Below are 113,061 nucleotides of genomic sequence, written 5' to 3' on the forward strand. Positions count from 1 at the left end.
CGCCGGGCGAACACCGCAGAAGAGCAGAAGATCCCGAACCTGCTGTAGCCACCGCTGCGGCAGGAGCCAGACAGGGTCTGGCCGAGCCGGCGGAGGCGGAGTAGCGTCGCGACATGATCGCCACGCGCTTCGCCTTCGCCGGCTTTGCTGTTCCCGACATCGAGGCCGCCCACGACTTCTACGGCCGCATCCTCGGCCTCGAGGTCGGGTACGCCGACATGGGTCAGCTCACCATCGACCTGCCCGGCGGCGGGTGGATCCTCGTCTACCCCAAGCCCGATCACACCCCCGCGACGTACACCGTGCTGAACCTCGAAGTCGACGACATCGAGGTCGCCGTCGACGCGCTCATCGCCGCCGGCGTCGAGCCCGTGCGCTACGACGGTTTCGATCAGGATGCGCGCGGCATCTCCCGCGGAATCGCGCGCAACGAGGGCCCCGACATCGCCTGGATCACCGACCCGGCCGGCAACATCATCGCGGTGCTGCAGAACCCGCCGGAGGACATCGTCGCCTAGCGGGGACGCGCTTCGGCAACGAAGCAGGCAAGAGGCTTACAGGCCGAACAGCTCGTCCTCGTCTAGCCACTTCGACACCTGGTGCTCGGCCACCACGCGACGAATCGTGCCCGAACGCGAGCGCAACACGATCGACTCCGTGCGAATCATTGGCCCGTCGCGCAGCACCCCGCGCACGAGCTCGCCGTCGGTGACGCCGGTGGCGACGAAGAAGGTGTTGTCGCTGCTCACGAGGTCGTTCGCCTCGTAGACGTGGTCGAACGTGAGGCCCGCCGCCGCGCCCTTCTCTCTCTCGTCGTCGGTGCCGGGCGCGAGCTGCCCCTGAATGAAGCCACCCAGCGCCTTCACCGCACACGCCGTGGCAACACCCTCGGGGCTGCCGCCCGTGCCGATCGCCATATCGATGCGGGTGTCGTGGCGGGCAGCGTTAATTCCCGCCGCCACGTCGCCGTCGAGGATGAGGCGCGTGCCGGCGCCGGCCTCGCGAATCTCCTCGATGAGTCGCTGGTGGCGCGGCCGGTCGAGCACGGCGATGCGCATCTGGTCGACGCGCTTGCCCTTTGCCGCGGCGAGCGCCCTAATGTTCTCGCCGACCGACTGGCGAATGTCGACGACGCCGATGCCCTCGTGCCCCGTGACGATCTTGTCCATGTAGAAGACGCTCGAGGCATCCAGCATCGTGCCGCGGTCGGCGACCGCGATCATCGAGATCGCGTGGCTGCGCCCGGCCGCCGTCAGCGAGGTGCCGTCGATCGGGTCGACGGCGATGTCACACATCGGGCCGTTTCCGGTGCCGACCTGCTCGCCGTTGAACAGCATGGGGGCGTTGTCTTTTTCGCCCTCCCCGATGACGACGACGCCCGTGAAGTTGACGGTCCCCAAGAATTTGCGCATCGCATCCACCGCCGCGCCGTCGGCGGCGTTCTTATCGCCGCGGCCGATGTAGGGCGCTGAGCGGATCGCGGCGGCCTCGGTCGCCCGCACGAGCTCCATGGCGAGGTTGCGGTCGGGGTGGAGGAACAGGGTTCCGGTTTCGGTGGTCACCACAGTGGCGTCCTTCTCTCGGCGTCGATCAAACGGATGAACGGACGCGCCGGGTGGTAGACAGCGCCCGCCCAGCCTAGCGGCGCGACGCACCCCGCTGGCTAGACTCGGAGCCGTCCCACGCACCCCCACGCACGAGGAGCCTCATGCCCATCGCCACCCCCGAGCAGTACGCCGAGATGCTCGACAAGGCCAAAAAGGGCGGGTTCGCCTACCCCGCCATCAACGTCTCGTCGTCGTCGACGATCAACGCCGTGCTGCAGGGCCTCACCGAGGCCGGCTCTGACGGCATCCTGCAGGTCACCACCGGTGGCGCCGACTTCTTCGCCGGCCAGAGCGTGAAGGCCCGCGCCTCGGGCGCCCTCGCCTTCGCCGCGTTCGCCACCGAGGTCGCCAAGAACTACCCCATCACCGTCGCGCTGCACACTGACCACTGCCCGAAGGACGCCCTCGACGGCTTCGTCATGCCGCTCATCGAGGCGAGCGAGGCCGAGGTCAGGGCCGGCCGCAACCCGATCTTCCAGTCGCACATGTGGGACGGCTCGGCCGTGCCGCTCGCCGAAAACATTGAGATCGCCCGCGAGTTGCTGCCCCGCATGAAGAGCATCAACGCGATCCTCGAGGTCGAGATCGGCGTCGTCGGCGGCGAGGAAGACGGCGTGCAGCACGAGGGCTCGAACGACGCCCTGTACACGACCCTCGGTGACGTCGAGCAGGCCGTCGAGGCCCTCGGCCTCGGCGAGAACGGCCGCTACATGGCCGCCCTCACCTTCGGCAACGTGCACGGCGTCTACAAGCCTGGCAACGTGAAGCTGCGCCCCGAACTACTCGCCGAGATCCAGCAGGGCATTGCCGCGAAATACGGCACCGGCGCCCTGCCGCTCGACCTCGTCTTCCACGGCGGCTCGGGCTCGACCGACGCCGAGATCGCCACGGCGGTGCAGAACGGCGTCATCAAGATGAACATCGACACCGACACGCAGTACGCCTACAGCCGCTCGGTCGCCGACAGCGTGCTCAAGAACTACGACGGCTTCCTCAAGGTCGACGGCGAGGTCGGCAACAAGAAGGTCTACGACCCGCGCGCGTGGGGCAAGGCCGCCGAGACCGCCATGGCGAAGCGCGTCGTCGAGGCGACGCAGCAGCTCGGCTCGGCCGGGCACTCGGGCCGCTAAAGCCTGCTAGCTCTCCCCCGGCTCATCACGGTGAGCCGGCGTCGCACGGGGCGTGCGCTGCACCAGCGGCGTGCGCCCCGTCGGCGTTTCGGCGGCCGCCTCGAACGCCACCTCCAGGTCGGCGCCGTCGCGCCAGCGGATGTCGCGCACCGCCGCCGACAGCGACACGTAGTACGGGGCGAGGAACGTCACGCGCCGCCCCTCCGGCAGCGTGGTCGAGATGCGCATGGCCACGGCCACGTGCAGATCATCGGATGCGCGAAGCGCGATTCGCGCGGACACGAAGCCCGATTCGGGGTGCGCCATCAGCGCATCCAGCATTGCCCGCAGCGCGGTGCGCTGCGCGACGGTGAGGCGGTCGGCGAGACGATCCGGGTCGTCGAGTTCGACGGGGTGGCCGCGCACGACGCGTTCGAGCCAGGTGGCGGTCGCCTCGGCGAGCAGCGTGTGCCTCAGGTCGAGGGCGAGCGCCCGCGAGCGCTGAATGTCGCTCTCGTCGACGGAGCCGCGCTCGGCAACGCCGCGCAGAAAGGCGACGGCCGACGCGAGCTGCTCGCTCACCTCGCTGTCGACACTGTGCGCGAGCGCCCGGTCGTCGATGCCCGCCACGCCGGCCGTTGGGCGCGGCAGGGGCCGCTCACTCCACTGCACGAGTCGGCGCACGATCGAGCGCGAGAGTACGGCGCTCGTCGTCGTGCCGGCAACGATCGGGGTGATGGCGATCACGACGGTGGTGAACGCCGGCCATGTGGGGTTGTCGGGCACGACCAGCGCGAGCGTGATGACGGCCGTGCTCGCGAGCTGCACGATGCCGAGGGTGATGATCGCGAACGAACGCAGGTAGGGGGCGGCGGCGATGAGCAGCAGCGAAATCGCGAGCGGCGCCCACCACAGGGTCAGAGCGAACGCGTCGCCGCGATAGCCGAGGGCCGACAGCAGCACCCCGCCGACCATGAGCGGGGACAGCGCCGCAACGACGACGGGGCTGAGTAGCCCGCGCGGCGGCCGACTGCGTGCGTGGATGAGCGCGCCCGCCGTGACGAGCACCCCAAGCGCCGCCCACTGCAGCGCCCAGCCCATCGTTGAAGGCGCCCGCTCGCTGACAATGGCGAGCGCACCGTAGACAGCGAGGACGAGCGTCGCCGTCACGGGCATGCCCGAGGTCGTGACCCAGCTGATCGGGTCAACGGACCAGGGCGAGGTGCTGCGGCGGCTAGCCACGGTCACGCTCCTCGGCCGGCGTGACGGGCGCCGCGCACGCACCCGCACCCGCCGACGCTGACGATGCCGCGGCCGGCGTGATCGGCACGCGAAGCATCACCGTCGTGCCCTCATCACCCGACCACACCCGGGCCGAGCCCCCGATGGCTCGCATGCGGCCGTGGATCGACTCCCGCAGCCCCAGCCGATCGGAACCGACGGCGGCCGGGTCGAAGCCGTGGCCCGCGTCGACCACGAGCACCGCGATGGCGTCGTCGCGCTGACCGATGACCAGCTCGGCGCGAGCGGTTCCGGCGTGTGCGGCGACGTTGTCGAGGGCGGCTCGCGTCGCGCCGACGAGGGCGTCGAGAATCGTCGCCGGCACCTCGGCCGTGACCTCCTCCGCCCCGCTCACCTGCACGGTCACGCCGTTCCAGCGGTAGCCGTCGGCGAGGTCGAGCAGCGCTTGGGCGAGCGGGGCGGGGGCGACGTCGGCGTGACGACCGGCCCGCCGCGGCTCAGTGGGGCGCGCGATCGCGTCGAGGTCCTTCACGATGTGGGCGCGCATCCGATCAGAAATCACGCCGGGGGCGTGCGAGACGGCCGCGAGGTCGGCGAGCACCGTGTCGTGAACGGCGGCCGCCGCTCGGCGCTGCAGCTCGCGCTCGCGCTCGTCGATCAGCACGGCGCGCTGCACGGCGAGAAATTCGGGGATACGCTGCTTCGCCCGATGCCGCACCGACGCGAGCAGACCAAACCCTGACAGCGCGATGAGCCCGACGATCAGCGGGCCGTAGCCGACCGGACCGAGCTCTCCGAGCGCCAGCCACCCGCCGACGAGGCTCGCGTAGGCGACCGCCATTCCGGCGAGGGTCCAGCGCACGCCGCTACGCGCGCTGCCGGCAAGCGCGCCCACGAGTGGCAACGCCGTGGCGACGCGATTGAGCAGGAATGGATCAGAACCCACGTCGGCAAGCGTGACGAGGGCGACCACGCTCGCCGCGGCCGCAACGCCCCCGCCCACGAGGTACAGGGTGGCCGTGCGCACCGAGGGGGTCGCCAGCAGCAGCGCGGCGAGCAGGGCCATGGCGATGGCCGGGGCGAGGGCGAGGGCGATCGACCCGTCGAGACGGCCAGCTGCCGACACAACGTCGATGATCATCACGGTGGTGAGCAGCGATCCGATGAGCGCGACGGTGCGCATGGCCGACGAGAGCCCAGAGACGACGACCGCGGCGGCGACGTCGCGGGGTAGAGCAACGGTGCGCATGCGTCTCCCCTCGCGGTCAGGTTAGTGGAGCGGGTTCACGTCTCGCTCAGTGCTCGCCGTCGACGTCGAAACGCACGACGAGCGAGCGGCCGTTCGTCCACGAAATATCGCGCACGACCGACTTGGCCGACAGGTAGTACGGGGCAAGCACGGCGGTGCGACGCCCCTCGGGCAGTTCGAGGTCGAGCGTGAGGGCCACGGCGACCTGGCCGTCGGCTCCCGGTGCCAGTTCGAGCCGGGCCGCGTACACCCCCGCCTCCTCGTCGGAGAACACGCCGTCGATGAGGGCGAGAATGGCGGCCCGCTGATCGAGCGAGACGCGGTCGGCGAGGCGGTGCGGGTCAGTGACGTGCACGGCTCGCCGGGCAATCACGGCGCCGAGCCACCCGCTGCCGTCGCGGTCGACGAGCGCCGTGCGCAGCTGACCGGCGAGGCGTGCCGCGTGCTCACGCTCGGCGGGGCCGACCGTGCCGCCGTCGGCGATCGCGGTGAGGAATGGCAGCGCCTCCACGGTCAACGCTCCCCGCGTCGTGCGGTCAACGACGGCGACGGCTGGTTCGCGCAACGGCGCTGCCGCGAGCGTGTCGACCAGCCCGGCCCGCCACGCCTCGACTTCCTCGATGAGCAGACGGGTCAGGAAGGTGCCGCCAATCAGGGCGAACAGGGGCGAGGATGCGGCGATCACGATCTCCGCGCCCGGCGAGACCGCATCCAACGGCTCGGTCACGAGCACGGCGGCGAGGATGCTCGCGCCGGCCACCATGACACCCGCCGGCAAGAAGACGCGGCCGGGCACGAATGGGCTGAGCGACATGACGACGAGCGCGGCGGCAACCGGCGCCCACCACAGTTCGGGCACGACCGGATCGCCTGTTCCCGAGCCCCCGCGGGCGATCCCCCACGCGCTGGTCAGCACGGCGGCGCTCGCGAGTACGGGAACCGCCATCGCCGGCGCGAGACCGAAGCGGCGACGCGTCGGACGCGCCGCCAGGTGGATCAGCAGCGTGCCGCTGGCCGCGAGCGCGATGGCGACCCACTGGTAGATCGGCGCATCCGCACCCTGGCCACCCAGCAGCACGCCGCCCGCCCCAAGCAGCGCGATCACGAGCGGAACCCACGCGGTAACGAGCGACGCGGTCAGCCAGCTGAGCGTGTCGACGTCTTGCGCCGAGCGGCGCCACCACGTCGTCACGGCGCCTCCCCGTCGCTCGCCGAGCCGCGTGGGACGGCCAGGAGCACCGTCGTGCCGGCTTCGGACGACCAGATGCGTGCCGTGCCCCCCGCCCGCTCCATGCGACCGATGATCGCTTCGCGCAGGCCCAGCCGGTCGACCGGAACCGCGTCGGTGTCGAAGCCGAGCCCGTCGTCGACGACCAGCACGGTCAAGCGGTCATCGTCGCCGCCGACGGTGAGCTCGACCCGCTCGGCCTGCGCGTGCCGACGCACGTTGTCGAGTGCCGCACCCACCGCGCCGTGCATCGCCTCGGCCATCGCCGGATCCAGCCCGTCGTCGCGCAAGAGGTCGACGCCGGTGAGATCGATTCGGCCGCCGCGCCAGCGGTGATCTTCGACCAGTTCGAGGAGGGCGCGACCGAAGGTGCCCTCGCGCGGCACGATCGAGACCGTGCCGGTGTCGGAGGCGGTCGCCCCGGCGAGCCGCGCGAGGTCAGCGCGAATGCGGTCGCGCATCCGCTCATCCAGGGGGCCCTCGCCGTGCGCGATGGCCGCCAGGTCGGACAGCACGGTGTCGTGCACGACGGCAGCCGCCGCGCGCTCGCGGCGTCGGCGTTCGTCGGCGCGCCGCGTTTCTCGAGCGATGTCACGAAAGGCGGGAAGCCTGCCGCGGGTGCGGCGCCATCCGATGTCGACGACGGCAAACGCCGCGGCCATGATGGCGGCGTCGACGGCGCGGTCGGGCGAGAGCCGCAGTGGCTCGCCGGCGATGAGGTGCCCCACGATCAGGGCGATGGTGCCGAGCGTGAACCCGGTCGCGATCCAGCCGATGCCCCCCAGCCCGCGGGCACCCAGGGCGCCGACGAAGGTGAGGGCGACCGCTGCCCCCTCGACGATGTAGCCGTCTCGATCACCCAGGGGGGCCGCGTAGGGAACCGCGAGGGCGACGTAGGCGGTGCCGACGATGAGGCCGACGCCCATGTGCAGCAGCATCGTCGCCCGCCGAGGACGCAGGGCGAGCAACACCGAGGTGCCAAAGACCGGCACCCAGGCGAGCACCAGGGCGAAAACCCCGTCGCTGACGCCCGCCGACACCGCTGCGTCGCCAATGACGGCGAGCACGAGCAGCAGGGCTGCGGGGCCGATCCACCGCATGGCGGCGCTCAACCCCCGCACCAGGCCCGCTGCGGAAACGCCGCGGGGAGCCGGCAGCGCTGAAGGCCGCACGGCCGGGGGCACGCCGGGAGCCAGGTCGGACGTCACCGCCGCGACCCCATGGCCGCTAGTTCCGGGTGCGGCCGCCGAGCGCGCGCTCGTCGCGCTCGCCCGTGGCCGTTGTCCGCAGCTCCTTCGGCAGAGAGAACATGAGGTCCTCCTCAGCCGTCTTCACGATCTCAACGTCGTCGAAGCCGGCGTCTTTCAGGTCGGCGAGCACCTGCTCGACGAGCACTTCGGGGACGCTGGCGCCGCTCGAGACGCCGACGCTTGACACGCCCTCGAGCCACTCCTGCTTGATCTCACTTGCGTAATCAACGCGGTACGCCGCCTTGGCGCCGTACTCGAGGGCGACCTCGACGAGTCGCACACTGTTCGAGCTGTTCGCGGAGCCCACGACGATGACGAGGTCGGCCGAGGGTGCGACCTTCTTGATCGCCACCTGGCGGTTCTGCGTGGCGTAGCAAATGTCATCGCTCGGGGGATCGGCGAGGTGCGGGAAGCGCTCGCGGAGGCGGCGCACCGTCTCCATCGTCTCGTCGACGCTGAGGGTCGTCTGCGACAGCCAGATGAGGTTCTCGGTGTCGGGCACCTCGATGCGGTCAGCCTCGTCGGGGTCGTTGACGAGGATGGTGCGCTCGGGCGCGTGGCCCATCGTGCCTTCCACCTCTTCGTGACCGGCGTGGCCGATGAGCAGAATCCAGTAGTCCTGCTTGGAGAAGCGCACGGCTTCGCGGTGCACCTTCGTCACGAGGGGGCACGTGGCGTCGATCGCCTGCAGTTCGCGATCGGCGGCACCCTGCACGACCGCGGGGCTGACGCCGTGCGCCGAGAACACGATGTGGGAACCCTCGGGCACCTCGTCGACCTCGTCAACGAAGATGGCGCCACTCTTTTCGAGTTCGGAGACGACGTGCACGTTGTGCACGATCTGCTTGCGCACGTAGACCGGAGCGCCGTACTGCTCGAGCGCCTTTTCAACGGCGATGACCGCGCGATCGACGCCCGCGCAGTAGCCGCGGGGCGCGGCCAACAGCACCCGTTTGGGCCCCGTGACCGACGGGTCGGGGCGGAGGCGCTCGCGGCGCTCAGGGACGACGGGCGCGGTGAGGGTGGTGCCGAGGGCGCCGTTCGTGATCGTGGACATCGTGGCCAGTCTACGGGGCGGTTCTGGGCATCCGACCGGCCGGTCAGTCGACGTCGCGCCGCAGGGTCGTCGCCGCCGCAAGAGCGACAAGCGCGAGGCTCAGCACCGCAAGCACGAGCCCGCCTTCGAGCCTCGTGAGCGGCTCGATGACGCCGGGCACGGTCGGATCGAGTTGGCCGATCGACGCGAGGATGCCGGCCCCGACCAGCGAGTCGGTCGCGGCCCCGGGGAGGTAGCGGGCGGCCTCCGCAGACCACTCGGCGGCACCCGCCACGATGCGCAAGATCGGCTCCACGAATTGCGTGAAGACGAGCACGATGACGATCGCGGCGATCTGGCTCGTGAGCAGGGCGCCCAGGCCGAGGCCCAGCAGCGACCAGAGGGCGCAGGCCAGCACCGTGCGCGCCAGGAGCCCGAGCACCTCGGGTTCGGCGAGCAACGGATCGGTGCCGAACGCGGCTAACACCGGTGCGCCGGCGGCGACCGAGACAACGGCGCCGATCACGCCATACAGGGCGCCCAGCACCAGCGCGACAATCAGGCGCCCCGCCAACACGACGACGCGACGCGGCTGCGCGAGCAGCGTGGGCGTGAGGGTGCGCCAGCGGTACTCGCTCGTGGCCAGCAGCGCTCCGAACAGCAGCGGCACGACGAGCGCCACGCTCGTCGTCGAGCTGTACACGAGCGGAGCGGCCACCTCGGCGGGAAGTGGACCCGGGCCATTTAGCTCCGAGCTCGAGACGAAGAACGCAAAGCCGCCCGCCGTGACCGCGACGTACAGGCCGAGCACGACCGCGAGAATCCACCAGGTGCGCAGCGAGAAAACGCGCAGCAGTTCGGCGTGAACGGCGCGACCGAGGGCCCTCATGCGGCGACCTCCCCCGCGAAGGCGCTTGAGGCATCCGTCGTCGTGTCAGTGGCCGCCGCATCGTCCGCCGTGAGGCGCAGGAAGATCGACTCGAGGTCGTCGCCGAGCGGCGCCAGCAGCGTCAGCGGGATTCCAGCGGCGAGCGCCGCCCGCCCGACGGCGTCGGCGTCGAGCCCGGTGGCCACCAGATGGCCATGGTCGGGGGTGTCGATGCGGGCTCCGGCGGCGGTCAGCGTCGCGCTGAGGGCCGCGCGGTCGGCCGCGTCGACGCGCACCCGCGCCTCGACGCCGGCCGCGAGATCGTCAAGGGCCCCCGTCATGACGATGCGGCCGCGCGCGATCACGACCACGTCGTCGACCGTCTGGGCGACCTCGCTCAACACGTGGGACGACAGCAAGATGGTGCGACCCTCCGCCGCGAGCTCGCGCAGAAAGACGCGCATCCACGTGATGCCGGCAGGGTCGAGGCCGTTGATCGGTTCGTCGAGCACAAGCACACCGGGGTCGCCGAGCAGCGCGGCGGCGAGACCCAGCCGCTGGCGCATGCCGAGCGAATATCCGCCCACCCGCCGGTCGGCGGCATCGCTCATGCCGACGCGGCGCAGCACGGCCTCGACCCGCTCAGCGTCGAGGCCCGCGGCGATCTGCAGCACGCGGAGGTGATCGCGGCCGCTGCGGCCGGGGTGAAACACATCGGATGAGAGGGATGCACCCACGCGCCGCGCCGGGTCGTCGAGCGCCGCGTAGGCGGTGCCGCCGAACGTCGCTGTTCCGCTCGTGGCGCGGGCGAGGCCGAGGAGCACGCGCAGCGTGGTCGTCTTACCCGCGCCGTTGGGGCCAAGGAAGCCCGTGACGCGGCCGGGCTGGGCGGAGAAGGTGACGTTCTCGACGGCCGTGATGGCCCCGAAGCGCTTCGTCAACGCGCGAATATCTATGGGAGTGCTTGTGGGCATCCTGTCCCCCGATCGCTTCCCTCGATCCGGTCGGCGTCGGGGGCGTCTACTACCCTGGCGAGCGCGCGGGGTGGCCGCAAGCGACGCGCCCGGCGACCGCCCACGACGCACCCTCATGCCCCTCCACGAACCCGGAACCCGATGACCGACACCGCCCCGTCCACGCCGTCACCGACGAGCGCTGACGCGCCGTGGCCGGTCGCCGAGCTCTCGCAGAAGCTCAAAGGCTGGATCGACCGCCTCGGCGCGGTCTGGGTCGAGGGTGAGATCACGCAGTGGGGCGTGTCGGGCGGCAACGTCTACGGCAAGGTCAAAGACCTCACGCAGGATGCGACGGTCTCGTTCGTCGTCTGGTCATCGGTGCGCTCGCGGCTTCCCGAGGGCCTCGGCCAGGGTGACCGGGTCGTCATGCATGTGAAGGCCAATTGGTGGGTCAAGGGTGGCTCGCTGACCATGCAGGTCTTCGACATTCGGCGCGTGGGCTTGGGTGACCTGCTCGAGCGGCTCGAGAGGCTGCGCCAGAGCCTGCGGGCCGAAGGCCTGTTCGAGGCATCGCGCAAGAAACCTTTGCCGTTCTTGCCACACCTCATCGGGCTCGTCACGGGCACAGACAGCGACGCCGAAAAAGACGTGCTGCGGAACGCGGCCCTGCGCTGGCCGTCGGTCGCCTTCCGTGTGCACCACTCCGCCGTGCAGGGCGACCGCGCCGTCGGCGAGCTCGTGACAGCAATCGAAGCTCTCGACCGCGATCCCGAGGTCGACGTGATCATCGTCGCCCGCGGCGGAGGCGACTTCCAGAACCTGCTGCCGTTCAGCGACGAGCGGGTGGTCCGCGCCGTCGCGGCGTGCACGACGCCCGTCGTCAGCGCCATCGGCCACGAGAACGACCGCCCCCTGCTCGACGATGTGGCCGATCTGCGCGCCTCGACCCCCACCGACGCCGCCAAGCGCGTGGTGCCCGACGTCAGCGATGAACTCGCCGGGGTCGATCAAGCACGCAGTCGCCTGCGCTCGCGCATCAGTCTGCTCGTGCGCACCGAGGTCGACCGCCTCGGGCAGCTGCGCTCACGCCCGGCACTGGCGAGCTCGTCGTGGATCATCGACGGGCGCGCCGACGAGCTCACACGCCTCGTAGCCCGCGGCGCCGAGCTCGCAACACGACGCCTCGACCGCGCCACCGATGAGCTGGTTGAGCGGAGGGCGAGGCTGCGATCCCTCTCGCCGCAGTCGACCCTCGACCGCGGCTACGCGATCGTGCAGCGCGCCGATGGCGGCGTCGTGCGCGCGAGTGCCGAGCTCAGCGACGGCGATGCGCTGCGGCTCACGCTGGCCGACGGCGTCGTGGCCGCAGAAGCCCGTATTCCCGGCCCCGACACAGAAGGCGAGCAATAACATGGCGACCGTGACGAGCATCCCCGCCGACATCGACGCACTCAGCTATGAAGAGGCGCGCGACGAACTGGTGCGCGTTGTCGCTGAGCTCGAGCAGGGCGGGGCAACGCTTGAGCAGTCCATCGCCCTGTGGGAACGCGGCGAGGCGCTCGCCCGCCGCTGCGAGAGCTGGCTGATCGGCGCGAAAGAGCGTCTCGACGCCGCCCGGGCCGCCGCCGAGACCTCATGACTGACCCCGCCACCGGTCGCCCCATCGTCGCCGAACTGGGTCGACCCGAGACCCCCGCAGAGAAGGCGGAGCGCATCGCTGCGAACCGCGCGAAGCGACGGGCGAACCAGACCGTCATCAACCTGGTCGCGTCCGTCGGCGCCTCGCTCCTCTTCGTCGCGTTTCTCGTCTCCGTCGTCGTGCGCGAGGCCCCCACACCACCGGCCGTCGACTACCAGGCGACCGCCGCCGAACTCGAGGCAGGCGGTCAATTCGACATCGTCGCGCCCGTCGTGCCGCCCACCTGGTCGGCGAACCGTGCGGGGCTCGACGGCTCGGGCGGCGTCACCGAGTGGTACGTCGGCTTTGTCACCGACCCCGTGGCGACCGACGCCGGATTCATCGCCCTCGTGCAGGGCTTCGAGGGCAACCCCACCTGGCTGTCTGACCTCCTGCGGAACCCCCGTAGCGAAGGCGAGCAGGTCACGATCGGCGACATCGACTGGACGCTCTACGATCGTCGAGGGGCGGCGCAACTCGGTAACCGCGAGTATGCGCTCGTCACCGAGACCGACGGCAGCACGATCGTGCTCTACGGCACCGCCGAAGAGAGCGAGTTTGAGCTGTTGGCCACGGCGATCGCCGCAGAGCTCTCCGCCCCCTGAGACGCGTCGCCACCCGACGCCCGAGGAGGAGCATGACCGACGCTGAGCGCACACCGGCAGCCGTCTGGCGGGAAATGCAGGCGGGCAACGCCCGCTTCGTGTCGGGCGACCCTCACCACCCGCACCAGGACGCCGCCCGACGCACCGAGCTGAGTGACCACCAGCGACCAGACGCCGCCCTGTTCGGGTGCTCCGACAGTCGCCTCGCGGCCGAGATCATCTTCGACAAGGGGCTGGGCGACCTGTTCGTCGTGCGCAACGCCGGCCAGATCGTGAGCGACTCGGTCGTCGGTTCGCTCGAATACGCGGTCGCCGTGCTCGAGGTGCCCCTCATCGTGGTGCTCGCCCACGACGAGTGCGGGGCGGTGCGCGCCGCCATCGATCAGACCGGCGCCGACGCCCCAACTCTTCCCGCGCACATCCGCTCGCTCGTCACGCAGATCATGCCGGCGGTGCAGCGGGTTCGGATCGCCTCGGGGTCGACGAGCGTCGACACAATCGACGCGTTCGAGGTCGGCCGCCAGCACCTGCGCGACACCGTCGGAGCCCTGCTCAGCGCCAGCGAACTGATCAGCGAGGCGGTCGCCGCCGGGCGCCTCGCGATTGTCGGCGCCAACTATCGCCTGCATGACGGGCGCGTGCAAGCCGACGCCTCCGTCGGCGCGCTGTAGCGCGCATCCGCCTGTCCCCACGATCTACCACCGCCCTGCGAACAAACGAGAGAAACGGACCCATCGCGATGAGCGAGACCGCAGAGACCGACTACCGCATCGAGCACGACACCATGGGAGAGGTGCGCGTGCCGAAGAGCGCGCTGTACCGCGCTCAGACACAGCGCGCCGTCGAGAACTTCCCGATTTCAGGCACCCGCCTCGAGGCCGGTCAGATCAAGGCGCTCGCGCAGATCAAGCGCGCGGCGGCGATCGTGAACGCCGAGCTCGGCATCCTCGATGAGACCCTCGCCCGCGGCATCGTCGCCGCGGCCGACGAGATCATCGCAGGCGCCCACCTCGAGCACTTCCCCGTCGACACCTACCAGACGGGCTCGGGTACCTCGTCGAACATGAACATGAACGAGGTGCTCGCCACCCTCGCGACGCAGCACGCCGGCACGGCCGTGCACCCGAACGACCACGTCAACGCCTCGCAGTCGTCGAACGACGTGTTCCCGACCTCCGTGCACCTCGCCGTTACAGAGGCGCTGCTCGCCGATCTCATTCCGGCGCTCGAATACCTCGCCGAGGCTCTGGAGGAGAAAGCCGAGCTGTGGAAGACCGCCGTGAAGGCCGGTCGCACCCACCTCATGGACGCCACCCCGGTCACCCTCGGGCAAGAGTTCGCCGGGTACGCCCGCCAGCTGCGACTCGGCGTCGCCCGCGTGCGCGCGACCATCGAGCGCGTCGCCGAGGTGCCGCTCGGCGGCACCGCAACCGGCACCGGCATCAACACTCCCCTCGGCTTCTCGCAGAAGGTCATCGCCGAACTCGCGTCGTCGACCGGCCTGCCGATCACCGAGGCAGAAGACCACTTCGAGGCACAGGGCGCTCGTGACGGGCTGGTCGAGGCGAGCGGCGCCCTGCGGGTCATTGCCGTGTCGCTGACGAAGATCTGCAACGACCTGCGCTGGATGGGGTCTGGCCCGAACACCGGCCTCGGCGAACTGCACATCCCCGACCTGCAGCCGGGTTCGTCGATCATGCCGGGCAAGGTGAACCCCGTCGTGCCCGAGGCCGTGCTCATGGTCTGCGCGAAGGTCGTCGGTAACGACGCGACCATCGCGTGGGCGGGCGCATCCGGCTCGTTCGAGCTGAACGTCGCGATTCCCGTGATGGGCACCTCGCTGCTCGAGTCGATCCGCCTGCTCGCGAACTCGACGCGCGTGCTCGCCGACAAGACCGTGCGGGGGCTCGAGGCGAACCTCGACCGCGCCCGCGCGCTCGCCGAGTCGTCGCCGTCGATCGTGACGCCGCTCAACCGGGTGATCGGCTACGAGGCCGCCGCGAAGGTCGCCAAGCACTCGGTCGCCCAGAGCATCACCGTGCGCGAGGCCGTCGTCGACCTCGGCTTCGTCGAGCGCGGTGAGATCACCGAGCAGCAGCTGGACGAGCTGCTCGACGTGCTCTCGATGACCTCGCCCGGCCTGTAAGTCTCAGCCGCGTTGCGGGGGGCCGCCCCTACTGGAAGTAGTGGGGGCGGCTCACCGACACCTGAGACACGAACATCACGCCGGGCCGACGCTCGAGCAGCTCGCGCAAGCCCGCGATGAGGGCAGGGGCGCGATCGTCGGGCACGACCGTGATCGTCAGCGTGAGCGCATCCTGATCGTTGAACAGGGCGCGCCCGTCGTGGGCGCCGTGGTGGCCGAGGCCGGTCACGCCGGGCAGGCTCGTGTAACCGGTGCCGCCGGCGCTCACGATCTGCCGCGAGACGGCGTCGGCGTCGGTCGAACGCACGACGACCTCCACCTTCGTCATCGGGGAGAGTCCTTCGACGGTCATGCCGCCTCCTTCGCGGTCGGGGTCGCGGTCGCGACGTCATCAGTGTCGGGGGTCAGGATGCGCGGGCGCCAGCCATCGGCGCCGCGCTCGACCCAGCCGCGTCCGTCAGCGGCCGGGGCGACCAGGCGCACCCACTCGCCGTGCACGAGGTCGCGCACGATGTCGTGGCGCTCGATGACGCGGTCGATGCGCTCCAGCGGGGCGTCGACGATTGCCATGAGCCGCACGGGCTCGTGGTGCAGGCCCTCGCGGGTCATGACCGACTGCTGCGGCAGGCCGATGCGCAGGTCGCCGTCGGGGCCGGCGAGCACGCCGAGGCCGCCGACGAGGTTGTGCACCGTCTTGCTGCCGGCACCAAACACCTCGGGGTCGACGCTCGAGAAGTAGTACTGCGCGTTGATCCAGTGCGCCACGACCAGCGGCGCGGTGAGAATCGTCGTCAGCGCCGTGCCGTCGGGGTCGGTCGACTGCTCGTAACTGTGCAGGAAGGCGCGACGCTCGAGGTCGACCCCGCGCGTGAGCGCGCGCGGGCCGATGACGATCGCCGCGTTGCGGGCGAGGCCCCACTCGGGGAACACCTGCGCCCAGTCGGCGGCGCGCCGGTCGACCTCGGCCTCGGCACCGACGCGGCGTCCGCCCGGCAGCTCGGCCAGTCGCTCGCGGCGCAGCCGCTTGCCCGCGATCGCGAGATCGGCTTCCAGGGCACGCACCCGCAGGCGCTGGCGCTCGGGAAGAGCGTGAGCGTCGTGCACGGTCACGCGGTCGGTGACCGTGTCATGTTCGCCACCGAGAAACACCGTCTCGTCGGGGATACGGATGCCGCGCGCGGCCAGGCCCGCGCGGACGGCCGGGGCGTTGAGCAGGGCAGCCGCGATGCGCGCGTTGCTGCCGCCACGGTGCCCTCCGCACGCCCCGCAGTCGAGAGCCGTGCGGAACGGCGCGTTCGTCGTCGTGGCCCCGTGACCGAGCAACAGCACGACGGGAGCGAACCGCGTCGTCATGCCCATCGTGGTGAGCACCGTGTCAGCCGTCATGACCTGCTCGTCGAGCGACATCGCCGAGTCGAGATCGAACAGCGTGGGGGGCGAAGACGGCAACTCATCGGGGCGCCGCGCGTCACCGAGTGCGCCGGGCGCGACCGAGCGGAGCGCGGAAAGCGGGCCGAGCATCCAGCCACTGAGTTCTGCCCAGCCGAGCGCTGAGTGCACGCCTTTTTCCGGCGCGCGCAGCGCCGACGACCAGCTCGCGGTCGCCCGCAGACGCTCGAGGGCGGTGCGGGTGCGGGGTGCGGCCCCGGGCCGCGGGCGCTCGTCGATCGCGTGCCGCGGCGCAATGAGCACGGGGCACGCGTCGACCCCCGTGGGGGCTCCCAGCGGGCGCACCCGGGCGGCGACCCCGAAGAAGCCGGCGAAGCCGCTGGTGCCGTAGGGCCCGACGGCTTCGAGGTGGCGGCGCAGGCCTTCGCTGCGCACGTCGATGCAGCAGACGACGTGGGCCGCTTCTGGCACCGCGTCGAGCGTGGCCGGGACGGCGTCAACGCCCCCCTCGTCATCCCGCCCGGGCGCCGACGGGATGCGCACTGAGCGCAGGATCGCGTCGTGCGTACCGGCCTCCGCCGCCTCCTGCCACACGAGTAGACGCTCAGCGCTGAGTTCGGGCGCCGGGGCCGCAGCGGGGTCGGGAGCGTCGAGCACGGACGTGAGGGCGAGGCGCACCGCGAGGAACTCGACCGCGTCGACGTCGCGCCGCGTGGCCGTGCGGCGGCGCAGTGCCGCCGTCCAGCCGGGGGTGCGCGCGAGGTGGCGACCCAGCAGGTCAAGCGCGGCCGCGTCGTCGAGGCGGCGACCCGCCAGGTGGCGCGCGATGAGCGCATCCGGCCGCTCGGGCAGCTCACGTAGCGCGCGCCGGGCTCGCGGCCGCAGCGTCAGGTCGACGAGCGCCAGCGCGCGCCAGTCGGCGTAGAAGCCCGCCCCCGTGCGCACCGACCAGGCCGCCTCCTCGTCAGCGAACCAACTGCGGGTGAAGCGCGACAGGCGGTCGTCGACGCGCGCCGTGCGGCGGTCGACGGCGGGCCGATTCCGGATGCTCGGCGCCGCCTCGAGGAAGCGTGCGACGAGCACGTCATCGTCGCCTACCCCCTCGTCGCCCGCCGCCTCATCGCCGGCGGCGTCGGTGGCGCTCCGGCGTCGGAGGACCGCCGCCAGATCGGCGCGGCGGATCCGTCCGCTCGAGAGCAGCGCCCGAAAGTGGGCCTCCGTCGGCGCCCCCGCGGCGCCGAGGGCCGCAGCGGCTTCCGTCGCCGCAACGCCGAAGCCCGCGGCGAGTCGCGGCAACAGGGGGTTGACTGCCACGGCAGCGTCGAGACCGTAGTAGTCGCCGACCACGTCGAGCGCGACGTCGGCGAATGCCCGCACGCGCTGCAGGTCGATGGTGCTCGGCCCGGTGACGGCGGTGGGGGCGCCGAGCACGGCGTCGCCGCGACCGGGGGTGGGGTGCGATTCGGTGCTGCTCACGCGGCGACCTCCTGACGGGTGACGGGTGTCGGGGTGGATCGGGCGTCGGCGCCCGCGGTGACAGAGGCGAGCGCATCGACCGCTGGCGAGCGGCAAGAACCGCGTCGATCGAGGGCGGCGCGGGGAGCGGCCCCGAGCGCGAGGGCTCCGGCCAGCAGTGCGCGGTCGAGCGACGACCCGGCCGCGGCACGACGCACCGCGGCGAGGGCCGCGACCGCGAGGGCCGCCGTGGCGGCGAGCGCGAGGGAGGCGAGCGGCGGCGTGACGGAGGGGGCGAGAGCCGGAGCGAGCATCCGGGTCAGCGAGCCGAGGGCGACCGCGATTGCTCCCGCGAGCGCGACGACCGCAACGAGGCGGCCGGCCAGTTGTGCGGGCGTGGCGGCGGTGCCGACGAGGCGAGCCGCCGCCGTGCCGGTCGCGAGGCCGATCATCGCGATGACGACGGCCCCGCCCAGCGAGAACGCGCCGGGGTAGGCGACGAGCACGCCGGTCGCGACCGCGAGCGCCGCGGCGAGCGCACCCAGCGCGGCACCGACGCGCGACGGCAGAAGCGGGCGGGAGGGCGCGGGCGCGCGACGGGCGGCGGCTCGGCGGTCGACGCCGTCACCCGAGGCCAGAAATCGCGCCGACTTGTACCAGCCGTGAGCGACGAGGTGCAGCAGGGCGGCCGCCCACAACCCGAGCCCGATGCAGAGCATCGTGAAGCCCAGCTGCGCGACGGTCGACAGCACCAGCTTGCCCTTGATGTCGGGGCGGGCGGCGAGGCCGGCGCCGCCCACGACGATCGCGAGCGCGCCGAAGACGGCGGCCACGATCAGCGGCGCGGCACCGGCGGCGAGGGCGGGCCACTGCAGGATCAGCAGGATGGCGCCACCGTTCACCACGCCGCCGTGCAGCGCGGCGCTGACGGGCGTGGGGGCGCGCAGGGCGTCGAGCAGCCAGCTGTGGGCCGGCACGCCGGCGGCGCGGATGATCGCGGCGGCCACCAGCAGGAAGGCGGCGACGCTGCCGGGTGCCAGCAGCACGCTCGCCCACACGAGCACATCGGAGGTGACGAGCCACGCGGCCGGTCGCCGAGCCGCAGCCGGTCCGCCGCCGAGTCGGAGCCCGATGAGCACGCCGACGGTGGCCACGCTCCAGGCCGCGGCCTGCGCGAGCGGTTCGGCGAGCAGCACCATGGCGCCGCTCGCGACGAAGACCAGGGCGAGCGCCCCCGTGACCCCTCGGCCGTGGCGGTCTCCGCGAAGGCTGCGGTGCGCGTAGGGCAGAACGGCGAGGGCCACCAGGGCGACGAGGGTGGCGAGAAGCAGGGTGACGGCGTCGATGCGAAGCAGGCCATCAGGGGCAGCGGTGCTAAGATCGGGAAACATGCATGAACCTCCTGTCGCGCTACACAATACAGGTAATTAATTGCATGTAAAGATAAACGCGTAATGGCGTGCCAATACGCGCATCCCTCTCCCCTACAGTGGAGGCGTGTCAGGGTGGACGTTTCTCAGCAATCACGGGCACGTGCTCACCTGCCTGAACGCCGACGAGACCCTTCGGGTACGCGACATCGCCGAACGCGTCGGCATCACCGAGCGCGCGGTCGTGCGGATCCTCGGCGAGCTGGTTGAGGCCGGCTACCTCGAGAAGTTCCGCGACGGGCGGCGCAACACGTACCGCATCCAGCGCCAGCAGCCGCTGCGGCACCCGCTCGAAAACGGGCACACGGTCGGCGAGCTGCTCAACGCTGTCGCCCCGCGCTAGCCAGCGTCGGGTGCGCGAAGCGAGCCGGGGCACGAGGCGACCTTCCGATCCGCACCACCGGTTCTGAAGCGCACGCACGGCCGCACCCCGGCTCGTGCCGCCACCCTACTCCCGCCGCGCTCGATCCGGCACGGCGGATGCACGCCCCGCTAGCGCGTGGGCGTCACCTCTCGCACGGGGCTCGTGTGCGCTCGCGCAGCCGGGCGGCCGAGCAGCGCGGCGAACACCGCGCTCGCGAGCAGGAACGAGCCGAGTCCCACGATCACCGCGGCCGGCCCGGAGAGGGAGCCCGTGTAGGGCGGAAGCGTGTCGGCAATCGACATGCCGAGGCTGAAGGTGCCCACCCAGTGAAGCGTGGCGACCATCCCGCCGGCGAACAGCCCCGCAACCCGTATCGCCCGGCGCCGGTCGGCCGGCGCCGCATCGGGGATCCGTCGCGCGAGCACGGCGACGAGTGCGGGCAGCAGTGACAGCAGCGCGGAGATCACTGCCCACCCGATGATGCCCGCGCGCGCGGCGGCGGCATCGCCCGCGCTGAGCGCCGCCCACACCTCGGCGGCCGTCAGCCCGTCGGTCTGCGCCTCCGGCCCCCACACGAACGCTTCGACCAGGCCCGTGGCAAGCAGCGAGAGCGGAATCAGCGTCGCGACCGCGAGGGTCGCGGCGAGCGTCGCAGGGCGTTCTCGGTCACTCTCAACACGCGGCCCCGGCGCCGTTTCGCCCGACCGCATCCACGCGCTGGCGCACGCACTGGCCCCAAAACCCATGAGAGCGATCGCGACGAGGTAGGGGAAGCCCATCAAGCCGAGCACGACGCTCGGAGCGAGCGGCAGCGCAGTCAGCAGCGCGGTTCCGGCGATGAGCGACACGGCCCCGGCGGTGGTCACCGGCCGGGGTCGCGGGCGGGCGACGAGGGCCGAGACGATCAGGGCACTGCCCACCACGAGGGCAAGACCGACGGCGCCGCCCACCACGGCGACAGCGAGCGGGGCCACCCCCGTGCCATCCAGGGGATAGCCCGCGGCAGCAACGCCCAGCACATAGCTCCCGATACCCAGCGGCGGCGTCATGACGATGGCGATCGCTGCCAGGAGGGCTCCACCCCACTGGGCACGACGGCGGCGGGATGCCCCGCGATCTCGATCGATGCTCATGACCGAACGGTAGCGGATGCGCGTCACGCGCGCCGCGCATCCGCCCCGCTTGTCACACGGCGGCTAGGCGAGCTCGTTGCCCTCGAGCAGGTCGGTAACGAGTGCCGCGATCGCGCTGCGCTCGCTGCGGGTGAGGGTGATGTGGCCGAACAGGGCGTGCCCCTTCAGCGTCTCAATCACGCTCGCGACGCCGTCGTGCCGGCCAACCCGCAGGTTGTCGCGCTGGGCGACGTCGTGGGTGAGCACGACCTTCGAGTTCTGGCCGATACGCGACAGCACCGTGAGCAGCACGTTGCGCTCGAGCGACTGGGCCTCGTCGACGATGACGAAGGCGTCGTGCAGCGAACGCCCGCGAATGTGCGTGAGCGGCAGCACCTCGAGCAGGCCCCGGTCGATGACCTCGTCGAGCACGTTCTGCGACACGACGCTCGAGAGGGTGTCGAACGTGGCCTGGGCCCACGGGTTCATCTTCTCGCTCGCGTCACCCGGAAGGTAGCCCAGCTCTTGGCCGCCCACCGCGTAAAGCGGCCGGAACACCATGATCTTGCGCTGCTGGTTGCGCTCGAGCACCGACTCGAGACCCGCGCACATGGCGAGGGCCGACTTGCCCGTGCCGGCGCGACCGCCGAGCGAGACGATGCCGACCTGCGGGTCCATCAGCAGGTCGAGAGCGAGGCGCTGCTCGGCCGAGCGGCCGTGCAGGCCGAACACGTCGCGGTCGCCGCGCACGAGCTGGATCTCGTCGTCGCCGACCACCCGGCCGAGGGCCGAGCCCCGATCGGAGGCGATCACGAGCGAGGTGTTGACGGGGAGGTCTTTCACGGTCGACGAGCGCACCACCTCGCGCTCGTAGAGGTCAGCCATCTGTTCGGCCGACAGGCGCACCTCGGCGAGCCCCGTGTAGCCCGAGTCGATGGCGAGTTCGTGGCGGTACTCTTCGGCCGCCAGACCGATCGACGAGGCCTTCACGCGCATCGGCAGGTCTTTCGAGACGACCGTGACGTTCAGACCCTCGGCGGCGAGGTTCATGGCCACGGCGAGGATGCGCGAGTCGTTGTCACCGAGCTGCAGACCGCTCGGCAGCACCGACTGGTTCGAGTGGTTCAGCTCGACCCGCAGGCTGCCTCCGTCGTCACCCACCGCGACCGGAAAGTCGAGGCGCTCGTGCTTGACGCGGAGGTCATCGAGATTGCGCAGCGCCTGGCGGGCGAAGTACCCGATCTCGGGGTCGTGACGCTTGGCCTCGAGTTCGCCGATCACCACGACGGGCAACACGACGGCGTGCTCCGCGAAGCGGAACATCGCCTTCGGATCGCTCAAGAGCACGGAGGTGTCGAGCACATACGTGCGCTGCGCGACCTCCTGTTCGTGCCCGGTCGACGCGGTCGTCGATGCTGCGGATTCTGAACGGGGAGTGCGAGTCGCGGCCACGGTGCTCCATCCCCGGGAGCACCTCCGGCGCGCCCGGAACCAGTTCTACGAGGTCGGCCGGGGGCTCGCGAGACGAGCATCCGGCCGTCTCGATCGGGCGCGGTGCCCGATGGCGCTGACGCTACGCCTGAGCCGAGGATTGCGCGGGAACGACACGCGGCGTGCGGGAAGCGTTCACGCAGTCGTCACCGTGCCGAACTCGGTGAACGCCGACTGCAGCAGTTGGAGGGTGTCGTCGCGGGTCGACACGTGCGCCGACAGTCGCACCCGCTCGCCGGTGTGGGTGGCGGTGATGCCGTGGTTGTGCAGCGCGGCGACGAGCGCGGTGACCGTTCCGGCCGCCGGCTCGATCACGACGATTCCCGCGCGCTCCGCGTCATCGCGCGGCGATACGACCGAAATCCCCGCCTGGTCGGCGAGCTGGATGATCGTGGCACAGGTGTCGAGGACCCGCCGGCGAATCGCGTCCACCCCGATGGCGGCGACCTCCTCCGCGGCGCCCGCGAGTCGGGCCTGCGCGGTGGGGTCGGCGTAGCCCACCCGATAGGCCAACGCCCCGCTGACGGGCGGGGCGACCGCGTCGGTGCGCTCCTCCCCCGGCCCGCCCGCTGCGGCCAGCCAGCCCGACCACACGGGAACGAGTTGCTCGGCGGCCCGCTCGCTCAGCGCGAGGAACCCCGTGCCGTAGCCGGCTCGCAACCAGGTGCGCCCGGTGCCCACCACGACGTCGGCGAGGTTCCAGGGCGCGTCGACGACGCCGAGCGCCTGGCTCGCGTCGACGATGAGCAGACGATCGCCCACCACCTGCCGAATGCCCTCCAGGTCGACGAGGTGGCCGGTGCGGTCGTCGACGGCGCTCACCGCGACGGCCGCGATCGAGCTGGTCAGCGCATCCGCGATGGAGGCGGGCGTCACGCGCTCGTGATCGGGCGTGAAGCGCGTGGCCTGCAGCACTCCGAGGGCGTCGGCGGCGCGAGCGACGGCGTACGTCGTCGCGGGGTGCTCGCCCGTCGACAGGGCGATGCCGCCGGTGAGCCCGAAGGCGACGTGCATGAGGGCCTGAGAGGTCGAGGGTTGGAAGACGAGCTGCTCGGGCGGGACATCGAGCAGCGCGGCGATCGCCGCATCCACCCGGTCTTCCTGGTCGATGATGGCGGTCATCGCGCCGTGGCGGGCCGTCGACAACAGCAGTGACTGGGCGCGCTCCTCGGCCATCGCGGCCTCCCCGATCGGGGCGACGGTGGCGAAGTCGAGGTAGCCGGGTTCGTCGGTGAACTCGGTTGCGTACTCATCGATCGTGGGCATCGGGTGGCCTTTCCATGGGGCGCCGGGGTGGGCGCCGCGGGTCGACGTCTGGCCTACTGGCCGAACCGTCGCTGTCGTGTCGCGAAGTCGCGCAGTGCGCGCAGAAAGTCGACCTCGCGCAGGTCGGGGCCAAGCGCCTCGACGAAGTAGAACTCGCTGTGCGCGCTCTGCCAGAGCATGAAGTCGCTCAGGCGTTGCTCGCCCGAGGTGCGAATGACGAGATCGGGGTCGGGCTGGCCGCCCGTGTAGAGGTGCTCGGCAATGTGGTCGGGCGTGACCTTCTCGGCGAGGTCGTCGAGGGTTCCGCCGCCCGCGGCGTGGCCTTGGATGATGCGGCGCACGGCGTCGACGATCTCGCGGCGGCCGCCGTAACCAACGGCGAGGTTGATGTGCAGCCCGGGGTGCTCGGCGGTGGTCGCCTCGGCCCGCGACAGCGCGTCGCAGAGCTCGCCGGGCAGCCCGTCGCGCGTGCCGACGTGGTGCACGCGCCAGTCGCGCACGCCCGCGAGCTCGTCGGCGAGCTCGGCGATGATCTGCGTCAGCGCGGCCAACTCGTCGGCGTCACGACCCGTGAGGTTGTCGGCCGACAGCAGGTACAGCGTGACCACCTTGATGTCGGCGTCGTCGCACCACGTGAGAAACTCGCGCACCTTCACGGCGCCCGCGCGGTGACCGTGCTCGGTGCTGCCGCCCCACTGGCGGGCCCACCGGCGGTTGCCGTCGATGATCATGGCGACGTGGTGCGGGTGCGTGGCACCCGCCAGCTGACGTCGCAGCCGGCCCATGTACAGGCGGTAGAGAGGTCCGCGCCCCCCGAGTGTTCGCGTTGAACGCACAGGTCTACGGTAGTCCACGCCTCCGCGGTTGTGGCGGTCGACTAAGCGGCGCGAGGCGCACATCCGCCGCGCGTAGCATCGACGGCATGACCGCCACCCCCAACGGACCGTCAGCCGACCGCGACCCGTCCGCGAGCGATGGCGCGACGCCCGCGACGGTCGAGCGCGAACCGGGGTCGGGCATCCCGAATATTCCGCTGCTCGACGAGTCGATCGACTACCGCGGGCTCGAGCGGAAGCCGACCTGGCGCGGCTGGATTCACGCGGGTACCTTCCCGCTCGCGATCGTGCTGGGTCTGGTGCTGGTCGCCCTCGGCGAGGGGCCCATGGCGCGCTGGTCCAGCACGGTGTTTGTCTTCACCTCGCTGCTGCTGTTCGGCATTTCGGCGACGTACCACCGCTTCACCTGGAGCGACCGCATGCGGGTGCTCTTGAAGCGCCTTGACCACGCCAACATCTTCCTGTTGATCGCGGGCACCTACACCCCGATGGCGTTGCTCGCGCTGCCGCTCGACAAGGGCCTCATCTTGCTCTCGCTCGTGTGGGCGGGCGCGGCGCTCGGTATCGGGTTCCGGGTGTTCTGGATTCACGCCCCGCGCTGGGTCTACGTTCCCCTCTACCTGCTGCTCGGCTGGGCGGCGGTGCTGTACCTGCCCGACCTCATTGCCGCGAACGTCGCGATGATGGTGCTCGTGGTCGCGGGCGGCCTGGCCTACACCGCCGGAGCGGTGATCTACGGCATGAAGAAACCCAACCCCATTCCGGGCGTCTTCGGCTTCCACGAGATCTTCCACGCGCTCACCGTCGTCGCGTTCCTCTGCCACTGGAGCGCGACGCTACTCCTCGCGATCAACCCGCCGTTCAACGGGGGCTGAATCGTCTGACGCGGGGGCCGCATCCACGTCGCCGCCCTCGGGCGCGACGTCGTGCTCGCCGGATTCGCTCGACTCGCCCTGCTCGGCCGCGAGGCGCTCGGCCTCGAGACGCTCGCGCACCTCGCCGCGGTAGCGCACGCGGCGAATGCGGCGGGCCATGTCGACGATCACAAAGATCGACGCCACCGCGACAAAGAAGATCGCGAAGAAGCCAGCAACGCCCGGTGTCACCGTGTTCGGGTCACCCTCGAACGGCGGGATGAGCGGGTCGTCGATGGGGTTCGGCCCGAGGCCCTGCGGCAGTCGGGAAATGACGGACCAGAACACGGCGGATGCGCTCCTCGGCGATCAGGCGGAGCCGGCGTCACGATCGACGCCGGTCGGGCGGCGGCCGCACAGAATCGGCCTCTACCCTGGGAGTATCAGCGTATCCCGCGACGCCAGAGCGATCACCGAGAGGCAGGCTTCGACGTCATGACCGCGCAGCAGCTCCTCGACGAGCGCTACGGCCGTACCGCCCGCGACGACACCCGCACCAAGCGGATCCTCATCATCAGCGGCGCGCTCTTCACCCTCGTCTTCGGCGCCTGGGTGGTGTGGGGCGGGCTCTCGGGCACGAACGCCGAACTTGAGGTGCGCGAGCTCGGCTACCGCGATCTGACCGACACCTCGATCACCGTCGCGTGGGAGGTCTCGGTCGCCCCCGGTACAGAGGTGTCGTGCGCCGTGCAAGCCCTGAACGCCAACTTCGGCATCGTGGGGTGGCGGGTGCTCGAACTCGACTCGTCGGACCAGCGCACCCGGGTGTTCACCGAGACGCTGCGCACCTCCGAGCAGGCTGTGACGGGTTTGCCGTACGGCTGCTGGCTCCCCTAGGCTCCTCTGAATCGAACTCGGAACCGGCCGCACTCGCGGCCGGTTCCGTTTTGCATCAGGAGGCAATCACATGAGTGACACCAGTGCGACCACCCAGTGGTTGACGCAGGACGCGTATGACCGTCTGCAGGCCGAGCTCGAGCACCTGTCGACCACCGGCCGCGCCGAAATCGCGAAGCGCATCGAATCGGCGCGCGATGAAGGCGACCTGAAAGAGAACGGCGGGTACCACGCCGCGAAAGACGAGCAGGGCAAGATCGAGGCGCGCATCCGCACCCTCGCAGAGCTCTTGAAGAACGCGACGGTGGGCGAAGCGCCCGAGGCAGACGGCGTCGTCCGCCCCGGCACGGTCATCACCGCGACGATTCTGGGCGACGACGAGAAGTTCCTGCTCGGCAGCCGCGAGATTCTGGCCGACGGCAGCGAGCTCGACGTGTTCAGCGAGGCAAGCCCGCTCGGGCAGGCCATCAACGGCGCGAGGGTGGGCGACACCGTCAGCTACGAGGCGCCGAACGGCAAGAGCATCGAGGTCACGATCGTCGAGGTCGAGACTTACGCCCCGTAGGGGCTAACCCCGCTAAAAGTCAACGCGCGGTTCATATCCCTCGGCCCTGAGCGCTCCGAGCACTTGCTCGGCGTGTTCGGGGCCGCGGGTTTCGATGTGCAGTTCGAGTTCGACCTGACTGATCGCGAGCCCCGTGCCGTGGCGCGTGTGCAGCACCTCAACGACGTTGGCGTTCTGCGCGGCCACGATCTCGCTCGTGCGGGCGAGCTGCCCCGGCCGGTCGGGCAATGGGATGCGCAGCTTCAGGTAGCGCTCGCTGGCCGCGAGCCCGTGGCTGATGACGCGCTCCATGATCAGCGGGTCGATGTTGCCGCCCGAGAGCATCACGACCGTCGGGCCGGATGCACGGATCTTGCCGGTCAGGATCGCCGCGACCCCGACGGCCCCGGCGGGCTCGACGACGAGCTTGGCGCGCTCGAGCAGCATCAGCATGGCGCGGGCGATGTCGTCGTCGTCAACCGTGACGACCTCGTCGACGGTGTCTTTGATGATCTCGAAGTTCAGCTTGCCGGGCTTCGACACGGCGATGCCGTCGGCGATGGTCGGGCTGATGGTGATCTCGGTGACGGCGCCGGCGGCGAGCGACACGGGGTAGGCGGCGGCGTTCATGGCCTGCACGCCGATGACCCGAATCTCGCGGCCGAGCTGGGCGGCGCGCTGCTTGAGCACGGTCGCCATGCCCGAAATGAGCCCACCGCCGCCGATCGGCACGACGACCGTGGCGAGGTCGGGCACCTGCTCGAGCACTTCGAGGCCCAGCGTGCCCTGCCCGGCGATCACGTCGGGGTGGTCGAACGGGGGAATGTAGACGGCACCCGTGCGCTCGGCGTGCTCGGCGGCGGCGCGCAGCGGCTCGGCGACCGTGTGCCCGCGCAACACCACGTCGGCTCCGTAGTCGCGGGTGGCAGCAAGTTTCGGCAGGGCGACGCCGATCGGCATGAAGATGGTTGCCGGAATGCCCAGCTCTCGGGCGGCGAAGGCGACGCCCTGTGCGTGGTTTCCGGCCGACGCGGCAACGACGCCGCGCGCCTTTTCCTCGTCGCTGAGCGACGAGATGCGGTTGTAGGCGCCGCGAATCTTGTACGAGCCGGTGCGCTGCAGGTTCTCGCACTTCATGAAGACGGGCTGGCCCAGTACGCGGCTGAGGTAGTGCGACGACTCCATCGGCGTCACGTCGGCGACGGCCGAGACGGTGACGCGGGCGCGCTCGACGTCGGCCAGGCTCGGCCCGGCGATGGTCGACTCGTGGGTCATGGGGCTCCTCCGCGTGCGATCGCGCGCTGTCGGCGGATACCGGCGCGAGCATCCCGCAGCCCCGCCAGTCTACGAGCCGTTACCCGCCCGCTGAACCGCGTCGCATGCCGCGGCGGGCATGGTTACGCGGCGTCGATGACGACGGGGCGTCCCGCGAGGCGCACCGCGACCCGCTCACCCGCCTCGACATGCTCGCCCGCAGCGTGCTGCACCACCAGCTCGAGGCCATCATCGAGTCGCACCCGCGTGCGACGAAGCGAGCCGAGAAACGAGGTGCTGACCACCGCCGCACTCGTTGCCCGCGGGTCGTCGCCGGGCACGATCAGCACATCTTCGGGGCGCACCAGGGCGACACCCGAGCCAGCGGGCGCGTCGGCGCTCACCAGCGGCAGGGTGGTGCCCAGCACGGTCGCGACCTCGCCCTGAACCACGGCGGGCACGCGGTTGCTGAGCCCCACGAAGTCGGCGACGAACGCGCTCGCGGGGCGCGAGTAGAGCTCCTCGGGCGTGCCGATCTGTTCGATTCGCCCCGCGCGCATCACGGCAACGCGGTCGGCGACGGCGAGCGCCTCCTCCTGGTCGTGTGTCACGAACAGCGTCGTGATTCCGAGTTCGGTCTGGATGCGCCGAATTTCGTCCCGCAGCCCCACGCGCACTTTCGCGTCGAGCGCGCTGAGCGGCTCGTCGAGCAGCAGCACTCGCGGTTCGGTGACGAGTGCTCGGGCCAGCGCGACGCGCTGCTGCTGACCGCCCGAGAGCTGGTGGGCGAAGCGGTCGGCGTGATGGTCGAGGCCGACCATGTTGAGCATCTGGGTGGCGCGACGGCGACGCTCGGAGGCTTCGACCTTGCGCATCCGGAGACCGAATTCGACGTTCTCGAGCACCGTCAGGTGTGGAAACAGCGAGTACGACTGAAACACCATGCCGATGTCGCGACGGTTCGTGGGCACATCGACCACGTCGCGGCCGTCGATCAGGATGTGGCCGTCGTCGGCCGACTCGAGCCCGGCGAGCACGCGCAGCGCCGTCGTCTTGCCGCAGCCCGACGGGCCGAGCAGCGCGACGAACTCGCCGGGGGCGAGCTCGAGCGATACGCCGTCGAGGGCCGTGAGACCCGGAAACTGCTTGACGACGCCGACCAGCGCAACGGGCGCCGAGGTGCGGGTCTCCGCCGCTGGCGCGGGGGTGGGGGCGGGGGTGGTCATGAGGTCCTTCCGAGGCGACCGCGCCCGATACGGCCGATGACGATCAGCAGTATGAACGCGAACAGCAGGGCGAGCAGGGCGAAGATGACGGCGATGAACGCGTCGGCCTTCGAGGCGACGACGAGGGCCGTCTGCAGGGTGGTGCGACTGAGCAGCGAGGCGATCGTGAACTCGCCGAGCACCACGGCGACCGAGATGAAGGCGCCGGCGAGCAGGCCGCGTCGCAGGTTCGGCATGAGCACCCGCACGATCACGGTGAGCCAGCCGGCGCCCAGCGAGCGGGCGGCCTCGGTCAGCGTGACGATGTCGATCGCCTCGATGTTCGACTGCACCGCCCGGTAGGCAAAGGGCAGCACGAGGATGCCGTAGGCGAAGGCGAGGGTCCAGGTTCCTGAGCCGAGCATCCGCGAGATCACCTGGTAGACGGGCGCCAGCCCGACGACCAGCACGATCGCCGGAATGCTGATCGGCAACAGACACACGAACTCGAGCACGCGCTGCAGCTGCGGAAAACGCAGCGCCACGAGAATCATGGTGGGCACGAGCAGCGCCAGCATGATCGCGACCGTCACGAGGGCGAGCACGAGCGAGTTCTGCACGCCCTGCCACACCGGCGCGTACGCGGGGCCGAGCTGCCCCGTGAAGACGGTGACCCAGCGACTCAGGTCGTAGCCACCGTCGAGCCCGCGACGCATCGTGAATTCGACCATCGCGACGATCGGAATTGCGAAGATCGCACCGACGATCGCCAGAATCAGGATGCGCGTGGCGCGGCGCGGCGCGATGCTCGCGACCGGCGCGCTCATCGCTGCCACCGGGCCGCGCGGCGCTGCACCAGGGCGTACAGGCCCATCACGATGGCCATGACGACGATCATGCCGAGCGCCAGGGCGCCGGCCAGGTTTTCGCGGCCGAGCACCGTCTCGCTCGTGAGGGCGGCCCGGATCTGCAGCGGCACGATCGACTGGCCCTGGCTGGTGAGGGCGGCAGCCGTCGCATACGAGCTGAAGGCGTTGGCGAACAGCAGCAGCAGCGAGCCAATGAACGAGGGGGCGAGCACCGGCAGCCCGATGCGCCACCAGAACGTCGCCCGCGTGCCACCCAGGGTCGCGTTGGCCTCGGCCCACTGGGTCTTGAGCCCCTCAAGCGCGGGCAGGAACACGATGATCATCAGCGGCACCTGGAAGTAGAGGTACGGCAGGATCAGCCCGGGCGCCTCGTAGAGCCACACGCCGTCGGCAAAGATGTCGATGCCCAGGCTGTCGCGCAGCAGCACGGTCACGAAACCTTGAATGCCGATCGTCGCGACGAACGCGAAGGCCAGCATGACGCCGCCGAACTGGGCGAGAACGCCCGAGATGGCGTCGACGGTGGAGCGCAGCGGGCCGTCGGAGCGCACGCCGATGAGCGCGTAACAGACGAAGGCGCCGAGCACGGCCCCGCCCAACGCGGTGATGGCCGACAGCCACAGCGTCGTGCCGAAGGTGCGCAGAATGAGCGGATCGCCGAGAGCCGCCACGGTGTCGAGCGTGAGGGAGCCGTCGCTCGCAACAAAGCCCGACCACACGGCGAGCGCCGTCGGCAGGGCGAGAAACAGAGCGACGTAGACCGAGAAGGGGGCGAGCCCCCAGGCGGCGCGTCGTCGAGCTCGGGCTCCGGACGCGCGGGTCGACCCCCGACGCGGTGTGCGTCGGGGGTCGACCGCGGGTGCGACCGGGGCCGCGAGCGTGCTACTGGACAGCGGTCGCCCAACGCTCACCGAGCAGCGTCGCGGCGGCCGCACTCTGCTCAGCCGACGGCACGACCGTGTCGGCCGGCGCCTCGGGCAACGCGGCATACAGCGCCTCGTCGATCTCGCCGGCCTCGACCATGGCCTGCTCGAGCGCGGGTCGAGCCCCACCCTTCAGCCACAGGTTCTGCACCTCGGGCGAGTAGAGGAACTCTTGCCACAGTCGGGCGGCCGCCGGGTTCGGGGCGTCCTTGTTGATGGCCTGGTTGTAGTAGCCCGCGTAGCCGGTGCCGTCGAAGACCACGACCTCCCAGTTGCGCTGGCCGTCGAGGTCGGCGGCGTACCCGCTGTTCAGGTAGTCCCAGTCGAAGACGACCGGAGTCTCGCCCGAGGCGACGGTCGCGGGCGTCGGGTCGATCTTGATGAAGTTGCCGACCGCGTTGAGCTCTTCGAAGAAGTCGATGCCGGCCTGGAAGTCGTCGAGCTGGCCGCCGTTCTGCACGGTCGCCATGCCGACGGCGGCGAAAGCCGCGCCCGCCTGCGTCGGGTCACCGTTGATGGCGACCTTGCCGCGGTACTCCTCGCCGAGCAGGTCCTCAAGGCTCGTGGGGGCCGGAACCGCGTCGGGGTCGTAGCCGACCGCCATGTACCCGCCGTAGTCGGCCCAGAACAGGCCGTCGGGGTGCTTCAGCTCGGCGGGAATGTCGTCCCACCGCTCGACAAAGTACGGAGCGAAGTAGTCGGTGCTCTCGAGAGCCACGGCGAGGCCGAGGTCGAAGACATCGGGGGCCGTGTCTTGCCCGCGTAGGTTCTCGGCGGCCTGGATTTCTTCGGCGCTCGAGGCGTCAGGCGAGGCCTCGTTGATGGTGATCTCGGGGTAACGCTCGGCGAAAAGATCGAGAATCTCGCCGTAGTTCGCCCAGTCGCGCGGCAGCGCGATGACGTTCAACTGACCCTCGGCCTTCGCCGCCTCTTCGAGTGCCTCGAACGAGCCGAAGTCTTCGAGGCTCGTGGCAGCAGCCGCGTCGACGCCCGAGGCGGCACCGTCGGTGCCCGCGTCGGTCGCGCACGCGCTGAGCGTGAGTGCGGCAGCGGCGACAAGCGCCACGCCAGCCATGGTGCGAGTGGTGTTCAACAGATCCTCCGGTGGGGGTGTGCCCGCCGCGGCGCGCCGGGTGGCGCGTCACAAACGCAGCGGATGTGCTGAACGTAAAAGCGTTTCGTGTCCGTATTCCGCCGCGCAGGTGAACGTGCGACGAACGGCGTGCGACGTCGCCGGTCGGCACTAGCGTGAGCGGAATGGAACGGCTCAGCATCAGCGAGGCGAGGCGGCTGGCACTGGCCGCGCAGGGGTTCGGGCGCGCGCATCCTGCAGCGTCGTCGGAAGGCGGGGTGTCGACACGCGCGCTGACCGCCGCCGTCGACCGCCTCAAGGTGCTGCAGCTCGACAGCGTGAACGTTTTCGCCCGCTCGCACTACCTGCCGCTGTTCGCCCGGCTCGGCGCGTACGACCCCGCCGCGCTCGACCGGCAGCTGTTCGCGCGGCGCGGCCGCTACCTCGAGTACTGGGCACACGAGGCGGCGCTCATTCGCCGCGACGACTGGCCGCTCTGGCACTGGAAGCGTGAGGCGCTGCGCGAGAAGTACCACGCGCGTGATCAGTGGGTGCGCGACAACCCGCAGATGATGCGCTGGCTGCTCGACGAGCTGGCGGCGAACGGCCCCATGACCGTCAGCGACGTCGAGCACGACGCCGCCGTGCGCCGCGGCCCGTGGTGGGGCTGGAGCGACGTGAAGCTCGGCCTCGAGTACCTGTTCGCCTTCGGCGACGTCGTCAGCGGCGGCCGCCGCGGCTTCTCGCGCGTGTACGCACTGCCCGAGCACGTCGGCCTCGCCGAACTGCACGGCGTCGGGGTGCCGCGGGCCGACGCCGAACGCGAACTCGTGCGCCGCAGCATCGAGGCTCTCGGCATCGGCACGGTTGCCGACATCGCCGACTACCACCGGCTGAAGGTCGCGCCCACGCAGGCGGCACTGCGCGACCTCGCCGACGCGGGTCTCGTCGAGCAGGTCACCGTCGACGGCTGGATGCGCGGCTCACGCCCCGACACCGTCTACCGCTATCGGGGCACCCGCCTCCCCCGCCGCATCGACGCCGTCGCCCTGCTGTCACCGTTCGACCCCGTCGTGTGGTTTCGGCCGCGCACCGAGCGACTGTTCGACTTCCACTACCGCATCGAGATCTACACGCCCGCGCCGAAGCGGCAGTACGGCTACTACTCGCTGCCCGTGCTCATCGACGACGCGCTGGTCGGCCGCATCGACCTCAAGAGCGACCGTCAGGCGGGGGTGCTCCGCGTCCAGTCGGCCTGGACGGAGGACGGGGTGAACCCCGGCTGGATGGCCGAGCGAGTCGCCCCCGTGCTCGCTCGGGCGGCCGCGTGGCGGGGGCTCGGCGGCGTCAGCGTCGGCGAGCGAGGCAGCGCGATCGACGCGATGCGCGCATCCGTCGCCCGCGAGGGCTAGCGACGCGTCAGCGCGCGACCCGACGCTGATGCGCGGCGCGCGCCCTAGAAGCGGCTCGAGTTTTCGATGAGCCGCTTCACGCGCGCCGGGATCGGCGGGTGGCTGGCGAACATGCGGTCTATGACCCCCGGCTTCATGGGGTCGCTGATCCACAGGTGCGCCATGGTCGAGTTCTGCCGTTTCATCGGCCGGGCGTAGTCGCCGAGCTTCTGCAGCGCGCTCGCGAGCGCCTCGGGGTCGCGGGTGGTAAGTGCGCCGGTCGCGTCGGCCAGGTACTCGCGCTGACGCGACACGGCGGCCTGGATGGCGGCGGCCGTCAGCGGCGCGATGATCATGGCGGCAAGACCCAGCACGAGCACGACGATGTTGCCGCCGTTGTTGTTGCGGCCACCGCCGAAGAACGCCATGCGTAGCAGGATGTCGGTAAGGAATCCGACGAACACGACGAGGCCGAACACGATCGTCGAGACGCGGATGTCGTAGTTCTTGACGTGCCCGATCTCGTGGGCCATGACGCCGGCGAGCTCGCGGTCGGTCATGATCTCCATCAGCCCGGTGGTCGCGGCGACGGAGGCGTGCTGGGGGTCGCGCCCCGTTGCGAACGCGTTCGGGGCGGGGTCGTCGACGATGTAGACCTTCGGCATCGGCAGGCCCTCGGTGATCGCGAGGTTTTCGACGATGCGGTACAGCCGGGGGTTATCGGCCTTCTGGATCTGCCGGGCACCCGACATGGCGAGCGCCTGTGAGCCAGACGAGTAGTACTGGATCAGCACGTAGATTGTGGCACCGATGAGGGCGCCGATCGTGATCGTGAAGCCGCTGCGGTACGCGAGGTCAAACAGAAACGCGATGCCCGCGATGAAGATCACGAACAGCACGATGATGAGCACCGTTTTGCGCTTGTTGGCAGCGATAGCGCTGTACACGGGTCAGCCCTCCTGGCTGGCAGACGCGGACAATGCCGCGGACAGACTGAACGAAACGGCCCGGTGGATCAGAACTGCACCCGGGGCGGCTCAGCGATCGCGGCGGCGTCGGCGACCTCGAAGAAGTCGCGCTCGGTGAAGCCGAGGCCCCGCACGAACAGCGTGTTCGGGAACTGCTTGATCTTGACGTTCAGCTCACGCACTCCGCCGTTGTAGAAGCGGCGCGACGCCTGAATCTTGTCCTCGGTGTCGACGAGCTCGCCCTGCAGCTGCAGGAAGTTCTGGCTCGCCTGCAGCTGCGGGTACGCCTCGGCGACGGCGAAGATGCTCTTCAGTGCCGACTGCATGTGGTTCTCGGCGACGCTCGCCTCGGCGGGGCTGCCGGCGCTCAGCGTCTCGGCGCGCGCCTTCGTGACGCTTTCGAACACCTGCTTCTCGTGCGCGGCGTAGCCCTTGACCGCCTCGATGAGGTTCGGCAGCAGGTCAGCGCGGCGCTTGAGCTGCACGGTGATGTCGCTCCACGCCTCGTCGACGCGCACGTTGAGGGTGACGAGCGAGTTGTAGGTCGCCCAGAGGTAGATGCCCGCGATGATCGCGAGAACCACGATGACGCCAACGATGATGAGGAATTCCATGCGGTCAGCATAGGGCGCGACCCGCCGGGGCGACAGGGTGCGCCCTATACGCCGGCTGTGCGCCGCGCGCCGCAGAGCCCGCCGCTTCGGGAATGCTGAAAGAATCGTCATGCTCCCGGATCGAGGCGAGAGGGGAACAGATGCGGTCTGCCCGGCGCCGTCATGGCGCCCGCTGGCGACCGTCTCGGATGCTCGCCCTTGTTCTCGCACCGCTCGCGATCGCGACCGGTTTCGTTGCCGCCGGCCCCGCGCATCCCGCCGCCGCGGCCGTGAGCTGGCAGCTCGCCGACGATGCCTTCATTGGCGAGAACGTGGTGACCCTGCGGGGCACGAAAGACGCCGGCAGCACCCTCGAGATTCGGCGCGCCAACGCCAGCGGCGTCGTCTGCCGCATTGACGACGCGGCCGCAACGTCGTGGAGCTGCCCACCCCTGCAGGTACCCAACGGCGTTAACCAGTTCGTCGGCACCGAAACGCTCGACGACAACTCGACCGAGCCTCTGCCGAGCCTGCGGCTGCGCGTGCTCGGGCCGCCCACCGTCAGCTCGGGCGGCAGCGGCCGCATCGTCACCGCCGGCCGGATCACGGGCCAGGGGCAGCCGGGTGCGCGCGTGCAGGTGCAAACCCTCGGCGCGAACGGGCAGGTGACGCACGCGTGTCCCGACGTCTTGCCGGACGGGTTTTGGTCGTGCGCGCTGTCGGCAAACAACGCGCCCACCGGCGAGTACACGGTGCGGGCGCGTCAGAGCCTGCCGTCGCTCGGGCCCGAGTTCTCGGTCTTCAGCGGAGCCGTCCCGATGACGCTCGACCGCGATGCACCCTCGTCCCCCACCGTCACGAGCCCGACGGCGGGGCAGGTGCTGAGCGAGCCCAGCGTCGTCGTGAGCGGGCGGGGCGAAGCCGGGGCGGGCATCCAGGTCTTCGTCGACGGTGAGCAACGCTGCCAAACGGGCACGAGCTCGACCGGCGACTGGGAGTGCGGCATCGCGTTTGATGGCCCGGGCGACTGGACGATCCAGGCCCTCCAGCGCGACGTGGCGGGCAACTTCAGCGCGCCCTCCCCTCGCTTCACCGTGACGGTGTCGGGCGGCCCCAGCGGTCCGCCTCCGGCGGAACCCGGCACGCCCGGCGCCGCACCGACCCCGGGCGGCACGGCGACGCCGTCGCCGCTGCCACAGCCGCCAAGCGAAAGCCCGACGCCCGGCGACACCCCAACGCCCAGCCCCACCCCACCCGATGGCGACGGTGGGGACCCGGGCGTTCCCCCCGAGTTCTCCGATGAGCCGATCGGCGACCCGACCGCAACCACGTGGGGCACCCCCACGACCTTTGGCGCGTCGTTGCCGACCGCGCGCGAGGTGTGGGTGAGCGGCGGGTGGGTCGTCGGCCTGCTCGTTGGCCTCGGCTACCTGCTGCTCGTCGCCCTCCCGATGCGCCTCGCCACCCGGGCCGCCCTGCCGCGACTGCTGCCCGCCGGATTCCGTCTCACCGGGCGCAACAATCGGGCCGCGACGGACGATGACGAGCCGGTACTACCGCCGTGGGTCGTCGGTGCCGCGGTGTTTGGTGGTGCGATTCTCGTCGCCGCGCTGGCCGGCGGCATCGCGTTCGAGGTGCGCTACGTGCGCCTCATGGCCGCAATTGGGCTCGGGCTGCTGCTGCTCAATCTGCTGGCCGTCGTGGTGCCGGCGCGACTCACGGGGGTCGCCACCCGCGCGGTCGTGACCGAGCGATTTCTTCCGTCCATGCTCATCGCCGCGACGCTCGCCGCGCTGCTGTCGCGGGTTGCCGAGCTGCGGCCGCCGATCGTCGTGGGGGTGCTCGTCGCCACGACGATCGTGGGCGCGGTGCCGCGCGCGGCGCGGGCCGGCGTCGCGATCGCGCAGACCACCGGCGTCGCGTTGCTCGCCCTGATCGGGTGGGCGCTGCACGATGTGCTCACGCCAGCGACCGGCTTCTGGGCCAACTTCGCGGCCGAGACAGCCGCGGCCGTCGCGCTGGGGGGCTTCGGCTCGATCGTGCTGCTGCTGCTGCCGGTGGGGCCGTTCCCGGGGCGGGCTCTGTACGCCGTGTCGCGCGTAGGCTGGGCGGTCGTGACGGTGATCACGGCCGCGATCGGCGCGGCGATTGCCGTCTCGGGTGAGCAGTTCCCGGTCGTGCCACTGTTCGGGGTCGCCGCGGCCTTCGCCGCCATCAGCGCAGCCGCGTTCGCGTGGACCCGCTGGGTGGAGCCGAACCTGCGGTAGCGCGGGCCGTATCAGCGCCACGCGTCTGGTGGTACCCGACAGGGACTCGAACCCCGTGGCGCGTATCAGCGCCACCCGTGTCGTCGTACCCCGACTGGGACTCGAACCCAGACTGAAGCGATTTTAAGTCGCCTGCCTCTGCCATTGGGCTACCGGGGCGCGCCCCCAGCCTAGAGCGATGCGGGCGCTGCGGCGCCTCGAGCGCCCTACGCCTTGGGGCGCGACGCGAACTCTTGGAAGTACTGCTGGGGCTGTTCGCGCGCGGCAAGCGTCACGTTGTCGCGGCCGAGCAGTAGGTTCCAGAGCCAGCCGTTGACGACGCGAATCTTGCGCTCCCACATGGGGATCGCGAGGCCGTGATAGCCGCGGTGCGCGACCCAGGCGGGGAAGCCCTTGATGGCGATCTTGCCCGACTGGAAGACGCCGTAGCCGAGGCCGAGACCCGCAACGGCGCCCAGGTTCTTGTGCACGTAGTCTTTGGGCTCTTCGCCGCGCAGCACCGCGACGAGGTTCTTGGCGAGGCGCTTGCCCTGGCGCACGGCGTGCTGGGCGTTCGGCACGCAGAACCCGCCGACGCCACCCCCCGTGAGGTCGGGCACGGCCGACACGTCGCCGGCCGTCCAGGCGCCCTCGACGATCTCGCCGGCCTCGGTGACGACGCGCAGGTCAGCGCGGGCACGCAGGCGGCCGCGCTCTTCGACCGGGAGGTCGGTGAAGCGCACGACGGGGTTCGCCATGACGCCGGCTGTCCAGATGATGAGGTCGCTCTCGAAGCTCTCGCCGGTCGACAGCTCGATCACGCCGTCGACGGCGCTCGTCAGCTGCGTGTCGAGGTGCACGGTCGCGGCACGCTGCGCGAGGTTCTTGAGCACCCACTTGCTGGTCTCGAGCGACACCTCGGGCATGATGCGGCCCATCGCCTCGATGAGGTGGAAGTGGGTGTCGTCGATCGTGAGTTGCGGATAGTCCTTGAGCAGCGCGCTCGCGAGGGCGCGCAGCTCGGCGAAGGTCTCGATGCCCGCGAAGCCGCCACCGACGACGACGACGGTGAGCAGGCGGTCGCGCTCGGGGCCCGCCGGCAGGTTCGCCGCGCGGTGGAAGTTGTCGATGAGGCGGTCGCGCACGGCCACGGCCTCTTCGATCGACTTCATGCCGATCGCGTTGTCGGCAACGCCGGGGATGGGGAAGGTGCGCGACACCGAGCCGGCGGTGACGACGACGTGGTCGTATTCAAGCTCGTACGACTCGCCCACCTCGGGCTCGACCGTCACGGTGCGGGCAGCGTGGTTGACACCCGTGACCTTCGCCGTGATGACGCGAGTCTTCGAGAGGTGACGGCGCAGCGACACCACCGAGTGGCGCGGCTCGATTTGGCCGGCAGCAACCTCGGGCAGGAACGGCTGATACGTCATGTAGGGAAGCGGGTCGATGACGACGACCTCTGCCTCGCCCCGGCTGAGGTGCTTCTCAAGCTTGAGGGCGGTGTAGAAACCGGCGTAGCCTCCACCGACGATCACGATTCTGGGCACGACTAACGTCTCCTTGGGTGGTGAGGGAACCCGCCTAATCTACTGCCTTCGTGTGCGCCTGACGAACCCCGCCGCCGTCAGCACCAGCGCGGCGAGCGCCGTGACCACGACGAGGGCGCCGAGCATCAGCTCCGGAATGCGCGGCGAGGCGAGCCGCCACGCTCCATCGAAGGTGCTGGCGGCGTCTCCGCCGCTCGCCGTCCGCGCGATCGGCGAGCGCGCATCCTGGCCCACGACGCTCGGGGCGTCCGCGTCCGCGCGGCGGTTCACGGTGACCCACTCGGCGAGCGATCCGAGGGGGTTCGCGTCGACGCGCGCGACGTCCGCGACGACGGCGGCCCGCGCATCCACGAGGCCGTAGCCGTAGAGCGGATCGGGCGTCGTCGCGGTGACGGGGCGCGCGGTCGCGAGGATCCGCTGGATGACGTTCGCCGCATCCATATCGGGATGCGCGGAGCGGACGAGCGCGGCGATGCCGGCGACGATGGGGGTGGCGCCGCTCGTGCCCTGCCAGATGACGTAGCCGCCCCCGGGGACCGCGCCGACGAGCTGCTCGCTGGGCGCCATGACGCCGATCGTGATGCCTTGCGACGACGCCTCGTCGCTGGCACGGCCCGCGCGGTCAACTCCGCCGACGACCAGCACGCCGGGCATGGTTGCCGGGGCGCCGACCTGCTCGGTGCCGCTGCCCCGGTTGCCCGCCGCGGCGATGACGAGCACGTCGTTCTGCTCGGCGTAGCCGAACGCGTCGTCCCACGTTTCGGGCCACTCGACGGTGTTGCGCGTGAGCGAGAGCGAGATGATGTCGGCCCCGCGGTCGACCGCCCAGCGCACGGCATCGGCGATCTGATCATCGCCGCTGCGCTCGGAGGCGACACCAAATGCGAGCGACACGGTCAGGATGTCGGCCTCGGGGGCGGCGCCCAGCACTCCCCCGCCGGGCCCGACGCCACGACCGGCGGCGAGGCTCGCCACGCGCGTGCCGTGATCACTGCCGACCCCAACCGGCTGCGTTCCGTCGGCCGATCCGAGCCCGCTGACGTCGGTGCCGCCCACGACGGCGCCGACCAGGTCGGGGTGGGCGTCGTCGACACCCGAGTCGATGATCGCGATCGTGACGCCTTCGCCGCGGGTTACCTGCCAGGCCTGGCGAATGCCGTACTCGTCGAGCCAATACTCGCGATTCTGGATGCTCGCGGCCGCGGCCGGCGCGTCGGTCACGCTCGCGACGGCGCCGGTCAGCGCCGCCCCGGCAAGGAGGGCGAGTGCGGCGACGGCCGCTACGCGCCGCGCTGATCGGGCGCGCACGCGCACACCTCGGGGCTCCACGAGCAGGCGGCGAGTGCGAGGTCGCCGATCGGGTTCACGCCGGGCCCCGCCGCGAGGCTGTGGCCGATGAGGGCGTGCAGGCACTTGACGCGGGTCGGCATGCCGCCCGCCGAGTAGCCGGCGACCTCGTCGACGACGAGGATGCCCTCGCGGTCGGCGAGGTACTGCTCGTGCGCCGCGCGGTACTGCTCGGCGAGGTCAGGCTCGTCGAGCAGGCGCTGGGAGTATTCGGCCATGATGCCGCTCGCCTCGAGCGTCGACGCCGCCGCGGTCGCCGCGGGGTGGCTCACGTAGTACAGGGTCGGAAACGGCGTGCCCGTGCTGAGGCGGGGTTGCGTCGCCACGACCGTCGGCGCGCCACACACGCAGCGCGCGGCGATGCCGATGACGTCGCGCGCGGGGCGCCCGAGCTGCGCCGAGACGATCTCGACGTCGCGCTCGCTGAACGGGTCGAACGGCGGGCGGCTCACGGGGCACCGCCCTCGCCCGTCGCGGGGGCGACGAGCTCGTCGGCCGGGCGGTCGGTGAGCGCGGCGGTCATGGCGCTCAACAGCACGGCCTGGCTCCAGTCCACACGGGTCTCTTGAATCTCGTCACTGATCGGCTGGGTCGGGTCAAGCTCGATGGTCTGCCCGTCGTCGATCACGAGGTAGCTGATGTCGCCGGGGTACACGTACAGCAGCCGGTCGCGGGCCTGCGCCTCGATGAAGGCCGGGTCCTGCCAGCGATCGATCTCGATCTCGAGCCCGTCGACGAGCGCCTGCTGCTCGGCGACCCGCTGCTCGAGCGCCGCGAGTTCTTGCCGCTGCTCGACGAGCACGCGCAGGCTCGGGGCGAGCACGACGAGGGCGCCGACGATGAGAATGAGCACCGTCACCGTCAGCCCCGACATCTGCAAATTGCGAAACCACGGGCTCTGCGCGGGCGCGTCGTCGGGCATCGCGACGGGGATGCTCGGGGTACGTCGCGCCATACGGCCAGCTTACGGCGCACCGTCCTCGGGCCTGAGCCGACACCCGGCGGCCGAGACGGCCACCGGCGCGGGTGCCCCGGGGCCAGAAATGGCCCCGGGCCCGCGTTTCCCGGCTACGCCGTGAAGCGCGGGAACGCACTCCGCGCAGCGTACACCGCGGCCTCGCCCAGCTCTTCCTCGATGCGCAGCAGCTGGTTGTACTTCGCGACGCGCTCGCTGCGGGCGGGCGCACCGGTCTTGATCTGGCCACAGTTGGTCGCCACCGCGAGGTCGGCAATCGTCGTGTCTTCGGTCTCGCCCGAGCGGTGCGAGAGCACGGCGGTGTAACCGCTGCGCTGTGCGAGCGCAACGGCGTCGAGCGTCTCGGTGAGCGTGCCGATCTGGTTGACCTTGACGAGCAGCGAGTTCGCGGTGCCGCGCGCGATTCCGTCGCCCAGGCGGGCGGGGTTCGTCACGAACAGGTCGTCGCCGACGATCTGGGTACGCGAGCCGATCGAGCTGGTGAGCGAAGCCCAGCCGTCCCAGTCGTCCTCCGACAGCGGGTCTTCGATCGTGACGAGGGGGTACGCGTCGAGCAGCTCGCCGTAGAACGCCGACATCTGCTCGGCCGAACGCTCGCTGCCCTCAAAGCGGTACACGCCGTTCTCGAAGAACTCGGTGGCGGCAACGTCGAGGCCGAGCGCGATGTCGGTGCCGGCGCGGAAGCCGGCCTTCTCGATGGCGGCGACGAGGAAGTCAAGCGCGGCCTTCGTACCGGCGAGGTCGGGGGCGAATCCACCCTCGTCGCCGAGGCCGGTGGCAAAGCCGCCCGCCTTCAGCTCGCCCTTGAGGGCGTGGTAGGTCTCAGCACCCCAGCGCAGCGCCTCGGTGAAGCTGTCGGCGCCGATGGGCAGAATCATGAACTCCTGCACGTCAACGCCGGTGTCGGCGTGGGCGCCACCGTTGATGACGTTCATCATCGGCACGGGCAGCAGGTGGGCGTTCGGGCCACCGACGTAGCGGAACAGCGGCAGGTCGGCCGAGTCGGCCGCGGCCTTCGCGACGGCGAGCGAGACGCCGAGGATGGCGTTAGCGCCGAGCTTCGACTTGTTGTCGGTGCCGTCGGCGGCCTTCAGCTCGGCGTCGATGAGGCGCTGGTCGCTCGCCTCGAGGCCCTCGATGGCGGGGCCGAGCACGTCAAGCACGGCGTCGACGGCCTTCAGCACGCCCTTGCCGAGGTAACGGCCCTTGTCGCCGTCGCGCAGCTCGTACGCCTCGAAGGCGCCGGTCGATGCGCCGGAGGGAACGGCGGCGCGCGAGACGGTGCCGTCGTCGAGCAACACCTCCACCTCGACGGTCGGGTTGCCACGGGAGTCGAGAATCTCGCGAGCGCCTACGGCCTCGATTGCAGCCACGGAAGGTCTCCTAACGGTGGTGGTGGGGTGTCGGCCCCGAACAGAGCGGAGCCGGCGACCAGCCTACTCGCCGAGCGCGCGCCACTGCAGGGTCGCGGCGTCTCGCTCGCCCGCCCGCACGGTGGCGGAGCGCGTGTAGCCGTCGGCCTCGAGGCGCTCGAGCAGTGCACGCATGTTCTTCGCGCGGGTCACGACGCGCACCCGCTCGCCACCCTCGACGAGGGCACGCTTCAGGCTGATCGTGTCAGCCGGGGCGACGTCTTTGTCGACGATGAGCGCGGAGCCGCCGCGCGCATCCTCGACCGTCGTCACGAGGTCGACGAGGCGCTCGAATCCGAGCGAGAAGCCGCACGCGGCGACGTCGGTGCCGGCGAAGCGGCCGATCATGCCGTCGTAGCGGCCGCCGCCGCCGAGCGAATAGCCGAATTCGGGGTGGGCGACCTCGAAGATGGGGCCCGTGTAGTAGCCCATGCCGCGCACGAGGAACGGGTCGAATGCGAGCGGCACCCCCTCGCCCACCGCGGCGGCGATCTCGGCGAGGTCGCTGACGGCCGTCTCGTCGATTCCGTCGGGCAGCGATGCGCGGATCGCCTCGGCCGTCACGGCCGTCGTCGCGCTCTCACCGGCTTTCGCTGCGACGAGCGCGGGCACCTCGGCGAGGGCCGCCACCGCGGCCTCGGGCATGCCCCGCTCACGCAGTTCGGCGAGCACGCCGTCGACGCCGATCTTGTCGAGCTTGTCGAGGGTGATCAGCACCGCTTCGCCCTCGCCGGCAGGGAACCCGAGGGTGGCGAGCATGCTCGTCAGCAGGCGACGGTCGTTGATGCGAATCGTGCAGCCGGGCACGCCGAGCGCGGCAAGCGCGTCGACGGTGGCGGTGATGAGTTCGATCTCGGCGAAGACTCCGGGCTCGCCGATGATGTCAATGTCGCACTGCACGAACTGGCGGTAGCGGCCCTTCTGCGGGCGCTCGGCGCGCCAGACGGGCGCGATCTGGATGGCACGAAACACGCTCGGCAGCTCGGCGCGGTTGCTGGCGTAGAAGCGGGCAAGCGGCACGGTCAGGTCGAAGCGCAGGCCGAGGTCGGCGAGCTCGAGCGGGGTTGCGGCCGACCGAAGCTCGTCGGTCGTGAGCCCGCGCTTCATCACGGCAAAGGCGAGCTTCTCGTTGTCGCCGCCGAGACCGGCGTGCAGGCGCGACGAGTCTTCCATGACGGGGGTCTCGATCTCGTCGAAGCCGTGACGCCGGTACGTGTCGCGGATCGTCGCGAGCAGCGCCTCGCGGCGTGCCTTGTCGGCGGGCAGGATGTCGCGCATGCCGCGGGGCGGCGTCACGGGCGAAGGCATACCCGCGATTCTTCCATGGGGCGGATGCGCGCCTCGCCGCGCGCGGTCAGCGCGCGCTAGGCGACGGTGGCGGGAATCAGCGCCTCGACGCGCGCACGGTAGCCGTCGATCATGACGTCGCAGGCGGCGGTCGCCGCCTCTTCGTCACCGGTGACGACCAGGTCGAACTGCACGCCGTAGAGCTGGTCGACGAGGGCGCGCGATTCGATGATCGCGTCGTCGTGGGGCACTCCGAGCCGCTCGAGCGCTTCGGCGCCCCATTCGACCCAGCGCTCGTGCACGTCGCGGCCGCCGACGGTCAGCTCGGGGTCGGTGACCTGCAGGAGGGCGGCCTCGAACTCGAGGCGCAACAGGGCGCGGGTGGCCGGGTCGAGGAAGCCGCGCCACGACTCCCGAATCGCGGCAATGTGCGCGTCGAGCGACGGGTCGACCGCGAGCTCGGCGTCGATGACCTGCTGCTGCCGCTGGCCGACCGCACGGATGATGTCGGCGATCAGCTCGGCGCGGGTGCCGAAGTGGTACACGAGCGTGAACGGGCTCACCCCGAGCGCGTCGGCCAGGGTGCGGAAGGTGACCGCGCTGAGCGGCTGGTCGCGCAGGTGTTCAAGGATCTGCGCGAGCAACTCGGGCTTGCGGTTGGGGTCGGTGCGTCTGGCCATGAAATTAGAATAACAAACGTTTGCTATTTGTACGAGTGTTAGGTAAATTCATGGGTGAGCGCAGCACAGACCACTCTGGGGAGGGTGAGAGCGCGTTTATCTGCTGCTGAACTATCGCCCGCATCGCCGCGGGACCATCACCGGGTGGTCGCGTCGGGGGACGCGCGCCACCGGCCGGCGCGAGAGTGAGACACCGGTCTCCGCGCGCCAGGGGGCGTCTCGTCATTCGGGTTGACGGGGCGCCCCTTTGTCATGTGCGCGCGATTCATGACCGGATGCTCGGGGCGCGCCCCACGCATCCGGTCACCTCGATCTGCGCCTACGCCACGCGACTGCCGCGCGGAAGCGTGGCCGCGGGCGTGCGCGTGCGCGCAATCGCCGCGGCGAGCATGCTGGCGCCGAGCACCAAGTGGATCGCGAGGCCCACAAACCAGCTCGGAACACTGCGCTCGTACACCTCGCGAGGAGACTCGTAGTCGTCGGGCGAGAAGGACTGCCCGGTGAAGCCCGAGCGGGCGTCCGCGCACTCGTCGTAGTCTTCCGGCGGTTCGGGCGGCTGCTGTGCCGCGCGGATACCAAACGCGATGGTGCCGAAGAGGTCAACGGGGTTCCCGTAGCGGTCCCACACCGGCGGTGAGGCATCGGCGAGCACGACGTAGGGGTTCGCGGCAAGGAACCCCCACACGGCGTCGGTGCGCGGCACCTCGAACGTCTGCTCCATCGCTTCGCCGCACACGATGGTCGTGTACTCGCCGGTCTCCGGGTCGATCTCACTCGCGGTGTAGTCAATCGGCGTGTACGTGTACGACACGGTCGTCTGCGCCGCCAACGAGCCGAGCCCAAAGGCGATCAGCGTGCCCACGCTGAGGGCGGCCACCACGAGGTAGGTCGTGACGACCGAGAAGAGCGGGCGGGTGATGAGGGCCGAAGCGCCTACGCCAACCGCCGCGACGACGCCGAGCAGCAGCACGAGCACGGCGAGCGAGGCGGCGAGCGTGTCGGGGCGAACGTTTCCGGTGACGACGGTGAACAGCATGGCGGGCAGCGCGGCGGCGAGGAAGGTCAGCGCCACGGTCCACGCGGCCAGGAACTTGCCGAGCACGAGCTGCGTGGTGGTGACCAGGGTGACCTGCGTCGTGGCGAGGGTTCCCGCATCCCGATCGCCGTTGATGGCCGCACCGCTCGTGGCGGGTGTCACCAGCGAGCCGACGAGCAGCACGAAGAAGATCAGGGCCGAGTAGGTGCCCGCGCTGGCGGCGTCGTCGCCGCCGAACGCCGGAAGCGCGAACCAGAGCAGGACCGTCACGGCGCCGACGAGCACGAAGACGACACTGACGAGCACGACCCACGACACCGAGCGGATGCGCTGGCGCAGTTCGAGTTGAACGATCGTGCCGAGAACGGCGAGGCGCGGGTTCATCGCTCGCCTCCCTTCGCGAGGTCGAGGAAGGTCTGTTCGAGGTCGCCGACGGCGGGGCCGTACGCGGCGATCGCGACGCCCGCGGTGACGAGCGCGTGCAGCAGTTCGGCCGCATCCTGTTCGCCGGTGACGTCGACGAGAGTGCCGAGGTGGTCGGTGCCGGTGGCCGGGCGGCCGGCCTGGGTGAGGGCGTCGGCGAGGATCGTGGGGTCGAGCGCGCGGATGCGCCAGCGGCGCGCCGAGGCTTTGGCGCGGTCGACGCTCTCGGCGCTCGCGGTGGCGCCCTGGTCGAGGTAGACGGCGGCATCGCTCATCTCGTCGAGTTCGGCGAGCACGTGGCTCGACAGCAGAACGGCGGTGCCCTCGGCGGCCAGTTCGCGCACGAGCAGGCGAAGGTCGACGCGCGCCGCGGGGTCGAGGCCCGATGCGGGCTCGTCGAGCAGCAGCACGCGGGGGCGGTGCACGAGCGCGCGGGCGAGGCTGAGCTTCTGCTTCTGGCCGCGGCTGAGCACGCGGCTCGGCTGGTCGGCGAGGGCGCCGAGGCCGATGCGGTCGATCAGTTCGCTCGCCCGGGTGCGGGCGTCGGCGGGGCTGAGTTCGTAGAGGCGGGCCGTCGTCTCGATCGACTGCCGCACGGTGAGGCTGCCCCATGAGCCGAGCACGTCGGGCATCCAGCCGGTGACCTGGCGCACGGCGCGGGCGTCGGTGACGGGGTCGTGGCCGTCGATGCGAATCTCGCCGGCGTCGGGCTTCAGCAGGGTGGCCAGCATGAGCAGCAGGGTGGTCTTGCCGCTGCCGTTGGGGCCGATGAGGGCGGTCACCTGCCCGTAGTGGGCCTCGAAGGATGCGTCGCGCACCGCGTGCACGTCGCCGAACGATCGGGCGACGCCGGTGGCGCTGATCGCGGGGGATGCAGTCATGAGCGTCAGTCAAGCATCATTCGGGATGCGCGGGGTGGGTTTTCGATTCCGCCGCGCGGATGCGCTGCTCGACCTCGCGCACCGCCTGACGCAGGGCGCGGTCGGCGTCGAGCCCGCGGGAGCGGGCGTCGACGACGAGCGCGAGCAATTGCTGGCCGAGGGCGTGCTCGTCTGCGGTGGTGGGGTCGACGGCGGGCCTAGCTTCGGTGGGCACCGCGGCCGCGTCGTCGAGGGGCGTGACGCCGAGCCGCTCGGCCCGGCCCAGCACCTTGTCGGCGCGCACGAGCGTCGGCAGGGCTTTCGGCAGACCGTCGAGCGAGGATGCCCGGGCGGGCTTTTCTTGCCGCTTCCAGGTCTCCCAGTTGGCCGACACCTCGTCGGCGGTGTCGGCAACAACGTCGCCGAACACGTGCGGGTGCCGGCCGATCATCTTTTCGGCGCTGACCCGGGCGACATCCTCAATCGTGAACGGCGCCGTCGGGTCAGCCGCGGCGATGTCGGCGTGGAAGAGCACCTGGTAGAGCACGTCGCCGAGCTCTTCGAGCACGTCATCGCGCGTGCCGTTCTCGATCGCGTCGACCAGTTCGTGGCTCTCTTCAATCAGGTACTTTGCGAGGCTCTCGTGCGTCTGCTCGGCGTCCCACGCGCATCCGCCCGGCGCCCGCAGGTGCGCCATGACGGCGATCAGCCGGTCAAGCTCGGGATGGGCCTCGGGGTGCAGGGCGGTGCCTTGGTCGGGAGTGCGGGGCGCGGAGTCGGGGGTCGCCATGCGGCCATCCTGCCAGCCGGCCGCCGGCGCACACGGACGGGCACCTCCGGCGAGAACGTCCATCCCTCGGCTCCCTTCCACAACAGCGGGAAGGCGACGGCGCGTCAGCACCCCGCTGTTGTGGAAGCCGGGGCGGTGGCGGGGCGCGTGTCCGCCAGACCGACGCCTCAAGACGACGCGCCGTCCACGTGAAGCGACGCGCCGGCGGGGTTCGGCGAGCTGTCGGTCTCGCGGACACAGAAGCCGTTCGGCGAGCTGTCGGTCTCGCGGACACAGAAGCCGTTCGGCGAGCTGTCGGTCTCGCGGACACAGAAACTGGCGAGATACGCCGCCCCGGGAAACCGGCGTCGCGGGCTGAGCGCAGCGGGCGGGCGGACCGGGCGCACACGGGGCCGCAGGCTCGGCGTGGGAGGGTTGACGCATGCTCGACGCCGAACCGTGGATGCGCGTTCTCGCCGCCCTCGTCGCCGTCGGGATGCTCGCCGCGTTTCTCGTCCGCGCGATCCGCAAAGATCGGCGCGAGTTCACTCGGTTTCGGCGCTACCGCTCGACGATTCGCCGGCAGAGCATGATGCGGCGCTGGCTCATCGAGTCGGCGGTGACCTTCGGAGCGAGCGGTGCGCTGGTACTGATCGTCGTGCATCCGTTCGCGGGAGCCATGCTCGAGCAGACCCAGCAGCTCGCTCCCGTCGCGGCCGTGCGCGGCTTCGTCGGCTCGGGGCTCGGCATCGGCATGGTCGTCGGCGCGGCCGTCGGGCTCGTGATCCTCACGATCGTGGGCGTGCGGGGCGCTCGGCGCGAGGGCGGAGTGCTCGTCGTCGGCAATATTGCCGCCCTCCTCCCCCGCAACCGACCCGAGCTGCGCTGGGGGGCGGCGCTCTCGCTCAACGCGGGCGTCAGCGAAGAACTGCTGTTCCGCCTCGCCCTGCCCGCCCTGCTCGTCATCGTGACGGGCGAACCGATCAGCGCCTTCCTGCTGGCCGCCCTCGTGTTCGGCCTGCTGCACGCCTACCAGGGGCCGATCGGCGTCATCGCGACGACCCTCGTCGGGCTCGTGTTCACAGCGATCTACGTCGTGACGGGCAGCATCGTCGTCGCCATGGTGCTGCACGCACTGTTCGACCTGCGCACGCTCGTCATCATCCCGGCGGCCGTGTACCGGGTCGATCGCATCCCCGGCACAATCCGCTTCCCGAAGCCGCTGCCGCTCGCCCCGGCCCGCGAGAAGGCTCAGCCCGCGTCCGAACCCGACGACGCAGCCGCCGACGCACCGTCTGACGCACCCTCGACCTCTACCTCGACCGACACGTCGTAAAGGTTCTCGAGCACCGAGCCCACCCACGTGATCAGGTCGTCGTCCGACGCATCCTTCGGCAGCGGAACCTGTGCCGTTCGCGTCTGCCCCCACCACTTCGAGCCGGGGTACATGCGCTGCAGGCGCAGCTGCTTCGAGTCGAGCAGGTCGCGGCCCGCGAGGCGCAGGTTCGAGCCCATCACGACCACGTCAGACAGTCCCGCCTTCTGCGCGATGCGACGCAGGCGTGAGACCCGCAAGAGGGCGAGCACCGGCGCCGGCAGCTCGCCGTAGCGGTCGGCGAGCTCGTCGCGCACCTGCTCGAGCGCCTGGTCGTCGCTCGCCGGGGCCGCCGCCGTCGACAGCTTCTGATACGCCTCGAGCCGCAGCCGCTCCGACTCGATGAACTCCTCGGGGATGCGCGCATCGACCGGCAATTCGAGGCGCAGCTCGGTCTGTTCCTCCGCCGCGTCACCGCGGAACACGCTGACGGCCTCGCCGATCATGCGCAGATACAGGTCGAACCCGACGCCGGCGATGTGACCGGCCTGCTCGGCGCCGAGCAGGTTGCCGGCGCCGCGAATCTCGAGGTCTTTCATCGCGATCGCCATGCCGCCGCCGAGGTCACTGTTGGCGGCGAGCGTCTGCAGGCGGTCGTGCGCGGTCTCGGTGAGCGGCTTCGTCTCGTCGTAGAGGAAGTACGCGTACGCGCGCTCGCGCCCGCGGCCGACGCGACCGCGCAGCTGGTGCAACTGCGACAGGCCGTACTTGTCGGCCCGGTCGATGATGAGGGTGTTGGCGTTCGCGACGTCGAGGCCCGTCTCGATGATGGTCGTCGACACGAGTACGTCGAACTTGCGCTCCCAGAAGTCGACCATGACCTGCTCAAGCGCGCTCTCACTCATTTGTCCGTGCGCGATCGCGATGCGCGCATCCGGAACCAATTCGGCGAGATTCGCGGCGACCCGGTTGATGCTCGACACGCGGTTGTGCACGTAGAAGATCTGCCCCTCGCGCAGCAGCTCGCGGTGAATGGCGGCGGCGACCTGCTTGTCGCTGTACGGCCCGACGAAGGTGAGAATCGGGTGCCGGTCCTCCGGCGGGGTCGCGAGCGTCGACATCTCGCGAATGCCGGTGACCGCCATCTCGAGCGTGCGCGGAATCGGCGTCGCCGACATGGCGAGCACGTCGACGTTCGTCTTCAACTTCTTCAGCGCATCCTTGTGCTCGACGCCGAAGCGCTGCTCCTCGTCAATGATCACGAGCCCTAAGTCTTTGAATTGGATGCCCTGGCTGAGGATGCGGTGGGTTCCGATCACGACGTCCACCGTTCCCCGCGCGAGGCCGTCGATGGTCTCTTTCGCCTCTTTGTCGGTCTGGAAGCGGCTGAGGGCGCGGAGGTGCACGGGGAACCCGGCGAAGCGGTCGGCGAAGGTCTCGAGGTGCTGCTTCACGAGCAGGGTCGTCGGCACGATCATCGCGACCTGCTTGCCGCCCTGCACGGCCTTGAAGGCGGCCCGCACGGCGACCTCAGTCTTGCCGTAGCCAACGTCGCCGGCGAGCAGGCGATCCATGGGAATCGGCGACTCCATGTCGCGCTTGACCTCGTCGATCGTCGTCAGCTGGTCGGGGGTTTCGGCGTAGGGGAAGGCCTCTTCGAGCTCGCGCTGCCAGGGCGTGTCGGCGGGGAAGGCGAAGCCGCGGCTCGACATGCGCGCCGAGTACAGCTTGACGAGCTCGACGGCGATGTCGCGCACGGCCTTGCGGGCACGCCCCTTCGCCGCCGCCCAGTCGCTGCCGCCCATCTTGCTCAGCGCCGGCGCCTCGCCGCCGACGTAGCGGGTGAGCAGGTCGAGCTGGTCGGTCGGCACGTACAGCTTGTCGCCCGGGTACCCGCGCTTGCTCGGCGCGTACTCGATGACGAGAAACTCGCGCGTCGACTTCTGGGCCTTGCGGCCGCCACCCGTCGAGACCTCGCGCTGGGTGAGCTCGACGAACTTGCCGATGCCGTGCGTGTTGTGCACGACGAAGTCGCCCGCCTTCAGCTGCAGCGGGTCGACGACGTTCTTGCGGCGGCTCGCGAGCTTCTTCGGCTGACGCGAGTCGTAGCCGACGCTGCGACCGTAGAACTCGGTCTCGCCGAACAACCCCAGCTTCACGTCGGGCAGCTCGAAGCCCTGCTCGACGCTGCCGCGCACGAGGTACGCGACGCCCGGCTCGAGCGTCTCGGGTAGTGCGTCGACGGGGCGCGCGGCGGCCCCTGCGTCGGAGAGCACGTCGCGGGCGCGCTCGACGAGTCCCGGCCCGGCTGCGGCGATGATCATGCTCCAGCCCTCGGCGAGGCGGTCGACGACGTGGTCGACCGCTCCCCCGCTGCGGCCCGCGAACGACGGCGGGGCGTCGGCGGCGACCCGCACGACGTCGGCCTCGTCGGCGTCGAACTGGCTGAAGGTCCACCACGCGCGGTCGCCGGCCGCCCGGTGCAGAGCCTCGACCGTCAGGAAGTCGCCCGCGTCGAGGTCGATCGGCGACTCGGCCCCCGCGGTCGCGGCGTGCCACGCGGCGCTCAAGAACTCGCGGTTCGTCTCGACGAGGTTCGCCGCCCGCGTGGCAACTCGCTCGGGGCCGAGCACGGCGACCGCGGCGTTCGGCGGGAGATAGTCGGTCAGCGGCACGAGCTTGTCGACGAGGGCCGGCGCGAGACTTTCCATACCCTCGACCGGGATGCCTTCGGCCACCTTCTGCAGGATCGTCGACAGGCTCGGAAACTCGTGCAGCATCTCGCGGGCCCGCTGGCGCACGCCCTCGGTGAGCAGCAGCTCGCGGGTCGGCGGCAACTCGACGCGGGTGATGCCGGTGTCGGGCAGCGAGCGCTGGTCGGCGACCGAGAACTCGCGGATCTGGTCGACCTCGTCGCCGAAAAACTCGACGCGAACCGGATGCTCGGCGACGGCCGGGAAGACATCCAAGATTCCGCCGCGCACCGCGAACTCTCCGCGGCGCGTCACCATGTCGACCCGGCTGTACGCGAGGTCGATCAGGCGGGTGGTCACGCCACCGAGGTCTGCTCCGCGCCCGTTCAGGGTGAGCTCGACCGGCTCGATGTCGGTGAGGCCTGCCGGCAGGGGTTGCAGGGCGGCGCGCACCGACGCGACGACGACGATCGTGCCGGTGGGGGCATCCGCCCATTCGCGGAGCGCGCGCAGCGTGCGAATGCGCCGGCCGACCGTCTCGGCGCTGGGGCTCAGGCGCTCGTGCGGCAGCGTCTCCCACGCGGGCAGGTCGAGCACGGTGGCGTCGGGGTCGAGGCAGGCCCACGCCTCGCGCACGGCGTCGGCCTCGCGGCCCGTCGCAGTGATGGCGAGCAGGCACTGCGGGCCCTCGCGCCGCTCAAGCAGGCCGGCAACGAGCGGAAGGCGCAGGCCCTCGACGACCGAGAAGTCGGCGGAGCGCCGGGCGTACTCGAGGGCGTCAGAAAACGTCTGGGCGCGCTGAAGCGCCGGAATTAACCGCTCGAGAGTCACGTCGCGCAAGTGTACGCGCGTCGAACTGAGGGTCGCCGGGGACAGCGACGGGCGAGGCGCGTGCGCGGTGCGGCGGGGCGGGCCCTACGCCTTCGGCGCGTGGTGGCGCTGCTGCGCGGCGACGAGGCCGTCGTCGATGATGCGCTCGATGGCGTCGGCCGCCTCGTCGAGCACGAACGGCAGGGCCGCGCGTTCGCTCACCGGAAAGTCGCGCAGCACGTAGTCGGCCGCGTTCTGCTGCCCGGGCGGGCGGCCAATGCCGACGCGCACGCGCAGAAAGTCGGGCGTGCCGAGCGCCTTGATGATGTCGCGTACGCCGTTTTGGCCGCCGTGGCCGCCGCCCACCTTCAGACGCAGCGTCTCGAACGGCAGGTCGAGGTCGTCGTGCACGACGATGACGCGGTCGGGGGCGATGCCGAAGTACTTGGCGGCCGATGAGACGGGGCCGCCCGAGGTGTTCATGTAGCTCAGCGGCTTCGCCAGCACCAGCTTGGGGCCGCCCGGGCGAAGCCTCGCTTCGGCGAGCATCGTCGTCGAGCGGTGGCGGGCAAAGCGCGCGCCCACGCGCTCGGCCAGAACATCGAGCACCATGTGCCCGACGTTGTGGCGGTTCCCGGCGTAGCCGGGCCCGGGGTTACCGAGCCCGGCTACCAGCCAGGTGTCGCGATCGGCTGCGGCCGGGGGCTTTGCCTTACCGAGTCCGAACATGACGATCGCGCGGGGTGAGTGTCGGGGTGCCGACTACTCGGCGGCGTCGCCCTCGGCCGCAGCGGCCTCGGTCGACTCAGCCTCGGCCGACTCGTCGTCAAGCTGCGGGGCGGCCGGCACGGTGACGTTGACAACGAGCGCCTCGGCGTCGGTGACGAGCGTGGTGCCCTTCGGCAGCTCGACCTGGCCGGCGAGGATCTGGGTGCCCTCTTCGAGGCCCTCGATCGAGACGATGAACGACTCGGGAATGTGCGTGGCCTCGGTCTCGACCGTGAGGGTGTTGTGGTCAACGACGTGGATCGTGCCGGGGGCCGACTCGCCCTCGATGTGCACGGGCACGTCGACGGTGACCTTCTCGCCCTTACGGACGACGACGAGGTCGACGTGCTCGATGAGCTGGCGCACCGGGTCCTTCTGCACGTCCTTGACGAGCACGAGCTGCTTGTCGCCGGCGATGTCGAGCGTGACGAGCACGTTCGACTTGCGCAGCAGCAGGGCGGTCTCGTGGCCCGGCAGGGTCACGTGGCGCGGGTCGGTGCCGTGGCCGTAGATGACGGCGGGGATCTTGTCGACGGCGCGCAGCTTGCGGGCTGCACCCTTGCCGAAGGACGTGCGCTCGTCGGCGCTCAGGCGGTTTTCGTCAGCCATGGCTGTTCTCCATCGTGGTGTTGGGGGCCTGTAGGCCCGGGTCGTGTGTCAACTCGAACGCGTGTGCGCGTGAGGAACGACTCTCGTGCCGTACCCACCGCGTCGATCACGGCGTCGCTCTCAGTCGAGCGCGCCCTCGCCGAAGTTCAGTGGGTCAGTCTACGGCACCCGTCACGAGGGCGGCGACCTGGGCGGCGAGCGCCTCGACCGTCTGCACGCCGTCGACGACGGTGACGCCCGGCTCGTTCTCGGGGTGCTCTGCTCGCCGTCGAGCGCGATGACGGGCTCCCCCCACGGCGGGGGCCTCGAGCGTGGCGAGCTGCGAGTCGAGCTGACTCGCGGGCATGTAGTGCCCTTGCCGCTGCGTGAGGCGCTGCTCAAGCACCGCGCGGGGCACGTCGAGCAGGGCGAAGACAGTGCCGGGGGCGAGCGCGCGCAACCACGCGCGGTAGGCGCGGGGTCAGCGCGCTGCAGGCCATGATGCAGGGCGCGGACTCGGCCAGCTGCGCCCCGACGGCGTCGATCCACGGTGCGCGATCGGCGTCGTCGAGGGGGATGCCGGCCGCCATCTTCTGCACGTTCGCCGCGGGGTACAGGTCCTCGGCGTCGAGGAAGGGGATGCCCGCGCGAGCAGCCACCTCGCGCCCGACGACGGTCTTGCCCGCGGCCGAGACGCCCATGAGCTCGAGCGAGGGCCGAGGGCCGGGCATCCCCCACCGTCCCCATGCGGTCGCCGCAGGGCCTGTGCGCGACGCCGCGGTATCGTTCGACCATGCCGTCGAGCCTCCACCGCCGCCTGCTCGACGACCTCGGATCATCGATCGTCGCCGGGCGGCTCGCCCGCGGGGAGGTCGTGCTGGCCGGCGAGCTCGCGCAGCGCTACGACGTGAGCCTGTCAGTAGTGCGCGAGGTGATCCGCGCCTTGCAAGCGAATGGCCTCGTCGAGTCGGTCAAGCGCCTCGGAGTGCGGGTGCTGAGCGCCGATCGATGGAACGTCTACTCCGCCGACGTGATCCGCTGGAGACTCGACGGGCCCGACCGTGCCGTCCAGCTGCGCTCCCTCACCGAGCTGCGCACCGCCGTGGAGCCGCTCGCCGCCGACCTGGCCGCCCGGCACGCCCCCGCCTCCGTACGGGAGGAGCTCATGACCATCGCCGCCCGCATGCGGGAGCTCGGACGAGCCGGCGACCTCGAGGGGTTCCTCGACCTCGACATTGCCTTCCACGCGCTTGTGCTGCGCGGATCGGGCAACGAGATGCTCGCCGCCCTGGACGGCGCGGTCGCCGCGGTGCTTCGGGGTCGCACCGAACACGGGCTCATGCCGGCGCATCCGCACGAGGAGGCACTGCAATGGCACGTCGACGTCGCCGACGGCGTGCAGGCCGGGCGACCGGCGCGGGCCGCCGCCGCGATGCGGGCGATCCTCGGGCGCACCACTGACGAGGTCTCGTCCATCTGGGACGGCGCGGAGCGCGCCCCGCGGTAACGCCCTACTTCTCCGCGGCGGAGAAGCGCAGTAACACCTTGCCCGAGACCGCGGGGTCCGCGGCGATCGCAAAGGCCTCGAGCGCCTCGGACGCCGCGAACTCGTGGGTGACCACGCCCGCGACGTCGAGCGAGCCGTCCGCAAGGGCCGCCACGACCGCGTCGATCTCGCCCGCGAATCGGAACGACCCGCGCAGCTCGAGCTCACGGGTGATCGCGAGGGAGATGAGGGCGGGCTGCTCGCCCGAGGGCAGCAAGCCGACCATGACGACCGTGCCGCCGCGCGTCGTGCCGCGCACGGCCGAGGCGAGGCCCCGGTGGTTGCCGCTCGACTCGAAGCTCACGTCGGCGTCGACGGCGGCGATCGCCTCGGCGTCGTCGGCGAGCAGCGCCGCATCGGCGCCGAGCGCGAGCGCGGCATCCAGCGCCCGCGGCACCAGGTCGACGACCGTGATGTGCGCCGCGCCCGCCCGGCGAAGCACCGCGACGATGAGCGCGCCGATCGGGCCCGCCCCGACGACGAGCGCGTGCCGGCCCGTGACCTCGCCGGCGCGCGCGACCGCGTGCCACGCCACGCTCGCGGGCTCGATCACGGCGGCAGCGCGCAGGGACAGGCCCTGCGGCAGCGGACGGAGCATGCGGCTCGGCATCGCGACCCGGTCGGCGAAGGCCCCCTCGGTGTGGGGCACGCGGGCCGCACTGCCGAGGTAGGTGCCGCCGGGCGCGAGATTCGGCCGATCGGCGGGGTAGCGCGAGCCGTCGCCGGGCAGCTCGGTCGCGGGATGAACGGCGACGGCCGTTCCGACGGCGGGGCCGGACCCGTCGGCGGCCGCGTGCTGCACCACCCCGACCACCTCGTGGCCCAGCACCATGGGCGCGCGCAGGATCGACTCCCCCGCGGCGCCGTGACGCCAGTAGTGCAGGTCGCTGCCGCAGACGCCGCCGAACGCGATCGCGATCACGGCCTCGTCCGACGCCGCATGGGGTTCGGGACGCGTCTCGATGCGCAGGTCGTCGGCCGCGTGGGCGACGACGGCGCGGTTGCTCGGGGTCATGGGATCTCCTCGTCGGTCGATCGGTCAGACGACGGCGGTCATGCCGCCGTCGATGAAGAGCACCTGGCCCGTGACGAAGTCGGAGGCCGAGGATGAGAAGAACACTGCGGGCCCGACGATGTCGTCGGTCGTGCCCCAGCGGCCGGCGGGCGTGCGCCCGAGGATCCAGCCGTTGAAGGTCTCGTCGTCGACGAGCGCCTGCGTCATCTCCGTGTGGATGTAGCCGGGCGCGATGGCGTTGACCTGCACGCCGTCGCCCGCCCATTCCGCCGTCATCGCGCGGGTGAGGTTGCGGATGCCGCCCTTCGACGCCGTGTAGGCGCCGATGGTGGGCCGCGCGAGGTCGGTCTGCACCGAGGCGATGTTCACGATCTTGCCGCGTCCGCGCGCCACCATCCCCCGGGCGACCTCGCGGCCGACGAGGAAGGCGCTCGTGAGATTGGTCGCGATGACGCGATCCCAGTCGGCGAGCGCGATGTCGAGCAGGGGCTCCCGGTGCTGAACGCCCGCGTTGTTGATGAGCACGTCGATCGGCGGGGCATCCGCCTCGATGCGATGGATGCCCGCCGCGACCGCCTCGGCGTCGATGACGTCGAAGGCGGCCGCGGTGATGCGCTCCTCGCCGAAGCGCGCGGCGAAGTCGGCCCGGGTCGCCTCGAGACGGTCGGGATCGCGGCCGTGCAGCACGAGCGCCGCACCCGCCTCGGCGAGGCCCGCGGCGATCGCGCGGCCGATGCCGCGGCTCGATCCGGTGACGAGGGCCCGTCGGCCGCTGAGGTCGAATGCGGCACTCATGCTGCTCCTCCTGATGCTCGGGGTCGCGCTGCTAGATCAGGCTCGCGAGCCCGAAGATGCCGAGCGCGATCGCGAAGCCGATGATGCCGATGAGCGCCTGCCCGACCGTCCACGTCTTCAGCGTCGTCTGCGTGTCCATGCCGAAGAAGCGGCTGACGAGCCAGAAGCCGGAGTCGTTGACATGCCCGGCGAACACCGAGCCGGCCGCGAGTGCGAGCACTATCGCGGCGACCTCGATCGAGTTGAAGCTCGTGTCGGCGAGCACGACGGGCTGCACGAGCGCCGCCGCCGTGGTGAGGGCGACGGTGGCCGAGCCCTGCGCGACGCGCACGATCGCGGCGATCACGAAGCCCGCGACGATGATCGGCAGGCCGATCGCGTCGAGCGAGTCGGCGATCGCGTTGCCGATGCCGGTGGCGCGCAGCACCCCGCCGAACATGCCGCCGGCACCGGTGATGAGGATGATCGCGCAGACCGGGCCGAGGGCGCTGTCGGTGATCGTCTCGATGAGCGAGCGCTGCTTCTTCGGCTTCCAGCCGAGCAGGGCGATCGCGACGAGCACGGTGATGAGCAGCGCGATGGGCGTCTCGCCGATCAGGCGCAGCACCTGGATGCCGGTGTCGTCGAGCGAGACGAGCCCGGCCGTGGCGGCGGCGTTGAGCCCGGTGTTGAAGGCGATGAGCACGAGCGGCAGCGCGAGCAGGAAGACGATGGTGCCGAGCTTCGGGGTCGAGCGGAACAGGTCGCCCGACTCGTCGTCGGGCCGGCCGGCGAGGATGTTCGGCACGGCGATGTCGTAGCGGCGGCCGAGGTGGCGCCCGAACAGGTAGCCCACGATGTACCAGTTGGGGATGGCGACGAGGATGCCGAGCAGGATGACGAGGCCGACGTCGGCGCCGAGGAGCCCGCTCGCGGCCACGGGGCCGGGGTGCGGGGGCACGAAGATGTGCATGACCGAGAAGGCGACCGCGGCCGGGAACGCGTAGGTCAGCAGCGATCCGCCGAGGCGGCGGGCGACCGCGAAGATGATCGGCAGCATGACGACGAGGCCCGCGTCGAAGAAGATCGGGAAGCCCATCAGCAGCGAGGCGATCGACAGCGCGAGCGGCGCCCGCTTCTCGCCGAAGCGGCGGATCATCGCGTCGGTGAGCACCTTCGCTCCCCCGCTCGCCTCGATGAACCGGCCGAGCATCGCCCCGAGCCCCACCAGCAGCGCGACGGTCGCGAGCGTCGATCCGAAGCCCGAGGTGAGGGTCGACACGATCGACCCGGGGGCGATGCCGGCGGCCACCGCGGTGAGCGCGCTGACGATGATGAGCGCGAGGAAGGCGTGCAGCCTCGCGACGATGATGAGCACGAGCAGCAGCGCGATGGCTCCTGCGGCGAGGAGGAGCAGACCCGCGGTGGGCAGCTCCCAGAGGAACGGTGTCTCGGTCATGTGTCGCGCAACCTCTCTGTTCAGCGTGACGTGCCGGCCGGGCGGCCGATCGATTCGGTGACCCGGCGGACGATCTCCTCCGGGGTCAGCGCAGGGTCGACGAGCACGGCGCGCTCGTCCTCCTGCAGGGGCTCGAGGGTCGCGAACTGCGAGTCGAGCAGGCTGGGGGGCATGTACTCGTGCTGCCGGTTCGCCTGGCGATCGGCGATGAGCGCGCGGTCGCCGGCGAGGTGCACGAAGACGGTCTCGGGGGCGTGGGAGACCAGCTGGTCGCGGTAGCGACGGCGCAATGCCGAGCAGGCGACGACGATCGAGCGGTCCTCGGCGCGCTCGGCGCCGATGCGCTCGGCGATGATCTCGAGCCAGGGCGCGCGATCCTCATCAGTGAGCGGGATGCCCGCCGCCATCTTCTCCTTGTTGGCCGTGGGGTGCAGATCGTCGCCGTCGATGAACTCGACCCGGAGAGCGGCGGCGAGCGCGGCCCCGATGGTCGATTTGCCGGATCCGGACACGCCCATGACGATGAGCGGCGGCGTGGGTTCCACAGTGACTCCCGAGTGATCAGACGCGTCTTTACATCTGATTTAGCCATGGTGCTTTAGCAATAAAACAGATTTAATGCCTGAGGCTATACGCGCGTCCGACCCACGTCAACCCCGGCAGCAGCTGAGAGCGGATGCGCATCCCCGCGAGAGCGCGCAATAGGCTGGATGGCATCCCACCCGCTCGCGGCAGCCGCTCCCGGCCCTGCGACGCCCCCCCCTTCCTCGAGGAGTGACTCGTGACCCAGCCCACCGCCATCATCGGAGTCGTCGGACTCGCCGTCATGGGGTCGAACCTGGCCCGCAACCTCGCGAGCCGCGAGGGCAACACGGTCGCCGTCTATAACCGCTCATTCGAGAAGACCGAAGCGCTTCTCGCCGAGCACCCCGAGGCGGGCTTCGTCGCAGCCAAGGACTACACCGAGTTCGCCGCGTCGCTCGCCCGCCCGCGCACGGCGATCATCATGGTGAAGGCCGGCCGCCCCACCGACGCCGTCATCGACCAGCTGGTGCAGGTGTTCGAGCCCGGCGACATCATCATCGACGGCGGCAATGCGCTGTTCACCGACACGATCCGCCGCGAGAAGGCGGTGCGCGAGACGGGCATCAACTTCGTCGGCGCTGGCATCTCGGGCGGCGAGGAGGGTGCGCTGAACGGCCCCTCGATCATGCCCGGCGGCTCGGCCGAGGCGTGGGAATCGATGGGCCCGATCCTGAAGTCGATCGCCGCGGTCGCCGACGGCGAGCCCTGTGTCACGCACGTCGGCACCGACGGCGCCGGCCACTTCGTCAAGATGATCCACAACGGCATCGAGTACGCCGACATGCAGCTCATCGCCGAGGCGTACGACCTGCTGCGTCGCGTCGGCGGCTTCACGCCCGCCGAGATCGCCGACATCTTCGCCGAGTGGAACACCGGCGAGCTCGAGAGCTACCTCATCGAGATCACCGCCGAGGTGCTGCGCCAGGTCGACGCGGCGACCGGCTCGCCGCTCGTCGACGTGATCCTCGACCAGGCCGGTGCGAAGGGCACCGGCGCCTGGACGGTGCAGAGCGCGCTCGACCTGGGCGTGCCCGTCTCGGGCATCGCCGAGGCCGTGTTCGCCCGCTCGCTGTCGTCGGCGCCCGCACAGCGCGCCGCCGCGCAGTCGCTTCCCGCCTCGACCGAGACCTGGTCGGTGGATGATCGTGACGCGTTCGTCGAGGACGTGCGGCGCGCGCTCTACGCGTCGAAGATCATCGCCTACAGCCAGGGCTTCGACGCGATCGTCGCCGGTGCCGCCGAGTACAACTGGGACATCAAGAAGGGCGAGATCGCGAAGATCTGGCGCGCCGGCTGCATCATCCGCGCCCAGTTCCTAAACCGCATCACCGAGGCCTACGCCGACGACCCCGAGCTCGTCGCCCTCGTCACGGCCCCCTACTTCGCCGACGCGGTCGGCTCGGCGCTGCCGTCGTGGCGCCGCATCGTCGCCGGGGCGGCGCTTGCGGGCATCCCGACGCCGGCGTTCGCGTCGTCGCTGTCGTACTACGACGGCCTGCGCGCCGACCGCCTGCCGGCCGCCCTCGTGCAGGGGCAGCGCGACTTCTTCGGCGCCCACACCTACAAGCGCGTCGACCGCGAGGGCACCTTCCACACGCTGTGGTCGGGCGACCGCAGCGAGATCGAGGCGACCGACACGCACTAGGCGACACACGATCGAATGGGCCCGGCCCCCTCGCGGGGGTGCGGGCCCGTCGTCGTCTCAGCGTGAGCGGCGGCCGCGGCGGGCGTAGCGAGGCGCGGTGCTGCGGCCGAGGCCGCTTGACCCCGCACCCAAGGGCGTCAGCATCAGCGCGATCGGCAGACTGGACGCGACGAGCGCCGCTCCGCTCGCCCAGTGCAGCGCGAGCAGCGTGAACCCCGCCTCGAGCGCGGGCGGGGCGGCGGCGCCGGTGGCGAGCGCGACGGCGGTGGCGGCGGCGAAGTGCGCGAGCATCCCGATGGGTAGCGTCGCGGCGAGCACGCCGACGATCGACGTGACCCTCGAGAGCGCAAGCCACGTGAGCCACAGCGCGAGCGCCTGGGCGGCGGCGCCGGCCGCCCAAATCGGCGAGGTCCACCAGCCGGGGTCGGGCACGGGTTCGCCGATGATCGCGGCGCCCACCGTGAGCGGCACGCCCTGCAGCGCCCAGACTCCGAGACCCGAGAGCGCTGCCCAGACCGGAACCCGGCGGCGCGGAACGCGGATCACCCGGGCCTCGCGGCGTCGCCGGCCCGTGTCGGCGTCTGTGGCGTGCCAGTCGGCCGGGTCGGAGCCGAGCGGGCGCGGGGGCGTGAGCGCCTCGGCACGCACGCCGTCGACCGCGAACGGGGCGGCGAGCACGTCGACCGTGCCGAGGGGGGACTGCATTGGGTGCGTGGGGAGCTCGGGGGCAGCTGCCGCGGACGTCATGGGCGGTGCGGACACCGCGGGCGTCGCGGGCGCGACGGGCGGCGTCGTCGCAGCCGCGCCGGGCGTCGGTGACGTGCCCCGCGCATCCTTGCGGCGCTGCAGTTCGAGGGCGGTGCGGGCGAGCGTGAGGTGGTGGGCGCTGCCCTCGCCGGTTTCGCGGGCGCGGGCGATGCCGCGCACGGCGGACGCCGCGGCAAACCAGCCGGTCGCGTGGTCGAGCGCTTGCACCGGCAGCGCGTGCGGGGTGGCGTCGGGGTCGAGATCGGTGCGCGCGTCGGCGATGCCCGTGACGAGCTGCACGACGCTGTCGAAGCCGCGGCGCTCAGCCCACGGCCCGCTCGGCCCGTAGGCGCTCACCTGCACCTCGACGAGGCCGGGCGCGATGGCGCGGCGGGTGTCGGCGTCGAGGCCGAGGCTGTCGAGGGCTCCGGGGCGCAGGCCGTGCACGAGCACGTGCGCCTCGGCGAGCAACGCGGCGAGCGTCGATGCGCGCTCGACGTCGTGTGCGTCGAGCCGTGCGCACCGTTTGCCGAGGGTCGTGTCGTGGGTGACGCCCGGCTCGTCCCAGTCGGGCGGGTCGACGCGCAGCACGTCGGCGCCGAGCAGCGCGAGAGCCCGCGTTGCGACAGGGCCCGCGATGACCCGTGTGAGGTCGAGCACGCGCACGCCGGCGAGCGGGCGGTCGGGGGTTCCGGTAGGCCAGGGCACCTCGGCGCGGCGTGTGGGCGTCGAGACGACGAGCGGCTGCGCCGCCGTCGCGACCCCCTGAGGATGCGCGGCCCACTCCCCCACGGATCGCAGCGCCCCCGCGCACCCGCCCGCCGCGATGACGGCCTCCTCGAGGTCGAGGGCACGCCAGGTACGGGCAGCGGCAGCGACGGCGTCGCGGTCAGGCCCGGTGACGGTGCCCGCGACGCCGGCGGCGTTGTCGCCATCACCCAGGCCGAGCACCCCGAGCGCCGCCGCGCGGTGCGCGGGCGCGTTCATGTGCAGGCGCACCCACCCGTCGGCGGCACGGTAGTCGGTGCTCAGCGGGTTCCAGGGCGAAGGCCCCGGCTCGCGGAGGCGCACGGCCTCGGTGAACCACGCGCGGGCAAGGGCGGCGTCGACCGTCGCCGTGGGGGCGCCCACGAGTTCGGCCACGGCGAGGGCGAACTCGCCGACCGCCTCGGCGGCGAACGCCGACACGGGGTACGCCGAATCGTCGGGGCCCTGGCCGTGCACCTCGAGCGCGGGTGCGGCCGGCGCGGTCGGCGCCGATGCGCCGGGCGTGCCACCGGAGGGCACGGCCGCGGCCGTCACGAGGCGACCGTGCCGGAATCGGGGGCGGGGCGTCGGCGCACCGCGAGCATCCGCAGAACGAGGCCAATGGCAAGCAGAACGGCGGTTCCGAGAATCGAGACGGGCGGCAGGGCGGCGACGAGCACGACGCAGCCGACGAGCCCGGCGATCGCGACCACGCGAGGTTGCCAGCGCTCGGTGGCGGGTTGGCGCAGGGCCGACACATGCGCGACGGCGTAGTAGAGCAGCACGGCCGAACTCGACGCGGCGACCAGCTGCGCCGGGTCGAGAAGCACCACGATGACGATCGCGATGGAGGCGATGATCGCCTCCGCGACGGCCGGTGCGCTCGTGCGCGGCCAGATGCGGGCGAGGAAACCGGGCAGGTCGCCGCCGCGCGCCATGGCGAGGCTCGTGCGACTCAGCCCGGCGAGGATTCCGACGAGCGAGCCAAGGCACGCGATGCCCGCGACCACCACGACGAGCGGGGCCCACGCGGGGTCGAGTGCGTCGGCGAACGGGGTGCTGCTGCCGGCGAGGCGGTCGGTGCCGAGCGTCGAGATCAGCAGCACCGCGACCGTCGCGTAGAGGGCGAGCACGACGCCGAGGGCGATGAAGATGGCGCGGGGCAGGGTGCGGCGCGGCTCGACCACCTCTTCGCCGAGGGTCGCCATGCGGGCGTAGCCGGCGAACGCGAAGAACAGCAGCGCAGCCCCCTGCAGCACGCCGTACGGGCTCGCGGGGGCGAGGATGCTCGTCACGGGTTCGAGGTCGGTTGCGGCGCCGCCCGACACCGTCGCGATGAGCACGACGGCGAGGCCGGTCAGCACCGTCGCCACGATCACCATCGCCACCCGCGCCGTCGTACGCACGCCGGCCATGTTGAGCGCGGCAAACAGAACAATGAGGCCCACCGCGACGGGAGTCGGCTCCGTCGGGTACAGGTAGGCGGCGGCGATCGACGCGATCGCGGCGGCCGAAGCTGTCTTGCCGGTGACGAACAACCAGCCGGCGCTGAAGCCCGTCCAGGGCCCCACGTAGCGGCGGCCGAATGCGTAGGCTCCGCCCGCGACGGGGTGCGCCATTGCCAGCTGCGCGGAACTGAACGCGTTGAGGGTGGCGATGAGCGCCGCCAGCACGAGCGCGATGATCAGTCCGCCCCGCGCGGCGTCGGTCGCCGGACCCCACACGGCGAACACGCCTGCACCGATCATGGAGGCCAGGCCGATGCCGATCGCGCCGGGCAGGCGAACACGGCGCGCCAGGGCACCGTGGGCCGCGGGTACGGCGGTGGGGTGTGGCGTGCTCTCGTCTGCGGTTTCGGGTTCCGCGGGCATGGGCTGAACCCTACCCGGCGCAGGGGGCGAGCAGGGAGCGCGTGCCAGACTGGGCGCGATGAACGACGACCCGATCGAGCTGCGCGAGTGGCCCGACGACCCCGACCGCGACTCCAGCGCGGGCCTGTCACCGTGGGAGCGGCGCCGACGTGTCCTCCGCTGGGTGAGCATTGTGGCGATGCTGGCGCTCGTGATTCCGGGAGCGCTCGGTACGTGGTCGGTCGCGCGAAACACCGCCGCGCAGGCCTGCCGAATGGCGGTCGACTTCTATGCAGCACCCGGAGTGCCCTCTCGCATCGCCTTCGATCTCACCGACCCGCGGCTACTCGGCTGGAACTGTTACGCCCTGTCGCCCGCCGGCGAAGTGCGCATCGCTGTGCTCGGGCTTATACCGGGCCGCCCCAGCCTGGAACCTCGCACCGGAACCTAAGGCCTCCCATGCCTCACCCCTACCACCGGTTGACAGTCGGCTTCCTCACGCAGCACGGGAAAGAAACGGTCGTCGCCGCGGCACTCGAGGCGGAACTCGGTTGCACCGTCGCCCGTGTCCAGGGCTTCGACACCGATCAACTGGGCACGTTCACCCGCGACGTCGATCGCGCAGGAACCCAATGGGAGGCAGCGCGGACCAAGGCCTTGACGGCCATTGAGCTGTCGGGGCTTCCGATCGGGCTCGGCAGCGAAGGTTCATTTGACCGCCACCCGCTGCTCGGGTTCGTCAGCCACAACCGCGAGCTCATCATGCTGGTCGATCGCGATCGCGACATTGAAATCGTCGGGATCGCCGATGGGCCCTCACCGCACGTCCACGGGGTCGCCCGCACGGGGGAAGAGCTGGACGGCATCGCCGAGCGCGCCGGGTTTCCCACCCACTGGCTCGTGGTTCGCCCGAACGCGCTCGATGACCCGCGCTTCTGGAAGGGCGTTCGCGACCGTGACGAGTTGCGGCTCGCTTTCGACTGGGCGCGCGAGCTCTCTGACGACGGGGCGGTCGCCGTCGAATCCGACCTGCGCGCCCACGCCAACCCTCGACGGATGGAGCGCATCGCCGAGGCCGCTCGCGACCTAGCGCAGCGCGCAGCAGTGCTCTGTCCGGTGTGTGGATGCCCGGGATTCGGGCGGGTCGAGACCGTGCGCGGGCTCCCGTGCGCGGTGTGCTGGCTGCCCACTGCCATGGCACGCGCTCACGTGCACGGCTGCCCGCGCTGCGAGCACCGCGAGGTGCACGACATCCCGGGCAGAACGACGGCAGACCCGCAATATTGCGACGCCTGTAACCCCTGACCGGGGCGGTCGTCGTTCGTCGACCCGGGCGGTCGCCTCGACGCGCCTATGCGGCGCCGTCGAACATCGAGGTAACCGAGCCGTCGTCGAAGACCTCGTGGATCGCGCGCGCGATGAGCGGGGCGATCGGCAGCACAGTCAAACGGTCCCAGCGCTTGTCCTCGGGCACCGGCAACGTGTCGGTGACGACGACGCTGTCGATGAACTCGCTCTGCAGGATGTCGAAGGCGGGCGGCGAGAAGATCGCGTGGGTGGCGGCAACGACAACACCGATGGCGCCGTTCTTCTTGAGCGCCTCGGCCGCCTTCACGATGGTGCGACCCGTGTCGATCATGTCGTCGACGAGCAGGCAGACGCGGCCCTCGACCTCGCCGACGATCTCGTGAACCGAGACCTGGTTGGGCACGAGCGGGTCGCGGCGCTTGTGGATGATGGCGAGCGGGGCGCCGAGCTTGTCGCTCCAGATGTCGGCGACGCGCACGCGGCCCATGTCGGGCGAGACGACGGTGAGGGTCGACGCGTCGAGCTGCTCGCGGAAGTGCTCGAGCAGCACCGGCATCGCGAACAGGTGGTCGACGGGCCCGTCGAAGAAGCCCTGAATCTGCGCGGCGTGCAGGTCGACGCTCATGATGCGGTCGGCACCGGCGGCCTTGAACAGGTCGGCGACGAGGCGCGCCGAGATGGGCTCGCGCCCACGGCCCTTCTTGTCTTGCCGCGAGTACGGGTAGAAGGGGGCGACGACGGTGATGCGCTTCGCCGACGCGCGCTTCAGCGCGTCCACCATGATGAGCTGCTCCATGAGCGCCTCGTTGATGGGGTTCGCGTGCGACTGAATCACGAAGGCGTCGCAGCCGCGCACGCTCTCGCCGTAGCGGGCGTAGATCTCGCCGTTGGCGAAGGTGCGCGCGTCGGTCGGCACGACGTCGGTTTCGAGGGCGGTCGCGATGTCGTGGGCGAGCTGCGGATGCGCGCGCCCCGTCACGAGGACCAGCTTCTTCTGACCGGTGATTTTGATGCTGGCCACGTCGTGCTCGCCTTCTGCCGCCGCTGCGGCATGGGTACTTTTCGCCGGTCTTGGTGCGTGTACGGGTACGGCTAGGGGGCGCTGTCGCCGTCGGTGGCGGCCTGCGCCGCTGCCGCCGCATCGGCCGCCGCGGTGCCCGGCCGGTTGGCCGCAACCCACCGCTCGACGGTCCGCTGCGAGCCGGCCGTCACGGCGAGCGCCCCCGCCGGAACGTCCTTCCGAACAACCGTGCCCGCACCCGTGTACGCGCCGTCGCCAATCCTAACGGGGGCCACGAACACGTTGTGCGAGCCGGTGCGCACGTGTGAGCCGACGACGGTCTTGTGCTTGTTCACGCCGTCGTAGTTGGCGGTGATGGTGCCGGCCCCGATGTTCGAGCCCTCGCCGACAGTCGTGTCGCCGATGTACGACAGGTGCGGCACCTTCGATCCCGCGCCAAGCACGGCGTTCTTCGTCTCGACGAAGGTGCCGATCTTGCCGTCTTCCCCGACGACGGTGCCGGGGCGCAGGTATGAGAACGGCCCGACGGATGCGCGCGCTCCGATCACCGCGCTGGTCGCGTCGGTGCGCGCGACCTTCGCATCCGCCCCGACCTCGACGTCGGTGAGGGTCGAGTCGGGCCCGACCACGGCGCCGGAGCGCACCACGGTCGCACCGCGCAGCTGCACGTTCGGCAGCACCTCGCTGTCGGCCTCGAGGGTGACGCCGCGCTCGATCCAGGTGGTGGCCGGGTCGTGGATGGTGACGCCGGCCATCTGCCAGCCGCGCACGATGAGCGCGTTGAGGCGGGCGGCGGCTTCCTGTAGCTGCACGCGGTCGTTGACGCCCCCGACGAGCCACGCCTCCGCGACGGGAATCGCCGCGACCGTCGCGCCCTCGCCGCGCAGCACGCCGATGACGTCGGTGAGGTACTTCTCGGCCTGCGCGTTGTCGGTGGTGACGTGCGTGAGCGACCGGCGCAGCGCATCCGCGTTCACGACGTACGTGCCCGAGTTGATTTCGGTGACGGCGCGCTCGTCGTCGCTCGCGTCCTTGTGCTCGACGATGCGGTCGAGGGCGCCGTCGGATGCACGGATCACGCGCCCGTACCCCGTCGCGTCGTCGAGGTGCGCGCTCAAGACGGTCGCGGCGGCGTCGGCCGCGCGGTGGGCGGCGAGCAGCTCGGCGAGGGTGTCGGCGTCGAGCAGCGGAACGTCGCCCGAGACGATGAGCACGTCGCCGTCGAAGTCGGCGGGCAGAGCGTCGAGCGCGACCTCGGCGGCACGGCCGGTGCCGGGAATCTCGTCTTGGTTGACGATGTGCGCCTCGGGGGCGAGCTCGCTGATCGCCGCGGCCACCCGCTCGCGCTCGTGCCGCACGACGGCGACGACGTGCGCCGGCTCGAGCGCCTGGGCGGTGGCGAGAACGTGGCCGATGAGCGGGGTTCCGGCGATCGAGTGCAGCACCTTGGGGGTGCGGGACTTCATGCGGGTTCCGGCTCCGGCGGCGAGCACGATGACGGCGAGGCGCTGGTCGGTCATGCCATCCATTCTGTCAGCGCTCACCGCTCGCGTTCGCGAGATCGGCGTCGGTTGAGCTGCTCGCACTGACCGCCCGGCCCGCCCAGCTCAGTATTCGGGCTACGATGACCGTTTTGCCTCATGTGTGGTGATGGCACCGGCTGTACTGCAAGGAGAAGTGACGGCATGACGTCGGAAAAGATCTGGATGACGCTGGCGGCGCGCGAGCGACTCGAAGCCGAACTGGCCGAGTGCGAGGCCGTCGCCGAGCCGAGCAACGCGGTTGTCGTGCGGGCGCGCGAGCTTCGCGAGCTGCTGCGCAACGCCGTCGTGGGGCAGATGCCCGACGACGGGCTCGTCGAGCCGGGCATGATCGTGACGATCCGCTTCGACTCAGACGGCAGCGAGACCACCTTCCTGCTCGGCAGCCGCACGCTGAGCGAACTCGACTCGAGTCTCGAGATCGACGTGTATTCGCCGACGTCGCCGCTCGGCACGGCCATCAACGGCCACTATGTGGGCGACGCCGTCACCTTCGTCGCCCCCTCCGGCGAGCAACGCATCAGCATCCTCGCCACCGAACCCTTCAACTGACGACATGACACAGCCCCCTCCGCGCAGTCGCGGAGGGGGCTGTGTTCTGCGCGGGTACCGCTGCCCGAGCGGCGATGCCGGGCTAGCGAGACTTGCGTGGCTTCACGACGGTGGCCTGCGCCTTTTCTCGCTTCAGCTCGCGCTTTTCTTTGATCGTGAGCTTCGGCTCTTTTTTGGCCTGGGATGTTCGGGGCGATTTTCCTGACATGGTGTTTCACGCGTCCCTTCGTCAGCTGGCGTGTCTGGCCACCATAGCCAGGCCGCGGCGCACCTTTCTTGCCCCTGACCAGGGAAAACTGCGAGGAGCATCCGTTTTCGCAGGAAAGATGCGAGGGCCCAGAATCACGTTCAGAATCGGCCGCCGGGCGCGCTCACCGCGGGTCACGGACCCGTGTGATCTCCGGGCGGTCAACACTCGACGACGTTGACGGCGAGCCCGCCCTCGCTCGTCTCTTTGTACTTACTCGACATGTCGAGGCCGGTCTGCCGCATGGTTTCGACGACGGTGTCGAAGCTAATGCGGTGCGTGCCGTCGCCGTTCATGGCGAGGCGCGCGGCGGCGACCGCTTTGCCGGCGCCGATCGCGTTGCGCTCGATGCAGGGCAGCTGCACGAGGCCGGCGACCGGGTCGCAGGTGAGGCCGAGCGAGTGCTCCATGGCGATCTCGGCGGCGTTCTCGACCTGCTCGTTGCTGCCGCCGAGCAGGTGCGCGAAGCCGGCCGCGGCCATCGACGCGGCCGATCCGACCTCGCCCTGGCAGCCAGCCTCGGCGCCCGAGATCGACGCGTTCGACTTGATGAGCGCGCCGATCGCGCCGGCGACGAGCAGGAACTCCTCCTGCGCATGGGCCGGGTCGGCCGCCGCCTCGGGGATCACGTCGAGCGCGTGCCGCATCACCGCCGGGATGATGCCCGCCGCCCCGTTGGTCGGCGCCGTCACCACGCGCCCGCCGGCCGCGTTTTCTTCGTTGACGGCGATCGCGTACGCCTGCAGCCACTCGAGGCTCGTGTCGCGGGTGGGCGCGGCGTCGAGGCCGCGCAAGCGTTCGGCCATCTTCGCCGCGCGCCGGGTGACGAGCAGGCTGCCGGGCAGGACGCCCGACTCGCTGAGCCCCGCGTCGATGCAGGCGTTCATCGCCTCGGCGACGGCGGCAAGGCGGATACGCGTCTCGGCCTCTCCCCGGATCGCCTCCTCGTTCGCAGCCGCCAGCCCAGCGATGGTGAACTGGCGCTCGTGGCAGAGGGCGAGCAGCTCGACCATCGTCGCGAAGGGGTAGGGCACGCTCGGGCTCGCGGCGCGGGCGAGGGCGGCCGGGTCGTCTCCGTCGTGCTCGACGAAGCCGCCACCGACCGAGTAGTAGGTGTCGGCGCGCAGGGTTTCGCCGTCCGCGATGAGGGCCGTGAGGGTGAGTGCGTTGGGGTGGCGGGGCTTCAGTTCGCGCGGGGCGAAGCGAAGCCAGCCATTTTCGAGGTGGATGCGGTGCTCGCCTCGCAAGGTCAGCATCCCGTTATCAGCGTCTGCCGTCACGCGGGCGACGTCGTCGCGGGTGACGGTCTCGACGTCGTGGCCCGCGAGGCCGGCGAGGACGGCGCCGGGGGTTCCGTGGCCGACGCCGGTCGAGCCGAGAGACCCGAAGAGCACGCACTCAATGCGGTCGACCTGGGCGAGCATGCCGTCGGCGGCGAGGGCGTCGACGAAGGCGCGGGCGGCGCGCAGCGGGCCGACCGTGTGCGAGCTGGAGGGGCCGATGCCGACCCGGAACAGGTCGAGGGCGGAGATGTAGGTGCGCTCGGCCAGCGGGGTGGCGAGGGCGACGGGGATGCTCACGGCGGCTCCTGGGAACAAGCCGGGATGCGGCGCCACGGGTGGGGCGCGCAGGGCCCGGGCGGGCTCAGCGGCGCGCGCGGCCCCGTTGTGCGGACGCCGTCGAACCGCTTCGGCCATTGTGGCGCAGATCGTTGGTGGGCGCACGATTCGGGCGCACCGGCGGCCTCCCTCCAACGTTTCGACTACTGGTGTGAGAACGCTGTGTCGAACGACGCTTCCGGGGGTGCCCACAGGAGTGATCGGACAAAGCGCAGCGCCTCCCCAGCACCGTGAATTCGATCCATGCCGGCGTCTTCCCACTCGATCGAGATGGGCCCCGAGTAACCGATCGAACTCAGGGCGCGGAATGCGTCTTCCCACGGGACATCTCCGCGTCCAGTCGACACGAAGTCCCATCCGCGTCTGGGGTCGCCCCAGGGCAGGTGCGAGCCGAGAACACCAGCACGGCCATTGGCAGGTCGCAAACGTGTGTCCTTGCAGTCCACGTGGTAGATGCGGTCGCTGAAGTCGACGATGAATCCCACCGGATCGATGTTCTGCCACATCATGTGTGAGGGGTCCCAATTGAACCCGAAAGACTTCCTTCCCCCGAGAGCGTCAATTGCCTGAACAGAGGTCCAGTAGTCGTACGCGATCTCACCGGGGTGCACCTCATGCGCAAAGCGCACCCCCTCCGCTTCGAAGACATCGAGAATGGGGCCCCACCGTGCGGCGAAGTCTTCGTATCCCTTCTCAATAACGTCCTGCGGGACAGGCGGGAACATGGCAACGTAGGGCCAAATAGACGAGCCCGTGAACCCGACGACGGTGTCGACACCCAACTTCCGAGCCACGCGGGCTGCGCGCTTCATGTCCTCCGCAGCACGGAGTCGAACCCCTTCAGTGTCGCCATCGCCCCAGATGTAAGGGCGAAGGATCGCCTTGTGCCGGAAGTCGATGGGCGAATCGCACACTGCCTGACCAGCGAGATGATTCGAAATCGCGAAAACCTTCAGCCCGTAGCGCTCGAGAATGTCACGTCGTGACTGCACATAGCTCGCGTCGCTGTCCGCCCGCTCGAGATCGAGGTGATCTCCCGACGCTGCGATCTCCAGCCCGTCATAGCCCAGCTCCGCGGCAATCCGCGCAACGTCCTCAAACGGCAGATCTGCCCACTGGCCGGTAAACAGCGTTACGGAACGTGATGCTTCACTCATGCAGTCCTCCTTAGCGCCGAGACTTCAACGTCAACCCACTCGCCTGTCATCGACGAGGCAACGACGGCGTCCGTAATGAGAGCCGCCCGAACCCCGTCCGCAAAGGTCGGCAAGCCAGTGGCCGGCCCCCCGCGTACCGCTGACGCCACTTCACTCATCAGCAAAGTGAAAGAATCTTGATAACCTTGCGGGTGTCCAGACGGAACCATGATGTACGGCCCCACCGCGTTCGTGTCCACGCTGGTCTCGACCCCCTTTGGCACAAGTTGCATGCCGTGAGTGGTGCCAACCCCCAGATGATCGGGTGCCTCCTGGTCGAAGACGAATGACGTTCGGTCGCCGTCCAGTTCGATCCACAATCTGTTCTTTCGACCGCGACTCGCTTGCGAGACAACGAGACTTCCGGTGGCCCCCCGATCGGTCTCAAACAAGAGACTCGCTGCATCCTCGGTGTCAACGGGGACAAGGCCCTGAGGAGCCCATCTTTCGCTATGGAGCCGCGTGAGACGAGCCGTTAGCCGCGTAATCCGATGGCCGGTCATGAACTCGAACAGATCACACCAATGCACGCCAATGTCGGCAAAGGCCCGAGAGCGACCTTCGGCCACCCGCCAGTTGTAGTCTTCGCTGTCAGCAAGCCAATCCTGCAAATAGTGGCCATGAGCGAGCCAAACCCGCTCTCCGCTCGACGCCAGTCTGGCACGCGCTTCCCGCACGGTCGGGTAGTAGCGGTACACGAAAGGCACGACGTTGATCACTCCGGCGGACCGGGCGGCCCGCTCAAGACTGATCGCGTCCTGAGAGTTCAGCGCGAGGGGCTTCTCGCACACCACGTGCTTGCCCGCATCGATAGCCGCAGCCGCAAACTCGACATGGCTCGCATTCGGCGTACAGACGTGAATGACATCGATGTCCGGGTGCGCGATCAGCTCTGCGGGCGACAGTACCAAGGTGACGCCCGAGCGAGTCGCAGCGTCCTTGGTGCGGGAAGCGCTTCGTCCCGCGAGAGCGACGACCTCCCCCCCTGCCGCGCGAACGGCACGCGTGTGTACCGCACCCATGAATCCAGCGCCGATGATGCCGCTGCGAACAGGCTCCATGTCGATCACTTCTTCCGCGAGAGTGCGACGGCCGCGATGATGATCGCACCGCGAATCACCTGCTGTTGGGCCACATCAAGCCCAGCGAGAATGAGGCCGTTATTGACAAGTCCCATGAACAGTGAGCCGAAGAGCGTGCCAATGATGGCCCCTCGCCCACCAAACAGACTCGTCCCGCCCAGAATCACTGCGGCGATCACCGTCAACTCATCGCCCTGACCCCATTGGAAGCGACCGGACTCCAGTCGCCCCGCGTACAACATCCCGGCGAGCGCGGCCACGATTCCCGAGGTCAACAGCACGCTGAATTTGATGCGGGCGGTGCGAATACCCGTGTACGCAGCAGCTGTGGGATTGCCGCCCGTAGCCAAGACCCTCCGACCGTACGACGTGCGATTCATGACAACCCACCCCGTCGCCACGGCCAGCGCTGTCCAGACCAGAAGCCCAGGAATCGGGCCGAGATTACCCCCACCAAAGATTTGAACATACGTTGAATCGGTGATCGGTTGGGGCGCGGACCCCGTTATCCACTGCGCCAAGCCGGCGGCGAGGCCAAGCATGCCCAAGGTCACGAGGAATGACGGAACCCTGAGCCACGCGACGAGCGCGCCGTTGACCGCACCAATCGCCGCACCAGAAGCGAGTCCGGCGAGGACACCCGGTATGAGCCCGAAGTTCGTCACGGTGATTGCCGTGATCACCGAAGCGAGCCCGGCCACGGAACCGACACTCAAGTCGATCTCGGCGTTCGCGATGACGAAGGTCATCGCGACAGCCATGACGGAAATGGTGGCTGTTTGTCGAACGATGTTCAGCAGATTGTTGGTTGACAAGAACCCTGAATCGCCAAGCGTGATCGCAAACAAAATGAAGACCAGAATGAATGCCACATAGATGACATTTGAACGCCAGTCCATCCGAGCAAGGAAGCGCGTGACTGATGACTCGCCCGATTTCGGCGCACTTATACTCATGCTGCTACCCCTTGAATAATCAGTTGAAGTTGCTCTTCACTCTCGACTTCGGCACGTTTGATCTCTCGGTAAGTACGGCCAGCGCGGAGAATGACAATGCGATCCGATACAGCGAGAAGTTCTGGAAGCTCAGAGGAGATGAAGACCACTGAATTGCCGGCCGTCGCGTATTCACGAACAAGCTCGAGGATTTCTGTCTTGGTTCCGATATCGACACCCGCAGTCGGCTCGTCCATCACCAGCACACGAGGTGCTCGGTTGATCCACTTGGCGACAACAACCTTCTGCTGGTTTCCACCAGACAACAGACGAATGGGCGCGTTCGGGTCGTCCGCCTTGACCGAGTACTCCCGGATCAACTGCTGCGTTAGGCCCCTCGCCTTCTTGGGGCTGACGAGTGGGCCAACGCGAAGCGTGTCGATGACCGGAAGCACGAGGTTGTCGGACACGGAATGGTCGAGAACCAGACCCTGCTCCCGTCGGTCCTCGGGGATGAGTGCCATTCCAGCACGTTGGGCCGCTCGGGGGTTCGAGAAGGTGACCACCTCCCCATCGATGCGCAGCTCACCGCGCGTCGCCTTATCCATCCCGTACAGGACACGCGCGAACTCTGTTCTCCCGCTCCCCATCAGCCCTGCCAGACCCACGATCTCACCAGCTCGCACGGTCATATCGACCGACTCGAGAACGTGCTCGCTGGCGATCCCCGTGGCCGATAGGACAATCGGCGCGTCAGCGTCGTGTCCGCGGTCGCGATAGACAAGATCGCTCGCAAGCCGGCGGCCGATGATCGCTTCGATGATCTGGGGCGGAGTCAGGTCGCCCAAGACGTCACTGAGAACAACACGCCCATCGCGGAGAACAGTGATGCGATCCGCGATGCGTCGGATCTCATCCATCCGGTGGGAGATGTAGACGATCGCGATTCCGCGAGCTTTTAGCCGCTCGATGAGCGAGAACAGGTTCTCAACCTCGTGCCTGGCCAGGCTGGCTGTCGGCTCGTCCATGACCAGAACTTTTGCATTTCGTGACAGCGCCTTCGCGATCTCCACGAGCTGCCAGTACGCCGTTCCCAGACCACCGACATTCGATTTCGGGTCGAGCGAGACGCCCAGGTCGTCAAAGATTCGAGTCGCTTCCAGAATCGCCGCTCGATCATCAATGAGACCTAACCGACTACGACGCTCTCGATTAAGCGAAATGTTCTGCGCGACGGTCATGGAAGGAATCAAGCTGAATTCCTGAAAGACCATCCCGATGCCCGCGTCTTCGGCGTCGTTCGCACTTCGGATGATCGTCTCGTGGCCGTCCACTTCGATTGACCCTGAAGTGATCGGATACACGCCCTGGAGAATCTTCATGAGGGTCGACTTACCAGCGCCGTTTTCACCCGCGAGTGCGTGAACCTCGCCCGCGTAGATGTCAAGATCGACGCTCTTGAGCACTTGGACCGGGCCAAAGCTCTTCACGACGTTCCGCATACGAACGGTGGGAACTGGCTGCGATGTCGCGGCATGCTGGGTCATGACGCACGCTCATGTAAGGGCACGGTCACCCAGTTCCCGTTCCCGCCAGACTCGAGAATCGCCTCGTCCACAAGGGCCGTCTGGTAGCCGTCGGCGAAGTCGGGCCGGACAGAGCCGCCCTCGGCGATCGCCTTCATGAGCTCGTAGGCCTCGATGATCTTTGTCTCGCCATATCCGATGCCGAGGGCGGGAATCGGCCACAGCGCTTCGCCATATGGTGTTGCCGGCCCGGTGAAGACGGTGCGGAAACCACGGCGATCGGCGGGGTCGCTCTTGAAGACGACCTGGAGCTGGTCCCTATTTTCGTAGTTGAAGAGAATGCTGCCGTCGGTACCGTGAATTTCGAGCGAGATGTAGTTGTTGCGTCCCCACGCGTTACGGGTGGCCTCGATCGACCCCACCGCACCATTGTGGAACTTGACCAACGACATCGCCTCGTCATCGACGTCCACCTGACCGCGCGGGCCTTCTGACCGCGACGCGGCGCCGAGGGCATCGAACCCGCCCGTCTGCAACGGCCTGTCCTTGATGAAGGTCGACACAACCGAACTCACCTCAGAGATCTCGCCGACGAGGTAGCGAGCGAGATCAACAACGTGGGAACCAATGTCGCCCACAGCGCCCGAACCCGCGATCTTCTTCTGGAAACGCCAACTCAACGGAGAGTTGGGGTCCGCACTCCAATCCTGGAGGTAGGTTCCACGGAAGTTCAGAATCTCCCCGATCGCGCCCTCTTCGATGTACTTCTTCGCAAGAGCAATCGCCGGGGTGCGTCGATAGTTGAACGCGACAGCGTTCACGACTCCCGCCTTCTCGACAGCGTCAAGCATGCGCTTCGCATCGACAGCAGTTGGGGCGAGCGGCTTTTCGCAGATGACGTGCTTTCCTGCCTCCGCGGCCGCAATGGCGATCTCGGCGTGCATGTGGTTTGGCGTCGCGATGTCGATGAGATCGATGGCAGGGTCCGCCACCACGTCACGCCAAGACGATGAGTAGCTCTCCCAGCCGTACCGCTGGGCCGCGGTCGACGCGAGCTCGTCGGTGACATCCACGACCGTCTTGCGAACCGGTCGTGCCGGCGCTGGCCAAAAGAACATGGGTAGAGCGGCGTAGGCAAGCGAATGTGCCTTGCCCATAAAACCGCCACCGATGAGGGCAATGTTGACGTCGCGCATGTGGTTCTCCTTCGACAAAAGTGGTGCGGGGCGGTTCACGCGGTCGCATGAACCGCCCCGCTCAATTGGCTAGCGAGCGGCGAACGCATCCCGGACAGAAGCGGGGGCCTCTGAACCGTAGACCTTCTCCCAGGCCTCGAGCACGTTGTTGGCGTCAACCGGCAACGCGCTCACTGCGACGTACGCCGGGACCTCGACTCCCAGAATGCTGAGAGCGGCGAGGCGCGCCTCGGCGACTCCCTGATCGAACGGCAGCTGCGCCCCGAGTCCGACGACCATTTCATTGCGCGCGAGGGCAATTGCGACGTTCGTCCCGAGATCCTGTGTAGCGATCTTGATGTCCGTACGACCCGTCTCGCGTGCAGCGGCCAGCACACCCTCTGCGGGCACGTCCCACACAGCCCAGATGCCATCGAGATCAGCGTTCCGCGTGAGCATTGCGTTCGCAGCCGCCTGCGCATCACCTGCGAAGTCCGGTCCGGCAATGCCCTGCTCCTGGACGATCTCGATGCCGGGGAACTCCTCGGAGATCGTCGCCTTGAAGCCGTCGTAGCGCTGCTGTGTCACGAAGAAGTCTGCCTCGTGGTAGATGATTCCGATCTTGCCTTCACCGCCCAGCGCCCGCGCCAGCAGATACGCAGAAACGACACCGTTGCCGTAGTTGTCGGCGGAAACCATCGAGACGTAGTCCTCGCCCGGCACGAAACCGCTCGGAACGTTGTCCATGAAAACGATCTTCACGCCCTGTTCGGCGGCTCGACGGAATGCGCCAGCGGTCGCAACCGGATCCGTAGGAATCGAGATGATGATGTCGGGATTCTGAGCCAAGACGGTCTCGATATCGGCCACCTGTCTCGCGGGGTCGAAGTCTGCGTCAGTCGTGGCGATGACTTCGATTCCCAGACGCTCAAATTCCGCGTTGAGTCCGGCAATCTGGGCGTTCGCCCAGTCGTTTCCGCCATAGTGCATGACAATGGCAGCTCGGAGCCCCAGTTCCGACACCTCCGACACTTGTTCGTCGGTCATCTCGGTGACGGAAAATGGTGCTGGCTCCTCGCCGTTCGGGCCGACGCTCAGCACCTGACCCGTGATGTCAGCCAGTGCAGCATCGATTTGAGCCGCGATTTCCGGATCGATTTCAGTCGTTTCTCTCTCATCGCTCGGCGCACAACCGGCAAGCCCCACAAGGGTTGCAAGTGTGAGCGCCGCCAACGACGACCGTACGAACTTCTTCATGTCCTTTGCTCCTTTGCTGTTTGGACGTCCAAGTACTTGGACATTCGAATGTGCGGTGCGTATTAGTTGGCAAGACCGCGTTGCGCCAGGAAAGCCCTGCTTGTCTCTGCCGCGGCACGCTGATCGCCCGGATATCCGTCGAGCTCGATCGTGATCCAGTCGTCATACGAGGCGGCGGACATTGCATCGATAATCGAAGAGAAGTCAACGTCGCCCGAGCCGAGGGGCAGGAAGCCGCCCCGCTTGAGGTCAACGTCCTTGAGGTGGACGTACACAAGCCTGTCGGCGTAGCGGCGCATGACCGCGGCGGGATCAGATCCCGCGGCAGCGATGTGGGCGACGTCCGCACACAGACCGATGCTCGACGTTGCAAACAAGGCGTCAATGTGCTCACTCGTCTCGACCAGGCTTCCGAGATGAGGGTGATAGCTCGGAACCATGCCTTCCTCCCGAGCGCGGTCAGCGACGCGGTCGAGCAGGTCAGCCATGACGGCAAAATCTTCGGGCCGTCGACCGGAACTCCGGATCGAACCGCCGCCGATGACGTAGTGCCGGGCGCCAGCGCCGGCAGCAAGAGCGATCGAGCGCTCGAAACGCGCGAACTCATCCTCGTGGGCGTCGCGGTAGATGAAGTGACCACCCGAATAGACACCCGTCAACGACAGCCCGTAGTTCGACAGAGCACTTCTGAATGCAGAGAGGTCGTCCTCCATCGGAAGCAGATTGCCGTCGAAGAGTTCGACGCCGTCAAAACCGCTCTCTGCGATGACACGCAAAGTCGCCTCAATGTCACCGGGAGTGACGTAGAAGCCCGTCGGCAGGTCGGTCACTGCGCCGGGCGTTCCGACGACTCCGCCCCAGGCATTTGCTTCATAGGCAAGCTGCATATCTCGACTACCTCCTCGTAGTTCGGTTTTGAAACGGTACTACTTACGATACTCAAAAGTCAAATGTTGCCCTTCTTGTGCGCCCAACGCTCCTTTAGACTGCATTTCAACGGCGATAGTTGTACGTTGGTGAACCCGACGAGGAGTGCTTCATGACAACGACACAGGTAGTCGGCGCCGGCGACCTCTTCCAGGTGCTACGCGACGGGCGGCCGCGAACTCGTGCAGAACTCGTCCAGGAAACGGGCCTTGCCCGGACGACCGTCGTCGTCTGGATGAACGCATTGGCGGATCTCGGCCTGATCACCCCGGCCGGCACCGCTGCATCGTCAGGCGGACGCCCACCGAGTCGCTTCGTGTTCGATCCGCACGCTCAATTCATCCTTGGCATTGACCTCGGCGCCACCCACGGGACAATTGGCCTCACTGACCTCGACGGGAAAGTGATCGCCCGGCACCACGAGCAACTCGACATTGCGGCTGGCCCGACGATGATTCTGGATCAGGCACTCGACGCGGCGTCCAACCTGCTCAAGGCAAGGGCCACTGACCCTGGCCTCATCCTCGGTGTAGGCATCGGTGTCCCTGGTCCGGTCGAGCACTCGACGGGACGTCCGATACGGCCGCCGATCATGCCGGGATGGGACGGCTTCGACATTCCGAACTACGTGCGCAGACAATTCGACGTTCCCGTGCTCGTCGATAACGACGTGAACATACTGGCACTCGGCGAGCGCGCTACGGCCTGGCCTGATGTCGACGACCTCCTATTCATCAAGGTCTCGACGGGGATCGGTGCGGGCATCGTCGCGGGTGGCGTCCTCCAGCGTGGAGCCCAAGGAGCGGCAGGCGACATCGGGCACGTTCAAGTTCCCCACGGCCGCGGCGAAGATGATCTCGAGGCGACTGCGAGCGGCCCGGCAATCGCGCGTGAGCTCAGCGAGAGATTCGACGCACACCTCGACGCTGGTGACCTAGTGGACCGCATTCGGATCGGTGATCCTCACGCGGTAGAGGCCGCACGCGAGGCCGGAAGATCAATCGGCGAGGTAGCAGCGATCTGTGTGAGCATGTTGAACCCATCGACCGTTGTCGTGGGTGGACGGCTCGGAGTTGAAGTTCAGGAAATCATCGCGGGCGTCAGAGAGGTCGTCTACAGGCGGTCAATTCCGTTGGCCACTCAGCACCTCAGTATCGTCCCTGCCCAAGGGGGTGTGGACGCCGGCGTTCGGGGGGCCGCCCTCATGGTGATCGAAGATCAACTCTCAGCAATCGCCATCGACGATCGCCTGGCAACAACCAACCAAAGCCAAAGGTAGTGGCCCGGCGGCGGTGACGTGGGGGAGAGAAAGCGGATCGTGAGTGTCGCCATATCGACCCCCTGCTAGCAGTGCTAGCGCAGTGAAGCTTCCATGCAACGCCGTTGGCCGTCGTATCGCAGTGAGAGCGCAGGTGCGCTCGTCGTCGATCTAATCCCAGTCCCTGCCAGGGAAGAGCATCTGCACGGCCAACTCGCGCTCGTCTCGGGTGAGGTCGAGACCGTTCATGTCGACGACGACTTCGCCGTTTCGCAGGCTGTCTCCGCCAATCGCAAGGTGCCAGTACTCGGCCAACGAGCCGCCGCTAAATCGCATGAAGTTGCCCACGTCGGTGCGCCAGCCTTCGACGCAGTTCACCCGCCCTGACCCGGCGCCGCAGAGCCCTGGTGTGTCTTCAACCACAGACGTTGCGCCGCTGAAAGCGGCGAGCGAGTCGCCAAGAGTCTGTTGCGTGAACGTGAACGCACCAATGTACGAAAGCGCCCAGACGAGCAGACCGACGCCAAGGAGCCCCAGTGCTGCGGCCGCGGCGATCACGGCCGACAACCATCGCCGCGGCGACTGTGACGTGACCGCACTGTTCTGAACACTCGTCATTCGCGTCGTCGCTCCCCTCGATGCCCCACAACCGTGAGTCGCGAGCTACCCGAAGCATACGGAGGGCGAGAGCGAGAACTAGGTTTTCCTCACCGCAGAAGGTGGCTCCGCCCCCAGGATTCGAACCTGGACCTAACAGCTCCAAAGGCTGTCGTGCTGCCGTTACACCAAGGCGGAACGCGCGCCGAAAACGCGCGGTGACCAGTCTGCCAGAGGTGAGGCGGGCGTCCTGCCCTGCAACCGGGCGAGAACGCGGCGACGCGAGCACAGGCATCCGCCCACCGGCCGCCCGCGATAATGAACCCATGACCGCCCCGGATGACGTCGACCGCATCGTCGACGCGTGGAGCCGCGAGCGGCCCGACCTCGACTTCACTCCCCTGCACGTGCTGTCACGGCTGACTCGCATCGGCCGACAGCTCGACCGGGCGCGGAAAGACGCGTTCGCCGCTTCCGAGCTCGAACCATGGGAGTTCGACGTGCTCGCCGCCCTGCGCCGCAGCGGCGAACCCTACGAGCAGAGCCCCAAGCAGCTGCTGCAGCAGACCCTCGTCTCGTCCGGCACAATGACGAACCGCATCGACCGGCTCACCACCCGCGGCCTCGTCGAGCGGCGCACCGACCCGAACGACGGCCGCGGCATCATCGTGCGCATGACGCGCCTCGGGCAGGCGCGCGTCGACCGGGCCATCGGCGAACTCGTCGAACGCGAGCGGGCGATCCTCGAGGGGCTGAGCCCCGCCGACCAGCAGCGGCTCGCCGAACTGCTGCGCCGCCTCGGCGTCGGCATGCAGGGCGGGGCCTGAAAAATCAGCCCTGAATAAAGGGGATGACGATGCCGGCGACGAGGCCGAGCATCCCGACCGCGAAGGCGATGCCGCCGACGATCAGCATCGCGCGGCCGTCGGACGCCGGGTCGTCGAGCCTCGGCGAATCGGGCTTCAACGGGTGCACCCAGACGGTGCGGGCATCCCCCACAGCCGGAATGGACCCGGTCAGCGGCGCGATCGCCTCGATCACCTCGCGGCCCTCACCGAACCAGCGCAGCCGCGCGTCGTGCTCGTGCACGGTCGTAATGACGGCCTTCTGCGTGCGGTACTTCGACGCCCACACGCGGCGGCCGATGCCGATCGCGAGAAACAGCACGCCGGCCGGCAGCGCGACCCACGCGAACACCTCGGCGATGAGGCTGACGGCATCGAGCGGGTCGGTCACGCACTCAGGATAGAGGGCGCGCGTCGCAGCCGATGCGCGCGGTGACCGCTACGCCTGGGGCAGCAGCTCGCCGACGAGGGTCTCGATGCGGCGCTTGATGTCGTCGCGAATCGGGCGCACCGACTCGATGCCCTGCCCGGCCGGGTCGTCGAGCTCCCAGTCTTCGTAGCGCTTGCCCGGGAAAATCGGGCAGGTGTCGCCGCAGCCCATCGTGATGACGACGTCGGACGCCTTGACCGCCTCGGTGGTGAGCACCTTCGGCGTGTTGTTCGCGATGTCGATGCCCTCTTCGGCCATCGCCTCGACCGCAACCGGGTTGATCTGGTCTTTCGGCTCGGAGCCCGCCGACAGCACCTCGACGCGGTCGCCCGCCAAGTGCTTCAGGTAGCCGGCCGCCATCTGCGAGCGGCCCGCGTTGTGCACGCACACGAAAAGGACAGTGGGCTTCTCGGCGGCGGTGTCGGTCATGGGGTGGCTCCTGGATGCTCGGGGCGGGCTAATATCGACGCGTATCGATACGTCGAGTACAGTCGAAACATCGACCGCTGTCAATCTCAGCCGGTCAGGGTGAACGGCGGGTAAACGAGGAGCTCACATGACCAGCGCGACCATGATTCCGATCACCGACGTCTCGGCGTGCTGCACGAACGTCACGCGCGAGTCCATCAGCGCCGAGAACGCCGAACTGCTCGCCCGCTCGCTCAAGGCTCTCGCCGACCCGGCGCGTCTGCGCCTCATCTCGATGGTCGCCGCCAGCGAAGGCGCCGAAGCCTGCGTGTGTGACCTGACCGAACCGCTCGGCCTCTCGCAGCCCACCGTCTCGCACCACCTGAAGGTGCTCGTCGAGGCCGGCTACCTCGAGCGCGAGAAGCGCGGCACCTGGGCTTATTACCGCCTCACACCCGGCTCGCTCGACGCCGTGTCGTCGCTGCTGCGCACCGTCTGAGCGCTCAAACGCCTGAACCTGAACGCCCTAGCGCCTGAGGATCCGAGCCCGCCCATGACCAGCGACCCCACCCTCGCCCAGCGCAGCCTCGCCGAGTTTCTCGGCAGTGCGCTGCTCGCCGCGATCGTCGTCGGCTCGGGCATCATGGCGACGCAGCTGACCTCCGACGTCGGAGTGCAACTGCTCATCAACGCCGTCTCGACCGCCTTCGGCTTGACCGTGCTGATCGTCGTGTTCGGCCCGGTCGGCGGAGCCCACTTCAACCCCGCTGTCACCCTCGTGATCGCCGCCACCCGCGGCCTCGCCTGGCGGGATGCACCCGCGTACGTCTCCGCGCAGATCGCGGGATGCGCATCCGGTGCGATTCTCGCGAACCTGATGTTCGCGGCGCCCGCCATCAGCATCAGCGAGACGCAACGTGTCGCTCCGAACACGCTGCTCGCCGAAGTGGTGGCGGCGGCGGGGCTCGTGCTCGTCATTCTCGCGCTGGTGCGCACCCAGCGCCTCGCGCTCGTCGCCCCCGCCGTCGGCGCCTACATCGGCTCGGCCTACTTCTTCACCGCGTCGACCAGCTTCGCGAACCCCGCCATCACCCTCGGGCGGATGCTCTCAGACACCTTCGCAGGAATCGCGCCCGCCAGCGCTCCCGGCTTCATCGCCGCGCAGCTCGTCGGCGCGGCGATCGGGTTGGGGCTCGCGGTCGCGCTGTATCCGCGGCGGGTCGAGGTGGTTGAGCCGGGTGCGGCGGGCGCGAGCGCGCTGGCCACGGAAGTCGAGTCGGGTCACGAGGCCCAGTCGGGCGCGAGCGCGCCAGCGCGCACCCCGGCCGTCGACGCGGCACCCGACCACGCTGGGTAGCATCGCCGCATGGCTTTCTGGCGGCGCGCATCCCACCCCGACGCCGAGCTGCCGAAAAACGATCGCGGCGCCGCCAAGTTCGAGGACTACGACTACGACCTGGTGCCCAAGAAACGCGAGCTGACGATGCGGCTCGCCGCGAGCGACCCCCACCAGGAGGTGCTCGCCACGCTCTGGGACGAGGTCGGCGACGACCTCGACTCGCTCGTGACGGCGACACCCGCGCGCTCCCTCGACCAGGAACGCGTCGACGCCCCCATCGAGGTGCGCCTCTTCTCGGGCCGCAGCGTCACCGGAGTCGTCGGGCGCGTGCCGCGCGGCTTCGAAGGCGTCTACGACGACGCTGTGCGGCGGCTCGACGACCGGGGCGACAAGCCGCGCATCCCCGTGGGACTCGTGCGCACGAAGGCGGGCTTCCGTGTCGACCTGCTGATCGGCATGACGCGGTAGTTCGCCGAGCCGTGGCGCATCGGGTGCAGGGTTGTGTCGCGCCCGGCGCCTAAACAAGGGTTCACGTCGAGACAACGGCGTGAGCGGGCTCGTTTCGGCGCAAACCCTTGTCTCAGTGACGGGCCGGCGGGCCGGGCGGGCCGGGCGGGCCGGCGCGCGGGTCAGGCGGGGCCGACGGGCCGGACGGCGCTCGGGTCAGGCGAGCAGCTCGCCCAGCTCGAGCCAGCGGGTCTCGAGTTCGTCGCGCTCGGCCTCCACCTCGCGGAGCGTCTCGTGCAGCGCGCCGATACCCGCGTAGTCGCTGACGTCGTGCTCGGCGAGTGCCACATGCAGCTCGTCGACGCGGCCCTGCAGTTTGGCGAGCTTCCGGTCGATCGCGGCGAGCTCCTTCTCGGCGGCTCGACGCTCGGCTCCGCCGAGTGCAGGGGCGGATGCTGCGGCCGGCCCACCCGCGGAGGCTCCAGCGCCCGAGGCGGCCGAGCCGCCGCCGCCCGACCCAGCGCCTGCGGACCCGGCGCCAGACTGCGCGCCGGACACCGACGCGACCGTCGCGCGCCCCGCATCCTGCCCGCCGGTCGGGGCGGCGAGTTGCGCCGCCAGCCGCAGATACTCGTCGACGCCGCCGGGGAGGTGGCGCAGGCGTCCGGCTCCGTCGGGGCCGGGCAGGATCGCGTATTGCTGGTCGGTGACCCGCTCGAGCAGGTAGCGGTCGTGCGAGACGACGATGAGGGTGCCGGGCCACGAGTCGAGCAGATCTTCGATGGCGGCGAGCATGTCGGTGTCGAGGTCGTTGGTGGGCTCATCCATGATGAGCACGTTCGGCTCGTCGAGCAGGATCATCAGCAGCTGCAGTCGCCGCTTCTGGCCTCCGCTGAGGTCTTTGACCGGGGTCGACAGCTGCGCCGACGTGAATCCGAGCCGCTCGAGCAGCTGGCCGGGGGTCAGCTCTTTGCCGCCCGCCACATAGCTGGTGCGCTTCGACGCGATGACGGCCGACACGCGCTCGTGCGCCACCGACGAGAGGTCGGCGAGTTGCTGGTCGAGGGTCGCGACGACGACCGTCTTGCCGCGCTTCACGCGCCCGCTTGTCGGCTGCAGCGTGCCGTCGATGAGCTTCAGCAGCGTCGACTTGCCGGCGCCGTTCACGCCGAGGATGCCGGTGCGCTCGCCCGGCGCGATCAGCCACTCGACATCGCGGATGATCGTGGCACCGTCGTACGCGACGCTCACGTCGATGAGGTCGATGACGTCTTTGCCGAGGCGCGTCGTCGCCATCTGGGTCAGCTCGACGGTGTTGCGCAGCGGCGGCACGTCGGCGATCAGCGCGTTGGCGGCCTCGATGCGGAACTTGGGCTTCGCCGTGCGGGCCGGGGCGCCCCGGCGCAGCCACGCCAGCTCTTTCTTCATGAGGTTCTGGCGCTTCGCCTCGACGGTGGCGGCCTGGCGGTCGCGCTCCATGCGCTGCAGCACGTAGGCCGCGTAGCCGCCCTCGAAAGGCTCGACGATCTGGTCGTGCACCTCCCACGTGTTCTCGCTCACCTCGTCGAGGAACCACCGGTCGTGTGTCACGACGACGAGCGCGCCCTGGCCGCGCGGCCAGCGCCGCTTCAGGTGCTCGGCGAGCCACGCGACGCCGCCGATGTCGAGGTGGTTGGTGGGCTCGTCAAGCACGACGATGTCCCAGTCGCGGCTGAGCAGCGCAGCGAGCGCCACGCGGCGGCGCTGCCCGCCCGACAGATCGTCGACGAGAGTGTCACCGGGGATGTCGGGGACGAGACCGGCGAGAACGTCGCGCACACGCGCATCCCCCGCCCATTCGTGCTCGGCGCGATCGCCCACGATCGTCGCGAGCACGGTCTGCCCGGTCGCGAGCGCGTCGGCCTGATCGAGCATGCCGAGGGTCACCCCGCGGCGGCGGGTGACGCGGCCGGCATCCGGTTCTTGCTTACCGGCGAGGATGCGCAACAGCGTCGACTTGCCGTCGCCGTTGCGGCCGACGACGCCAATGCGATCGCCGTCGCCGATGCCGACGGTGACGCCGTCAAGGACGACACGGGTGGGGTATTCGACGCGGAGCTGCTCGGCTCCCAGGAGGTGGGCCATTACGTCGAGCCTAGACGCGGCAGAATGGGAGGCATGTCTGACGCTGAAACCTCCGCGCCCGTGACGACCGCAGAGGTTAAGCGCATCCGCCGCATCCTGCCCTGGACCCTGTTCTGGGCGGCGGGCATCATCTTGCTCGACCAGGCGACGAAGTTCTGGGCCGAAACCGAACTGACGCTGGGCGTGGGCGTACCCGTCATCGGCGAGTGGATTCAGTGGCGCCTCGTCTACAACCCGGGCGCCGCGTTCGGCATCGGCCGCGAGTACACGTGGATTCTCACGATCGTGGCTGCGCTCGCCGTCGTGGGCCTTGCGGTGTTCGTCGCCCGCATCTCGAGCGCCCGCTGGGCGATCGCGGTGGGCGCCATGTTCGGCGGGGCGATCAGCCACCTGGGCGACCGGCTCTTCCGCGAGCCGGCGTTTGCCCGCGGCGAGATCGTCGACTTCATCGACTACTTCGGCTTCTTTGTCGGCAACATCGCCGACATCGCGCTCGTCGTCGGCGCCGGCGGAATGATCCTGCTCAGCCTGATCGGGCTCAGCCCGCGACGATCCGAGCCCCGTGCACAGGACCCGTCGCCCGCAGAACCCGGTGACCGCCCGCACTCAGACTGACCTGCAGGTCGAGGGCCTGATCGGCGTCGGCCACCAGGAACGCCACGGTCGGGCCTGACCCCGACACGAGGGCGGCGAGCGCTCCGGCGACTTCGCCCGCCTCGAGCACGTCAGCCAGCTCGGGCTGCAGGTGCAGCGCGGGCGCCTGCAGGTCGTTGTGCAGGTACTCGGCGAGCTGCTGGGCGTCCCCCGCACGCAACGCCTGCAGCACCTCGATGTCGACGGTCGGCTGCGAGGGCGCCGGGGCGATGTCGGTCACGTGCCGCTCGCGGTGGCGGTCGAGTTCGGCGTACACCTCGGGCGTCGAGAGGCCCCCGTCGGCGAGCACGAGCAGCCAGTGAAAGGTGCCCTTCGCGAGCGCGGGCGACAGCTCGTCACCTCGGCCCGTGCCGACGGCGGTGCCGCCCATGAGGGCGAACGGCACATCGGCGCCGAGCTCTGCGGCGAGCTCGTGCAGGTCGTCGCGGGCAAGGCCCGTGCCCCACAGGTGGTCGCAGGCGACGAGCGTGGCCGCGGCGTCAGCCGAGCCGCCGCCCATGCCGCCGGCGATCGGCACGTGCTTCGCGATCTCGAGATGCACGCCGCCGCGGTAGTCGGTCGTGCGGGCGAGCAGACGGGCCGCCTTGATGGCGAGATTCGAGCCATCGGTCGGCAAGCCGCTCGTGTCGATCGGGCCGGTGAAGCGCACCGAGAAGTCGTCGGCCTCGGTCGCCGCGACCTCTTCGTACAGCGACACGGCCTGGTAGGCGGTGGCGACGTCGTGGTAGCCGTCGTCTTGCAGCGCACCGACGCGCATGAAGACGTTGATCTTGCCAGGCGCCTTCGCGTGGACGACGCGGGGGCCTGCGGCAACGCTCATGCGCTCCACCCTAGGGCAGGCATTCTCGGCTCGCGCACGCCCAGCGCACAGGCGCGCCGGTAGCCTCGAGCCCGTGCAGTGCGACTACTTCGACGCGGGGCTCTGCCGTTCGTGCACGCTCATGGGCGTACCGTACGCGGCGCAGCTCGCCGAGAAGCAGGCGCGGGTTGAGGGTCTGCTCGCCCCGCACCTCGCCGGCCCCGCCGCTGCGGTCTGGGGCGAGCCGGTCGCGAGCGTCGAGAGCGGGTTCCGCGCGAAGGCGAAGATGGTTGTCGGCGGCACGGTCGCCGCCCCCACCCTCGGAATCCTCGACGGCCAGCGCCGCGGCGTCGACCTGCGGCGCTGCGGAGTCATCGCCGCCCCGATCCTGGATGCTCTGCCCGCGATCGCCGCCTTCATTACGACCGCGGGCCTCACCCCGTACTCCGTTCCTGAGCGGCGCGGTGAGCTGAAGAACGTCATCCTGACCCTCGGGGCGGACGGCCTCCTCATGGTGCGCTTCGTCACCCGCACAGCCGACGGGCTGGAGCGCGTGCGACGCCAGCTGCCGGCGCTGCTCACGGCCGTGCCCGCCGCCCACGTCGTCACCGTGAACCTGCTGCCCGAGCACAAGGCCGTGCTCGAAGGTGAAGTAGAGCACGTGCTCACCCCGGCGCGGGCGCTGCCGATGCGCGTCGGCGACGTCGAGCTGGCCGCGCTGCCGCAGTCGTTCGTGCAGACCAACACCGCCGTCGCGGGCGAGCTGTACCGGCAGGCGGCGGCGTGGGTTGACGAGGTGGGGCCTGCGAGTGTCGCCGACCTGTACTGCGGGGTCGGAGGCTTTGCGCTGCACGCTGCCGGGGCTCCGGGGTCGGGGCGTCAGGTCGTGGGGGTCGAGGTGTCGCGCGACGCCGTGGCGAGTGCGGAACTCGCGCGCGACGCGCGGTACAGGCGCGACGACGACCGGGCGCGCATCCGATTCGTTGCCGATGATGCGCTTGAGTGGGCGCGTCAGGAAGCGGCGTTGCCCGAACTCGTCGTCGTCAACCCGCCGCGGCGCGGCCTGGGCGAGCCGCTCGCGACCCTGCTCGCCGAGCGCGGGCCCGAGACGGTCGTGTACTCGAGCTGCAACCCCGATACGCTCGCGCGCGACCTCGCCGCGATGCCCGGGTATCGGGTGGAGCGGGCGCGGGTCGTCGACATGTTTCCGCAGACGACGCACGTCGAAGTACTGACGCTGCTGCGGCGCACGGGACGCTAGCGCGGCCAGCGTTCAGTCGCGCGAGTACGCCCCGCGGCTCTGCTGCGTGAGACTCGGCACCAGCAGCCGATAGACGCCGAGGCCGATCACTTCGATCGCCATGCCGAGCACGACGACGAGCGGCACGAGCTCGAAGCCGTCCTCGAAGGCGGCGGCGATGGGCAGCACCAGCAGGCCGTTGCGGGCAGCACCCGCGAAGGTCAGCGAGCGCACGCCGCCGATCGACAGGCTGAAGGCGGTGCCGACGAGGATTCCGAGCGGCGTCATGACGATCAGGTAGACGCCGAACAGCGGGGCGACGGCGGGCAGCAGCTCGATGCGCTCCATCGCGCGGGGCGTAAACACGGCGGCCATGGTGCCGACCGCGAGCGCCGTCGCCGGCACCGTGAAGCCGGTGGCGACGCGCAGCCCGGAGCGCACGGGGCCGACACGCTCGCCGACGAGCTGCAACGTGACGATGAGGGCGGTCGGCGCGATGATCGTCGCGAGAATCACGGGCGGCAGGCCCGACAGGTCGAGCGCGAGAAAGTCGTCGGCGAGGGTAAACAGAATCAGCAGACCGGGCACGGTGACCGCCTGCACGAGCAACAGCACCGGCGCCGAGGCGAAGAGCGCTTCGGCGTCGCCGCCCGCACGCCGCACGATGCCCACGATGAGCCCCACGCCGGGCGCGAGCAGCAGCAACAGCAGCCCCAGCTGCAGGTCAGGGTCGCGAATCAGTACGCGGCTCAGCACGAAGGCGAGCAGCGGGCCGAGAAACACCGACAGCAACAGCAGCGCCGAGGTGAAGCGCTTGTCGAGCACGGTGCGGCCCACCGCCGCAAGCGGAACGCCGGCAAGCGTCAAGGCGATGGCGAGCGCGATGAGCGCGAACGGCACGGCATCGGGGGTCTCGCCCACCTCGGGCACCAGCGCACCGACCGTGAAGCCCGCGCCGATCGCCAGAACGATTGGTGGGGCCGGATGCGCGTCCACCCACCCGAGGACGCCTCGCGCGGGCGCGCCCAGCCCGCCGCTCGGGCCGCCGCCCGGGCCGCCGCCGGGAGCACCCCGGCCGCCAGACGGGCCGGGGCCCTGCGGCGCGAGGGCGCTCACGACTACTGCCCGAGCCGAGCGATCGCGAGGAACGCGTCGAGGTCGAGCTGCTCGCCGCGCGCCGTCGGGTCGACGCCCGCGGCCTCGAGCGCCGCCGTCGCCTCAGCCGACGAACCGAAGACCTCGGCGAGCGCCTGACGCAGCATCTTGCGACGCTGCCCGAACGCGGCATCGACGAGCTGGAAGGTGCGCTGGCGCAGGACCTCGTCGCCGGGGACGCGACGTCCGTGCATCCCGACGATCACACTGTCGACGTTCGGGACCGGCCAAAACACCTGCCGGCTGATCGTGCCGGCGACCCGCCAGTCGCCGTACCAGGCGGCCTTCACGCTCGGGCTGCCATAAATCTTCGACCCCGGCGCCGCGGCGATGCGGTGGCCGACCTCGGCCTGCACCATCACGAGCACGCGCTCAATCGACGGCAGGGCGGCCAGCAGGTGCAGCAGCACCGGAACGCTGATGTTGTACGGCAGGTTCGCGACCAGAGCGCTCGGGATGCTCGGGGCTGCGTCGGGCGCGGAAAGCGCGGCCGCGTCAACGGTCATCGCATCAGCGGTGACCACCGTGAGGTCGGCGCCCGGCTGCAGCTCGCCGACCGTGACGGGTAGCTGCGCGGCCAGGCGCCGGTCGATCTCGACCGCGACCACCGGGTGGCCCGCGTCGAGCAGCCCGAGGGTCAGCGAGCCGAGGCCCGGGCCCACCTCGAGCACCGTCTCGCCGGGGGCGAGCTTCGCGGCCTGCACGATGCGGCGCACCGTGTTGCCGTCGTGCACGAAGTTCTGGCCGAGCTTCTTCGTCGGCGCGACGCCGAGCAACTCGGCCAGGTCGCGCACCTCGGCCGGGCCGAGCAGCGCTGCCACGTCAGTGATCGCCCGGGGCGTCGTGCTGGGGCTCGGGCGCCGACGGCGTGAAGTCGTGCGGGTCGCCCGGAATGTCGTGGTGCGCGGGGGCCGCGTCGCCCTCCTCGGGGCGGTCAGCCCACGGGTCGCCGGGGGCGATCACCGGGTGGTCGTCCCAGTGACCGTAGACGTTCTCGGTGTTCGAGCTGAGCTGGGCGGCGAGCATCGACGCATCGGTGCCGATCGTGTCGGCCATGGCGCGCACCGTCCACGGCAACAGGTACGGGCCGTTGGGGCGGCCGCGGTGCGGGTGCGGGGTGAGGAACGGGGCATCCGACTCGACGAGCAGCAGCGAGCGCGGCAAGATCTCGAGCGCGTCGCGCAGATTGCGGGCGTTCTTGAACGTGACGGTGCCCGCGAACGACGCGAACCAGCCGCGCTCGGCGAGGATCGACGCCAATTCGACGTCGCCCGAGAAGCAGTGGAAGACCGTGCGTTCGGGCGCGCCCACCCGCAGCAGGGTCGCCACCACGTCTTCGTGCGCGTCGCGGTCGTGAATCTGCAGAGCCAGATTGTGCTGCTTTGCGAACTCGATGTGCGCCTCGAAGGCGCGCAACTGCGCGTCGCGTCCGCCGCCGTCGGTGCGGAAGTAGTCGAGGCCCGTCTCGCCGATGGCGACCACGCGGGGTTGCGAGGCGAGGGCGTCAATGGCAGCCAAAGCGTCGTCGAGCTCGCCGCGGGCATCCAGCTTGGGGGCCTCGTTCGGGTGGATCGCGACCGCCGCGAGAACGCGCGGTTCGCGCTCGGCGACCGCCGCGGACCACTGGCTGGTGAGCACGTCGGTGCCGACCTGCACGACGCCGCGCACGCCGACAGCGCTCGCCCGGTCGAGGTGCTCGCGGTAGTGCAGCGGGTTCTCGCCGTCGGCGATCTCGAGGTGCGTGTGGTTGTCGTAGACGGGCACGACCAGGGCTTCCGGCGACGGCGGGTAGGCCAGGTCGCGGCTCGTGTCTTCCATGGCCGCCCGCTTGCGGATGTGTGCGTCGATCGCGTCGGTCATGAACTGCTCGCTTCCCCGGTCGAGAGCCCCGACCGCGCAGGCGAGTCTACTGACCGGTGCACGGCCCCCGCTGGGGGTTGCGCTCGGGCCGGCCGCCCTGCCCCGAGCTCACCGAGCTGGCGAGCCTCCCCCACGCGGTCGTCTCGACCGGGCGGACAACTTCTCAGGAGTAAACCAATGCTCCGGCCCGAAATGTCGCGGAGCCCGGGGCGCGACAGCGGTTTACTCCTGAGAAGTTGTCCGCGGGATCGCGCACTGCCGCACCTAGCGCCCCGTCCGCACGCCGTGCAGCGTCAGCTTTGCCCCCGCCGCACGCCGCCGCACGTGACGTATTGCAGGAAAAGCGGGACGCCACCCGCGAAAAGTTAGGGGTGGAAGTCCCGCGGGGTTGCTCGATTCCTGCACTACGTCACGGCCTCTCGGCGGCCTCAAGCAGAGCGACCAGATGCTCGGGGTCGACACTGTCGAGTTCGGTCAAGCACTGCAGCAGTGCCGCCGCATCACGGGCCGCAACCTCGACCGACGCCCCGTCCGCGCGCCGCCCGAGATAACGCCCGACGTAGTGGTCGTACTCGTCGTCGTTGGCCGCGCGGTAATCGGACACCCCGATTGGGTCCCACTCCCAGAACGCAGCGCGGATATGCGCCACACGCTCGAGGAACGTCGCGTCACTCATCGACCGAGCATCGCACTAACCGAGCTGGTCGACCTCGATGCGCGGGAAGAGCGGCGGCAGCGCCGAGACCTCGGCGCCCTCCGGCAGCTGCCCCCAAGTGGCGACCTGGTCAATCCGCTGCTCGGCGAGCGGGCCGATCGCGGCGTCGGCGCCGAGGGCCGTCCACAGCAGCGCGGTCGACTTCGGCATGACCGGCGCGAGCAGCACCGACAGGGCGCGCAGGCCCTCGGCCGCGGTCGCGAGAATCGTGTGCAGGCGCGCCGTCTGCGACTCGTCCTTCGCGACCTTCCACGGCTCCTGCTCGGTGAGGTAGCCGTTGAGTTCGTCGACGACCGTCCAGATCGCCGCGATTGCCTCGTGGATCGCGAAGCGGTCCATCGCGGCGGTGGCACGCTCGACCGCCGATTCCACGACTGAATGGATGCGCGCATCCGCATCGGTGACGTCGCTCGCGGCGGGCAGGCGCCCGTCACAGTAGCGGCCGACCATCGCGACGACGCGGGAGGCGAGGTTGCCGAAGCCGTTGGCGAGTTCGGCCTGGTAGCGGGCGGCGAGGTCCTCCCACGAGAACGAGCCGTCTTGGCCGAACGAGATCGCGCGGAGGAAGTAGTAGCGGAACGCGTCAGAGCCGAAGACGTCGGTGATCTGCTCGGGGGCGATGCCGGTGAGCTTCGACTTCGACATCTTCTCGCCGCCGACGAGCAGCCAGCCGTGGCCGAAGACTCGGCGCGGTGTCGGTAGGCCTGCCGCCATGAGCATGGCGGGCCAGATCACGGCGTGGAAACGGGCGATGTCTTTGCCGACGATGTGGTTCGACGGCCAGAACTTCTGAAACAGCTCGCCCGGCTCGTCGGCACGCCATCCGAGTGCCGAAATGTAGTTGATCAGCGCGTCGAACCAGACGTAGAAGACGTGCTTGTCGTCCCACGGAACGCGCACGCCCCAGTCAAAGCTCTGCCTCGAGATCGACAGGTCGTCGAGGCCGCGGCGCACGAACGACACAATTTCGTTGCGCAGGCTGTCGGGCTGAATGAAGTCGGGCTGCGTCTCATAAAGTTCGAGCAGCCGGTCGCCGAAGGCGCTCATGCGGAAGAAGTAGTTCGCCTCTTTGAGTACCTCGACGGGGCGGCCGTGAATGGGGCAGACGTATTGCCCCTCGAACTCACCGGCGCCCTGCGCGAGGTCGTCGGTCTGCTTGTACTCCTCGCAGCCGACGCAGTAGTAGCCCTCGTACTCGCCGAAGTAGATGTAGTCGTCGTCGTACAGCTTCTGCAGGAAGGCCTGCACGACGCTCTCGTGGCGCTCCTCGGTCGTGCGGATGAAGTCGTCGTTCGCGATGTCGATCGTCTGCAGCAGCGGAATCCACGCGTCCGCGACGAGCTTGTCGGCCCACTCCTTCGGGGTGACGTCGTTCGCGACCGCGGTGCGCAAGATCTTCTGACCGTGCTCGTCGGTGCCCGTCAGCGACCAGGTGTCGACTCCGCACTGGCGGTTCCAGCGGGCGAGCACGTCGGCCGCGACCTCCGTGTAGGCGTGCCCGATGTGGGGCGCGTCGTTGACGTAGAAGATCGGGGTGGTGACCGAGAAAGAGGGGGCTGCCATGGTGAGCCCATTCTAGGTGCGCGGCCCCGCGCATCCGCCGCCCGCGGGGTTTGCGATGCGGCGCACAAGCGCCGCCCGCGATCCGCGGCAGGGGGCGCCGAAACAAGGGTTCGCGGCGAGACGATGCCCACGCCAGCCTTCTTTCAGCGCAGACCCTTGTCTCAACGATTGCCAGCCACCCGCCGGAGGCGATACTGGCCAGTCCGAGCGAGCGGCATACTGCCGGAGTGACCGAATCGAGCGTCCCCGACCACATCGTCGTGCTGCCCGGCGGAGGCTACGCGCGGCACGCCCCGCACGAAGCTGAGCCGGTCGCTGCGTGGCTTGAGACCCTCGGCGTCGCGACCAGCGTGCTGCGCTACCCCGTCGCCACCCGCCACCCCGGCCCCCTGGATGCAGTGCGCACCCACATCGCGGACGTGCGGCAGGCGGGCGCCCGCCGCGTCGGCGTGCTCGGCTTCTCGGCGGGCGGTCACCTCGCCGGCCACGCCGCCGCGACCGGACTCGTCGACCTGGCCGTGCTCGGCTACCCGGTGGTATCGATGCTGACGCCGACGCACGCCGGCTCGCGTCAGAACCTGCTGGGCCCGCGCCCGTGGCCGTGGCAGCGGCGCGCGGTCTCGGTCGAGAAGCTCGTGACGCCCGCCATGCCGCCGACGTTCGTCTGGCACACCGCCGATGACGAGCTGGTGCCGGTTGAGCACGCGTACCTGCTGGCCACGGCGCTCGCGAAGCACGAGGTGCCGCACGCGCTGCACGTCTACCCGACGGGCCGGCACGGGCTGGGCCTCGCCGAGGGTTCGGGCGACCCCGAGCGCTGGACGTCCGAGTGCGCCGCCTTCCTCGCCGCGCACGGCTGGGGCGCGTAGCCGCCGAGACAAGGGTTTGCGCCGAGACACCCCTCGCGGCAAGCTCATTTCGGCGCGCCCTTGTGTCGGCGCACACTGACACAGCTTCGGTAGGTTCAAGACATGCGGATGCGCGCCCTCGTCACGATTCTCGCGAGCGTCGCGCTCGTCTCGGCCTGTTCCCCCGGCTCGGTGCTCGCAGAAGGCCTCGAAGGTTGCCAGGTCACGCCCGAGGGTCGCGTCGCGAGCGCCGCCTTCGGTCTCGTCAACACGAGCAACGAGCCCATCACGCTCGAGTCGATCGACGCGCAAGAGGTCACCGGAGCCACCGTCGTCGACACCTGGTTCGAGGCGTACGACGGCGATGGCGACCCCGAGCCCGTGCTCTTTGGCGGCGACCGCCGCGACCGCCAGGCCGAGGGTGCGACGATCACCGAGCTCGACGGCACGGTGCTTGAGCGCGACGACGCCGGCTACGTCGTCATCGCGATCGAGCGCACCGGCAGCGCCGAGGCCCTGCTCGAGGTGGTCGACATCACGACCGACTCGCAGACGCTGAGCGCCCCGGTGCGCCTGCTGCTCGCCGACAGCTGCGAGTAGCCACCGGGCGTCGGCGAGGCTGCACCGCCCGCGGCGCACGTCGCTAATCGCGGCGCGCTAGCCGCGGCGGGCAGCGAGCGCCGCCTCGTACAGCTCTCGCGTGCCGAGCCCGGTCGCGGCGCCGACATCGGCGGCCGCTGCCTTCAGCCGCTCCCCCGCCTCGACGCGGGCCAACACTTCGGCGACCGCGCTCGGCAGGTCGGCGGAAAGCGCCGGCGCCCCGTCGATCACGATGACCAGCTCGCCCCGCGTGCCATCGGCGAAACGCTCGGCCAGCTCGGCGAGCGTGCCGCGGGCGACCTCCTCAAACTTCTTCGTCAGCTCACGGCAGACGGCGGCGCGGCGATCGGGCCCGAAGCCCTCGGCGAGGTCGGCAAGCGACGCACCAATGCGGTGCGGGGCCTCAAACACGATGACGGTGCGCTGCTCGGCGGCGAGCCCCTTCGCCCACGCGACGCGCCCCTTGCGCGGAACGAAGCCGTCGAACGCGAAGCGGTCGGTCGGCAGCCCGCTCAAGACGAGGGCGGTCAAGACGGCGCTCGGCCCCGGGATCGCGGTCACATCGACGCCCGCCGCGATCGCCGCCTCGACGAGCACGTAACCGGGGTCGCTGACGCTCGGCATGCCCGCGTCGGTGAGTACGACGAGGTCGGCGTCGCGCGCCAGCTCGACGAGCTCGGCCGACGCCGCGCGCTCGTTGTGCTCGTGCAACGCGATCAGCCGCGGCCGGTTCTCGACCCCGAGCGAGCGCAGCAAGTGCACGGCCGTGCGCGTGTCTTCGGCCGCCACGACCGGAGCCGCCTCGAGCACCTCGATGAGGCGCCGACTGGCGTCGCCGAGGTTGCCGATGGGGGTGGCGGCGAGCACGATCACCCGCCCACTCTGACACGTGAGCCCCGGTTAGCATGAGCGCGTGACCGAGCCGAGCGCGATGCCCCGGCTGCTGCCGACGCCCGAGCGGGCCGCAGCCGCCGTCGATCGCGCGGCCACGCGCATCCCCCGCGCCGTGCGCATCGGAGTGCCCGCCGCGATCATCGGCGTGGCCGCCGCCACACGCCTCATCGGCCTCGACAGCCCCGCCACCCTCGTCTTCGACGAGACCTACTACGTCAAAGACGCGGCCTCCCTGCTCGCCTACGGATACGAGGGCCGCTGGCCCGACGACGCCGACGCGCAGTTCGAATCGGGGGCGCTCACCCGGCCGGATGCTGATGGCGCGTTTGTCGCGCATCCGCCGTTCGGCAAGTGGCTGATCGCCGCGGGCCTCGCGGCGGTCGGCACGGCGAACCCGGTCGGCTGGCGGCTCTCGACGGCGCTCGCCGGCATCGCGCTCGTGGCCCTTGTCATGGTGCTCGCGCACCTGCTGCTGAAGAACTTCACCCTCAGCATGGTCGCGGGTGGCCTCATCGCCATCGACGGCAACGCCATCGTGATGAGCCGCGTTGCCCTGCTCGATGGCCTACTCGCGGTCACCGTGGTCGCGGCGGTGATCATGCTCGTGAAAGATCGCGCCGACTACCGCGCGCAGCTGGCGAAGCGGGTCGCGAGAAGCGGGCGTGACGACGTCGAGCATCCGCCCCCGAATCGGCGCGCGCGCGACGATTGGGGCCCCGCGATTGGGGCGCGGCCGTGGCTGATCGCCTTCGGGGCGACGTTCGGCCTGGCCGCGTCAATCAAGTGGAGCGCCCTGTACTTGTTCGCCGCGTTCGCGCTGCTGAGCGTCGCCCTCGACGCAATCGACCGGCGCCGCGCGGGCGTGCCCTTCTGGCTGTCGGGCGGGGTGCTACTGCAGGGGCCGGTGTCGTTCGCGCTGACCGTGCCCGTCGCCGCCGCGACGCACCTGCTGACCTGGGCGGGCTGGCTCACCACGAGCGGCGGGTGGGGCCGCGGCCGCGACGACAACGCCCTCGTCGCGCTCGCCGACTACCAACGCGAGGTGTACGAGTACCACGTGGGCGTCACCAGCGAGCACTCGTACGAAGCGCCGGCGGCGCTCTGGCCGCTGCTGAGCCGGCCCACCTATATGCACTACGAGGCATTCGACGACGGCACGGTGGTGGCGATCAGCGGCATTCCGAATCCGCTGATCTGGTGGCTCGCGTGGGCGGCGATCATTTTGATCGCGATCGGATGCGCGTTCGCCCGCACGCGCATCCATCGCGCTCACGACGGCCTCGCCGCCGCGATCGTGCTGACGGGCGTCGCCGCTGGCTGGCTGCCGTGGCTGCTCTACCCCGAGCGCACGATGTTCTTCTTCTACACGATCGTGCTCGTGCCGTTCTTGGTGATCGGGTTGACGATGATCGTCGGCGGAATTCTCGAGCGGGGCGGGCGCGTGGCGGTCATCGTGCTGGGAGCGTTGGCGATCGCGGTGAGCGCGTTCTTCCTGCCGCTGTGGATGGGCCTACCGTTGCCGATCGATCAACTCAGCTGGCGGTACTGGCTTCCGAGTTGGGTGTAGCCGCGGCGGGGTGCGCCTCTCGATTAGCGCGCGTTGAGGTCCTTCACGAGTTCGAAGCCGCATCGGTCAACTGACCGCGACGTCGCCGTCATCACGACCGCCCCGGTGACAGCAGCCCGATCGATGCCGATCCACGAGCGGAACCCGCCCGTACCCCCGTTGTGCCAGGTGACCGTGCGGCCACGGACAGGTGTCGTGAGCCAGGCCGCACCGATGCGGGTCACGCCGGCCAGCGTTTCGACCGGATCGAGAGCCCCCAGCCCGGGGGCGTTGCCGCTAAGAATCGACGACACCATGGTCGCCATGTCGTCGATGGTGGCCCGAATGCCGCCCGCGGGCGCAAGTGCTTCGCCCGTCCAGGGTTCGCGCGGCTTTCCGCGTCGGCTCGTCCCGACGACGGCCGTACCCCGCAATTCGTGGGCGTTCGACGGCACATAGCTGCCGTGCATCCCCAGCGGATTCGTGAGGCGCGAGGCGACCAGCTCGGCGTATGACAGCTGCGCCGCCGCGGCGATGGCGTGGCCGAGCAACTCGAAGCCGAAGTTCGAGTAGAGCGGTCGCGGCGCGCCGGGCTGCTCGCGCCGTGCTTGCTCAACGAGTTCGGCCAAACTCTCGCCGTACGGGTTCGAGCCGTGTCGCCACAACGCGACCGTCTTCCGCCACGAGTCAGCTGATGAGGGAAGGCGGGGAAGCCCGGAGCGGTGAACGGCGAGCGAGCCCAACGTCACATCGGCTGCCCCCGCATTGCCGAGAGGCAAGAGGTCGCCCAGACGTGTCTCACCGGTGATCTCCCCTCGTGCGACGGCGTCGGCATAGAGGAGCCCGGTGACCGCCTTCGAGACGGACCCGATTTCGAAGTCGCCGTCCCGTGTGGTTCCGTGGACGGCGATCCGAACCTCCCTGCCCGAGACGGTCGCTGCCGCCCATACGGTATGCCGTGCCCCGAGAAGGCGTCGCGCGCGATCGTGGAGGGCGGCATCCTCGCGAAAGGTCACGATGCTTGCGCAGATGGTGCCGTCGAACCGTCCGGGCTCGAAACGGTGACGTGCCGGCGTGAGCGGTAGACGAGCGCGCGCAAGAGCCATTCGGCCGGGCCCGGCTTGTCGACCGCGGCCAGGATGTTCGCCGCGATCAGCGTGCCGAGCCAGGTGATCACCGCGATCTGGCTCGCCTCGGCGATGCCGAGCTCGCCGCCGAGGCCGAGCGTGTACGGCGCGAACACGATCACGAACACCACCGATTGGGTGAGGTAGCCGCTGAGGGAACGCTGGCCGAGAGCGGCAAAGATGCGAGCGATCGGGCCGGGCGTCTCGCGACGACCGGCGAGGATCGCGATGAGCGAGACGTAGCCCACCGCGCCGATGACGCCGGTCGTGCCGTGCAGCATGGCGGCCAGGGGCTCGGTCCAGATCGAGAGCTCGATGACGCCGAGAAGGGCGAGCGCCATCGGCAGGGCGCCGAGCACCGAGATCGTGATGCCGAGGCCTGCGGCGACGCCGAGGCGGCGCAGGTGCGGCGTGGGGTTCTCGAGCACCCGCCGGCGGGCGAGCCAGATGCCGAGAATCATGGGCGGCAGCAAGATGGCGAAGCCACCGAAGGGCAGCGACACCAGCGAGACAGACCACTCAGCCGCGCGCAGCAAGACGGCCCAGCCGAAGGCGTCGGCCTCTGACGACCCGAACGGTGCACCCGTCGACATGGGCACACCGATCTCGCCCAAGAGCCCGGAGAGCCCCTCGGCCGCGGTCATGAACACGAGCAGGCCGAACGTCACCCAGCCCACGATCGCGAGAACCTTGTCGCTTGCCCGAATGAGCAGCACGAGCGCGAGGCCGAGCAATCCGTACGCTCCGAGGACGTCGCCGAAGAACAGCAGCGAACCGTGCACCGCGCCGAACGCGATCAGCCAGGCGTTGCGGCGCAACAGCAGGCGCCGGGCGTCGGGCCACTCGGTGCCGCGCGCGTGCTCGCGCATGAGCAGCTGCGTCATGCCGTAGCCGAACAGCAAGGCGAACAGCGGGTAGCTGCGGTTGTCGAACAGGGTTGCGACGAGCGCGTTCGTCCACTGGTCGGTCGAGTCATCGGTGACCGGCTTAAACATCAGCCCCACCTCCGTGCCGTAGAGGAAGAACGGCACATTGGCGAGCGCGATGCCGATCAGCACGAGGCCGCGGGCAACGTCGGGCGCGACGGCGCGACGGCTGCGAGGGGTCGGGGCAGCGGCGTTGGCGACAGAGGCGGCGGTGGTCATGCGGTCAACGGTAGGGGGATGCTCGCGACCGCGCCTCCGTCTGTCGACGGATTCGCGCATCCGCCCTGCCGCCGTGCCGCCCGGCCGCGCCGCCCGGCCGCGCCGCCCGGCCGCGCCGCCACTCGGTCACGCGCCACTCGGCCGCCCGCTGGTGACGTATTGCAGGAAATGAGCGTCGCACTCCCCCGCAATGCGCGGAAGTAGCGCGGCACCCGCGCCTGTTTTCCTGCAATACGTCACGCCCGCGGGTCGGCGCAGCACCCGCGACGCCGACAGCGGCCCCCGCGCGCTTACGAAATGTGACGCGAGCACGCGGGACGGCGCGGCTCGCTCGATTACCGTTGCCGGATGGCCGACCGCGATTACGGTTTCCGCACGCGTGCCCTGCACGCGGGCAACGTTCCCGACTCGGCGACGGGCGCCCGCGCCCTGCCGATCTACCAGTCGAGCGCATTCGTGTTCGACGACGCGCAAGACGCCGCCGCGCGCTTCGCCCTGCAGAAGTACGGCAACATCTACTCGCGCCTTGCGAACCCGACGGTCGCGAGCTTCGAAGAGCGCATCGCGAGCCTCGAGGGCGGCCTCGGCGCCGTCGCCACCTCGAGCGGCCTGAGCGCGCAGTTCATCACCTTCGCCTCGCTCGTTGGCGCCGGCGACCACGTCGTCGCCTCGTCGAACCTCTACGGCGGCTCGATCACCCAGCTCGACGTGACGCTGCGCCGCTTCGGTGTCGAGACGACCTTCGTCGCGAGCGACCAGGCCGAGGATTACGCGGCGGCGATCATCCCGGGCCGCACGAAGGTGCTGTTCACCGAGACGATCGCGAACCCCTCGGGCGACATCGCCGATCTCGAGGCCCTGGCTGACGTGGCGCGCGCCCACCAGATTCCGTTCATCGTCGACTCGACTATCGCGACCCCGTACCTCTGCCGCCCGATCGAGTGGGGCGCCGACGTCGTGACCCACTCGGCCACGAAGTTCTTGGGTGGCCACGGCACGACCCTCGGCGGCGTGGTTGTCGAGTCGGGCCGCTTCGACTGGTCGAACCACAACTTCCCGCTGTTCGAAGAGACCGTGCCGCACTACGGCGGCCTCACCTGGTACGGCAACTTCGGCGAGTACGCCTTCCTCACGCGCCTGCGCGCCGAGCAACTGCGCGACATCGGCCCGGCGCTCGCCCCGCACTCGGCGTTCCTGCTCGCGCAGGGCGTCGAAACGCTGCCGTACCGCATGCAGGCGCACGTCGACAACGCACGTGCGGTCGCGCAGTGGCTCGAGGCCGACCCCCGCATCGAGACGGTGCGCTGGGCGGGGCTTCCCTCCCACCGTCACTACGAGCGGGCCCAGCAGTACACGCCGCTCGGCCCGAGCTCGGTGTTCAGCTTCGATGTCAAGGGCGGTCGCGCTGTGGGCGAGAGGCTCATCGAGAACGTGCAGTTGGCCAGCCACCTCGCGAACATCGGCGACGCGAAGACGCTCATCATCCACCCCGGCTCCACGACGCACGCGCAGCTCACCGAGCAGCAGCTTGCCGACTCCGGCATCGGGCCGGGACTGGTGCGCTTGTCCGTTGGCATCGAAGACGTCGAGGACATCATCTACGACCTCGATCAGGCACTCAACGCAGCCGTGAAGGAGGCGTGACCATGACCGACGTCAGCACCCCGGCATCCGCTTCGCTGGATGGCGCCGTCTCGACAGCGAACGCCGCGACCGAGACAGAAACCGTGACGCTCGCGAACGGACTGACCTGCAGCATCCCGGCCAGCTCGCCGCTTGCGAAGCGGCTCAAGTCGCAGCGCACGTGGGTGGGGCCCAGCGCCAAGGAGCGCCTTGGCATTCTTCGGCGCGCACAGAGCATCGCGATCGTTGGTGCCTCACCGAACCCCGCACGCTCGTCCTACTTCGTCGGCACCTACCTGCTGCAGTCGAGCGACTACCGGGTGTACTTCGTCAACCCGAACGCCACCGAGATTCTGGGCCAGAAGGCCTACCCGGACCTTGCCTCGTTGCCCGAGGTACCCGACATCGTTGATGTCTTCCGCAAGGCGAGCGACATTCCCTCTGTCGTCGACGACGTCGTGGCCATCGGCGCGCCCACCATCTGGGTGCAGTTGGGCATTTGGAACGAAGAAGCGGCGTACGACGCCGAAGCTCGCGGGCTCACCGTCGTCATGGATCGCTGTATCAAGGTCGAGCACGCTCGGTTCCACGGCGGTTTGCATCTCATGGGATTCGACACCGGCGTCATCAGCAGCAAGAAGCAGGTGCGGTAGGCACCTTTCTGCCGACTCGCGAGTGACCCGTTCGGCCCTCGGCGAGACGTTTCAGGAGTCCGTTTACCCACAATTCACCACTGTCCGCCCTTTGGGGGACCATTTGTACCCCGTTTGGGGGTTTCGAAGATTCCTTAGACCGCCTACTGTCGTCTACGCGTAGCAACACCCGAATTCGCCAGAACCCGAACTGGCGAAGCTGCGCATGAGGTTACCCGTGCCCACCACCCCCCTTTCCCCTGCCTTCCTGCCTGCCCGAAAGCGCCAATGGGGCGCCGAAAAGCGCACCGAGCCGCTCCCGATCGTGCACACTCGTCCGAGCGATCGCCGCATCGCCATGGCGCGCGTCGCGATCGTCGCGACCATCGTGTTCTGGGTCGTGTACGTCGTGTACACGGTCATCGCCGAGTTCCTGAACAACGGCACCCAGAGCTTCGAGTTCACCACTCAGGCGATCTCCTACGTCGTCGTCGTCACCTTCCTGACGTTCTCGGCACTCATGTACCTGATCGCGCGCCACGGAGCGCTGCAACGGTTCGCCGCACACGTGCGCGTCCCCCGCGCAGAACTCGACCGCCACTTCGCCGACCGCTCCACCTCCATGACAGTGCTCGTTCCGTCTTACGCCGAAGAGCCCGACGTCGTGACGACGACGCTGTGGTCCGCCGCGCTGCAGGAGTACCCCGAACTGCGCGTGGTGCTGCTGATCGACGACCCGACGAACCCCACGGAGGAGGACAAGCTCGCCCGGCTCGACGCAACGCGCGCCATTCCCGCCGCGATCAACGACGCGCTTCGCGAGCCGTCGGAGCGCTTCCGCAGCGCTCTGCTCGAGTGGGAGGTCGAGCGCCCCGAATCGATCCTCGATTCCGAGATCGAACAGCTCATCACGCACTTCCGGTGGGCCGTCGACTGGGTCGACGCGCGCATCGATCAGCACACCGTGACCGATCACGTCGACCGCTTCTTCGTGGACCAGGTGCTCGGCGGGCTCCGGTCGGAGTTCGCGGCCACAGCAGACGCACTCGACGCTGCCCGCTCGAGTGAGCACGGCATTAGCGGCGAGATGGCTGTTCACATGATGCGACGACTTGCCCGAACGTTCACCGCCGAGGTGACGAGCTTCGAGCGCAAGGCGTACGCATCCCTCTCGCACGAAGCCAACAAGGCGATGAACCTGAACGCCTACATCGGGCTCATGGGCGGGGCCTACACCCGCGAACAGACCCCGCAGGGACCGGTGCTGCGAGCGGTGCCCTTCGCCCACGAGGCCGATCTGGTCGTTCCCGAGCCCGACTACATCCTGACGCTCGACGCCGACTCGATGCTCCTTCGCGACTACTGCGTGCGGCTCGTGCACTCGATGGAGCAGCCCGAGAACGCGCAGGTCGCCGTCACGCAGACGCCGTACTCGTCGTACCGGGGCGCACGAACCCGCATCGAGCGACTTGCGGCGGCGACGACCGACATCCAGCACATCCTCCACCAGGGCTTCTCGCACCACAACGCGACGTTCTGGGTCGGTGCCAACGCGGTGATTCGCAAACGCGCCCTCGATGACATCGTTCAGCTGGAAACGACGGGTGGATTTGTCGTCAAGCGGTACGTTCAAGACCGGACGGTCATCGAAGACACCGAGTCGAGTATCGACCTCGGCACCCACGGGTGGACACTCACCAATTACCCCGAGCGCTTGAGCTATTCGGCGACCCCGCCTGACTTCGGGTCGCTCGTCATTCAGCGGCGGCGCTGGGCGAACGGCGGTCTTCTCATCCTGCCGAAATACTTCCGACAGGTGCGTGAGCGTCGCGCACGCGGCGAACGGGTCTCCATCATCGAGATTCTGCTTCGCGTCAACTACATGTCGTCGATTGCCTGGGCGAGCTTCGGGCTCGTCTTCCTCTTGGCCTACCCCTACGACAGCCGTCTGCTCTCCCCCGTCGTCCTGCTCGCCGCTCTGCCCTACTTCCTCGCCATGGCGAGCGATCTGCACTACAGCGGCTACAAGCGAACCGACGTGTTCCGGATCTACGGCTTCAACCTCATCCTTCTACCCGTGAACCTTGCCGGGGTGCTCAAGTCACTCGAACAGGCCATCACCAGCAAGAAGATTCCGTTCGCGCGCACGCCGAAGGTTCGCGACCGCACCGCGACACCGTTCCTTTACGTGGTCGCACCGTACGCCATCATCGTGTTCTCGATCGTGACGCTCGTGCGCGACGTACAGGCCGAGAACTGGGGCAACGCTGCGTTCGCCGGCTTCAACGCTCTCCTCGCGCTCTACGCGGTGATCGCGTACATCGGCCTCGGCACCTCACTGGTCGACTTCGGCTACGGCGCAACGAACTGGCTGTACGCCGCGCCGCGCCGCCCGAAGACCCCCGTCGCTGCCGAGCAGGAAGTCGCCGTCGACTGGCAGTCGGTTCTGTACTACGGGACGGTTCCGACTCACTCGCGCGCGACGGCCGACCACGTCGTCAGCCCCCGCGGCGCACGCACCTCCTCGAGCACCACCGAACGGAGCAACGCATAATGGCCGCCGCACCACGCCCCAGCATCCTCTGGCGAGACGGCCGACGCCTCAGCCCCTTCCGAGCGCTCATCGCCCTTCTGCTGACCAGCGGACTCGGCGTCTTCGGCTACACGCACGTCACCGACTGGGTGGCGACGCAGGCCGAGACGCAGGAAGAGCCCTGGTTCGCGGCATACGTCGATGTCACGGCAACGCCCACGTTTGCCTTCGAGAACGTCGACGCGCAGACAGCCCAAGACATCGTGCTGTCGTTCATCGTCGCCGATCGCGACGACCCGTGCCTGCCCACGTGGGGCACCGCATACACGATGGATGAGGCGTCGCAGGCACTCGACCTTGACCGTCGCCTCGCGCGGTTCTCCCAGGCGGGCGCTGACTTCACCGTGTCATTCGGCGGACTGCTCAACGACGAACTCGCGACCGTGTGCACCGACCACGACGAGTTGGTTGCCGCCTACGGCTCCGTCGTCGACCGTTACGACCTGACCACGATCGATCTCGACGTCGAAGGCATCAACCTCAGCGACCGCGAGGCGGGCGAGAGGCGCGCCGCCGCGATCGCCGAGCTGCAGCAGCAGCGACGCGCATCCGGTGACGAGCTCGCCGTATGGATGACGCTGCCGGTGATCCCCTCGGGGATGACCGAAGACGGCACCACCGCCGTGCAGCAGATGATCGAGGCCGGCGTCGACCTGGCCGGAGTCAATGTGATGACCATGAACTATGGGCAGGCGCGCGACACGGGCGAGTCGATGGCCGAGGCGTCCATCCGGGCGCTCCAGTCCACCCACCGTCAACTGGGGGTGATCTACCAAATCGCCGAGATTGAGCTCAGCGACGCCACACTATGGCGCAAGGTCGGCGCGACACCGATGATCGGCCAGAACGATGTGTTCGAAGAGATCTTCACACTCGAAGACGCCTACGAACTCAACGCCTTCGCCATCGACACAACGATCGGCCGCATGGGTATGTGGTCGCTCAACCGTGATGTGCCGTGCGGTCCCAACTACGTCGATCTGCGCCGGGTGTCGGATGCGTGCTCAGGTATCCCGCAGGGAGAGGCGCGGTTCTCCGACATCCTCGCCGAAGGCTTCACTGGCCGCATCGATTCGGTTGCCGGGTTCGTCACGACTCCCGAACCTCGCGACCCGGCGGAATACATCGACGACCCCGAGACGAGCCCATACCCAATCTGGAACGCCGAGTTTGCCTACCTCGCCGGCACGAAGGTCGTCTGGCACCGCAATGTGTATGAAGCAAAATGGTGGACGCGCGGAGAGTTGCCGGACAACCCCGTATTGAACGAGTGGGAGACCCCTTGGGTGCTCGTCGGGCCGGTGCTCGACGGCGAGAAACCCATGCAGATTCCCACCCTGCCGTACGGCACCTATCCCGAATGGGAAGGCACCGCCGTCTACGACCGCGGCGCGCGCGTGCTCTTCGACGACACCGCGTACGAAGCGAAGTGGTGGACCCAGGGCGACAGCCCGGCCGCCTACGCCGCCGATCCCGATAGCTCGCCGTGGGTGCCCGTACGCCTCGACGAGATCGAAGAGATTCTGCGCGACCTCGAGACGGGTGAACTCATCCACGAGGGGTCGGGAACGATCACCGACTCGACCAATAACGACTCGCCGTGAGCGTCGGCGGGCGGAACGGTGCTCCCAAAGCGTTTCGCCCGCCGACTGCCTCACCGAAGTGCGCGGGGCGGCGGGCACCAGTATGCAGACTGAGGTCATGCAGAACGCTCCCTCCCGTCGCCGAACCCGCATCGTCGCGCTCGTCATCGCCGCGGGCGTGACCGTGGCGCTCGCGGGTTCCGCCATCGCGGTCGTGCTCCTCATCGGCACCCCGGGGCCTGCGAAGGCGTGGGCACCAACGTTCACGAGCGCCACCCCGAATGCCCCCGCTCCGTACGTGCGGGGCAGCGAGCTTGTCGATGGGCGCACGGGCAAACCGCTCGCGCTCTGGGGCGCGAACGTTCCGGGGTTCGAGTACGCGTGCATCCAGGGTCGCGGGCATGACGACGGAGGCACCACCGCTGACGCTGTCGCTGCCATGATCGAGTGGGGTTTCACGGCCGTCCGCATTCCACTCAACCAGCAGTGTTGGGGCGTCGACCGGCCGAGCGTGGCGTTCGGTACCGTCGACGACTACCGCGCCAATCTCGAGCGCTTCGTGTCGCTTGCGACCAACACAGGACTCGTCGTGATCGTCGACCTGCACTGGAGCGCCCCCGGCGGCGAGATCGCCGATGGTCTGCGCGCGATGCCCGACGCGAACAGCGTCACCTTCTGGAACGAGGTGGCCGCCGACTATCGCAAACACCGCGCGGTGATGTTCGACGTGTTCAACGAGCCGCACAGCCGCTACGACGCCGACCGGCAACAGTGGGCGTTCGAACTCACCCCGGAGTGCTGGCGCGACGGCGGGTGCCAGGTGCCGCGCGAGATTGACCGAGCCTCGACGGTGTCGGGCTCGACGTTCGCGGCGAGCGGCATGGCCGACCTCGTCGCCGCGGTGCGCGCATCCGGAGCTCGCCAGCCGGTCATCGTGAGCGGTCTGGATTACGCGAACGACCTGCGGGCGTGGGTCGATCACCGCCCCGCCGACGACCAGCTGATCGCGGGCGTGCACCTCTACCCCGAGCAGCGCTGTCACGATGTCGAGTGTTGGCAGACAGAGCTCGGCCCCGTCACTCAGGTCGCGCCCCTGCTGGTCGCAGAGTTCGGCCAGAGCGACGGCGGCAGCGATCACCTCGACGCCGTGCTCGACTGGTCGCGCGGCAACGCGGTCGGCGCGCTCGCCTGGGCGTGGTGGGTCATCGACGACCCCGCCGCCAGCGAGGATGCACGCTACGCCCTCATCGCGGACGACGCATTCACGCCGAATCACCCGTCGGGCACGACGCTGCGCGCCGCACTCGACTCGCTCCCTTAGAAGTCGGTGTTCTCGGGGTGCGCGCCGACGCGCAGACCCTGGTCGACCGCAGCGATCGTCGCCATCTCGTCGGCCGAGAGTTCGAAGTCGAACACGTCGGCGTTCTCAACCATGCGCTCGCGCTTCGTGGTCTTCGGGAAGACGATGATGCCCTCCTGAATGTGCCAGCGAATGGCAACCTGCTGCACGCTCTTTCCGTGGCGCTCGGCGATCTCAGCGAGACCCGCCAGCTCAGCGAGCTCGTACTTGCCCTGGCCGAGCGGTCCCCACGCCTCGGTTAGCGTGCCGCGCGGCTCTTGGAACGACCGCAGCTCTCGCTGCTGGAAAGCGGGGTGCAGCTCGATCTGGTTCACCACGGGCACGACGCCGGTCGCCTTGTCGATGTCTTCGAGGTGGGACTGCATGAAGTTCGACACACCGATCGACTTCGCAAGCCCGGCCTCCTTCAGCGCGACGAGTGCCTCCCACGACTCAACGTGCTTGCCGTACTTCGGCGCCGGCCAGTGGATCAGGTACAGGTCGACGTAGTCGAGGCCGAGGCGCTCGAGGCTCGACTCCAGCGCCGGGCGGGCGGTGTCGGCGCCCTGGTCGCTGTTCCAGAGCTTCGTGGTGATGTAGAGCTCGTCGCGCGACAGACCCGAGGAGGCGATGGCGCGGCCGACGCCCTCCTCGTTCTTGTAGATGCGCGCGGTGTCGATGTGGCGGTAGCCGACCTCGAAGGCGTCCGAGACGATGCGCTCGGCCTCGTCGGGCTCGACGAGGAAGACGCCGAGACCCAACTGCGGGATGCGGTTGCCGTCGTTGAGGGTCAGGTGCGGGGTAGGAATCGCGTCAGTCATCCCTCTAGTTTCGCGCATCCGCCTCTCAGGCGCCTGGGACGTGCCGCTCATCCGGCCCGTTGTAGACGCTCAGGGGGCGGATCAGCGCGTTGGCGCTCAACTGCTCCATGACGTGGGCCGTCCAGCCGGTGACGCGGGCGGCCACGAACAGGGGCGTGAACACCTCGGTGTCGAAGCCCATCAGGTGGTAGGCCGGGCCCGACGGGTAGTCGAGGTTCGGTTTGATGCCCTTGCGCGCATCCATCGCCTGTTCGAGCGCGTCGTACAGCTCGACCATGTCGCGCCGGTCGTAATGCGCGATGAGGGTGTCGAGCGCGGCGCGCATCGTCGGCACGCGCGAGTCACCGTTCTTGTAGACCCGGTGGCCGAAACCCATGATCTTGCGCTTCTCGGCGAGCGCCTGATCGAGCCACGCCTCGGCGCGGTCGGCCGATCCGATCTCGGAAAAGACGTGCATGACGGCCTCGTTCGCGCCGCCGTGCAGCGGGCCCTTCAGCGCGCCGATCGCACCGGTGACGGCCGAGTACACGTCGCTGAGGGTCGAGGTGATGACCCGGGCGGTGAACGTCGACGCGTTGAACGAGTGCTCGGCGTACAGCGTCATCGACGTGTCGAAGGCGTCGACGACGACCCTCTCGGGCACCTCGCCGAACACCATGTGCAGGAAGTTCGCCGAGTACCCGAGGTCGTCGCGCGGCTCGACAGCGTGCTCGTGGCGGCGGCGACGCTGCGCGTACGCGACGATCGCCGGAAGCTTCGCGAACATCCGCATCGATCGCTGCATCGTGAAGTCGGGCTCGATCCACGTGCGGTCGTGCGCGAGCGTCTCGTCGAGCGCGCCGAGCACGCTGATCGCGGTGCGCACGACATCCATCGGATGCGCGGTGAGCGGCAGCGCGTCAATCGCGTCCTTCACGACCCGGTCGAGGTGACGGTGCGCCCGCTCGTGGTCCTCAAACTCGGCCAGCTGGTCGTCGCTCGGCAGCTCGCCGTGCCAGAGGAGGTACGCGACCTCTTCAAACGTGCACTGCGCGGCGAGCTGCTGCACGGGGTAGCCGCGGTAGAGCAGCGAGTTGGTCTCAGGGTTCACCTTGCTGATCGCGGTCGTGTCGACGACGACGCCCGCGAGGCCCTTCTTGATCTCGGGTGCGGTGGTGTCGCTCATGGGGGTCTCCTTTGTCCCGTCGTGCTCTGCGGGTGTCGCTAGCGGCCGGTGTACGTGAAGATGCCCGCGTCGAAGGCGTTGTACGCCTCGTAGTCGAGCAGCTCGTAGAGCCTGCCTCGAGTCTGCATGCCCGCGACCTCTGCGTCGAGGGTGCCGTCGGACTGCAGTGTGTCGAGCGCGCGCTCGATCGCACCGAACGCGACGCGCAACAGCGACACGGGGTGGATCACCATGTTCACGCCCACGTCGGCGAGCTGCGCGTGCGTGAACAGCGCGCTCTTGCCGAACTCGGTCATGTTGGCGAGGATCGGCACGTCGATGGCCGCCCGCATGGCGGCGAACTCCTCGAGGGTTCCCATCGCCTCGGGGAAGATCGCATCGGCCCCCGCATCCTGCAGCGCCTTCGCGCGGTCGATCGCCGCGTCCATGCCCTCCACACCGCGGATGTCGGTGCGGGCCATGATGACGAGCTCGGGGTCGCGGCGGGCGTCGACGGCCGCGCGGATCCTCTTAATCGCGGTGTCAGCATCCACCACCGCTTTGCCGTCGAGGTGCCCGCAGCGCTTCGGGTTGACCTGGTCTTCGAGGTGCAGGCCGGCGACTCCGGCGTCTTCGAGTTCGTGCACCGTGCGGGCGACGTTCATCGGCTCGCCGAAGCCGGTGTCGGCGTCGACGAGGGTCGGCAGGTCGCTCATGCGGCTGATCTGGTGCGCGCGCTGGGCGACCTCGGTGAGCGTGGTCAGCCCGATGTCGGGCAGGCCCAGCTCGGCGGCCATGACGGCGCCCGAAATGTAGGCGCCGTCGAAGCCCCTTTCTTGAATGAGGCGGATGCTCAGCGGCGTGAACGCGCCGGGAAAGACCTGCAGGCGGTCGCTTCGCAGCCCCTCGCGAAACGCTTTGCGTCGCTCGGTAGGGGTCGTCGTCGTGGACAGCATCAGAAGAGTCCCTTCGGGGCGGCGGGAACCGGTTCGATCGGCGTGACCGTGAGGCCGGTGAGCTCGTCTGCGGTGAGCTCGGGCAGGCGCGCGGCGAGTGCGAGGAAGCGGTCGACCTCGCTGTCTGCGAGCACGCCGTCGGCGAGGGTGCGCAGCTTGTTCTCGTATTCGGCGCGGCCGAAGGGGCGGGCGCCGAGCGGGTGGGCGTCGGCGACGGCGATTTCGTCGATCACCGTTTCGCCGCTCGTCAGTTCGATCTCGATGCGGCCGCCGAAGGCCTTCTCACTCAGGTCGAGCGAGTGGTACCGGCGGGTCCACTCGGCGTCTTCGACGGTCGTGATCTTGTGCCACAGCTCGACGGTGTCGGGGCGGGCGGCGCGCTCGGGGGCGTACGAGTCGACGTGGTGCCAGCGGCCGTCTTGCAGCGCGACGGCCACGATGTACGGAATCGAGTGGTCGAGCGTCTCGCGACTGGCGGTCGGGTCGTACTTCTGCGGGTCGTTCGCGCCCGAGCCGATCACGTAGTGGGTGTGATGGCTGGTGTGCAGAACGATGCGGGCGATGTTCGCGGGGTCGCGCAGTTCGGGGCGTTCGGTGCCGAGGCGGCGGGCGAGGTCGATCCACGCCTGCGCCTGGTACTCGGCCGAGTGCTCCTTGGTGTAGCTGTCGAGGATGCCCGTGAGCGGCTCGCCGGCATCGGGCAGCGGCACCTCATAGCGGGCGCTCGGGCCGGAGAGCAGCCAGGCGATGAAACCGTCTTCGCCCTCGTAGATGGGGCTGGGGCTGGTCTGGCCGCGCAGGGCCCGGTCGACGGCTTCGACGGCCATCTTGCCGGCGAAGGCGGGAGCGTGCGCCTTCCAGGTCGAGATGTCGCCCTTGCGCGACTGGCGCGTGGCGGTGGTGGTGTGCAGGGCCTGGCCGATGGCCTGGAAGATCGTCTCCTGCGGCAGGCGCAGCAGCGTGCCGATGCCAACGGCGGCGCTCGGGCCGAGGTGGGCGACGTGGTCGATCTTGTGCTCGTGCAGGCAGATGCCTTTGACGAGGTCGATCTGGATCTCGTACCCGGTGAGCAGGCCCTTGAGCAGCTGCTCGCCGGTGGCGCCGACGTGCTGGGCGACGGCGAGGATCGGCGGAATGTTGTCGCCGGGGTGCGAGTAGTCGGCCGCGAGGAAGGTGTCGTGGTAGTCGAGTTCGCGCACGGCAACGCCGTTGGCCCAGGCGGCCCACTCGGGGCTGACGCGCTGGGTCTGCGGGAGCCCGAAGACGGTGGAGCCGGGCGTGTACGGGTGGTTCTCGGCCTGACCGCGGGCGCTCACGACGGGGGCGCGGCCGAGGCTCGCGGTGGCGACGGCAGCGTTGTCGATGACGCGGTTGATGACCATGTCGACGGCAGCGTCGTCGAGCGGGCGGTCGTGTTCGGCGGCGAGGGCGGCGAGCTTGCCGGCGAGCTGCTCGGGTGCGGCGAGCGCTTCGCTGCTCTTGTGGGTGCGCACGGTGTGCGTGGTGGTCATGGGGTGCTCTCCTTCAGGTGGGCGTGGATGCTCGTGAGCGCGTTGTGGAGGTGCAGGTGCGTCGCGTGGGCGGCCCGCTCGGCGTCGCCGTCGGCGATGGCGGCGGCGATGGCGCCGTGCTCGGCGGCGGATGCGACGAGTCGCGCGTCGTCGTCGTGCGCGAGGCGGCGGACGCGGGCGAGGTGGGTGCGCACGCGGGCGAGGGCGGCGGCGAGGTGGGGGCTGCGGCCGAGCGCCTGGTCGATGGTGGCGTCGAATTCGGTGACGAGGGCGTAGTAGCCGTGGCGGCCGGCGTCGTCGTCGGAAAGCGTCGCGGTGGTGACGTTCGCGAAGCGCTCGGCGAGGGTGCGGAACCGTTCGCGCTGCTCGGGGGTGGCGCGGCGGGCGGCGAGTCGGGCGGCTTGCTCGTCGAGGGCGCGGCGCAGGTCGAAGAGGGCGGTGACGTCGTCGGCGTCGATGGTGCTGACGACGAGGGTGCGCGGGCCGAGCTCGGTGGCGAGGCCGTCGTCGGTGAGGCGGGCGAAAGCTTCGCGCACAGGGGTGCGACTCATGCCAAGGCGCGTTGACTGCTCGACCTCGGCGAGCGGCGCGCCCGGCGCGAGGTCGCCGTCGATGATCGCGGCGCGCAGGGTCGCATAGGCGCGGTCGGCGGCGGTGAGGGTCGAACGACCGGCGCTGTCGCCGCGCTCGCGAATGGGCTCACTCGCCGTCGCTTGCTCTGAACCTGCCGCCGTCACCTGCCCAATGTATACATAAAGCGCTGCCCGGTCGAGTATTAGGTCATACCGAGGGTCTTCCGTATACACCAGCAGTCCTCGGGGTCACGCTCCCGCCACTCAGGATCGCACTCGTACCCGATGTCAC

108 protein-coding genes and 2 tRNA genes (2 of these 110 cut by a window edge) are annotated in these 113,061 nt (G+C 69.7%); 35 read left to right on the plus strand and 75 right to left on the minus strand.

Annotation, left to right across the window (positions count from 1 at the left end; genetic code table 11):
* Both EV141_RS03865 and EV141_RS03870 read left to right on the plus strand, forming a co-directional pair.
* Positions 1–48: the end of a bile acid:sodium symporter family protein gene (locus tag EV141_RS03865; RefSeq protein WP_198675492.1), read on the plus strand. Its footprint begins 921 nt before the window's first position; only the last 48 of its 969 coding nucleotides appear in the window; its start codon lies off the left edge, out of view; its stop codon occupies positions 46–48.
* Positions 49–113: 65 nt separating this feature from the next.
* The gene (locus EV141_RS03870; RefSeq protein ID WP_130484626.1) at positions 114–518 is read left to right on the plus strand and encodes a VOC family protein; all 405 of its coding nucleotides are present in this window, start codon (positions 114–116) and stop codon (positions 516–518) included.
* Between the two features lie 36 nt (positions 519–554).
* Here the strand turns inward: EV141_RS03870 and glpX are convergent, their stop codons facing one another.
* Entirely contained in the window at positions 555–1,511 is a 957-nt protein-coding gene (gene glpX / locus EV141_RS03875; protein WP_130484864.1) for a class II fructose-bisphosphatase, read from the minus strand.
* 197 nt (positions 1,512–1,708) lie between these two features.
* Between glpX and fbaA the strand changes: the two genes are divergently transcribed.
* Positions 1,709–2,737 (plus strand): class II fructose-bisphosphate aldolase, encoded by a 1,029-nt coding sequence (gene fbaA / locus EV141_RS03880; protein ID WP_130484627.1) that lies wholly within the window; start codon positions 1,709–1,711, stop codon positions 2,735–2,737.
* Positions 2,738–2,743: 6 nt separating this feature from the next.
* Here fbaA and EV141_RS03885 read toward each other — a convergent pair whose 3' ends face one another.
* The 7 genes from EV141_RS03885 to EV141_RS03915 are packed head-to-tail and all read right to left on the minus strand — an operon-like array spanning position 2,744 to position 10,563.
* Positions 2,744–3,958, minus strand: coding sequence for a hypothetical protein (locus EV141_RS03885; protein WP_130484628.1), 1,215 nt, complete (start codon positions 3,956–3,958; stop codon positions 2,744–2,746).
* Positions 3,951–5,207, minus strand: a complete 1,257-nt coding sequence (locus tag EV141_RS03890) for a sensor histidine kinase (RefSeq protein ID WP_130484629.1) — start codon at positions 5,205–5,207, stop codon at positions 3,951–3,953. The genes EV141_RS03885 and EV141_RS03890 overlap by 8 nt, the downstream gene beginning before the upstream one ends.
* A 46-nt stretch (positions 5,208–5,253) precedes the next feature.
* Positions 5,254–6,399 (minus strand): hypothetical protein, encoded by a 1,146-nt coding sequence (locus tag EV141_RS03895; RefSeq protein ID WP_130484630.1) that lies wholly within the window; start codon positions 6,397–6,399, stop codon positions 5,254–5,256.
* Positions 6,396–7,643 carry a sensor histidine kinase gene (locus EV141_RS03900; protein WP_130484631.1) on the minus strand — a complete coding sequence of 416 codons (1,248 nt, stop codon included), beginning with the start codon at positions 7,641–7,643 and terminating at the stop codon, positions 6,396–6,398. The genes EV141_RS03895 and EV141_RS03900 overlap by 4 nt, the downstream gene beginning before the upstream one ends.
* Before the next feature lie 19 nt (positions 7,644–7,662).
* Complete coding sequence (locus tag EV141_RS03905; RefSeq protein WP_130484632.1) at positions 7,663–8,742, minus strand: 4-hydroxy-3-methylbut-2-enyl diphosphate reductase; 1,080 nt, start codon at positions 8,740–8,742, stop codon at positions 7,663–7,665.
* A gap of 43 nt (positions 8,743–8,785) precedes the next feature.
* The gene (locus EV141_RS03910; protein WP_130484633.1) at positions 8,786–9,610 is read right to left on the minus strand and encodes an ABC transporter permease; all 825 of its coding nucleotides are present in this window, start codon (positions 9,608–9,610) and stop codon (positions 8,786–8,788) included.
* Positions 9,607–10,563 carry an ATP-binding cassette domain-containing protein gene (locus EV141_RS03915; protein WP_130484634.1) on the minus strand — a complete coding sequence of 319 codons (957 nt, stop codon included), beginning with the start codon at positions 10,561–10,563 and terminating at the stop codon, positions 9,607–9,609. The genes EV141_RS03910 and EV141_RS03915 overlap by 4 nt, the downstream gene beginning before the upstream one ends.
* Positions 10,564–10,704: 141 nt before the next feature.
* On the opposite strand from EV141_RS03915, the gene xseA reads away from it, so the two are divergent.
* The 5 genes from xseA to EV141_RS03940 all read left to right on the plus strand — a co-directional run bounded on the left by xseA (position 10,705) and on the right by EV141_RS03940 (position 14,974).
* The gene (gene xseA / locus EV141_RS03920) at positions 10,705–11,955 is read left to right on the plus strand and encodes an exodeoxyribonuclease VII large subunit (protein ID WP_130484635.1); all 1,251 of its coding nucleotides are present in this window, start codon (positions 10,705–10,707) and stop codon (positions 11,953–11,955) included.
* Between the two features lies 1 nt (position 11,956).
* Positions 11,957–12,184 carry an exodeoxyribonuclease VII small subunit gene (locus EV141_RS03925; RefSeq protein WP_130484636.1) on the plus strand — a complete coding sequence of 76 codons (228 nt, stop codon included), beginning with the start codon at positions 11,957–11,959 and terminating at the stop codon, positions 12,182–12,184.
* Positions 12,181–12,828, plus strand: coding sequence for a DUF4245 domain-containing protein (locus EV141_RS03930; RefSeq protein WP_130484637.1), 648 nt, complete (start codon positions 12,181–12,183; stop codon positions 12,826–12,828). Before EV141_RS03925 ends, EV141_RS03930 begins: the two co-directional genes overlap by 4 nt.
* Positions 12,829–12,860: 32 nt before the next feature.
* Positions 12,861–13,499, plus strand: a complete 639-nt coding sequence (locus EV141_RS03935) for a carbonic anhydrase (protein WP_130484638.1) — start codon at positions 12,861–12,863, stop codon at positions 13,497–13,499.
* Between the two features lie 68 nt (positions 13,500–13,567).
* A complete protein-coding gene (locus tag EV141_RS03940; RefSeq protein WP_130484639.1) occupies positions 13,568–14,974 on the plus strand; it encodes a class II fumarate hydratase in 1,407 nt (468 codons plus the stop codon).
* Positions 14,975–15,002: 28 nt separating this feature from the next.
* Here the strand turns inward: EV141_RS03940 and EV141_RS03945 are convergent, their stop codons facing one another.
* Genes EV141_RS03945 through EV141_RS03955 form a run of 3 tightly spaced genes read right to left on the minus strand, consistent with a single transcriptional unit; the run spans position 15,003 to position 19,209 of the window.
* Positions 15,003–15,326 carry a P-II family nitrogen regulator gene (locus tag EV141_RS03945; protein ID WP_130484640.1) on the minus strand — a complete coding sequence of 108 codons (324 nt, stop codon included), beginning with the start codon at positions 15,324–15,326 and terminating at the stop codon, positions 15,003–15,005.
* Positions 15,323–17,839 (minus strand): putative inorganic carbon transporter subunit DabA, encoded by a 2,517-nt coding sequence (locus tag EV141_RS03950; protein WP_157985498.1) that lies wholly within the window; start codon positions 17,837–17,839, stop codon positions 15,323–15,325. Before EV141_RS03950 ends, EV141_RS03945 begins: the two co-directional genes overlap by 4 nt.
* A complete protein-coding gene (locus EV141_RS03955; RefSeq protein WP_130484642.1) occupies positions 17,836–19,209 on the minus strand; it encodes a proton-conducting transporter transmembrane domain-containing protein in 1,374 nt (457 codons plus the stop codon). Before EV141_RS03955 ends, EV141_RS03950 begins: the two co-directional genes overlap by 4 nt.
* Before the next feature lie 106 nt (positions 19,210–19,315).
* Between EV141_RS03955 and EV141_RS03960 the strand changes: the two genes are divergently transcribed.
* Positions 19,316–19,591, plus strand: a complete 276-nt coding sequence (locus EV141_RS03960) for a helix-turn-helix transcriptional regulator (protein ID WP_130484643.1) — start codon at positions 19,316–19,318, stop codon at positions 19,589–19,591.
* 149 nt (positions 19,592–19,740) lie between these two features.
* Here EV141_RS03960 and EV141_RS03965 read toward each other — a convergent pair whose 3' ends face one another.
* From EV141_RS03965 to EV141_RS03980, 4 genes are all read right to left on the minus strand, one after another.
* Positions 19,741–20,745 (minus strand): hypothetical protein, encoded by a 1,005-nt coding sequence (locus tag EV141_RS03965; protein WP_130484644.1) that lies wholly within the window; start codon positions 20,743–20,745, stop codon positions 19,741–19,743.
* Positions 20,746–20,808: 63 nt separating this feature from the next.
* Complete coding sequence (locus tag EV141_RS03970) at positions 20,809–22,176, minus strand: PhoH family protein (RefSeq protein ID WP_130484645.1); 1,368 nt, start codon at positions 22,174–22,176, stop codon at positions 20,809–20,811.
* Positions 22,177–22,350: 174 nt separating this feature from the next.
* Positions 22,351–23,481 carry an aminotransferase class V-fold PLP-dependent enzyme gene (locus tag EV141_RS03975; RefSeq protein ID WP_130484646.1) on the minus strand — a complete coding sequence of 377 codons (1,131 nt, stop codon included), beginning with the start codon at positions 23,479–23,481 and terminating at the stop codon, positions 22,351–22,353.
* Between the two features lie 53 nt (positions 23,482–23,534).
* Positions 23,535–24,317: an isoprenyl transferase gene (locus EV141_RS03980; protein ID WP_260437762.1), complete on the minus strand. Its 783-nt coding sequence runs from the start codon at positions 24,315–24,317 to the stop codon at positions 23,535–23,537.
* Between the two features lie 86 nt (positions 24,318–24,403).
* Here EV141_RS03980 and trhA point away from each other — a divergent pair, with 86 nt between their 5' ends.
* On the plus strand, positions 24,404–25,192 hold the full coding sequence (gene trhA / locus EV141_RS03985; RefSeq protein WP_130484648.1) for a PAQR family membrane homeostasis protein TrhA: 789 nt from the start codon (positions 24,404–24,406) through the stop codon (positions 25,190–25,192).
* Here trhA and EV141_RS03990 read toward each other — a convergent pair.
* On the minus strand, positions 25,154–25,519 hold the full coding sequence (locus EV141_RS03990) for a hypothetical protein (RefSeq protein ID WP_130484649.1): 366 nt from the start codon (positions 25,517–25,519) through the stop codon (positions 25,154–25,156). The genes trhA and EV141_RS03990 overlap by 39 nt on opposite strands.
* Before the next feature lie 147 nt (positions 25,520–25,666).
* Here EV141_RS03990 and EV141_RS03995 point away from each other — a divergent pair, with 147 nt between their 5' ends.
* Both EV141_RS03995 and greA read left to right on the plus strand, forming a co-directional pair.
* A complete protein-coding gene (locus tag EV141_RS03995; protein WP_130484650.1) occupies positions 25,667–26,068 on the plus strand; it encodes a DUF4307 domain-containing protein in 402 nt (133 codons plus the stop codon).
* A gap of 70 nt (positions 26,069–26,138) precedes the next feature.
* Positions 26,139–26,633, plus strand: a complete 495-nt coding sequence (greA, locus tag EV141_RS04000) for a transcription elongation factor GreA (protein ID WP_130484651.1) — start codon at positions 26,139–26,141, stop codon at positions 26,631–26,633.
* Between the two features lie 12 nt (positions 26,634–26,645).
* Here the strand turns inward: greA and ilvA are convergent, their stop codons facing one another.
* The 5 genes from ilvA to EV141_RS04025 all read right to left on the minus strand — a co-directional run bounded on the left by ilvA (position 26,646) and on the right by EV141_RS04025 (position 31,938).
* Positions 26,646–27,887, minus strand: coding sequence for a threonine ammonia-lyase (gene ilvA / locus EV141_RS04005; protein WP_130484652.1), 1,242 nt, complete (start codon positions 27,885–27,887; stop codon positions 26,646–26,648).
* A gap of 122 nt (positions 27,888–28,009) precedes the next feature.
* The gene (locus EV141_RS04010) at positions 28,010–29,092 is read right to left on the minus strand and encodes an ABC transporter ATP-binding protein (protein WP_130484653.1); all 1,083 of its coding nucleotides are present in this window, start codon (positions 29,090–29,092) and stop codon (positions 28,010–28,012) included.
* Complete coding sequence (locus tag EV141_RS04015) at positions 29,089–29,898, minus strand: ABC transporter permease (protein ID WP_130484654.1); 810 nt, start codon at positions 29,896–29,898, stop codon at positions 29,089–29,091. Before EV141_RS04015 ends, EV141_RS04010 begins: the two co-directional genes overlap by 4 nt.
* The gene (locus EV141_RS04020) at positions 29,895–30,851 is read right to left on the minus strand and encodes an ABC transporter permease (RefSeq protein WP_375880240.1); all 957 of its coding nucleotides are present in this window, start codon (positions 30,849–30,851) and stop codon (positions 29,895–29,897) included. Before EV141_RS04020 ends, EV141_RS04015 begins: the two co-directional genes overlap by 4 nt.
* The gene (locus EV141_RS04025; protein ID WP_130484656.1) at positions 30,823–31,938 is read right to left on the minus strand and encodes an ABC transporter substrate-binding protein; all 1,116 of its coding nucleotides are present in this window, start codon (positions 31,936–31,938) and stop codon (positions 30,823–30,825) included. The genes EV141_RS04020 and EV141_RS04025 overlap by 29 nt, the downstream gene beginning before the upstream one ends.
* Positions 31,939–32,120: 182 nt before the next feature.
* Here EV141_RS04025 and EV141_RS04030 point away from each other — a divergent pair, with 182 nt between their 5' ends.
* A complete protein-coding gene (locus EV141_RS04030; protein WP_130484657.1) occupies positions 32,121–33,347 on the plus strand; it encodes a winged helix-turn-helix domain-containing protein in 1,227 nt (408 codons plus the stop codon).
* 44 nt (positions 33,348–33,391) lie between these two features.
* Here EV141_RS04030 and EV141_RS04035 read toward each other — a convergent pair whose 3' ends face one another.
* The gene (locus tag EV141_RS04035) at positions 33,392–34,273 is read right to left on the minus strand and encodes a M48 family metalloprotease (protein ID WP_130484658.1); all 882 of its coding nucleotides are present in this window, start codon (positions 34,271–34,273) and stop codon (positions 33,392–33,394) included.
* A gap of 68 nt (positions 34,274–34,341) precedes the next feature.
* The gene (locus EV141_RS04040; RefSeq protein WP_130484659.1) at positions 34,342–34,908 is read right to left on the minus strand and encodes a LemA family protein; all 567 of its coding nucleotides are present in this window, start codon (positions 34,906–34,908) and stop codon (positions 34,342–34,344) included.
* Positions 34,909–35,096: 188 nt separating this feature from the next.
* Between EV141_RS04040 and EV141_RS04045 the strand changes: the two genes are divergently transcribed.
* Entirely contained in the window at positions 35,097–37,154 is a 2,058-nt protein-coding gene (locus tag EV141_RS04045; protein WP_130484660.1) for an Ig-like domain-containing protein, read from the plus strand.
* Positions 37,155–37,240: 86 nt separating this feature from the next.
* Here EV141_RS04045 and EV141_RS04050 read toward each other — a convergent pair.
* The 11 genes from EV141_RS04050 to EV141_RS04100 form a co-directional block, all read right to left on the minus strand.
* Positions 37,241–37,313 (minus strand) — tRNA-Leu (locus EV141_RS04050).
* Between the two features lie 47 nt (positions 37,314–37,360).
* Complete coding sequence (locus EV141_RS04055; RefSeq protein WP_130484661.1) at positions 37,361–38,683, minus strand: NAD(P)/FAD-dependent oxidoreductase; 1,323 nt, start codon at positions 38,681–38,683, stop codon at positions 37,361–37,363.
* A 39-nt stretch (positions 38,684–38,722) separates the two neighbouring features.
* The gene (locus EV141_RS04060; RefSeq protein WP_130484662.1) at positions 38,723–39,991 is read right to left on the minus strand and encodes a S8 family peptidase; all 1,269 of its coding nucleotides are present in this window, start codon (positions 39,989–39,991) and stop codon (positions 38,723–38,725) included.
* Positions 39,964–40,482 (minus strand): DUF501 domain-containing protein, encoded by a 519-nt coding sequence (locus EV141_RS04065; RefSeq protein WP_130484663.1) that lies wholly within the window; start codon positions 40,480–40,482, stop codon positions 39,964–39,966. Before EV141_RS04065 ends, EV141_RS04060 begins: the two co-directional genes overlap by 28 nt.
* The gene (locus EV141_RS04070) at positions 40,479–40,985 is read right to left on the minus strand and encodes an FtsB family cell division protein (protein ID WP_130484664.1); all 507 of its coding nucleotides are present in this window, start codon (positions 40,983–40,985) and stop codon (positions 40,479–40,481) included. Before EV141_RS04070 ends, EV141_RS04065 begins: the two co-directional genes overlap by 4 nt.
* A 113-nt stretch (positions 40,986–41,098) precedes the next feature.
* Positions 41,099–42,379: a phosphopyruvate hydratase gene (gene eno / locus EV141_RS04075; protein ID WP_130484665.1), complete on the minus strand. Its 1,281-nt coding sequence runs from the start codon at positions 42,377–42,379 to the stop codon at positions 41,099–41,101.
* 63 nt (positions 42,380–42,442) lie between these two features.
* Positions 42,443–43,726: a histidine--tRNA ligase gene (gene hisS / locus EV141_RS04080; protein ID WP_130484666.1), complete on the minus strand. Its 1,284-nt coding sequence runs from the start codon at positions 43,724–43,726 to the stop codon at positions 42,443–42,445.
* A 56-nt stretch (positions 43,727–43,782) separates the two neighbouring features.
* Positions 43,783–44,385: a TetR/AcrR family transcriptional regulator gene (locus EV141_RS04085; protein ID WP_130484667.1), complete on the minus strand. Its 603-nt coding sequence runs from the start codon at positions 44,383–44,385 to the stop codon at positions 43,783–43,785.
* A gap of 319 nt (positions 44,386–44,704) precedes the next feature.
* Positions 44,705–45,805: an ABC transporter permease gene (locus EV141_RS04090; protein ID WP_130484668.1), complete on the minus strand. Its 1,101-nt coding sequence runs from the start codon at positions 45,803–45,805 to the stop codon at positions 44,705–44,707.
* Complete coding sequence (locus tag EV141_RS04095; protein ID WP_130484669.1) at positions 45,802–46,725, minus strand: ABC transporter ATP-binding protein; 924 nt, start codon at positions 46,723–46,725, stop codon at positions 45,802–45,804. The genes EV141_RS04090 and EV141_RS04095 overlap by 4 nt, the downstream gene beginning before the upstream one ends.
* 16 nt (positions 46,726–46,741) lie before the next feature.
* Entirely contained in the window at positions 46,742–47,494 is a 753-nt protein-coding gene (locus EV141_RS04100; protein WP_130484670.1) for a nucleoside triphosphate pyrophosphohydrolase, read from the minus strand.
* 421 nt (positions 47,495–47,915) lie between these two features.
* On the opposite strand from EV141_RS04100, the gene EV141_RS04105 reads away from it, so the two are divergent.
* Positions 47,916–48,809 (plus strand): CPBP family intramembrane glutamic endopeptidase, encoded by an 894-nt coding sequence (locus tag EV141_RS04105; protein ID WP_130484671.1) that lies wholly within the window; start codon positions 47,916–47,918, stop codon positions 48,807–48,809.
* On the opposite strand, the gene mfd is transcribed toward EV141_RS04105, so the two are convergent.
* The 5 genes from mfd to EV141_RS12325 form a co-directional block, all read right to left on the minus strand.
* Positions 48,725–52,312 (minus strand): transcription-repair coupling factor, encoded by a 3,588-nt coding sequence (mfd, locus tag EV141_RS04110; RefSeq protein ID WP_130484672.1) that lies wholly within the window; start codon positions 52,310–52,312, stop codon positions 48,725–48,727. The genes EV141_RS04105 and mfd overlap by 85 nt on opposite strands.
* An 84-nt stretch (positions 52,313–52,396) precedes the next feature.
* Positions 52,397–53,020 (minus strand): aminoacyl-tRNA hydrolase, encoded by a 624-nt coding sequence (pth, locus tag EV141_RS04115; protein WP_130484673.1) that lies wholly within the window; start codon positions 53,018–53,020, stop codon positions 52,397–52,399.
* 33 nt (positions 53,021–53,053) lie between these two features.
* Entirely contained in the window at positions 53,054–53,668 is a 615-nt protein-coding gene (locus EV141_RS04120) for a 50S ribosomal protein L25/general stress protein Ctc (protein WP_130484674.1), read from the minus strand.
* A 154-nt stretch (positions 53,669–53,822) separates the two neighbouring features.
* Complete coding sequence (locus EV141_RS12320; protein ID WP_198675493.1) at positions 53,823–54,014, minus strand: hypothetical protein; 192 nt, start codon at positions 54,012–54,014, stop codon at positions 53,823–53,825.
* A 31-nt stretch (positions 54,015–54,045) separates the two neighbouring features.
* Positions 54,046–54,378: a hypothetical protein gene (locus EV141_RS12325; protein WP_198675494.1), complete on the minus strand. Its 333-nt coding sequence runs from the start codon at positions 54,376–54,378 to the stop codon at positions 54,046–54,048.
* Between the two features lie 62 nt (positions 54,379–54,440).
* Between EV141_RS12325 and EV141_RS04130 the strand changes: the two genes are divergently transcribed.
* Positions 54,441–55,154 carry a FadR/GntR family transcriptional regulator gene (locus EV141_RS04130; RefSeq protein ID WP_130484675.1) on the plus strand — a complete coding sequence of 238 codons (714 nt, stop codon included), beginning with the start codon at positions 54,441–54,443 and terminating at the stop codon, positions 55,152–55,154.
* A 4-nt stretch (positions 55,155–55,158) separates the two neighbouring features.
* Here the strand turns inward: EV141_RS04130 and EV141_RS04135 are convergent, their stop codons facing one another.
* From EV141_RS04135 to EV141_RS04150, 4 genes are read right to left on the minus strand one after another with little or no spacing between them, the layout of a single operon-like run.
* Positions 55,159–56,208: a zinc-binding dehydrogenase gene (locus tag EV141_RS04135; RefSeq protein ID WP_130484676.1), complete on the minus strand. Its 1,050-nt coding sequence runs from the start codon at positions 56,206–56,208 to the stop codon at positions 55,159–55,161.
* 24 nt (positions 56,209–56,232) lie between these two features.
* The gene (locus EV141_RS04140) at positions 56,233–57,003 is read right to left on the minus strand and encodes an SDR family oxidoreductase (protein ID WP_130484677.1); all 771 of its coding nucleotides are present in this window, start codon (positions 57,001–57,003) and stop codon (positions 56,233–56,235) included.
* A 31-nt stretch (positions 57,004–57,034) separates the two neighbouring features.
* Positions 57,035–58,441 carry a GntP family permease gene (locus tag EV141_RS04145; RefSeq protein WP_130484678.1) on the minus strand — a complete coding sequence of 469 codons (1,407 nt, stop codon included), beginning with the start codon at positions 58,439–58,441 and terminating at the stop codon, positions 57,035–57,037.
* Positions 58,442–58,461: 20 nt separating this feature from the next.
* The gene (locus EV141_RS04150) at positions 58,462–58,986 is read right to left on the minus strand and encodes a gluconokinase (RefSeq protein WP_375880241.1); all 525 of its coding nucleotides are present in this window, start codon (positions 58,984–58,986) and stop codon (positions 58,462–58,464) included.
* 236 nt (positions 58,987–59,222) lie between these two features.
* Here EV141_RS04150 and gndA point away from each other — a divergent pair, with 236 nt between their 5' ends.
* Complete coding sequence (gene gndA, locus EV141_RS04155) at positions 59,223–60,671, plus strand: NADP-dependent phosphogluconate dehydrogenase (protein ID WP_130484679.1); 1,449 nt, start codon at positions 59,223–59,225, stop codon at positions 60,669–60,671.
* 57 nt (positions 60,672–60,728) lie between these two features.
* Here the strand turns inward: gndA and EV141_RS04160 are convergent, their stop codons facing one another.
* Both EV141_RS04160 and EV141_RS04165 read right to left on the minus strand, forming a co-directional pair.
* On the minus strand, positions 60,729–62,720 hold the full coding sequence (locus tag EV141_RS04160; protein ID WP_130484680.1) for a CoA transferase: 1,992 nt from the start codon (positions 62,718–62,720) through the stop codon (positions 60,729–60,731).
* Positions 62,717–64,036 carry an APC family permease gene (locus tag EV141_RS04165; protein ID WP_130484681.1) on the minus strand — a complete coding sequence of 440 codons (1,320 nt, stop codon included), beginning with the start codon at positions 64,034–64,036 and terminating at the stop codon, positions 62,717–62,719. Before EV141_RS04165 ends, EV141_RS04160 begins: the two co-directional genes overlap by 4 nt.
* A 58-nt stretch (positions 64,037–64,094) precedes the next feature.
* Between EV141_RS04165 and EV141_RS04170 the strand changes: the two genes are divergently transcribed.
* Positions 64,095–64,466, plus strand: a complete 372-nt coding sequence (locus tag EV141_RS04170) for a hypothetical protein (protein WP_130281332.1) — start codon at positions 64,095–64,097, stop codon at positions 64,464–64,466.
* An 8-nt stretch (positions 64,467–64,474) separates the two neighbouring features.
* Positions 64,475–65,320, plus strand: coding sequence for a DUF6671 family protein (locus EV141_RS04175; protein ID WP_130484682.1), 846 nt, complete (start codon positions 64,475–64,477; stop codon positions 65,318–65,320).
* A gap of 46 nt (positions 65,321–65,366) precedes the next feature.
* Here EV141_RS04175 and EV141_RS04180 read toward each other — a convergent pair whose 3' ends face one another.
* Both EV141_RS04180 and glmU read right to left on the minus strand, forming a co-directional pair.
* Entirely contained in the window at positions 65,367–66,344 is a 978-nt protein-coding gene (locus EV141_RS04180) for a ribose-phosphate diphosphokinase (RefSeq protein ID WP_130484683.1), read from the minus strand.
* A 71-nt stretch (positions 66,345–66,415) separates the two neighbouring features.
* Complete coding sequence (gene glmU, locus EV141_RS04185) at positions 66,416–67,864, minus strand: bifunctional UDP-N-acetylglucosamine diphosphorylase/glucosamine-1-phosphate N-acetyltransferase GlmU (RefSeq protein ID WP_130484684.1); 1,449 nt, start codon at positions 67,862–67,864, stop codon at positions 66,416–66,418.
* A 165-nt stretch (positions 67,865–68,029) separates the two neighbouring features.
* On the opposite strand from glmU, the gene EV141_RS04190 reads away from it, so the two are divergent.
* Positions 68,030–68,437, plus strand: coding sequence for a GreA/GreB family elongation factor (locus tag EV141_RS04190; protein WP_198675495.1), 408 nt, complete (start codon positions 68,030–68,032; stop codon positions 68,435–68,437).
* 408 nt (positions 68,438–68,845) lie between these two features.
* Here the strand turns inward: EV141_RS04190 and EV141_RS04195 are convergent, their stop codons facing one another.
* The 8 genes from EV141_RS04195 to EV141_RS04230 form a co-directional block, all read right to left on the minus strand.
* Complete coding sequence (locus EV141_RS04195; RefSeq protein ID WP_241968997.1) at positions 68,846–70,264, minus strand: L-serine ammonia-lyase; 1,419 nt, start codon at positions 70,262–70,264, stop codon at positions 68,846–68,848.
* Positions 70,265–70,446: 182 nt separating this feature from the next.
* Positions 70,447–71,460 (minus strand): sugar phosphate isomerase/epimerase family protein, encoded by a 1,014-nt coding sequence (locus EV141_RS04200; protein WP_130484687.1) that lies wholly within the window; start codon positions 71,458–71,460, stop codon positions 70,447–70,449.
* A complete protein-coding gene (locus tag EV141_RS04205; protein WP_130484866.1) occupies positions 71,457–72,560 on the minus strand; it encodes a Gfo/Idh/MocA family protein in 1,104 nt (367 codons plus the stop codon). The genes EV141_RS04200 and EV141_RS04205 overlap by 4 nt, the downstream gene beginning before the upstream one ends.
* Before the next feature lie 5 nt (positions 72,561–72,565).
* A complete protein-coding gene (locus tag EV141_RS04210; RefSeq protein WP_241968999.1) occupies positions 72,566–73,480 on the minus strand; it encodes an ABC transporter permease in 915 nt (304 codons plus the stop codon).
* Positions 73,481–73,533: 53 nt separating this feature from the next.
* Positions 73,534–75,063 carry a sugar ABC transporter ATP-binding protein gene (locus tag EV141_RS04215; protein ID WP_198675496.1) on the minus strand — a complete coding sequence of 510 codons (1,530 nt, stop codon included), beginning with the start codon at positions 75,061–75,063 and terminating at the stop codon, positions 73,534–73,536.
* The gene (locus EV141_RS04220; RefSeq protein WP_130484689.1) at positions 75,060–76,238 is read right to left on the minus strand and encodes a levoglucosan dehydrogenase; all 1,179 of its coding nucleotides are present in this window, start codon (positions 76,236–76,238) and stop codon (positions 75,060–75,062) included. The genes EV141_RS04215 and EV141_RS04220 overlap by 4 nt, the downstream gene beginning before the upstream one ends.
* 69 nt (positions 76,239–76,307) lie before the next feature.
* Entirely contained in the window at positions 76,308–77,474 is a 1,167-nt protein-coding gene (locus tag EV141_RS04225) for a substrate-binding domain-containing protein (protein WP_130484690.1), read from the minus strand.
* Between the two features lie 62 nt (positions 77,475–77,536).
* Positions 77,537–78,361 (minus strand): sugar phosphate isomerase/epimerase family protein, encoded by an 825-nt coding sequence (locus EV141_RS04230; protein WP_130484691.1) that lies wholly within the window; start codon positions 78,359–78,361, stop codon positions 77,537–77,539.
* A 152-nt stretch (positions 78,362–78,513) separates the two neighbouring features.
* On the opposite strand from EV141_RS04230, the gene EV141_RS04235 reads away from it, so the two are divergent.
* Positions 78,514–79,680: an ROK family transcriptional regulator gene (locus tag EV141_RS04235; RefSeq protein ID WP_130484692.1), complete on the plus strand. Its 1,167-nt coding sequence runs from the start codon at positions 78,514–78,516 to the stop codon at positions 79,678–79,680.
* 150 nt (positions 79,681–79,830) lie between these two features.
* On the opposite strand, the gene EV141_RS04240 is transcribed toward EV141_RS04235, so the two are convergent.
* Positions 79,831–80,217 (minus strand): hypothetical protein, encoded by a 387-nt coding sequence (locus EV141_RS04240; RefSeq protein ID WP_130484693.1) that lies wholly within the window; start codon positions 80,215–80,217, stop codon positions 79,831–79,833.
* A gap of 162 nt (positions 80,218–80,379) precedes the next feature.
* Positions 80,380–80,454 (minus strand) — tRNA-Gln (locus EV141_RS04245).
* Positions 80,455–80,582: 128 nt separating this feature from the next.
* Here EV141_RS04245 and EV141_RS04250 point away from each other — a divergent pair.
* Entirely contained in the window at positions 80,583–81,083 is a 501-nt protein-coding gene (locus EV141_RS04250) for a MarR family winged helix-turn-helix transcriptional regulator (RefSeq protein WP_130484694.1), read from the plus strand.
* A 4-nt stretch (positions 81,084–81,087) separates the two neighbouring features.
* Here the strand turns inward: EV141_RS04250 and EV141_RS04255 are convergent, their stop codons facing one another.
* Complete coding sequence (locus tag EV141_RS04255) at positions 81,088–81,492, minus strand: hypothetical protein (protein WP_130484695.1); 405 nt, start codon at positions 81,490–81,492, stop codon at positions 81,088–81,090.
* 48 nt (positions 81,493–81,540) lie between these two features.
* The gene (locus tag EV141_RS04260; RefSeq protein ID WP_130484696.1) at positions 81,541–81,960 is read right to left on the minus strand and encodes an arsenate reductase ArsC; all 420 of its coding nucleotides are present in this window, start codon (positions 81,958–81,960) and stop codon (positions 81,541–81,543) included.
* A 127-nt stretch (positions 81,961–82,087) separates the two neighbouring features.
* Here EV141_RS04260 and EV141_RS04265 point away from each other — a divergent pair, with 127 nt between their 5' ends.
* The 3 genes from EV141_RS04265 to EV141_RS04275 are packed head-to-tail and all read left to right on the plus strand — an operon-like array spanning position 82,088 to position 83,746.
* Positions 82,088–82,438 carry an ArsR/SmtB family transcription factor gene (locus EV141_RS04265; RefSeq protein WP_130484697.1) on the plus strand — a complete coding sequence of 117 codons (351 nt, stop codon included), beginning with the start codon at positions 82,088–82,090 and terminating at the stop codon, positions 82,436–82,438.
* A gap of 54 nt (positions 82,439–82,492) precedes the next feature.
* A complete protein-coding gene (locus EV141_RS04270; RefSeq protein WP_130484698.1) occupies positions 82,493–83,296 on the plus strand; it encodes an aquaporin in 804 nt (267 codons plus the stop codon).
* Between the two features lie 9 nt (positions 83,297–83,305).
* On the plus strand, positions 83,306–83,746 hold the full coding sequence (locus tag EV141_RS04275; protein ID WP_130484699.1) for a hypothetical protein: 441 nt from the start codon (positions 83,306–83,308) through the stop codon (positions 83,744–83,746).
* Between the two features lie 195 nt (positions 83,747–83,941).
* Here the strand turns inward: EV141_RS04275 and EV141_RS04280 are convergent, their stop codons facing one another.
* The gene (locus tag EV141_RS04280; RefSeq protein WP_130484700.1) at positions 83,942–85,849 is read right to left on the minus strand and encodes an ABC-F family ATP-binding cassette domain-containing protein; all 1,908 of its coding nucleotides are present in this window, start codon (positions 85,847–85,849) and stop codon (positions 83,942–83,944) included.
* A gap of 33 nt (positions 85,850–85,882) precedes the next feature.
* Here EV141_RS04280 and EV141_RS04285 point away from each other — a divergent pair, with 33 nt between their 5' ends.
* A complete protein-coding gene (locus EV141_RS04285) occupies positions 85,883–86,464 on the plus strand; it encodes a signal peptidase II (RefSeq protein WP_130484701.1) in 582 nt (193 codons plus the stop codon).
* Here EV141_RS04285 and EV141_RS04290 read toward each other — a convergent pair.
* Positions 86,388–87,323 (minus strand): 4-(cytidine 5'-diphospho)-2-C-methyl-D-erythritol kinase, encoded by a 936-nt coding sequence (locus tag EV141_RS04290; protein ID WP_130484702.1) that lies wholly within the window; start codon positions 87,321–87,323, stop codon positions 86,388–86,390. The two genes, EV141_RS04285 and EV141_RS04290, sit on opposite strands and share 77 nt — an antisense overlap.
* Positions 87,324–87,396: 73 nt before the next feature.
* Between EV141_RS04290 and EV141_RS04295 the strand changes: the two genes are divergently transcribed.
* Entirely contained in the window at positions 87,397–88,563 is a 1,167-nt protein-coding gene (locus EV141_RS04295; protein ID WP_130484703.1) for a methyltransferase domain-containing protein, read from the plus strand.
* A gap of 12 nt (positions 88,564–88,575) precedes the next feature.
* Here EV141_RS04295 and EV141_RS04300 read toward each other — a convergent pair whose 3' ends face one another.
* The 5 genes from EV141_RS04300 to metG all read right to left on the minus strand — a co-directional run bounded on the left by EV141_RS04300 (position 88,576) and on the right by metG (position 93,835).
* Positions 88,576–89,658, minus strand: coding sequence for a hypothetical protein (locus EV141_RS04300; RefSeq protein ID WP_130484704.1), 1,083 nt, complete (start codon positions 89,656–89,658; stop codon positions 88,576–88,578).
* A 2-nt stretch (positions 89,659–89,660) separates the two neighbouring features.
* Positions 89,661–90,518 carry a 16S rRNA (adenine(1518)-N(6)/adenine(1519)-N(6))-dimethyltransferase RsmA gene (rsmA, locus tag EV141_RS04305; protein WP_130484705.1) on the minus strand — a complete coding sequence of 286 codons (858 nt, stop codon included), beginning with the start codon at positions 90,516–90,518 and terminating at the stop codon, positions 89,661–89,663.
* A 1-nt stretch (position 90,519) separates the two neighbouring features.
* Positions 90,520–91,557 (minus strand): TatD family hydrolase, encoded by a 1,038-nt coding sequence (locus EV141_RS04310; protein WP_130484706.1) that lies wholly within the window; start codon positions 91,555–91,557, stop codon positions 90,520–90,522.
* Positions 91,558–91,966: 409 nt separating this feature from the next.
* Positions 91,967–92,233, minus strand: a complete 267-nt coding sequence (locus tag EV141_RS04315) for a hypothetical protein (RefSeq protein WP_130484707.1) — start codon at positions 92,231–92,233, stop codon at positions 91,967–91,969.
* A gap of 15 nt (positions 92,234–92,248) precedes the next feature.
* On the minus strand, positions 92,249–93,835 hold the full coding sequence (gene metG, locus EV141_RS04320) for a methionine--tRNA ligase (RefSeq protein ID WP_130484708.1): 1,587 nt from the start codon (positions 93,833–93,835) through the stop codon (positions 92,249–92,251).
* A gap of 227 nt (positions 93,836–94,062) precedes the next feature.
* Between metG and EV141_RS04325 the strand changes: the two genes are divergently transcribed.
* Together EV141_RS04325 and EV141_RS04330 are read left to right on the plus strand one after the other, a co-directional pair.
* Positions 94,063–94,704: an alpha/beta hydrolase gene (locus EV141_RS04325; protein WP_185740086.1), complete on the plus strand. Its 642-nt coding sequence runs from the start codon at positions 94,063–94,065 to the stop codon at positions 94,702–94,704.
* Positions 94,705–94,806: 102 nt separating this feature from the next.
* Positions 94,807–95,283, plus strand: coding sequence for a putative periplasmic lipoprotein (locus EV141_RS04330; protein WP_130484709.1), 477 nt, complete (start codon positions 94,807–94,809; stop codon positions 95,281–95,283).
* 57 nt (positions 95,284–95,340) lie between these two features.
* Here the strand turns inward: EV141_RS04330 and rsmI are convergent, their stop codons facing one another.
* A complete protein-coding gene (rsmI, locus tag EV141_RS04335) occupies positions 95,341–96,156 on the minus strand; it encodes a 16S rRNA (cytidine(1402)-2'-O)-methyltransferase (protein WP_130484710.1) in 816 nt (271 codons plus the stop codon).
* A gap of 40 nt (positions 96,157–96,196) precedes the next feature.
* Here rsmI and EV141_RS04340 point away from each other — a divergent pair, with 40 nt between their 5' ends.
* The gene (locus EV141_RS04340) at positions 96,197–97,744 is read left to right on the plus strand and encodes a dolichyl-phosphate-mannose--protein mannosyltransferase (RefSeq protein ID WP_130484711.1); all 1,548 of its coding nucleotides are present in this window, start codon (positions 96,197–96,199) and stop codon (positions 97,742–97,744) included.
* 23 nt (positions 97,745–97,767) lie between these two features.
* Here the strand turns inward: EV141_RS04340 and EV141_RS04345 are convergent, their stop codons facing one another.
* A complete protein-coding gene (locus tag EV141_RS04345) occupies positions 97,768–98,739 on the minus strand; it encodes a serine hydrolase domain-containing protein (RefSeq protein WP_241969001.1) in 972 nt (323 codons plus the stop codon).
* Complete coding sequence (locus EV141_RS04350; protein WP_157985499.1) at positions 98,736–99,995, minus strand: DUF418 domain-containing protein; 1,260 nt, start codon at positions 99,993–99,995, stop codon at positions 98,736–98,738. The genes EV141_RS04345 and EV141_RS04350 overlap by 4 nt, the downstream gene beginning before the upstream one ends.
* A 348-nt stretch (positions 99,996–100,343) precedes the next feature.
* Here EV141_RS04350 and EV141_RS04355 point away from each other — a divergent pair, with 348 nt between their 5' ends.
* The 5 genes from EV141_RS04355 (at position 100,344) to EV141_RS04375 (ending at position 107,747) form a co-directional block, all read left to right on the plus strand.
* Entirely contained in the window at positions 100,344–101,639 is a 1,296-nt protein-coding gene (locus tag EV141_RS04355; RefSeq protein WP_130484714.1) for an O-acetylhomoserine aminocarboxypropyltransferase/cysteine synthase family protein, read from the plus strand.
* A 101-nt stretch (positions 101,640–101,740) separates the two neighbouring features.
* On the plus strand, positions 101,741–102,271 hold the full coding sequence (locus EV141_RS04360) for a CoA-binding protein (protein WP_375880244.1): 531 nt from the start codon (positions 101,741–101,743) through the stop codon (positions 102,269–102,271).
* A 217-nt stretch (positions 102,272–102,488) separates the two neighbouring features.
* A complete protein-coding gene (locus EV141_RS04365; RefSeq protein ID WP_311768246.1) occupies positions 102,489–104,804 on the plus strand; it encodes a glycosyltransferase family 2 protein in 2,316 nt (771 codons plus the stop codon).
* A complete protein-coding gene (locus tag EV141_RS04370) occupies positions 104,804–106,447 on the plus strand; it encodes a chitinase (RefSeq protein ID WP_130484715.1) in 1,644 nt (547 codons plus the stop codon). Before EV141_RS04365 ends, EV141_RS04370 begins: the two co-directional genes overlap by 1 nt.
* A gap of 97 nt (positions 106,448–106,544) precedes the next feature.
* Entirely contained in the window at positions 106,545–107,747 is a 1,203-nt protein-coding gene (locus EV141_RS04375) for a glycoside hydrolase family 5 protein (RefSeq protein WP_157985500.1), read from the plus strand.
* Here the strand turns inward: EV141_RS04375 and EV141_RS04380 are convergent.
* The 6 genes in view from EV141_RS04380 to EV141_RS04405 are tightly spaced (at most 38 nt apart) and all read right to left on the minus strand, a layout consistent with a single transcriptional unit that may run on beyond the window.
* On the minus strand, positions 107,744–108,586 hold the full coding sequence (locus EV141_RS04380) for an aldo/keto reductase (protein WP_185740087.1): 843 nt from the start codon (positions 108,584–108,586) through the stop codon (positions 107,744–107,746). The two genes, EV141_RS04375 and EV141_RS04380, sit on opposite strands and share 4 nt — an antisense overlap.
* A 25-nt stretch (positions 108,587–108,611) precedes the next feature.
* Positions 108,612–109,751 carry a bifunctional 2-methylcitrate synthase/citrate synthase gene (locus tag EV141_RS04385; RefSeq protein WP_130484717.1) on the minus strand — a complete coding sequence of 380 codons (1,140 nt, stop codon included), beginning with the start codon at positions 109,749–109,751 and terminating at the stop codon, positions 108,612–108,614.
* Between the two features lie 38 nt (positions 109,752–109,789).
* Entirely contained in the window at positions 109,790–110,686 is an 897-nt protein-coding gene (gene prpB, locus EV141_RS04390; RefSeq protein WP_130484718.1) for a methylisocitrate lyase, read from the minus strand.
* On the minus strand, positions 110,686–112,197 hold the full coding sequence (locus EV141_RS04395; RefSeq protein ID WP_130484719.1) for an MmgE/PrpD family protein: 1,512 nt from the start codon (positions 112,195–112,197) through the stop codon (positions 110,686–110,688). The genes prpB and EV141_RS04395 overlap by 1 nt, the downstream gene beginning before the upstream one ends.
* Positions 112,194–112,934, minus strand: a complete 741-nt coding sequence (locus tag EV141_RS04400; protein ID WP_311768247.1) for a GntR family transcriptional regulator — start codon at positions 112,932–112,934, stop codon at positions 112,194–112,196. The genes EV141_RS04395 and EV141_RS04400 overlap by 4 nt, the downstream gene beginning before the upstream one ends.
* 38 nt (positions 112,935–112,972) lie before the next feature.
* On the minus strand, positions 112,973–113,061 hold the end of the coding sequence (locus EV141_RS04405; protein ID WP_130484720.1) for an ArsR/SmtB family transcription factor. It continues 310 nt past the right edge of the window; the window shows 89 of its 399 coding nt (coding positions 311–399); its start codon lies off the right edge, out of view; its stop codon occupies positions 112,973–112,975.

It is taken from the genome of Microcella putealis, from assembly GCF_004216575.1.
GTDB lineage: Bacteria > Actinomycetota > Actinomycetes > Actinomycetales > Microbacteriaceae > Microcella > Microcella putealis.

Excerpts from the sequence above, each read along its gene's own strand:
- EV141_RS03870 (WP_130484626.1), top strand. The coding sequence starts at position 114 with ATGATCGCCACGCGCTTCGCCTTCGCCGGCTTTGCTGTTCCCGACATC.
- glpX (WP_130484864.1), bottom strand. The coding sequence starts at position 1,511 with ATGGAGCTCGTGCGGGCGACCGAGGCCGCCGCGATCCGCTCAGCGCCC.
- fbaA (WP_130484627.1), top strand. The coding sequence starts at position 1,709 with ATGCCCATCGCCACCCCCGAGCAGTACGCCGAGATGCTCGACAAGGCC.
- EV141_RS03890 (WP_130484629.1), bottom strand. The coding sequence starts at position 5,207 with ATGCGCACCGTTGCTCTACCCCGCGACGTCGCCGCCGCGGTCGTCGTC.
- EV141_RS03905 (WP_130484632.1), bottom strand. The coding sequence starts at position 8,742 with ATGTCCACGATCACGAACGGCGCCCTCGGCACCACCCTCACCGCGCCC.
- EV141_RS03910 (WP_130484633.1), bottom strand. The coding sequence starts at position 9,610 with ATGAGGGCCCTCGGTCGCGCCGTTCACGCCGAACTGCTGCGCGTTTTC.
- EV141_RS03915 (WP_130484634.1), bottom strand. The coding sequence starts at position 10,563 with ATGCCCACAAGCACTCCCATAGATATTCGCGCGTTGACGAAGCGCTTC.
- xseA (WP_130484635.1), top strand. The coding sequence starts at position 10,705 with ATGACCGACACCGCCCCGTCCACGCCGTCACCGACGAGCGCTGACGCG.
- EV141_RS03925 (WP_130484636.1), top strand. The coding sequence starts at position 11,957 with ATGGCGACCGTGACGAGCATCCCCGCCGACATCGACGCACTCAGCTAT.
- EV141_RS03930 (WP_130484637.1), top strand. The coding sequence starts at position 12,181 with ATGACTGACCCCGCCACCGGTCGCCCCATCGTCGCCGAACTGGGTCGA.
- EV141_RS03935 (WP_130484638.1), top strand. The coding sequence starts at position 12,861 with ATGACCGACGCTGAGCGCACACCGGCAGCCGTCTGGCGGGAAATGCAG.
- EV141_RS03940 (WP_130484639.1), top strand. The coding sequence starts at position 13,568 with ATGAGCGAGACCGCAGAGACCGACTACCGCATCGAGCACGACACCATG.
- EV141_RS03945 (WP_130484640.1), bottom strand. The coding sequence starts at position 15,326 with ATGACCGTCGAAGGACTCTCCCCGATGACGAAGGTGGAGGTCGTCGTG.
- EV141_RS03955 (WP_130484642.1), bottom strand. The coding sequence starts at position 19,209 with ATGTTTCCCGATCTTAGCACCGCTGCCCCTGATGGCCTGCTTCGCATC.
- EV141_RS03965 (WP_130484644.1), bottom strand. The coding sequence starts at position 20,745 with ATGAGCATCGATCGAGATCGCGGGGCATCCCGCCGCCGTCGTGCCCAG.
- EV141_RS03975 (WP_130484646.1), bottom strand. The coding sequence starts at position 23,481 with ATGCCCACGATCGATGAGTACGCAACCGAGTTCACCGACGAACCCGGC.
- trhA (WP_130484648.1), top strand. The coding sequence starts at position 24,404 with ATGACCGCCACCCCCAACGGACCGTCAGCCGACCGCGACCCGTCCGCG.
- EV141_RS03995 (WP_130484650.1), top strand. The coding sequence starts at position 25,667 with ATGACCGCGCAGCAGCTCCTCGACGAGCGCTACGGCCGTACCGCCCGC.
- greA (WP_130484651.1), top strand. The coding sequence starts at position 26,139 with ATGAGTGACACCAGTGCGACCACCCAGTGGTTGACGCAGGACGCGTAT.
- ilvA (WP_130484652.1), bottom strand. The coding sequence starts at position 27,887 with ATGACCCACGAGTCGACCATCGCCGGGCCGAGCCTGGCCGACGTCGAG.
- EV141_RS04010 (WP_130484653.1), bottom strand. The coding sequence starts at position 29,092 with ATGACCACCCCCGCCCCCACCCCCGCGCCAGCGGCGGAGACCCGCACC.
- EV141_RS04015 (WP_130484654.1), bottom strand. The coding sequence starts at position 29,898 with ATGAGCGCGCCGGTCGCGAGCATCGCGCCGCGCCGCGCCACGCGCATC.
- EV141_RS04025 (WP_130484656.1), bottom strand. The coding sequence starts at position 31,938 with ATGGCTGGCGTGGCGCTTGTCGCCGCTGCCGCACTCACGCTCAGCGCG.
- EV141_RS04030 (WP_130484657.1), top strand. The coding sequence starts at position 32,121 with ATGGAACGGCTCAGCATCAGCGAGGCGAGGCGGCTGGCACTGGCCGCG.
- EV141_RS04040 (WP_130484659.1), bottom strand. The coding sequence starts at position 34,908 with ATGGAATTCCTCATCATCGTTGGCGTCATCGTGGTTCTCGCGATCATC.
- EV141_RS04045 (WP_130484660.1), top strand. The coding sequence starts at position 35,097 with ATGCTCGCCCTTGTTCTCGCACCGCTCGCGATCGCGACCGGTTTCGTT.
- EV141_RS04070 (WP_130484664.1), bottom strand. The coding sequence starts at position 40,985 with ATGGCGCGACGTACCCCGAGCATCCCCGTCGCGATGCCCGACGACGCG.
- hisS (WP_130484666.1), bottom strand. The coding sequence starts at position 43,726 with ATGCCTTCGCCCGTGACGCCGCCCCGCGGCATGCGCGACATCCTGCCC.
- EV141_RS04085 (WP_130484667.1), bottom strand. The coding sequence starts at position 44,385 with ATGGCCAGACGCACCGACCCCAACCGCAAGCCCGAGTTGCTCGCGCAG.
- EV141_RS04090 (WP_130484668.1), bottom strand. The coding sequence starts at position 45,805 with ATGAACCCGCGCCTCGCCGTTCTCGGCACGATCGTTCAACTCGAACTG.
- EV141_RS04095 (WP_130484669.1), bottom strand. The coding sequence starts at position 46,725 with ATGACTGCATCCCCCGCGATCAGCGCCACCGGCGTCGCCCGATCGTTC.
- EV141_RS04100 (WP_130484670.1), bottom strand. The coding sequence starts at position 47,494 with ATGGCGACCCCCGACTCCGCGCCCCGCACTCCCGACCAAGGCACCGCC.
- EV141_RS04105 (WP_130484671.1), top strand. The coding sequence starts at position 47,916 with ATGCTCGACGCCGAACCGTGGATGCGCGTTCTCGCCGCCCTCGTCGCC.
- pth (WP_130484673.1), bottom strand. The coding sequence starts at position 53,020 with ATGTTCGGACTCGGTAAGGCAAAGCCCCCGGCCGCAGCCGATCGCGAC.
- EV141_RS04120 (WP_130484674.1), bottom strand. The coding sequence starts at position 53,668 with ATGGCTGACGAAAACCGCCTGAGCGCCGACGAGCGCACGTCCTTCGGC.
- EV141_RS12320 (WP_198675493.1), bottom strand. The coding sequence starts at position 54,014 with ATGCCCGCGAGTCAGCTCGACTCGCAGCTCGCCACGCTCGAGGCCCCC.
- EV141_RS12325 (WP_198675494.1), bottom strand. The coding sequence starts at position 54,378 with ATGCCCGGCCCTCGGCCCTCGCTCGAGCTCATGGGCGTCTCGGCCGCG.
- EV141_RS04130 (WP_130484675.1), top strand. The coding sequence starts at position 54,441 with ATGCCGTCGAGCCTCCACCGCCGCCTGCTCGACGACCTCGGATCATCG.
- EV141_RS04135 (WP_130484676.1), bottom strand. The coding sequence starts at position 56,208 with ATGACCCCGAGCAACCGCGCCGTCGTCGCCCACGCGGCCGACGACCTG.
- EV141_RS04140 (WP_130484677.1), bottom strand. The coding sequence starts at position 57,003 with ATGAGTGCCGCATTCGACCTCAGCGGCCGACGGGCCCTCGTCACCGGA.
- EV141_RS04145 (WP_130484678.1), bottom strand. The coding sequence starts at position 58,441 with ATGACCGAGACACCGTTCCTCTGGGAGCTGCCCACCGCGGGTCTGCTC.
- EV141_RS04165 (WP_130484681.1), bottom strand. The coding sequence starts at position 64,036 with ATGCCCGCGGAACCCGAAACCGCAGACGAGAGCACGCCACACCCCACC.
- EV141_RS04170 (WP_130281332.1), top strand. The coding sequence starts at position 64,095 with ATGAACGACGACCCGATCGAGCTGCGCGAGTGGCCCGACGACCCCGAC.
- EV141_RS04175 (WP_130484682.1), top strand. The coding sequence starts at position 64,475 with ATGCCTCACCCCTACCACCGGTTGACAGTCGGCTTCCTCACGCAGCAC.
- glmU (WP_130484684.1), bottom strand. The coding sequence starts at position 67,864 with ATGACCGACCAGCGCCTCGCCGTCATCGTGCTCGCCGCCGGAGCCGGA.
- EV141_RS04190 (WP_198675495.1), top strand. The coding sequence starts at position 68,030 with ATGACGTCGGAAAAGATCTGGATGACGCTGGCGGCGCGCGAGCGACTC.
- EV141_RS04200 (WP_130484687.1), bottom strand. The coding sequence starts at position 71,460 with ATGAGTGAAGCATCACGTTCCGTAACGCTGTTTACCGGCCAGTGGGCA.
- EV141_RS04205 (WP_130484866.1), bottom strand. The coding sequence starts at position 72,560 with ATGGAGCCTGTTCGCAGCGGCATCATCGGCGCTGGATTCATGGGTGCG.
- EV141_RS04210 (WP_241968999.1), bottom strand. The coding sequence starts at position 73,480 with ATGGACTGGCGTTCAAATGTCATCTATGTGGCATTCATTCTGGTCTTC.
- EV141_RS04215 (WP_198675496.1), bottom strand. The coding sequence starts at position 75,063 with ATGACCCAGCATGCCGCGACATCGCAGCCAGTTCCCACCGTTCGTATG.
- EV141_RS04220 (WP_130484689.1), bottom strand. The coding sequence starts at position 76,238 with ATGCGCGACGTCAACATTGCCCTCATCGGTGGCGGTTTTATGGGCAAG.
- EV141_RS04225 (WP_130484690.1), bottom strand. The coding sequence starts at position 77,474 with ATGAAGAAGTTCGTACGGTCGTCGTTGGCGGCGCTCACACTTGCAACC.
- EV141_RS04230 (WP_130484691.1), bottom strand. The coding sequence starts at position 78,361 with ATGCAGCTTGCCTATGAAGCAAATGCCTGGGGCGGAGTCGTCGGAACG.
- EV141_RS04235 (WP_130484692.1), top strand. The coding sequence starts at position 78,514 with ATGACAACGACACAGGTAGTCGGCGCCGGCGACCTCTTCCAGGTGCTA.
- EV141_RS04250 (WP_130484694.1), top strand. The coding sequence starts at position 80,583 with ATGACCGCCCCGGATGACGTCGACCGCATCGTCGACGCGTGGAGCCGC.
- EV141_RS04260 (WP_130484696.1), bottom strand. The coding sequence starts at position 81,960 with ATGACCGACACCGCCGCCGAGAAGCCCACTGTCCTTTTCGTGTGCGTG.
- EV141_RS04265 (WP_130484697.1), top strand. The coding sequence starts at position 82,088 with ATGACCAGCGCGACCATGATTCCGATCACCGACGTCTCGGCGTGCTGC.
- EV141_RS04270 (WP_130484698.1), top strand. The coding sequence starts at position 82,493 with ATGACCAGCGACCCCACCCTCGCCCAGCGCAGCCTCGCCGAGTTTCTC.
- EV141_RS04275 (WP_130484699.1), top strand. The coding sequence starts at position 83,306 with ATGGCTTTCTGGCGGCGCGCATCCCACCCCGACGCCGAGCTGCCGAAA.
- EV141_RS04280 (WP_130484700.1), bottom strand. The coding sequence starts at position 85,849 with ATGGCCCACCTCCTGGGAGCCGAGCAGCTCCGCGTCGAATACCCCACC.
- EV141_RS04285 (WP_130484701.1), top strand. The coding sequence starts at position 85,883 with ATGTCTGACGCTGAAACCTCCGCGCCCGTGACGACCGCAGAGGTTAAG.
- EV141_RS04290 (WP_130484702.1), bottom strand. The coding sequence starts at position 87,323 with ATGAGCGTTGCCGCAGGCCCCCGCGTCGTCCACGCGAAGGCGCCTGGC.
- EV141_RS04310 (WP_130484706.1), bottom strand. The coding sequence starts at position 91,557 with ATGACCGACGCGATCGACGCACACATCCGCAAGCGGGCGGCCATGGAA.
- EV141_RS04315 (WP_130484707.1), bottom strand. The coding sequence starts at position 92,233 with ATGAGTGACGCGACGTTCCTCGAGCGTGTGGCGCATATCCGCGCTGCG.
- metG (WP_130484708.1), bottom strand. The coding sequence starts at position 93,835 with ATGGCAGCCCCCTCTTTCTCGGTCACCACCCCGATCTTCTACGTCAAC.
- EV141_RS04330 (WP_130484709.1), top strand. The coding sequence starts at position 94,807 with ATGCGGATGCGCGCCCTCGTCACGATTCTCGCGAGCGTCGCGCTCGTC.
- EV141_RS04350 (WP_157985499.1), bottom strand. The coding sequence starts at position 99,995 with ATGACCACCGCCGCCTCTGTCGCCAACGCCGCTGCCCCGACCCCTCGC.
- EV141_RS04355 (WP_130484714.1), top strand. The coding sequence starts at position 100,344 with ATGGCCGACCGCGATTACGGTTTCCGCACGCGTGCCCTGCACGCGGGC.
- EV141_RS04370 (WP_130484715.1), top strand. The coding sequence starts at position 104,804 with ATGGCCGCCGCACCACGCCCCAGCATCCTCTGGCGAGACGGCCGACGC.
- EV141_RS04375 (WP_157985500.1), top strand. The coding sequence starts at position 106,545 with ATGCAGAACGCTCCCTCCCGTCGCCGAACCCGCATCGTCGCGCTCGTC.
- EV141_RS04380 (WP_185740087.1), bottom strand. The coding sequence starts at position 108,586 with ATGACTGACGCGATTCCTACCCCGCACCTGACCCTCAACGACGGCAAC.
- EV141_RS04385 (WP_130484717.1), bottom strand. The coding sequence starts at position 109,751 with ATGAGCGACACCACCGCACCCGAGATCAAGAAGGGCCTCGCGGGCGTC.
- prpB (WP_130484718.1), bottom strand. The coding sequence starts at position 110,686 with ATGCTGTCCACGACGACGACCCCTACCGAGCGACGCAAAGCGTTTCGC.
- EV141_RS04395 (WP_130484719.1), bottom strand. The coding sequence starts at position 112,197 with ATGACCACCACGCACACCGTGCGCACCCACAAGAGCAGCGAAGCGCTC.